This window comes from Agaricicola taiwanensis, from assembly GCF_014635245.1.
Taxonomy (GTDB): Bacteria; Pseudomonadota; Alphaproteobacteria; order Rhizobiales; family Methylopilaceae; genus Agaricicola; species Agaricicola taiwanensis.
In genome coordinates, this window is record NZ_BMCP01000004.1 from 56,674 (window position 1) to 167,739 (window position 111,066).

Genomic DNA, 111,066 nt, shown 5'->3' on the forward strand with positions numbered 1-111,066 from the left:
TCATGAAGGTCTGGTACTCAGCCCGACTGATGCCGCCGTTCTTATCACTGTCGAGCTGATTGAGTTGGCCTTCATGCATGGACGGGGCCTGCTGCGCGATGGCGAGGCTCGACCCCAGCAGGAGGCTGATTGCGGTCGCAAAAAGTATGGTTCGCATCGAAAATCCTCCGGTTCTCAGCGACAGGCCAGGCGATTGCCGAGGAAACCGCCGCCGCCAATGCCGGCAGCCGTGGCAAGCACCGCCCCACCTCCAGCGCCGATCGTGCTGCCAATCAGGCCGCCGACGATTGCGCCGCCAATGGTGCCGGCAACGCATCCAAACTCATGATTGCGCGCCTGGACCTGAGGGTCGGGGCTGGATTGGCAGCCTGCCAGCAGCATCGCGATGGCGACGAAGCTGACTGCTGTTCGCTTGATCATATCCCTCTCCTTATCGTGCATCTTAAGATTTTTGATCTGAATTATTGGATGTGCAGACATCAGGCTGCGTTCGGCAAAAGAACACAGGACGATTTTGATAATAAGCGGCTATGTAGCAAAAATCCAGATGATGGTTATTTTCCACCTCTTAGTACTTTTAAAATAATTCGAATTTCTTCCTAAGCAAGAGCGAGAAATGCTTTGGATCTTGTTCAATGTTCATGAAAGCTAAAAGCTGGAAAGTCCTCGAAGCCGGGGCGACCTGCCGGCCCTGTTGAACAAGTTACGGTGAGAACACCGCATGAAATCTAAGTATATACAATAATAAATGGCGCATTATAATAATATATATTTCAGAATTGGCTGGTACGCGGTTTATCTTAGCAATGGATGTGGGCGCTCCCGCCGCGTCAAGTGATCAGCGCCCGGAGCCCATCTGGAGCTGTGCCTCGAAGGACTTCTGGATGTGGAGGCGGGCCCGCTGCTCGGTCAGCGCCGCGTCGTGCTTCTCGATGGCGTCGACGAATGTCTTCGTGTTTGGCAGCGGCCGCAAAGTGGTCCTCGACCTTATAGGTGGTGGCGCGGATCAACGCCAGCGGATTGTTCACGTCCTGCACGATGCGCAGGAGGTACTCGTCAAGCGCGGCCTCACAGAGCGCGTTGTGAAAGTCGCGGTTGGCAAATGTCCTGCTGTCCTCTGCGCGTCTCGTCAGCTTGCGCGTGTGCGTCTGCCTCGCACTTACACCGATTTGCTCCACGCCGCGTCATCCATAGCATTGACAACCGGCAGCAAGTTACGTTTGATATACAAAACAAAAATTCGCAATTAAACGATCAACCTTCCAGAGGACAGAGGACACCATGACCCTCATACAGAGACTTCGTTCGGCGCTTCTTGCGGCCTGTGCCCTCACCGGCCTCGCGGCAGTGGCGGCTCCGGCAGCAGCCGTCGCCAATACCTGGGATACGATCCAGGAGAGCGGCGTCATCCGCATCGGCGTTATTCCCAACCGCCCGCCGTATTTCTGGCAGGAGGATGGCGAGTGGGTCGGCTTCTCCGCCGAGATGGGCCGCGATCTCGCCAAGGCGCTCACCACGGAATTCGGCAAGGAAATCAAACCCGAATTCGTCATCACGTCCTGGACCACGGTGGTGCTTGATATCCAGGCCAACAAGGTCGACTCCTTCTTCGGTCTGTCGTTCTCCGAGGAACGCAAGAAGGCGCTGAACCTGGTCGGCCCCCTGTATTCGCTGCCGAACGTCGCGCTCAACGCGGTCAACTTCAAACCGTCCGGTGACAAATGGGACGACTACAACAAGCCTGATGTGAAGGTGGCCGTCGTAATGGGCACCACGGACGAGCAGTCGGCACGCAAGTTCCTGCCCAATGCGGATATCCGCGCTCTGAAGGGCATGGCCGAGGCCGTGCTCGATGTGCAGTCGGGCAACTCCAATGCGCTCGTCACCACGGTGCTGACCGGCCTCGGTGCGCTCAAGGCGAACAAGAGCCTCGGCTCCATGACCGTACTGATGCCGGCGCATACATTGCCTTCATTCGGCGGCACACGCCGTGACGGCGACGATCGGTTTGCCCAGTGGTTGCAGAAGTGGGCCGAAACCTATCGTGCCGAAGGCAAGAGCAAGGAAGTCATTTTCAACGCGATGAACAAGCTGGACCTTGATGTTTCGCAGATTCCGGCCGACGTAAAGTTCTGATTTCACGATGGCGGTTGCCGGTCTGACCGGCGACCGCTGCCCGCCTGTCTTCCGTCAAAAACACAGGACTGACGGCAGGGAGATGCGATACACCTATCGCGGAAGAGTCGGGGAGACGCATGAGCATTGTCGAGGAAGAAGGCGCTGACGGCCAGGAAGCGCACAAGAACCACGACATCTACTTCGTTCCCGGCTTGCGCCGAGGATTGCTTCTCCTGGAAACCGTTGCCGACGCCCGGCGCCCCCTGAGCGTATCGGAGATCGCGAAGCGCCTGAAGCTGACGCGCTCCACGGTCTTCCGCCTGACCTATACCCTGCGCTTCATGGGCTTCCTGGAAGAGGTGGCGGACAGCAAGAGCTTCACGCTGGGGCCCCGTGTTCTCAACATCGGCTATGCCTTCCTGGCGTCCAAGGACATCATCGAGGTCTCGCGGGCGGACCTGGAGATCCTGCGCGACAACACCAATGTCTCCGCCCATCTTGCCATCCGCGACCGCAAGGAGTTGCTCTATCTCTCCTGCGTCCAGACGCGCTCGGGCTTCCTGTCCAACCTCAATGTCGGCACGCGGCTCCCGGCCTATGCGACGCCCATGGGCTGGCTGCTGCTGTCGGACCTGTCCAATCGCGAGCTCAACGCCCTTTTCGGTGAAGATGAATTCGAGCCCATGACGGACCAGACCCCGGCCAACCTGGCGGCGCTCATGGTGAAGGTCTCCGAGGCGGCGGTGAAGGGCTACATGGTCAGCCGCGGCGCGGTGGAACCGGGCGGCTCATCGATCGCGGCGCCCATTCTGGACCGCGACGGCAAGGTGGTGGCGGCCATCGACATCTCCGGCCCTGACACCGCTTTCGATCTGACGCAGATCGAGACCCGCGACGTTCAGGAGGTGGTCAGTGCCGCGCTCAGGATCTCGGCGCGCCTCGGCTATACTCCGAACCGGGGCTCGTAGCGACGTGTGAAGGCGGCTTCCGGCCAAGCCGAAGCCGCCGCCCGTGTTACATGCGGCCGGCGTCGACCTTGATGCGCTCGCCCGTGAGCGAGGAGGAGGCGTCGCTTGCCAGAAACAGCGCGACATCCGCCACTTCCTCCGGTTCCACCCAGCGTCTGAGCGCGGCCTTGTCGGTGTAATTGACGCGGATGATCTCCTCGGCCGGCCGGTTCTCGGCCTTGACGCGAGCCGCGATCACGCGCTGCATCAGCTCACCGTTGATGGCGCCGGGGCAGAGCGCGTTGACGCGGATATTATCGACGCCGACTTCATGAGCCACGGCCTCGGTGATGCCGATGACCGCGAATTTGGTGGCGGTATAGGCCGCGCGCATGGGATAGCCGCGCAGCCCCATCAGCGAGGACATGTTGATGATGGCGCCGCCGCCGCGTTTTCTCAACTCGGGAACGGCATATTTGATGCCGAGGATGGTGCCGCGGATGTTGATCGCCATGGTCTCGTCCCATTGACCGATGTCGAGATCCTCGGCCTTCGCCACCTGGCCGGTGACACCGGCATTGTTGACGATGACGTCGAGCCCGCCGAAGCGCGATACGGCCCCCGTGATCAACGCCTTGACGCTTTCCTCGCTGGTGACATCGGTGGGCACCGCCACCGCGCCAATGCTCTCGGCAGCCTTGCCAAGCACGTCCTTGCTGCGGCCGGCGATCAGAACCGAGGCTCCGGCTTCGACGAAGCGCGCGGCGATGGCAAGCCCGATGCCGGTGCCGCCGCCGGTGACGATGGCGGTCTTGCCCTCCAGCGGGCGGTTCAGATTCTTCTCAGTCATGAGCTTTGGTCTTTCACTGCGTGACAATGGTCTTGAAGGCGTCGATGAAAACGTCGATCTGTTCCGGCGTGGTGACGGTGGAGATCGCGCCCGACAGCGTCGGCGTCATCAGGAAGCCCTCGTTGAGCATGGCGAGGGACACCGCGTTCTCCCAGGCCTTGTTGGAGGCAGCGCCGTCGCGGTAATTGCGGATGGTGTTGCCCGTGGCCGTGATCTTGAACAGCGAGCCGGAGCCGGTGACCTGCAGCGGCAGGCCTTCGCAGATGGCGGCAAGGCGGCGGCGGATGTCGTCACCTGTTCGGTTGAAGGCGGCGAAGACCTCGGGCGTCAGGCGCTCCATGGTCGCATAGCCCGCCACCGCCACCATGGGATTGGCATTGAAGGTGCCGGCATGGGTGACGCGGAAGCCGAGCGCTGGGCTCGACAGATCAAGCACATCGGCGCGCCCGGCAATGGCCCCCACGGGGAAGCCGCCGCCGATGATCTTGCCGAGCGTGGTGAGATCGGGCGCGACACCCATCAGCCCTTGCGCGCCGTTGTAGCCGACGCGGAAGGCGATCACCTCGTCGAAGATGAGCACGATGTTATGGCGGTCGCAAAGCGCGCGGGCTTCAAGCAGGAAGTCCTTGTCCGGCATCAGGAGGCCGATGCGGTTGGCCATGGGCTCAACCAGCATCACGCCGATCTCGGCGTGATGCGCTTCAACATAGGCACGCAGAGCCTCGATGTCGTTGAAGGGCAGAACCGCCATGCGGCCGTCGGTGCCGGCGAGGCCGGCGCTTTCGGCAACCGGGATGGGGGACCGGATCTCGCCCGCCTGCGCCAGCGAGGGGCTGACCGACCAGGAGACATCGTCATAGGAACCGTGGTAGCTGCCCTCGAACTTCAACACGACCGGTTTTTTGGAGAAGGCGCGGCCGAAACGCACCGCCATCATGACGGCCTCGGAGCCGGAGTTGGCAAAGCGTAGCCGCTCGGTAGAGGGAAGACGGTCGATCAGCAGTTCAGCCAGCGGCAATTCATATTCGGTCGGGCCGAAATAAGCGGTGCCCTTGCGGAGCTGCTGCTCGGCGGCGGCCAGCACATGGGGGTGGGCGTGCCCCAGCGGCAGCGACGTGGCGTTGAACCACATATCGACGACGGTGCGGCCGTCGACGTCCTTCAGAAGACTGCCGCTGCCGGAGGCGATGAAGGGCGCATAGGGTTTGCGCATGACGGCATCGCGCGTGAAGCCGCCGGGAAAAACCTCGCGGGCCCTGGCGAAGAGTTCGGCGGATTTCGGTGTGAGCTGACGGTATCTCGCCTCGATCTCACCAGCGCGCGCAAGAAGGGCGCCGTAGTAGTCGTTGTCTCGCATGGCATGAGGCCCGGCGAGATCTGCTGTCATGGACATTGAGGTTCTCCATCGAACCGGAACGGAGTGATGTCAGGCGGCGCTGGAGGCCCGCGCCTGATCGAGAAAGCCGCTTTTCTCCATGACCGCGCGCAGCTGGGCGCGCTGCGCCTCGGTCAGCGGACGGATGGGATCGCGGGTTCGGCCGCCCGGACGGCCGATGAGATCAAGCGAGGCCTTGACGCTGGCGGGGAAGGTGCCGAGCCCAAAGAAGGAGGTCAGCATGGTGGCCATCTCGCTCTGGATCCGGCGCGCGGTTTCAAGGTCGCCTTCCATGACCGCCTTGTAGAACTTCGGCGAGGTGGAGCCGAAGACCGGCGTGCCGGAGTCCATGTAACCGACCGCGCCTTCGCTGAGGGCGGCGAGGCCGAAGAAGGATGCATAGCCGGCAAAAACGCTGATGCGGTCCCCCGTGGTGCGGATGACGGAGGAGAGGAAACCCCAGTCCTTGGAGCTCTCCTTGATGGCGATCACCTTCTCGGTGTCGGCCAAGCGGTTGATCAGATCGAGGCTGAGGTTGATGCCGGTCCGGCGGGGAATGTTGTAGAGCAGGATCGGCAGTTCGGAGGCGGCGACGATCCTGTCGTAATGGTCGGCGACCTCTTCCTCGCCCGCCATGATGTACCAAGGCGCCGAGACCATGGCGACGCTGCAGCCGGCCTTCGCCGCCTGCGAGATCTTCTTCAGGACCTCATCGACGAAGATGGCGCTGCAGCCGGCCACGACCGGAACGCGGCCTTTGGCGGCCTCGACGGCGGTCCGGAAGACGATGAACCTCTCGTCGTCGTTGAGAGCCCAGCTCTCGCCGGTGCAACCGTTGACGAGAAGGCCATCGACGCCATCGTTGACCACGGTTTCGGCCAGAATGCCGAAGCCCTCCGCGTTCAGCGACTGATCCTCATGGAAGGGGGTAGTCAGGGCGGGGATGACGCCGCGGAAATCAGGATTCTTCATGAGAGTGCTCCTCGAGGCCGATCAGTGGGCGCCGTCGCGCGTATGGAAACGGGACATGAATGATTGGGTGCGTGGGTTCTGCGGCCGGCCGAACATGTCGTCGGCCGAGCCTTCCTCCGCGATCACGCCGGCGTCCATGAAGGAGACGCGGTTTGCGACATCACGGGCAAAGCCCATCTCATGGGTGACGATGATCATGGTCTTGCCCTCATGGGCGAGGCCGCGCATGACCTTGAGAACTTCGTCCACGAGTTCAGGATCGAGCGCCGAGGTTGCCTCGTCGAACAGGATGACGTCGGGCTCCATGGCGAGCGCCCGGGCGATGGCGACACGCTGCGCCTGACCGCCCGAAAGATTACGGGGATAGACATCGGCCTTCTCGGCGAGACCAACCTTGGCCAGAAGCGCCAGTGCCTGCTCGCGCGCCTCCGCCTTGGCCACACCCTTCACGATGCGGGGCCCGGCCATGACGTTTTGAGCGGCCGTCATATGGGGAAAGAGGTCAAACTGCTGGAACACCATGCCGAGGTGGGTGCGGAAGCGTTCCAGCTGGCGCGACGGCGGCATGCCGCCGCCCGTGGTGAAGGTGAAGCGCTCGCTTCCCACCTCGACCATGCCGCTGGTGGGCTGTTCCAGAAGGTTCACGCAGCGCAGCAGGGTGGACTTGCCGCAGCCGGAGGGGCCGATCAGCACCCGAACGTCGCCGGGCGCGACCTCAAGCGAGACGCCTTTCAGGGCTACGTGACCATTGGGATAGGTCTTGTGGATGTCGGTGAGGCGGATCATCGGCTCGGGCGTGGGGGTCGTCATGGTCATGGCGGGCCTCCTCAGCGATCGACCCGCGCTTCAAGGCGCTTGGCGAGCTTGGTGAGCGGATAGAGGATGACAAAATATATGGCGGAGACGGCGGTGTAGGTCTCGAGCGGCCGGTAGGTGTAGGCCGCGATCTCGTAGCTCTTGTACATGAGGTCGGGCACGGCCACGACGTAGAGCAGCGAGGTGTTCTTGAGCTGCAGCACCGACTGGTTGACGAAGGGCGGCACCATGCGCCGGGCGGCCTGCGGCAGGATGATGTAGCGCATCATCCTGAGGTAGCTCATGCCGAGCGCCCGGGCGGCGTTCCACTGTCCCTTGTCGATGGAGATGACGCCGGCGCGGAAGATCTCGGCGCAGAAGGCACCCATGTAGAGCGTCAGCCCGAGCCCGCCGGCGATCCATGCCGGGATCGATGAACCCGTCAGGATCGGCAGCGCGTAATAGAACCAGACGATCTGGACCATCAGGGGCGTGCAGCGGAAAAGCTGGACATAGCCGCTGGCGGGATAGCTGATCCAGGGTTTCGCGGAGAGCATGGCAATGCCGATCACCACGCCGATGAGCATGCCGCCGACGATGGTGCCGACCGCATAGCTGAGCGTGATGCCGAGCGCCGAGACCCAAAGCGACGGATCAAGCACGACGCTCCAGTCGAATTCATATCCCATTCAATGCTCCTCTGGATGAGCTTCTTATGCTTCCGGTGCAGTTTAACCGGCGCTGCCTTGTTTTGTAAATAAAACAAATGTTCGTATAGGAACCGCTTGTTCTAGGACGCCGAGGCGGCGGTTGCGTCCGGCACGGCGAAGCGGTTCGGGTCGAACAGCGGCATCTCAGGCTGCCCGCCCAGGATGAGTTGACCCATGAGATGGCCCATGTAGGGGCCGATGGTGTAGCCGCCGCGCACGCAGGCGAGGATGAAGGCATCGGGCACGCCATCAAGCGCGCCGGCGAGGGGATAGAAGTCTGGTACGTTGGCTTCAAAGCCGGTCCAGATGCGCGTGATCCGGCAGCTGCCAAGGGCGGGCACGGCGAACTGCGCCAGCCGGATGTTGGTCAGAAGGCTGTCGGCAACGACCTCACCGCGACCTTCCGCAGGCGTGCCGCGGCCTTGCCATCCCCCTCCGATCAGGACGGTGCCGTTGGCCTTCTGCTTCAGCGTCAGAAGGCCGGTCGCATGACCGATGACATGGGAGACCACGGGGGCGCAGCGTTCTGTGACCGATACGGTGTTGATGCGCACCCGGACGGGAAGATCGACGCCCACCATGGCGGCGACCTCCTTCACCCAACCCCCGCAGGAAATGAGGATCCGCTTGGCGCGGATCACCCCGCGCGCGGTCTTGAGGACGAAGCCGCCATCGCGGTCGATCCCCTCCACCGCCAGGTTTTCAAAGGCGGTGATGCCGGCATCCGAAAGGCGCTTACGGTAGTAGACGCCGGTCATGCTGGAATTGGCGTAGCCGTCTTCGCCGCAGTAGCTCGCCAGCACCACCCCCTTGTTGAGGCCGGGCTCCATGTCCGCGACCTCGGCTGGGCTTTTCATCTCGATGGGTGCGCCGGCCTCCTTCTTCATGGCCATATAGGTGGTGAGACGCTCGGCCTCCGCCTCGGTGAAGGCGAGGGTGAGGCCGCCGGTGCGGCGGAAACCAACCTTGTCTCCGGCGTGCTCCCAGATCTCATGCCCTTTGATGGCATAGGGCATGAGCTTCACGCGTTTGATCTGCAGCGACAGCGTGCCGGCATTGACGCCGGAGGCGCCGGAGCCCAGCTCCGATTTTTCGATGACCACGGTCTTGAGGCCGCCCTGGGCTGCGGTCAGGGCGGCGGCGCATCCCATGATGCCGCCACCGATGACGGCTAGGTCATAGCGTTGGCTGGGATCGAGAGGGGTCACTGCGGGGCGGGCTCCGGCATCGGCAGATCAGAATAGTTGAACTCACCCGCCAGCTGGCCGAGCGGCATGGGGCGCAGCGGCGGCCGGGCGGTGGCTTGGCCGATGTCCTGCCGCGTCAGGCCGGTGCGATGGGCGATGAGGGCGGCGGCGCTGTCCTCGCAGACGCGCCCGCCGCAGGGGCCCATGCCGCAGCGGGTGGCGGATTTCAGACCATTGAGGGTGCGGGAGCCAGCGTCGATGGCCTCGTCCAGGACGCGCCGGGTGAGGCCTTCGCAGCGGCACACGATGGTGTCCGGCGTGGCGGCTTCCATGATGCCATCACGCGGCATGGCGAGGCCGGTCATGCTCTGGCCGAAGCGGGCCGCGCGCCCCGCTTCCTTCATCAGAGCGCCTGTCGCTGGTGTGCTGCGGCCGAGACTGACCGCGACAGCGCGGCCGGTGATGCGTCCAAGGCTTATGGCGGCATCGGCGCCGGAAATGCCGGCACCATCGCCGGTGACGTAGAGACCAGGTATGTCGGTGGCGCCATCAGGAGCGGTGACGGCGGACCAGCCGCCGGTGGCGGCATCGTAAGCGTGCCGCGCGCCGAGAAGGCGGGTGATCGCCGTGGCCGGCATCAGGCCAAAGCCATAGCAAACGGCATCGCAGGAGAGGCTGACCTGCGCGGTGTGATCAGGTCTCCACTCATCATCTATGGGAGCAAGGGTCACCCCCGTGACCTCATCGCTTCCTTCGATGCGGGTCAGAGCGTGACGGGAATAAAGCGGCACGCCGGCACGCACCAGATCCGCCAGCCATTTCGTGCCCCGCGCCATCAGCCGAGGACGCGCCATCATGGCAGGCAGGCGGCGCAGCCAATCGGTGCGGCCGTTCGCATCGATCACCGCGGCCAGTTCGCCGCCGCCCTTCAGGATGGATTGGGCAACGAGCAGGAGCAGCGGTCCCGAGCCCGCCACAACCGTCCGCTGCCCGGGCAGGATCTTCTGCGATTTCAAGAGATTGGTCGCGCCCGCAAGGCCGATGACGCCAGGCAGGGTCCATCCGGGAATGGGACGATGGCGTTCCTGCGCACCGGCGGCGACGACGAGGCGGTCGGCTTGAAGGCTGACGGGCCCTTCGCTGCCAAGGGCATGAAGCTTGAAACCCTGTTCGACAAGCCAGACGCGATGGCCGAAAAGGCATGTGACGGTGCTGCTCGCGAGGTTCTGGCGCAGGGCATCGCCGATCTCTCCATCGGGTTGCCCCGAGGAGGCGCCGGTGCCCGAGACGGGCGCGCGATAGACCTGACCGCCGGCGTCAACCCCCTCATCCAGAAGGGCAACGCTCAGTCCGGCACCGGCAGCCTCCATCGCAGCCGAAGCACCGGCCGGGCCGCCGCCGATCACGATGACATCGAAGGTCTCCTGGATCATCGCCCGGCCCTTACATCGAGACCTTCGGTGGCGGGAAACCGGCATGCCTCCGTGGCCTGGCCATCAATGCTCACCACACATTCCTGGCAAAGGCCCATGGTGCAGAAGAGGCCACGCGGCCCGCCGTCGCCCGGCCCGTGGCGCAGGATCCGCAGGCCCGCGGCCCAAAGGGCTGTCGCGACGGTTTCGCCGGCATAGGCAAGGACAGGGTGCCCCTCGAAGGTGAAGTGAAAAGAGGGGCGGCTGGCCAGCTCGGGATCGGTTCTGAGGTCCTTGGGCATCACTCACTCGAAAGCAGCACGTCGCAAGGGACGGTCCGGCGGTCTTCAGCCGCCGAGGTGTGTTCAGGCCATCTTGATGCCGAGCTCGTCGAACGTGCGCTTCACCTTGTCGAGGTCGGCCCCGGCGAGCGGCATGACCGGATCGCGCGGTACGCCGGCCGGCTGGCCGATGAGGTTGAGGGCCGCCTTGAACGCGGCGGGCCAGGTGCCGGTGCCCATCAGGAGCTGATAGATGACCGTCAGCTTGTAATGCAGCGCGGCGGTTTCCGCCGTCGGCGCTTGGCCGGCAAGATCGGTGAGCCGGGCAGCATCGCTCCCGACGAATTCCGGGCCGGTGGCGATGAAGCCCTTGGCGCCCAGCGCAATGCCGGGAAAGATGTAGTGGCAGGGACCCATGAGAATGGAAAGCCGATCGCGGAAGCGATGCAGCAGATGCGTGTGGTGGAAGAAATCGCGGTTGGATTCCTTGATCGCCACGACAGGCGCGACGTCCAAAATGGCGCCCACATCATCCGGTGACATGTCGATGCCGGTGCGGCGCGGGCTGTTGTAGAGAATGATGGGCGTGTCCACTGCCTTCGCCAGCGCCTCGAAACGGCGCAGCAGTTCCGCGCGGGTAGTCTTCAGCACATAGGTCTGCGGCATGGCCAGCACGCCTTGCGCGCCGGCTTCGGTGACGGCCTGCGCATATTTGATGGTCTGCGCGGCGCTGGGCGCGCTGACGCCGGTGACAACAGGCACTCGCCCGGCGGCGCGCTCGACCGCGATCCTCGTCAGCCTGCGGCGCTCGTCGATGTCGAGCGACCAGCTCTCACCATTGTCGCCCGCGACCGCGATGGCGCTTGCACCGTTGCCGATCAGCCAGCCGACGAGATCGGAGAAGGCGTCCTCCATGATCTCGCCCGTCTCGGTGAAGGGCGTGACGACGGCAGGGATGAAACCGGTGAAATCCTTCGCAGTAAGGGACGCCATGCACGATCACTCCTGAGGGGTGGGAGCCTAATTTATGACAAGCGCTGTTGTCATGCTGTTTGATATACGTTCTAATGTTTTATATATCAACCAATGTTTTGGGCATGACCCGTTGAGAAAGTCCGTCGATGAGCGCGATCCTGCATCGAAACCTGGCCGCCAGCCTGCCTGTGGCTGTTCGCGGCGAGGGTGCCTACCTCTTTGATGCGAAGGGGAAGAAATACCTCGATGCTTCGGGTGGCGCGGCGGTCTCCTGTCTCGGACACTCCAGCCCCCGTGTGATAGAGGCCGTCCATGAGCAGATCGGCCGGATGCCATTCGCCCATACCTCCTTCTTCACCAATGAGCCGTCCGAAGAACTGGCCGAGATGCTGATCGTGCGGGCCCCGGAAGGGTTCGGGCGCGGGCGCGTCTCCTTCGTCGGTTCCGGGTCGGAGGCCATGGAAGTGGCGCTGAAGTTCGCGCGCCAGATCCAGGTGGAGCGGGGGGAGGCTGAACGTTCAACCTTCATCGCGCGGCGCATGAGCTATCATGGCAACACGGTGGGGGCGCTGTCGGTCGGCGGCCACATGCAGCGCCGTGCGCTCTATGCGGAGATGCTCATGCCGGTGACGCACATCTCGCCGTGCTTCGCCTACCGGTTCAAGCATGACGACGAGACGCCGGAGGCCTACGGCCGCCGGGTGGCCGACGAGTTGGAAGAGGCGATCCTGAAGATCGGGCCGAAGAAGGTCGCGGCCTTCGTGGCGGAACCGGTGGTGGGCGCGACGATCGGCTGTGTCGCCGCCGCGCCGGGCTATTTCAAGCGCATCCGCGAGATCTGCGACAGGCATGGCGTGATCTTCATCGCGGATGAAGTCATGTGCGGCATGGGCCGCACCGGAAGCTTCTTCGCCATGGAGCAGGAGGGCGTCGCGCCCGACATCATCACCACGGCCAAGGGGCTCGGCGCCGGATACCAGCCCATTGCCGCTATGCTGGCGTCCGAGAAGCTGATCGAGACGCTCAAGGCCGGGAGCGGCGCGCTGGCCAACGGACATACCTATATGAGCCATGCGGTGGCCTGCGCCGCCTCCGTCGCCGTCATCAAGACCATGGAAGAGGATCGGCTGATCGAGGCCGTCCAGGATAAGGGCGCGGAACTGCGCGCCGCGCTCGAGACCCGCTTCGGCCAGCATCCCCATGTGGGCGATATTCGCGGGCGGGGATTGTTCCAGGCGCTCGAGTTCGTCGAGGACCGCACAACCAAAAGGCCGTTCTCGCGGAAATGGCGGATCGCGGAAAACCTCAAGTCAAAGCTGCAGGACCGCGGGCTGATCGCCTATCCTTCATCAGGCACCGCCGACGGCGACGAAGGCGATCACCTCCTGCTGGCCCCTCCCTACATCGTCACCTCCGACGACATCGCCATCATGGTCGACACCATCGACCGCACCGTCGCTTCCGTTCTCCCCGCCTGAACTGGATATTTCCCATGGGACGCAAAACCATCCTCACCTGCGCCGTGACCGGCAATCTCGTCACACGCGATCAGCACCCGCGGCTTCCCATCACGCCGGAGGAAATCGCCACGGCCGCCATCGAGGCGGGGAAGGCGGGGGCGGCCGTCGCCCACCTTCATGCGCGTGACGTGACCACCGGCAAGGGCAGCATGGATCTTGACGCCTTCCGCGAGATCGTGGCGCGGATCAAGGATTCCGGATCGGACATCATCATCAACCTCTCCACCGGCGAGGGCGGCCGGTTTGTTCCGTCCGACGAGGATCCGAAGATCTATGCGCCGGGGACCACGCTCGCCCTTCCCGAAAAGCGGGTTGCCCATGTGACGGAGCTGAAGCCGGAGATCTGCACGCTGGATTTCAATACGATGTTCTCCGGCTCGGCGGTTGTGATAAACACGCCGCGCAACTTGGAGATCATGGCGGAAAAAATCTATGCCGCCGGCACCCTGCCGGAGATCGAGATCTTTGATTCCGGCGACCTGCACATGTGCAAGGTCTTTATCGAGAAGGGCATCATCAAGGCGCCGGCCTTGTTCCAGATCGTGCTGGGCGTGCGCTACTCGGCGGTCGCCAATCCGGAAACGCTGTTCTACTTCCAGTCTCAGCTTCCGAAAGACAGCATCTGGGCGGCCTTCGGCATCGGACGCCATGAATTTCCCATGCTGGCGCAGGCCTGGCTGCTTGGCGGCCATGTGCGTGTGGGCCTGGAAGACAACGTCTATATCTCCAAGGGCGTGCTCGCGCGCGACAATGCCGAACTGGTTGAGAAGGGCGTCAGCCTTGTCGAAAACCTCGGCGGCTCCATCGCCACGCCGGCCGAGGCACGCGAGATGCTCGGCCTCGCCCCCAAAGGATAGTTCGCAGAAGTTTGCCGAAGCAGGGCGAAGCCCTGCCCCCAGGGCTTCGCTTTGTGACGTTCCTCAGGGCGGATAACCGCAGATCGTTTTGCCCTTCGCAAATCCGATAGGCGTCAGCATCCCGTCCTGAGGAACAGATTTCCGGTCGTCACGGTGACGATGCGCCGCCGCCTCACACCTTGGCGATGCTGACGTCCAGTTGCGGCTTGGTGTTGATGGTCTGGAACACGACGCAGTAGCGCTCGGTCAGCTTAAGCAGCGTGTCGATCTTGTCCTGCGGTGCGTCCGTCTCCACCTCGAACTTGAGGCGGATGGACCGGAACCCCACGGGTGCGCCCTTGTCGACGCCGAGCGTGCCACGGAAATCGAGATCGCCCTCGGCGGAGACCTTGCCCGACTTCAGCGGAATTTCGAGCGCGGTAGCGACGGCCTTCAGCGTGACGCCGGCGCAGGCGACCAGCGCCTCCAGAAGCATGTCGCCCGAGCAGAGCTCATGGCCCGAGCCGCCGGTAGCCGGGTGCAGTCCGGCCACGGCGAGCGCGCGGCCCGTCTCCACCTTGCAGGCGATGGATTGATCGTCCAGCGTTCCCGCGGCTTTGAGGGTGATCAGCGCCGCATCCGGCGTGTCCTTGTAGCGATCCTTCAGCGGCGCCTGCAGGGCGCGCAGTTCCGTCGCATCCATTGCAACCGTTTCCTTCCAGTTTGTAAGACTTACCACCACATCGCCGCACCGGCGTCGGCTTCCGCGCGCTTCCTATCGGATTCCGGCGCGCCAAGCGAGCCATCAAGTGCCCGGAGCACGCGGCGTTGGGCCGCCACGAAGGCATCGGAAAGGCGATCACGCGGGCGGGGCAGATCGACGCCGATGGTCGAGAAGATGCGGCCCGGATGCGGCTCCATGACCACCACCCGATCGCCCAGCACGATGGCCTCGTCGACGTCGTGGGTCACAATGACGAGAGTGGGCTTCTGAGCGTCCCACAGCGCCAGCAGGGCATCCTGCAGGCTCGCGCGGGTGAAGGCGTCGAGAGCGGAAAAGGGCTCGTCGAGCAGCAGCACCTTGGGCTGGGTGACGAGGGCGCGCGCGATGGCGACGCGCTGGGCCTGGCCGCCCGACAGTTCGCGCGGCCAGCGTGTGCCGTAATCGGCGAGGCCGATGCGGGCAAGCACGCGTTCGACACGGTCGCGACGCTCCGCCTTCGGCACATCCGCAAGGCCGAAGCCGATGTTGTCGGCGACGGAAAGCCAGGGCAGCAGCCGCGGCTCTTGGAACACGATGCCCACGGCGGGATGGGGGCGGTCGATGATCGTGCCGTCAACCGCGATGGTGCCGCGGGTGGGGGTGTCGAGACCTGCCGCGAGGCGCAGCAGAGTGCTCTTGCCGCATCCCGATCCACCGACGATCGCCAGGATCTCGCCTTGTTCGACCGCCAGCGACACACCGCCAAGCGCGTGTGTGCCATTGGGATAGATCTTGTCGATGCCGTCGATGGTGAGCATGGGCTTTCAGGTCTCAGCGGCGGGCGGCGAAGCCGTCCTGCCAGCGCAGCAGCGGCGCGGAGGCGGCGACGAGGATGGCATCGGAGAGCTTGCCGAGCACGGCGAAGATCAGGATGGATGCGATGATCTGGTCGGGTTTTCCAAGCTGCTGGCCATCGACCAGCAGGAAGCCGAGCCCTTCGGAAGCGCCCATGAACTCGGCGGCGACCACGAACATCCAGCCCAGGCCGAGCCCGGAACGCACGGCGATGATGAACTCCGGCAGGATGGCGGGCAGGAGGATACGGCGCACCATGGCGGGCCCGGAGAGCCGATAGACGCGGCCGACCTCGACGATCTTGCGGTCCACCGAGAGGATGGCGCCGAGGACGCCGAGATAGACCGGAAAAAAGACGCCGACGGCGATGAGGGCGATCTTGGATTCCTCGAAGATGCCGAGCCAGAGAATGAAGAGTGGGACCCAGGCGATGGACGGGACGGCCCTCAGGCCCTGCAGCGTCGGGTCGAGCAGCTGGCGCATCGTGCCGGAATAGCCGGCGAGGGCACCGAAGAGCGTGCCGGCCACGACGCCAAGCGCGAAACCTGCCGCGACGCGCGCGGTGGTTGCCGTCACATGCATGAGGAGGCTGCCGCCGACGGCAAGATCGTAAAGCGTCAGCGCAATCCGGCTCGGCGGCGGCATCAGCCGCCCCGGTGCGAGACCGAGCCTGACGGCCGCTTCCCAAAGAAGGGCAAGGGCCAGCGGAACGGCCAGACCGATCGCAAGCCCGAAGAGGGAAAAGCCACGCCGGCGGCGCACCTCATCCGCGCGAACGGGCACGGATGAGACTGCGGTATCGGTGTCCAGCGTGGCCGTCATGTCAGTTGGTCAGTTCGGACGAGAAGCGGTCGTCGATCAATGCGTCGAGGCTTTCCTCGACATCGGCGCTGGCACCGATGACGCCGGCTTCCTGAAGCGCCTTGCCGGCGGCGAGGATGGATTCGCGCTGCGGCCCGCCGATCTTGTTATGGGTGAGTTCGGTGCGCTCGCCCAGCTGCTTCTCGGCGACTTCCACGGGGATGCGCGCTTCCTTGGCGAGAAGTTCCGCGAGCTCCTTCGGATGATCCAGCGCCCATTTGCGGCCCTCTTCATAGACCTTGAGCACGCGGGAGACGATCTCGGGGTTCTCCTCGGCAAATTCCTCGCGCACATTGAGGACGCCCCAAGTGTTGGCTTCCGGCTTGCGGAAGAACAACCTGGCGCCTTCCTCCAGCTCGGCGGAGGCCATCATGGGATCAAGACCGGCCCAGGCGTCGACGTCGCCGCGAGACAGGGCCAGACGTCCATCGGCGTGCTGCAGCAGCACGAAGCGCACGTCCTTGTCGGTGAGGCCATGCTCGGCCAGCGCGCGGACCAGGAAGATGTGCGGATCGGTGCCGCGGGTGACGGCAACGCTCTTACCCTTCAGGTCCTCCACCTTGGTGATGTGGCTGTCCTTGGAGGTGACGAGCGCGGTCCATTCCGGCCGGGAGTAGACATAGATGGACTTGATGGGGTTGCCGTTGATCTTGGCGATCAGCGCGGCAGCGCCGGCGGAGGAGCCGAGATCGATGGAGCCGGAATTCAGGAACTCCAGCGCCTTGTTGGAGCCGGCGGACTGGACCCAGCGGATCGTGGTGCCGTCTTTCTCAAACTCCTTTTCCAGCAGCTTCTGGTCCTTCAGGACAAGACTGACGGGATTATAGAAGGCCCAGTCGATCCGCAGCTCGTCCAGCGCAAAGGCTGAGACGGCGGATGAGACAAGAGCGGCCACAGCGGCAGCGGAAACAGCAAGGTTCCGGACAATCCGGGACATGGGAAGACCTCTTCAAGACAAGGCGCGGAACGATCGTTCTGCTCCGCCACCGGTTATGGATAAGCCGGCGTCGGGGTCCATCCCCGGCGCTTTAGCGGCATTTGTTACGCGCCCGCAAGCTGCTCGCTTCAAATCGGCGCAAGTTTTGATAAAACGACGTCCACACACTGTCAAATGCAAATATATTGCAATTAAAATATGTATTTTATCTCTGCTCCTGGTTCCGTGCTAAACGAGCGCATTTTCGCGGCCACGGATCTCACCTGCCATGCTCAGTGCCTCTCGTATCCAGGCTTCACTCCCACAACTGGTGGATCGCGCAACGCTCGATGCCGGTCTCGATGCCATCGCCGAGAACCACGCCGGGGATAGCGCGGCCCGCCATGCCGCGGTGGTGAAGCTTCTAAAGGATGCCATCACCAAGGGCCATTCGGTTGCCGAAAGTCTGTTGATGGAGGATGGCAGTGGGTCCGCCTGCGCGGAGCGGCTGTCACATCTGATGGATGAGGTGATCCTCAGCCTGCTGCGGTTCGTCGAGACCCATATTTATCCACGGAGCAACCCTTCAGCGGCGGAAAAGCTCGCCATCGGTGCCGTCGGCGGTTATGGCCGCGGCACCCTCGCACCGGGCTCGGACATCGACCTTCTGTTCCTGCTTCCCTACAAGCAGACCGCCTGGGGCGAGAGCGTGGTGGAGGCCATGCTCTACGTCATGTGGGATCTGGGCCTGAAGGTGGGTCATGCCACGCGCTCGGTGGATGAGAGCATTCGCCTGTCAAAGGCCGATATGACCATTCGCACATCGATCCTGGAGGTGCGGCCGCTGGCGGGCGAGACGGCGCTGATCGACGATCTGGTGCAGCGCTTCGACAAGGAGGTTGTGCAGGGCACCGCGGTGGAGTTCGTCGCGGCCAAACTCGCCGAGCGGGACGAGCGGCATCGACGCGGCGCCGGCTCACGCTATGTGGTGGAGCCGAACATCAAGGAAGGCAAGGGGGGCTTGCGCGACCTCCACACGCTGTTCTGGATTGCCAAATATGTCTATCGGGTGCGGGAGATCGATGAACTGGTCGCGGCCGGCCTTTTCACGCGTCCCGAGCTCAACCTCTTCAAGAAGGCGGAGGATTTCCTCTGGGCCGTGCGCTGTCACCTGCACTTTCTGACAGGGCGTGCCGAGGAGCGGCTCTCCTTCGATGTCCAGCGGCAGGTGGCGCAGCGGTTGAGCTACACGGAGCATCCGGGCCTTCAGGACGTGGAGCGCTTCATGAAGCACTACTTCCTGATTGCCAAGGACGTGGGTGACCTCACCGCCATCGTCTGCGCGGCGCTGGAGGCGCGGCACCAGAAGGGCAGCGCGGGTCTCGACCGCTTTCTCAAACCCTTCCGCAGGCGGCGAAGCACAATACTTCGCGAAACGCCTGATTTCATTATCGAGAACGGCCGTCTCGGCGTGAAGGACAATGAGGTCTTCAAACGCGATCCGGTCAACCTGATCCGCTTCTTCCATGTGGCCGACAAGCGCGGGCTTGCCATGCATCCCGATGCCATGCGGCTGATCACGCGCTCGCTCTCGCTGATCGATGCCTCGCTGCGCGAGGACAAGGAAGCCAACAGGCTCTTCCTGGAGATCCTGACCTCGCGCAAATCGGCGGAGGTGGTCCTGCGCCGGATGAACGAGGCCGGCGTGCTCGGCCGCTTCATCCCCGACTTCGGCAAGGTCGTGGCGATGATGCAGTTCAACATGTATCACCACTACACGGTCGACGAGCACCTGATCCGCTCCATCGGCATCCTGGCTGAAATGGACGCCGGGCAGTTGGGCGACGAGCACCCGCTGTCGGATGAGCTTCTGCCCGAGGTCACCAACAAGAGAGCGCTCTACGTGGCGCTGTTCCTGCATGATGTGGCCAAGGGGCGGCCGGAGGACCATTCCATCGCGGGTGCGAAGATCGCACGGCGGCTGTGCCCGCGGCTTGGGCTGACGCCGGCCGAGACGGATACGGTGGCATGGCTGATCGAGCAGCATCTCACCATGTCGATCACGGCGCAGTCGCGCGATCTCTCCGACCGAAAGACCATCGAGGACTTCGCCAAGGTGGTGCAGAGCCTTGAACGCCTGAAGATGCTGCTGGTCCTCACAGTGGCCGACATCAAGGCGGTGGGCCCCGGGGTGTGGAACGGCTGGAAGGGTCAGTTGCTGCGCACGCTCTATTGGGAAACCGAGATTGCCCTTGCCGGCGGACATTCGGCCATGAAGCGCAGCCAGCGTGTGGCTCAGGCCCAGGCCGAGTTGAAGGAGCATCTGGCCGATTGGCCCGCCGGGGAGGTGGAGGCCTATTTCGGGCGCCATTATCCGCCCTATTGGCTCAAGGTCGATCTGGAGCGCCGGGTGGAGCATGCGCGCTTCATACGGGAGACGGAGCAGGAGGGACGGAAGCTTGCCACCCGCTTCACCACCGATGCCTTCCGTGGTGTCACCGAAATCACCGTTCTGGCGCCGGACCATCCGCGCGTGCTGTCATCCATCGCCGGGGCCTGCGCGGCCGCCGGGGCCAACATCATGGATGCGGCGATCCACACCACCACCGATGGCATGGCGCTCGACACGATCTATGTGAACCGCGCCTTCGAGGACGATGGGGACGAGGAACGCCGCGCGCAGCGCATCGCCAGTTTCATCGAGGCCGCGCTGACGGGTGAGATGAAGCTGGTGGAGGCCGTCAAGCAGAAGAGTGACAGGGCAAGGCGCAGCAGGGCTTTCACGGTGGAGCCGCAGGTGCTTCTCACCAACAGCTGGTCCGACCGCTATTCCGTGATCGAGGTGTCGGGACTGGACCGCCCCGGCCTGTTGTTCGATCTGACCGCTGCCATTTCGCGGCTCAATCTCAACATTGCCTCCGCTCATGTGGCGACCTTCGGCGAGCGGGCCGTGGACGTCTTCTATGTGACCGATCTGACCGGCGAGAAGATCATGAATGCCAGCCGCCAGGCGGCGGTACAGCGGCACATCCGATCGGTTTTCGCAAAAAATGATGCAGCGCCCAAAGGCAAGGCCTAGCGACTCCTACTGCAACTTAAAAATACATGGCTTCTAGCGTTAATCTCCGCCCCCCAGGGAAGAACTGAGCGCCGTGCCCGATATGGCAGTATTTATGTCCAATACCATAAATGCTAATGCGAAACCGCTTTGCTTTAACGTGTTGTTAAACATGCTGGGAACCTCAAGGATCCACCCAGCAGTGCCTCTTCCTTCAACAGTTTTCCTCTTTTATGAGATGTTTGCCGGTCTCTCGATTTGAGGCCTGTGGTATAGGTGCCAAGTTTAGATGATTGCATGAACTAATTGTTGAAGGATTTGGCGACATTCTTCCCGTCATAAAGCGCTCCGTGATATTATGGAACGTAATTGGCTGGGGAGATGGTGGCTGGCACGCGAGTGATAGCAGGGTGGCCTGCGCCGTTTGATCCGGGGATTATCCCGGCAAGCGCCGTTGCCGCGCGTCCGGTTGGCGGACGACCGCTGCTGCATGCCTCGCTGATGACCAGCACCGCTGTCGCGGCCTTGGCCGCGGCGGGTGTCGGGCGGCCCCAGGCGCAGGAGCTTCCGACCGGCGGCCAGGTGACCTCCGGCCAGGCGGTCATCGGCGCACCCTCGGCCGGCGGTCTGACAGTCACGCAGAGCTCGAACACGGCGATCATCGGCTGGGACAGTTTTTCGGTTGGCAGCGGGGGGCGTGTCCATTTCGACAATGGATCGGGCGCGACGCTGAACCGGGTGTGGGGCAATGTGCCCTCCAGCCTCGATGGCTCGCTCACCGCCACCGGCAGCCTCTACCTCGTCAATCCCGCTGGCATCACGGTGGGCACAAACGGCATGGTGGGCACCGGCGGCAGCTTCATCGCCTCCACCCATGACGTGGACGATGCCGCCTTCCACGCGCAAGGCGACATGACCTTCAAGGGCACCAGCGAGGCTTCCGTCATCAACCACGGCCGCATCAGCGCGCTCGGCGGCGATGTGGCACTGATCGCCCGGCGGGTCGAGAACACGGGCGAAATCGATGCGCCTGAGGGCACCGCGGCGCTGGCGGCCGGCTATGAGGTGCTGATGCGCGACCGCGCGCTCGCCGACGGCAAATTCGTCGTTAAAGTCGGCGGCAGCGGCACCGAAGCCAAAACCACCGGCGTCATCCGCGCCGCCGAGGCCGAGCTGAAAGCCAATGGCGGCAATGTCTATGCGCTCGCCGGCAACACCAAAAGCATCGTCAAGGCCACGGGGGTTCAGAACCGCGGCGGCCGCATCTTCCTGACCGCCGGCGCGGGCGGCAAAGTCCAGGTCACTCAGAAACTGGTGGCCAAAAAGGTAAAGCCGCGCGTGCAGACGGCAGCACCGCTTCCGCAGGAGCGACCCGAAAGCCTCGCCGGCGGCGAAATCCGCATCTCCGGAGATGAGGTGCGGCTGTCCTCGACCATCGATGTCCGCGGCGAGGGCGCCGAGGGCGGGCTCGTCATCGCCGAAGGCCGCACCATCACCGTGGATGAATTCGCCACCATCGATGCCTCCGGCACCATGGGCGGCACCATTCTCATTGGCGGCGACTTCCAGGGCGGCAAGGACCCGACGAAGAACTACGCCGATGACGCCATCGCCACCGCCGAGACCACCACGGTCAAGAAAGGCGCACAGCTCATCGCCGACGGCTCGCAGGGCGAGGGCGGCCGGATCGTGGTCTGGTCGGATGAGGTCACCTCCTTTGAGGGTGCCATCTCCGCCACCGGCGGCGGCAGCGGCAGGGGCGGCGATGCCGAGGTCTCCGGCAAGCGCCTCCTGCACTATGCCGGCGAGGTCGATCTCACCGCCATCAGCGGCACCTTCGGCACACTGCTGCTCGATCCTTACAACGTCACCATTAGCGCGGGCGCCGGCACCACTGGTGGCGGCTTCAGCGCCAATGGCAACGACAGCGTCATCAACGTCACCGATCTTCAGAACGCGCTGGCCTCGGCCAATGTGGTGGTGACGACCGGCGGATCGGGCACAGGATCACAGAATGGCGACATCACGGTTCAGACCGCCGTCACCTGGTCGAGCGCGGCGACGCTGACGCTGGACGCCTATCGGAACATTGCCGTCAACGCCAACATCACCGGCGGCGCCGGCTCCAAGGTCGTGCTCAGGGCCGACAATGCCGGCACCGGAACGGGCACGGTGAGCTTTGCCGGTGGCACCACCGTCACGGCGTCAGGCGGCGTCTCGGTCTATTATAACCCGGCGAGCTATTCCTCGCCGACGAGCTACAGCGCTTACCAGGGCGCCGGCACCACCATCACCGCCTATATGCTGGTCAACAATGTCAACCAGCTGCAGTCGATCAACGACAGCACCGCCAGCCGCAGCGGCACCTATGCGCTCGGCCGCGACATCGACGCCAGCGTGACACTGGGCTGGAACGGTGGCGCCGGGTTCAACCCCATCGGCTATGGCGGCAATCAGTTCAAGGGTGTCTTCGACGGCCTCGGCCACACCATCAGCGATCTCTATATCAATCGCCCGACCACCGACTATGTGGGTCTGTTCGGTTATGCGGAAACCTCGCGCATCAGCAACGTGGGTCTCCTTAACGCCAATGTAACCGGGCGGAATCAAGTGGGCGCGCTCGTTGGCGAGAACTACGGCAATGCCGGCCTTTCCAGCGTGACCGGTTCCTGGGCAACCGGCCTTGTCACCGGTATCGGTGGCGAGCACACAGGAGGACTGGTGGGCCGCAATCGCGCGATCCTGGGCGGTCAGGCTCTGATCAGCGACAGTTGGGCCGATGTGACCGTTACCGGCAGGGAACGCGTCGGCGGCCTTGCCGGTACCAACGCCGCCGAGAACGGCAGCACCGCATCCATCAGCGGTTCACATGCCTCCGGCGACGTCACTGCTTCAAGCAATCGCGCCGGTGGTCTGGTCGGATGGAATTACAGCCAGCATGGCGGCAGCACAGCGGTCATCACCAACTCCTACGCAACAGGCGGCGTGAGGTCGTCCGGCGCAAACGCAAACCAGTACGGCGGCTTGGTGGGCTTCCAGGAGGGCACCGAATTCGGCTCGGCTCTCATCACTCAATCCTGGGCTTCCGGTTCTGTCATCAATGCGACCGGTGACGGAATCGGTGGCCTCATCGGACAAATCCTGAGCAATCAAAGCGGTTCGGCTCAGGTAACCCAATCCTACGCCACCGGCTCCGTCACCGGCCGCAATCGCGTCGGCGGTCTGGTCGGACGCAACGAAGCCGACAACGGTGGCGACGCCTCCGTCAGTTCTTCCCACGCCAGCGGAACGGTCGTGGGCAATGACCAGGTCGGCGGTCTCATCGGCATGAGCAGCGCCTATACCTCGGGCTCGAACGCCGATGTGACTCAATCCTATGCCACCGGCAGTGCTTCAGGCCATGGTATGGTGGGCGGGCTCATTGGCCGCTTGGAAGCCGGCAACTCCGGCGTTGCCGCAGTCGCGGACGCCTACGCCACCGGCTCAGCCACCAGCACCGAGAACCATGCCGGCGGCGCCATCGGACAGGTCGATGTGTCGGGAGCCACGGCCAATATTGACCGGATCCATGCCACGGGAGCGGTATCAGGCTACACCTATGTGGGTGGCCTCATCGGTGGGATGTCAGTGAATAATACGGGCAGCGTCGCGCGGGTCCGGCAGTCCTATGCCGAGGGCGCGGTCAGCGGCCGTGCAAACGTGGGCGGCTTGATCGGTCAGGCATCTCTCAGCGCCGCCTCCGGCACCCTGCTGATCTCGCAGACTTATGCAACCGGCGATGTGACGGCCACGGAGAATACCGCCGGCGGCCTCGTGGCGAACGCCCAGACCGGTGGTTCCAACGCCACCATGACGATCGAAAAGTCCTATGCCACCGGTGCCGTCAAAGGCCTGAACTTCATCGGCGGCCTGATCGGCTACCAGACGACGTCGACGGGGATCAACGCCAAGACTGACGTCACGCAGAGCTGGGCCAGCGGCAAGGTAACGGGTACGGGCGGTGCCTTGGGTGGTCTTGTCGGCACCCTCGCAGGGGAAGCAACTGTCGCAACCTCCTTCTGGGATGTGACCACGACGGGTCAGACCCAGGGTCTCGGCAATCAGTCATCTTACTCCGGCATCACCGGTCTGCAGAGCTCCAATGCCGGCGGGTCAGGCTATGCCTACGCGCAGTCTTCCTACACCGGCTGGGACTTCGCCAATGACTGGTACATGGTCGATGGCCAGACCCGTCCCTTTGGCCGCTGGGAATATTCCACCACCATTACCAATGCACATCAGCTGCAGCTGATGGCGCTGGACTTGTCGGCGTCCTATACGCTGGCCAATGACATCGGCCTTGCCGCCGCCATAGGCCAGTCGGGAGGGATGTGGACGGCGCAGGGCTTCAGTCCGATCGGAACCTTGACCTCGCGCTTCACGGGCAGCTTCGACGGCGGCGGGAACGTTATCGATGGTTTGACCATCGATCGAGCCGATACGGAAAGAGTGGGCCTGTTCGGTCTCGCGCAGAATGCCTCTCTGACCAATGTCACGCTGACAAACGTCGATGTTGTCGGCAAGGACAGAGTGGGCGGCCTTGTGGGAGAGGCGGCGACCGACGGCTCCGGCATCATGATCATCGCCAATGTGGGCGTTTCCGGCGAGGTCGGGGGCAACAACCGCGTCGGCGGTGTCGTCGGCCAACTCGAAGCAGCCTCGCTGGGCGGTTCTGCCACCATCAGCCAGTCTTTCAGCGACACCGATGTCTCGGGCGCGCGGGATGTCGGCGGTCTCATCGGCTATGCCTCGGCGTCCCATGGAAGCTCGGTCGTCATCGACCAGACCTATGCTGAAGGATCAGTGACTGCTTCCAGCGACGGCGCGGGCGGTATCGCCGGCAGCCTCAATGCCCACGGCTCGGGAACCGTGCAGCTGGAACGGTCTTATTCGCTGGCGGCGGTAACCGGCCAGAACTATCTGGGTGGTCTCGTCGGCTACCATTATTCCGATGACATCAATGGTGGACTTGCTTCCATCGACCAGAGCTTCGCGTCGGGCCGTGTAACGGGAACGGGCTCGCACCTCGGCGGTCTCGTCGGCTACAATCCCGGCGGCTCGACCATTGCGAATTCCTACTGGGATACCGACACCACCGGGCAGGCGACGGCCATCGGCAATACGGCAAGCTATGCCGGCGCAACGGCGGTGCAGAGCACCAATGCGGCCGGTGCCAATTACGCCTTTGACCAGTCGACCTATGTCGGCTGGGACTTCGCCAACGACTGGTACATGGTGGATGGCGACACCCGCGCCTTCGGACGGTGGGAGAACAGCACCACCATCACCAATGCGCATCAGCTTCAATTGATGGCGCTCGACCTCGATGCCGACTACCGCATGGCCAGCGACATCGACCTCGGCGCCGCGCTCTCAGCCAATGGTGGCATGTGGGCCGCGTCCGGCTTTTCGCCCGTCGGCACCGATGGTGCGGGCTTCACGGGCAGCCTCGATGGCGGCGGCCATGTGATCGACGGATTGATGATCGACCGTGCGAGCCAGGACCACGTTGGCCTGTTCGGATATGTCCAGAACGCCGCGATCCGGAACCTGTCGCTCACCAATGCCGATGTCACGGGCGGGCAGCACGTCGGTGCGCTCGCCGGCAGCGCTGTCTCAGACGACGGCTTACTGCTGATCGAGAACGTCTCGGCAACCGGAACGGTGAGCGGCGATGATGAGGTCGGCGGGTTGATCGGCGCCTTGCGCGGCGGCACCGGGGGCAGGTCGCTTCTGAATGGCGCGCACACCAATGTGGCGGTGTCGGGCAACAGTCGTGTCGGAGGCCTCGTCGGCATCAATCAGGCGCACAGCTTCGGCCGGTCGGAAATCCGCGATTCCAGCGCCTGGGGCGCGGTGGCCGGCCTGACCGCCGGTCTGGACATCGGCGGTCTCGTCGGGCTCAACCGTGCCGACGGAGCCGGCGCTGCGGCCCTGATCGAGAGCTCCTATGCCTCGGGCGCCGTCACGGCCGGCACCAGCGAGAACGTGGGCGGCCTTGTCGGCCGCAACGATACGACCGGTGATGATGGTGTCGCGTCGATCGATCAATCCTACGCCACCGGCGTTGTGACCGGCCAGACCGCGGTCGGCGGCCTCGTCGGCCGCAGCCAGGCGGATGGGGCGAATTCAAGCGTCGTCACCACGAACTCCTACGCCACCGGCGATGTGACCGGAACAGATCAGGTGGGCGGTTTCATCGGCCATCTGGAGGCATCCGGATTTGGCTCTGAGGGGGTCGTCGACCAATCGCACGCGACCGGCGATGTCAATGGTTCCGCAGGCTATCAGCGCACCGGCGGCCTGATCGGCTATGCCGTTGCATCCAACAATGACAGCAGCATCCTGGTGGATCGCTCCAACGCCGTGGGTCACGTTAGCGGCAATGGGCGCATGGGCGGCCTGATCGGCGAGGCAAATGCCGCGGGACTGCGCTCGACGGTGCTGGTGGATCGGTCCCATGCCACCGGCAACATCGGCGGTTACTGGCAGGGGGGCGGTCTCATCGGTTTTGCCGGAGCCCATGGCAATGACGCGGTGCTGACGATCGACCGCTCGCATGCGACGGGTTCGGTTACCGGCACCGACACGCTCGGCGGGTTGATCGGCTGGTTTGAAAGCAATGCCGTGTCCTCGCGCGCGGTCCTGTCGAACTCCCATGCCACCGGCGCTGTCTCCGGAACAACCTGGCTCGGTGGGCTCGTCGGCTACACCTACGGTGGCGGCGGCGAGCTGTTGGTCACGCAGTCCCATGCCACGGGTGCGGTCACCGGTACCGGTAATCAGATCGGTGGCCTTATCGGACGGAACATTGCCGCCTATGCCGGCAAGCTGACGGTGTCGGAATCCCATGCGACCGGATCGGTGAATGGTGCAAACCTCGTCGGCGGCCTGATCGGCTATACCGATGCATCAGGCGTGGGCACGGAAGCCCTCGTCTCCCAGTCCTATGCGACGGGTGCCGTTTCCGGTGGCGACCAGATCGGCGGCCTGATCGGACAGAACCGCGCGGCCGGTGGCGCTTCCTCCGTGATCGAGGATTCACGCGCAACCGGCGCGGTGTCCGGCAACGAAAAGCTTGGCGGCCTTGTTGGCGAGAACTACGCCATCGATGCCGGATCGCACGTGCGGATCGATCGGTCCTATGCGACGGGCTCCACGTCCGGAGCCGCCCTGGTCGGCGGCCTCGTCGGTCACAACTTCGCGGATCTTGGTGCGCTCGCTGAAGTCGACCGCTCCTATGCAACGGGCGCCGTTGACGGCAGCGGCAATTTCGTCGGTGGTCTCATCGGCGTGAACTTCAGCCAGAACGCATCAACCGCCACCGTGCACCGCAGCTATGCCCTCGGAACCGTGAGCGGCCTGTCCGACGTGGGCGGTCTCGTCGGCCAGAACTACGCACTCGGCGCGGGCAGTACGTCGTCCATCTCGCAGTCCTACGCCATCGGCCTTGTGGACGGCACCACCAATGTGGGCGGCCTCGTCGGCTTTCACTATGGCGATACGGGCGGCAACGCCACCATCACGGCCTCCTTCTGGAACCCGGCCTCGACGGGACAAGCCGAGGCGGTGGGCAATGTGGCGGATCACACCGGCGCCGCAGCGCTGCAGACGACCGATGCCAGCGGCGCCAACTATGCCTATGCCGCTTCCACCTACACCGATGCCGGCTGGGACCTGGGCGCCGACTGGGGCGTCCTCTCCGGCACGAGCTATGCCTATCACCAGTGGCGCTATGGCTCCGGCCCCAGCGTCATCTCCGGCACGGTCTCCGGCGTTGCCAGCGGCAATGGCGGCCTCGGCGTCACCGGCGCCATCAACGGCAGCGTCCTGGCCTCCACCATGACCGGCGCCGATGGCTCCTATTACATGATGTTCGACGCTGTGGCGGATGGCGCGGCGCTCAGCTGGCTCACCGGCGCCACCCATGACGGCGGCGTCACGGCCGGGCGTGGAAACGCCCTTGCCATGACCACGGGCGGCCATGCCACCGGCCTTGCCATCCGCGCCGGCTGGGTCTCGGCGAAAACCGGCGCCACCACCCTGACCTCCGCCATCTCCGGCCTCTTCACCCAGGCCAAGGGCGCATTGAACGATGCCGGCATCCTCTATGGCACCTCCGGCACCACGCTGACGCTGAACAGCGCCGGCCTCGATCTTGCCGCCAGCGGCGCTTTTGCCATAGACAGCGCGCTGAACTACGGCGCCAACAAGCTGCGGATCGCCGCCGCAGGGGCGCTGACCCTCACCTCCGGCGCCACCATCACCTCAAGCGCCGGCGATGATGCGGTGGTCCTGTCAGGCTCCAGCTTCATCAACAATCGCGGCAGCGATGCCATCAGCGTGACCGGCGGCGGACGCTGGCTGGTCTATGCCGCCAGCCCTACCGGCAACAGCTACGGCGATCTTAACAGCGGCAACACCGCCGTCTGGAACACCGCCTATACCGCCGATGGCACTGTGGCCGACAGCGGCAACCGCTACGTCTTCGCCTATCGGCCGACGCTGACCTACACCTCGGTGGACGCCACCAAGACCTATGGCGATGCCATCGATCTCAGCGCGAGCTTCACCGTCGGCGGGCTCCACGAAGGCATCGCCAATGTCTTCCTGGCCGACACCCTGGGCGATGTTATCAGCGGCGATGCGGCCGTGACCTCCGCCGGCGCGGGTGCCACCGCCGGCGCCGGCAGCTATGACATCGACATCGCCCAAGGCAGCCTCACCAGTACCCGGGGCTACGATCTTGCCTTTGCCTCCGACGGAACGCTCACAGTCGGAAAGCGCGCCATCACCGTCACCGCGCAGGATGCGTCCAAGGTCTATGGCGATGCCAATCCGGCCTTCACAGCCACGGCATCAGGGCTGGCCGCCCATGACGTGGGGACCGATCTCGCCGACCTCCTGACCGGTTTCGGCGTCGACGCCGATGGCATCGATGCCACCACCGACGCGGGCAGCTATGCCGATGCCATCGAGGCCAGCGGCACAAGCAGCAACTACGACATCACCTTCGTCGATGGTGACCTCACCATCAGCAAGCGTGCCATCACTGTCACCGCCCAGGATGCGTCCAAGGTCTATGGCGACGCCAATCCGGCCTTCACGGCCATCGCATCAGGACTGGCGGCGCATGACGCGGGGGCCGATCTCGCGGACCTCCTGACCGGCTTTGGTGTCGATGCGGCCAGCTACGGCGCCACCACCAATGCCGGCAGTTATGCCGGCGCCATCAAGGCGAGCGGCTCCAGCAGCAATTACGACGTCACCTTCGCCGATGGCGATCTGACCGTGACGAAGCGGGCCATCACGGTTTCGGCCCATGATGCCGCGAAGGTGCAGGGGCAGATCGACCCCTTGCTCGGCTGGTCGATCACATCAGGCTCGCTCGCCTCCTTCCACTCTGTCAACGATGTGCTGGCGGGCCATGTTGCGCGTACCGCCGGCGAAGCGGCGGGCACCTACGCCATCAATCAAGGAACCCTGGGCCTAGTATCGACGAACTATTCCATGAGCTTCGACGCCGGCACCTTCACCATTACGGCGGCTGCTCCGGCACCCATTCCGGTCGCCCCGCCGACGCCCTATATCGAAAAGCCCGTGGCGCCTTTCGCGGCTCCGGCCGAGACGAGCGTGAACATCGTCATCAAATCGTCCGAGGGTGAGGACGAGGCCACCGATGAAGAGAGCGACGTGACCCTCACCTGCGCGTCGGGCATGCTGGGTTCGACCTGCGCGCGCGAACCGCGTCCGGCGAACCTGATGTCACGAATAGGAGAGCACGCCTTCATTCGTGAACATAGCGATTTTGGCTTTACGCGCCTTGGCGTTGAGGAGATGGTCGCTCATAAGGCTGGCGGCGCGATCACGCTCGTCCGCCCCTAGGGCGGCCAATATCTCCATGTGCTCCTCGTTCTGACGGCGCACCTGCTCGCGGTTCAAAATCTGACGATATTCCACCAGGCGCCGAAGCTGGTTCTGACGCGCGATGATCGGCGCCAGGAACCTGTTGCCCGACATCGAGGCGATGACCTCATGAAAGCGGGCATTGGTTTCGAACAGCTCGATCTGGCTCAGCGTCTGCCATCCGCCGTCGCGCACCACCTCTTGCTGGTCCTGCAATAGCTTCAACTTCTCCCGGTCTGGAGAGTAGCGTGGGGAGAGGATGCCGGCCGGCTCCAGAATGGCGCGGAGCTCATAGTTCTCGCGGTAGGCTTCCAGAGAATCCACCAAGGGCGTGAAAAGATAGCCGCGGCCTTCCCGTCGCTCGATCCAGCCTTCCCGCACCACCCGCGCAAGGACCTTCTGCATGGGCGCACGGCCCACCCCATAGCGCCGCATCAGTTCGGCCTCAGTTGTCACCGGGCCGAAGACGCCGTTGAGACGGTCCTCGGCCACGGCGAAATAGAGCTGATCGTCGGAGGAGGATTCCGTCGAACGGGGATCCAAGGCCACGGTGAATATGGCCTCGTTGACGAAGAAGCCCCGGTTGGGAATGCGCTGCAAAAGTCCTTCGGCGGCGAGATGCCCGAGTGCCGCCCGGATGGGGGCGCGCGATGTTCCCAGGACATCCTGCAGAGAGCTTTCCGTCAGATGGTGCCCGACAGGCAGTCCCATGGCGCGGACATGCATCACAATCCGGTTCGCGAGCTGCCGTTGGAGTGGATTCATCAGCAGTTGTCCTTGCGCTCGAAAATCCTACTAATTGGCTATGGGCGCGTCTTGTCTATGCCCTATAATTGTCGTAAGTCTCACAATAAGACAATATGGGGCGCAGTTGGCCTCCTTTGTAACCAGCGCTAGTGCCGTCACGTCATTCGTGAGACGCTCGCTCAAGACCGGGTCAACGCGGTCGTCGTGAACAAGCCCAGATCCGACACGGAGGAACCATGAAAAACTTCCTGGCATATGGCGCGCTTGCGCTTTCGATGATGGCAACCCCCGCGCTGGCCGAACCGGCTGACGTCATGGCGCCCGGTGGCCCCGGTGGCGGCTATGACGCCATGGCGCGCCTGCCGTTCCAGGCGATGCGCGAAGCCGGCATCTTCACCGACGGCGCGCAATTCACCAATCGCGGCGGCGCGGGCGGCACCATCGGCCTCGCCGAGTTCGTCAACAAGAACGAGGGCAACGACAACGCCGTGATGTCCATGGGTGCCATCCTCATCGGCGGCATCCTGATCAATAATTCTCCGATCACGCTCGACGACACCGTGCCTCTGGTGCGCCTGATCAGCGACACCGGCGCCATTGCCGTGCCGCCGGATTCCGACATCAAGACCCCGCAGGATCTCGCGGCGGCCCTGAAGGAAAACATCGGTGCGGTTCCCATCGGCGGCGGATCGGCCGGCGGTGTCGACCACATCGCCGCGGCGCTGCTGGTCAAGGCGGCAGGAGGCGACGTCGCCAAGCTGAATTACATCCCGTATCCGAGCGGTGCGGATGTGGTGACCAATCTCGCTGGCGCGAAGATCAAGGTCGGCATTTCCGGAATCTCTGAATTCAAGCCCCTGGCCGAGGCCGGGCGCATCCGCATCATCGCCGTGACCGGTGAGGAACGCATCGAGGGCATCGACGCGCCGACACTCAAGGAAGCCGGCCTCGATGTTGTGGTCTCCAACTGGCGCGGCATCATCGGTGCACCCGACATGAGCGATGAAGGCCGCAAGATGTGGCTCGATCGCTTTGCCAAGATGCATGAATCCGAAGCCTGGAAGAAGATCCTCACCCAGCAGGGTTGGGAAGATGCCTATCTTGCCGGTGATGACTTCGTTTCCTTCCTGGAGGAAGAGGCGGAGCGGCAGGAAGAGATCCTGAAGTCGGTCGGTTTGGTGAAGTAAACCGGCCTCCATCCTTCCGTTATCGGATAGGCTCATGACAGATCGTCCGTATTGGCTCGGGGCCGGAGTCATCATCTTCGGCCTCGTATGGCTCTACCAGGCCATGTCACTGCCCCAGTTCGTGCAATACCAAGGGCTTGGAGCAGGTTTCATCGTCACCCTGGTGGGCGGTATCCTTGTCCTCCTGGGGCTTCTTCTCACCTGGCAGATCTGGCGCGGCGAAAAGTTCGAAGCACAGGAAGGTGAAGATGTCGACGTGGCGCAAGCTGCATCCTGGCCGGCGCTGATCTGGACCTTCGCCGGCGTTGCGGTGCCCATCGCGATCATGCCTTACGCCGGCTTTCCCATCACGGCCGCCATCGGGTTCGCGCTGGTCGCCCGTGGGTTCGGGTCCAGGAGGGTCGTCATCGATCTCGCACTGGGCCTTGTCATCGGGCTCGCCTGCTTTTTCGGCTTCAGCGCCTTGGGCGTGAACCTCGGCGACTTCTTGCCGATCGCGGGGATCGAATGGAAGCTTTGACATCTCTGCTCGGCGGCTTCGCCGTCGCAATCCAGCCCATGAACCTCATGTGGGCTTTCGTCGGCACTCTGCTGGGCACGGCAATCGGCGTTCTGCCGGGGATCGGCCCGGCCTTGACGATCGCGCTCCTGCTGCCGGTCACAAGCTACATCGACGCCACCGGCGCCTTCATCATGTTCGCCGGCATCTTCTACGGCGCCATGTACGGCGGCTCGACCACCTCGATCCTTTTGAACGCGCCGGGCGAAAGCGGGTCGATGATGACCGCGCTCGAGGGGAACAAGATGGCCAAGAACGGCAGGGGCGCCGCAGCTCTTGCCACCGCCGCCGTCGGTTCCTTCGTCGCCGGCACCATCGCCACCATCGGCCTCACGTTCCTTGCTCCGCCCATCGCCGAACTCGCCTTCATCTTCGGGCCGGAAGACTATTTCGCGCTGATGATCCTCGCCTTCACCTCGGTGGCGGTGGTCATGGGCACGTCCAGGGTGCGCGGCTTCATCTCGCTCTTCATCGGCATCGCGCTCGGCACCATCGGGATCGATCAGGCGACCGGCATCTTTCGGCTGACCTTCGGTGTGCGTGAGCTGGCCGACGGCGTCGATCTCAGCGTGGTGCTGGTGTCGATGTTCGCGATCGGCGAAACCTTCTATGTCGCGAGCCGCTATTCCAAGACGCCCCCTGCGATCAATCCGGTTGCCGGTGGCGCCTGGATGACAAAGGATGATTGGAAGCGCTCGTGGAAGCCGTGGATCCGCGGAACCTTCCTGGGCTTTCCCATCGGCGCGCTGCCGGCGGGCGGCTCGGAGATCCCGACCTTCCTGTCCTATTTCATGGAGCGCAAGCTCAGCCGCAAGCCGGAGGAATTCGGCCATGGCGCCATCGAGGGCGTGGCAGGTCCTGAGGCTGCGAACAACGCTTCGGCCGCCGGCGTACTGGTGCCGCTGCTGACGCTGGGGCTGCCGACCTCCGCGACCGCGGCCATCATGCTGGCCGCCTTCCAGAACTATGGCCTGCAGCCGGGGCCGCTCCTCTTCATCAACTCCGGCGACCTCGTCTGGGGGCTCATCGCCTCGCTCTACATCGGCAACATCATGCTGCTGATCCTCAACCTGCCGCTGGTCGGGCTGTGGGTGCGGCTGCTGCTGATCCCGCGGCCATATCTTTACGCCGGCATCATTATCTTTGCGCTTGTCGGCATCTGGGGCGTCTCGCAATCGGTGGTTCATCTCATCACCATGCTGGCGGTGGGTGTGCTCGGCTATGTCATGCGGGTCTATGACTTCCCCATCGCGCCGGTGCTCATCGGCCTGATCCTCGGACCCATGGCTGAGGTGCAATTGCGCCGAGCGCTGGCCATCGGCCAGAGCGATCCGCTGGTGCTCGTCTCGACACCGATCTCCGCCACCATGATCGCGCTTGCCGTCGCTGTTTTCGTCGTGCCGCTGATCATGCGGCGGTTTCAGCCCGGCGCTCCGGAACCTGACGACAATCCTGTTATGGGAGACCAACGCTAAATGAGCGTGAAGCGCTATTTTACTGCCGGCGAGCTTGAGACTTACGCCGCCCGCGTGTTCGAGACAGCCGGATTGCCCGCCGGGGATGCCGCCATCATCGCCGCCGATCTCGTCAGGGCCAATCTTCGCGGCATCGACAGCCACGGCGTGTCACGCATCCCGATGTATCTGGAGCGCCTGCGCCGGGGTCTCGTCAACGCGAAGCCCAACATCGCGGTCAAGAGGATGGCCGGTGCCGTGGCCGAGGTGGATGCGGATAACGGCATGGGCTTTCTTGCCTCCCACCGCGCCATGGACGAGGCCATCAGCCTTGCACGCGATGCCGGCATTGGCCTCGTCGGCGTCAAGAACAGCACCCATTTCGGCATGGGTGCCCTTTATGCACTTCAGGCGATCGAGGCCGGCTTTGTCTCGCTCATCTTCACCAACTCCTCGCCGGCGATCCCCATGTGGGGGGCGCGCACGACCTTCCTCGGGGCGAGTCCCATCGCGGCGGGCGTGCCGGGCGGAAAACATCCGCCCTATGTCATGGACATGGCCATGACGGTGATCGCGCGTGGCAAGATCCGCCTCGCGGCCATGCGCGGCGAGAAGATTCCGGAAGGGCTGGCCCTCGACAACGAAGGCAACCCCACCACCGATGCCGCCAAGGCCTTCGAGGGCGTGTGCCTACCTTTCGGCGGCGTAAAAGGCTCCGTGCTGGGGACGCTCATGGATCTTCTGTCCGGCGTCCTTACCGGCGCCAACTTCGGCGGTGAGGTCAAAAGCCTCTACTTCGATCATTCCGGGCCTCAGAACGTAGGCCATCTATTCTTTGCCATCCGGCCCGACCTCTTCATGTCCATGGAGGATTTCGAAACCCGCATGGACGCTTTCGTCGACCGCGCGAAGGCGCTGCCCCGCGCAGCGGGCGTCGACGAAATCCTTATCCCGGGCGAGCCCGAGCAGCGCACCGAAAACCAGCGTCGCGCGACCGGCATTCCCATCACCGACAATGTCATCGCGGATCTGACGGAAGAGGCGAAACGCGCCGGCACGGTGTTTCCGGAAGGCCGGGGTGCGCCGTTCGACGCGGCCGCGTGATGAGCAACCAGCTCTCGGCCCACATCGGCTATCTCTTTTCCGAGCTGCCGCTGTCGCAGCGTCCCGCCGCAGCCCGGCGGTCGGGCTTCACGGCCATCGAGCATCCGGCGCCCTTCGCCATTCCGGCCGGCGACATGGCTCGGATCCTGCGCGACGAAGGCCTCAGCTTCGCCCAGATCGCCGCTGCCGGCGGCGACGCGTCCAAGGGCGAGAAGGGGCTGACGGCTTTGCCCGGCCGCGAGCAGGATTTTCGCGACAGCTTCCAGCGCTCTCTGGACTATGCGGAGGCCATCGGCTGTCCCCTGATCCACCCCATGGCGGGCGTTGCGGCCAAGAATGCGGACGCAGCCGCGGTGGAAGATGCCTACCGGACCAATCTGACCTTCGCCGTAGAGGCCTGCCGGGGCAGGGCCGTGTCGGTGCTGGTGGAGGCCATCAGCGAGGCGGCGGTGCCGGGCTATTACATGAGCACGCTCGACCGCGTGTTGGCGGCGGCCGATGCCGTGGGCCCGGATGATATCTCCATACTGATCGACACCTTCCACGCGCGCGCCAACGGCGCCGATGCCGTGGCCTTCGTCGAGCGCCACGCCGGCCGCATCGGCCATGTCCATATCGCCGACCATCCCGGCCGCCACGAACCTGGGACCGGCGCCTTCGATTTCGATGCCTTCCTCACGGCACTTGAGGCCGCCGGCTACGGCGGCGCCATTGGCTTTGAGTACATTCCCGCCGCGGGCACCGAACAGGGGCTCGGCTGGCTGGCCAGCTGGGTCCAGCGTTTCGGCGCCGACGCGGCCGCCCAATCCTCCGGAGACAGATGATGATCACGTCAATCAATCCAGCGACGGGCCAGGAGATCGCCCGCTTCGATCTGCACACCAAGGATGATGTGGAGCAGGCGCTCAGCGCCGCCGCGGCGGCGCAGGCCGCCTGGCGTGAAAAGGACATCTCCGAGCGCGTGAAACTTCTGACGTCCATCGCGAAGGTGCTGCGGGCGAACAAGGACCGCTACGCCGACATGATCGTGCGCGAGATGGGCAAGCCCATCGTCGAAGCGGAAGCCGAGATCGAGAAATGCGCCTTCAACTGCGACTTCTATGCCGAGGCGGCACCGAGGTTCCTGGGCGACGAAAAGGTCGAGGCCAATGCGTCGGAAAGCCTGGTGGTGTTCGACCCGCTCGGGGTGGTGCTGGCCATCATGCCCTGGAACTATCCCTTCTGGCAGTTCTTCCGCTTTGCAGCTCCCGCCTTCGCCGCCGGCAACGGCTCCATCCTCAAGCACGCCAACAATGTGCCGGAATGCGCCCTAGCCTGCGAGGAGATCGTGCGCGAGGCGGGGGCGCCAGAAGGTTTGTTCAAGACGCTATTGATCGACCACAAGCTGATCGAAGGCATGATCAACGATGATCGCATCGCCGCCGTGACGCTGACGGGCTCCACCGAGGTGGGCGCCATCGTGGCGGGGCAGGCGGGCAAGGCGCTGAAGAAGCAGGTGCTGGAGCTTGGAGGTTCCGACCCGTTCATCGTGCTCGAAGACGCCGACATCGATGAGGCGGCCAAGGTCGCGGTGAAGGCGCGCTTCACCAATGTGGGCCAGTCCTGCATCAACGCCAAGCGCTTCATCGTGGTCGACAGCATCGCCGACCGCTTCGTCGAGGCCTTTGTCAAAGGCGTGAAGGAACTCAAGGTAGGCGATCCCACGGAACGCGACACCAAGATCGGCCCCATGGCGCGCGGCAACTTGCGCGACACGCTGCATGAGCAGGTGGAGCGCACCGTGACGGCCGGCGGCAAGCTGCTGACCGGCGGCAAGCCGGCGGAGGGGCCCGGCTTCTTCTACCTGCCGACGGTGCTCGATAATGTGGAGCCCGGCATGGCGGCCGCCTGCGAGGAAACCTTCGGCCCCGCCGCGGCCATCATCCGGGTCAAGAATGAGGACGAGGCCATCAAGCTCGCCAACAGCATCGAGTTCGGCCTTGGTTCCGCCATCTGGAGCAAGAACATCACACGGGCGCGGAAGCTGGCGCGGCGCATTGAGGCGGGTGCAGTCTTCATCAATGGCATGGTTGCGTCCGATCCCCGCCTTCCCTTCGGCGGCATCAAGAAATCGGGTTACGGTCGCGAACTCGGATCCTTCGGCATACGCGAGTTCGTCAATATCAAGACGGTCTGGATCGGACCGGCAAAGAGCTGAGGAGGAACGGACATGAGCGACACATCATCCACCATCGGTGCCATTCTGCGGCCGGCGGAACTGAAGGCCAACGACCGCGGCGGCGGCGCGCGGACCATACCGCTGGTGACGCGCAAGTGCGGTTCCACCAGCCTCATCAACGGCATCACCGCCTTCGATCCCGGCGCATCCATCCGCATGCACAAGCACAACTGCGAGGAAAGCGTGATGGTGCTGGAGGGAGAGGCCATCGCCGAGATCGACGGTGTTCAACATCGCCTTGGCGCCAACGACACCACCTGGATCCCGGCGGATGTTCCGCATCGCTTCATTAATGCCTCAAACGAAAAACCGATGCGCATCTTCTGGACCTATGCCTCCGTCGATGCGACGCGCACGATGATCGAGACGGGGGAAACCCGCACCATCGACGCCGAACACGGCGCGAAGTAAACGTCATCAAGGGAGGGAATGCCATGAAACTGCTGACAGCCTTGTTGGTGGCGGGCAGCTTTGCGCTCGCCGCGCCCGCTGTTGCCGAACCGCAGCTCTACAAGGGCGAGGAAGCCCTCCAGGCCGCGGGCTATCCCACGGTCGCCTGGTTCAAGAAAGGTGATGCCGATAAGCCGCTCGTGGTCTTCGCTCCGGGCGGGCATCACATGGCGCGGATTTCCTATGGCGGCCATGATGGCGCGAAGCCGGAGGATTTCCTCGCTCACTGGCTGGGCGAGAAGGGCTACAGCTTCCTCGGCCTGTCCTATCCCATCGATACCAAGGCATTCGAGACCAAGCATCCTGACTTCACGGCCCGGGCGTGGGGCAAGCAGGTGGCCGAGGTCGCCGCCGCCAAGATCAAGGAGAACGGCCTTTCAAACAAGGTGGTGCTGATCGCCTGGAGCATGGGCGGCAAGGTGGTGCAGCCGGGCTATCAGGCCATGACCGAAGCCGGTCTCGATGTGGAGGCGGCGGTCTCCTTTGCCGCGACACCGGGCACGCCAGGGCTCATCTCACTGGTCTCCAAGATGAAGATGGCCGAGAGCGGCTATGCCGACCGCAAGAACATCTATGGCGGCTGGCTGAAGCAGCTTGAGAAGAACAACGCGGACAACGGCGGCCGCACCATCATCCCCGCCGATGTGTTCCAGGCCGATTATGTGGGCGATATTCCCATCGGCCTGCAGGGCTATGGTGAGGTCTATCGCGACGGCAAATTCGTGGTCGATCTGCAGGCGCAGGCGGAAGACTATGGCGCCTTTGCCTATGAGGCCTATCCGCTGGTCGTGATCCTGGAGGACGGCGATGTGGCGGACGCGCGCCACGCCCTGGCCGACCGCGCGAACTGGACCATGTTCAACACCAACACGGTGATGGCGCGCTTCATCACGGCCAACAAGGTCAAACTGGCGGATCTTGAGCCGGCGAAATGGGAGCGTCTGGTGTCGCTAACGCGCGGGCTCGACGAGCGTCTCGCCATCCCGGTCGGCGGCAATCACTTCTTCTTCGTGGGCGAGGCGGGAGCCAAGAAGGCGGCGGATGCCATCGACCAGGGGCTGACAAAGGCCCGCGAGGTTGAAGCGGAGCTCAACGATATTCTTGGCCTGAAGGCCCAGTAATCTCGACAGGCGGTCATAGCGGCCGCCTGTCTTTCAACAACGGCGGTGAACAAGCCGCGTTCATATGGAGCACTGAAGGATATGTCTCACGCCATCTCTGCCGCGCGTCCCGAGCCGGATCAGGTCCTGGTCGATATCGCAGACTATGCCCTGAATTATGAGATCAAGAGCGAGCTTGCCTATGAGACCGCGCGCAACTGCCTGATCGACACTCTCGGCTGTGGTCTGGAGGCGCTGGAATATCCTGCCTGTAAGAAGCTGATGGGTCCCGTCGTCCATGGAACGGTGGTGCCCAACGGCGCCAAGGTGCCGGGCACGCAGTTCCAGCTTGATCCCATCATGGCGGCTTTCAACATCGGCTGCATGATCCGCTGGCTCGATTTCAACGACACCTGGCTGGCGGCCGAATGGGGCCATCCGTCCGACAACCTCGGCGGCATCCTCGCCGTGGCGGACTGGCTGTCGCGCACCCGGGTCGCGCAGGGCAAGGCGCCGCTTACCATGAAAGAAGTGCTCACGGGCATGATCAAGGCCCATGAGATCCAGGGCGTGATCGCGCTGGAGAACTCGTTCAACCGCGTCGGCCTCGATCACGTGGTGCTGGTGAAGGTGGCGACCACCGCCGTCGTCTCGCAGATGCTGGGCCTGACGCGCGAGGAGACGATCAACGCCGTCTCGCTCGCCTGGGTCGACGGACAGAGCTTGCGCGCCTATCGCCACGCGCCGCAGGCCGGCTCGCGCAAGAGCTGGGCGGCGGGCGATGCCACGAGCCGCGGCGTGCGCCTCGCGCTGATCGCCAAGACCGGCGAGATGGGCTACCCCTCGGCGCTGACGGCCAAGACCTGGGGCTTCTACGACGTCTCCTTCAAGGGCAAACCCTTTACCTTCCAGCGCGACTACGGCTCCTACGTCATGGAGAACGTGCTGTTCAAGATCTCCTTCCCGGCGGAGTTCCACTCGCAGACGGCGGTGGAGGCGGCCATGACGCTTTACGCCAAGCTGACGGAAATGGGGAAAACCGCCGATGATATCGCCTCGGTCAAGATCCGCACCCATGAAGCCTGCATCCGCATCATCGACAAGAAGGGCCCGCTGGCCAATCCGGCCGACCGTGACCACTGCGTGCAATATATGGTGGCCGTGCCGCTGATCTTCGGTCGACTGACGGCCTCCGACTATGAGGATGATATCGCCGCCGATCCGCGCATCGATGCCCTGCGCGAGAAGATCACCTGCGTCGAGGATGAGGCCTACACCCGCGACTACTTCGACCCGGAAAAGCGTTCGATCCCCAACGCGCTAACGATCACGCTGAAAGACGGCACGGTGCTCGACGAGGTCGAGGTGGATTATCCCATCGGCCACAAGCGCCGCCGCGCCGAAGGCATCCCTCTCCTGGAGGACAAGTTCCGCATCAATCTGGCGCGGCAGTTCCCGGCAAAGCAGCAGAAGACGATCCTCGATATCTCGCTGGATCAGGCAAAGCTCGAAGCGATGCCGGTCAACGAATACGTCGATCTCTTCGTGATCTGACGTGGCGTAAAGTGGTCAACCCGCGCGCCTCCCGCGCAGGTTGACCACCACGACGCCACACAGGGCCAGTGCTCCGCCGACAAGGGTGAGAAGACCCGGCACTTCACCCAGCCAGAAAAAGCCGATCACGGTCGCGACGGGCGGAATGCAGTAGAGGAAGTTCGAGGCACGCGAGGCGGAAAGCCCTGCCAGGGCGAAAGCCCAGGCGGCATAGCCTATGGTGCCCGGAACAATGCCGAGATAGATCCCCGCGAAAAGCGCGGTCGGGGTCGCGGCACTCGCCTCCACCAGGGCGCCGGGCAGGGCGAAGGCCAGAAGGATCGCGCCCGACAGCATGTTCCAGGCGGCCACTGTCAGAGCCCCGTGGTGAGCGAAAAGCGGCTTCTGGACGATGGTCGCGATGCTGGCGCAGAGCGCGGCTCCCAGAACCAGGATGGCGCCGACATCCAGCTGCAAACTGCCGCTTTCACCGAGCGCGATCAGCCCGACGCCGAAGAACGACAGTGCGGTGCCGGCCCAGGCGGCGCGGGGAAAGCGCTCTCCCAGAAGCTGCATGGCGAGGAGCGCGGTGATGATGGGGCTGATGTTGACGATGAAGCTCGCCGCTCCGGCCTGCACGGTTTGTTCGCCCAGGTTCAGCAGTGCGGTGTAGAGCGCGATCGAGAACAGGCCGCCCATGGCGAAGCGCCAGACTTCTCCCGACCGGGGCAAAGGCGGCCTGACGACCACCAGATAGGCAAGGCAGGGCAGCGCGGCGATGGCGAAGCGCAACGCGGCAAGCTCCAGAGGGCCGAAGCCGGTGAGGCCCGCCCTTATGGCGGCAAAGGATGAGCCCCAGGTCAGAACCGTCACCGCTACGGCGATGAAGGGAACCATGGGGCCGCGAAGCGCCCGCATGGTTGTGTTATCTCAGCCGCGAGATCAGCTCGGAGGTGGGGTAGCTGTCGGCGGGCAAGCCGAGGCGCAACTGCTCGTTCTTGACCGCCTCTCGCGTGTTCTCGCCGAGGATGCCATCCACTTTGCCGACGTGGTGGCCACGCCTCACCAACAGCTGCTGCAATTCCTTGATCTGGCCGAGGCTCAGGGCTTCCGCACCGCTGCCGCGGCCGACCTTTGGCGCGCCGGCAAGCCGCGTGGCGAAATAGGCGGCGGTGGTCGCGTAAACCAGCGAATTGTTCCACTGCGTGTAGATGCCGAAGTTGGGATAGGCCAGGAAGGCCGGGCCGCTCCGTCCCATGGGCAGGAGCAGGGAGGCAGGCAGATTGTCTGATGGCAGCCGGTTGCCGTTTGCGGCGGTCACGCCCCACTGCGCCCACTGCGCGCGTGGCAGCTTGATGGCGATGCTGGCCTGTTCCCAGGGCAGGTTTGCCGGGACCTTCACTTCCTGCAACCAGGGCTGGCCGCGCTGCCAGCCGAGTTCCTGGATGTATTTGCCTGCGGAGGCGAGAGCGTCCGGCGCGCTTTTGATGAGATTGCGCCGGCCGTCGCCGTCGAAGTCCACCGCATGCGCCATGTAGTGCACCGGCAGGAACTGAAGCTGGCCAAGTTCGCCGGCCCAGGGCCCGCGCATTTCCTGCGCTGACAGATCGCCCCGTTCGATGAGCTGGAGCGCGGCGAGCAATTCGCGTTCGAACATCTCCGGACGGCGGCAATCATAAGCGAGAGTGGCCAGAGAGCGGATGGTCGGCATGTCGCCGGTGTTGGCGCCGAAATCGGTTTCAAGCCCCCAGAAAGCGACGATGACCTCGGCAGGCACGCCGAACTGCTGCTCGATCCTCTGGAAGGTCGCCCGATGCTTCTTGATCTGTGCCGCCCCCTGCTGGAGGCGATACTGCGCCACCATCCGGTCGGAAAACTGCAGGAAGCTTTGCGAGAAGACGCCCTGACCCCGATCCTTTTGCACCACGGAGGGATCGAAACTGACATTGCCCAGGGCTGCTTCAATGGTGGACTGCGAGATCCCTTGAGCCGCTGCGGATCTCTTGAAGCCGTCGAGCCAGGAGCCAAAACTTACGCCAGCCCGGCACGACTGCTGCTGGGCGGCCGCCGGAACGGCAAACGAGGCAGCAGCCAAAGCCAAGACACCAATGAGAAACGCACCGCGCATAGCCAACTCCAAAGTGGGTCGGCGAAGCTGAACGGTGCGCTACTCTGGCGTCAAGTGTTTGTTACTGCAAAAGATAGGCGAAGTCGGTCTCGCCGGTCGATCTTGTCTGTTCCGGAGCGTGGCGGATGACCTTGGTCGTGCCACGCTCGCTGTCGGTCTCGATCCGGACAGATACGCCGTCCGTCAAGCCTTGTGCCGAAGGCGTCAGACGATCTGACTTGCCGGCGCGATTGATCATCTGGCCTTGGCCGGCGACGGCAGCGTCCGCCGATGGCAGTGGGATCGTGTCGACCACGAGGAAGCCCGTTGCGACAACAGCTGATGTAAGAACCATGTTCAAAGCTTGCATTTCCAAGCCTCCGCAGGTCTTGCGCAGGAGAGGGAGCGTCAATTGCGCGGGTTGTCGACCACACCGATATCGGGCGGCGGGTTCTGCACATCGGTGCCGCCGACGAGGTAGAACAGCGCGATGCCCATCAGAATCAAACCGGCAATCAGCACATAAAGAACCGGCTTACCCTTGTTTCCCTGGCGCGCTTCGGTAGGTGTCAACTTCTCCGGCAATTCACTGATCCCTATCATTCGCATAAGGAGCGACATGCCCCGTTTGGCCGAACAATCCCTTGCCAGCGGATTTTGTTCCCCGGCCATGACAAACAGTTAAAATATGTATAACTTTACTCAAATTGTTCGAAAAAGGCGCCTAAACGCGCGAAGCGCGATTTTGTTCCGCTGAAAAAGACATTAGTTTTTTTGAACTCCTGCGTTGCGCCGGCGTTATTTCTGTGCCCGTCCCCGAACGGGCAAGTTAACGTTCGACGACGGAGGAAAGAACAATGGAACTCAGGAAGCTCTTGCTGACGGGTGTCGCGGTGGCGGCATTTCCAGCTTACGCGTTCGCGCAGGCCTCTGCGCCCGCGTCTGATCCTGCTTCGCCCCCAAGCGCCAGTGCTCCGGCGGCGCCGGGCTCTTCAGCTACCGCTGAGAGCGATGCGACCGCCAATGAGCCGCGCTTCGCGAATTATAAAGGCGCCGACATCGTTGACGCCGAAGACAACAGCATCGCGTCCATCGCCGATATCCTGATCGATGATACCGGCCAGGCCAAGCATCTGGTGCTTAGCGAGGGCGGCGTGATGGGTGTTGGTGCGACCTATCGGGCCTTCGAGCTTCAGGGCCTGCCCGCATTGGCGGATGGCGATGTGAAGCTCGATCTGACAAAGGAATCCCTGGCCGCTCTGCCGGAGTATACTTATCCGAAGAGCGAGCAAACGGCTTCCACCGAGGGAACGGCACCGGCCGGTTCGACCGCTCCGGCCGGTTCGACGGCTCCTTCGGCGACAGCACCGACGGGCTCGACCGCGCCGGCAACAGCTGAAGCGCCGGCTGCTTCGGCATCGACCGAGGGGCGCGCCGCAACGAACACCGATCCTGCGGGGTCAAGCGACATGAGCAGCCTCTGGCCGGTGAGCAGCCTGGTGGGAGCCGAGCTTGAGGCGACCCAGGGCGAGGAAGCCTCCACGCAGACGGTTTCGGACCTGCGCTTCTCGACCGACGGCAAGGTCGAGCAGGTCGAGATCAACCGCGGTGGTGTCCTGGGTGTCGGCGGCGAGACGCAGACGGTCCCCTTTACGGACCTGTCGATCAGCGGCACGCCGGAGGAGCCGGTGCTCGCGCTCACGAGCAGCGGTGCAGCCTCCGCTCCCGCAGCGCCCAAAGCGGAAACCGAACGCGCCCCCGGCGCGGATGGAGGAACCGGCACGCCGGCTCCCGGCACATCACCGGCGCCCGCTCCCGCTCCGTAAGGGCATGATCCAAGCAGAAAGCGGGCGTCGAAAGGCGCCCGCTTTTCGTTGTATAAGTTTCGATTAAGATTAACGTGCCTTTACGGTGAAACCTTTGTCCCTAGAGCGCGTTGAACTGGCGATCAATTCTTTACGGAGGGTGGAATGGCTCGCTCACGCCGCGTTGCCGATGATGACATCGGCGCTCAAATCGAGGCTCTAAGAACCGATCTTGCCGCGCTCAGCCGCGCGGTCAAAAATCGCGCTGTCAATGAGGCCGGCGCGGCGCGCTCCTCGGTGACAAGTAGCGTCGACGAGCTCCAGGAGCAGATCGGTTCGCTGCTCAGCAATATCACGGATACTGGCAGCGGGCTGGCCGCTGATGCCCGGGCGCGCACGACCGAGGCCTATGAGGCGGTCGAAAGCACGATCCAAAAAAATCCCGGCACCGCCGTTCTCGCCGCACTCGGTATCGGATTCCTCGTCGGCGCGCTTTCGCGGGGTCAACGTTGATTAAACTCGCCCTCACTGCACTTCCCTTGCTGACCGTGGTGATCCGGCGTCTGAAGCGCCAGATCATATCCTACGCCTTGGCCGCCTTTTTGCTCTGCGCGGCTCTTTTCTGGGGAAGTGTGGCAGGCTTTTTGGCGCTCGTTCCGATCTGGGGCGCGCCGGCTGCCGCGGGGGCGGTGGCAGGAGTATACCTGTTGATCGCGCTGATCGTGTGGCTCGTCGGGCGCCGGGCACCACGCTCCGCTGTCGGCATGCCTTTGGCTTCCACCGCCTCGATGGCGGCAACCACGGGCGCGGTCGCGGGAGCGTCCTCTCCCACCCTCATGGCGGCCTTGCTCGCTGGCTATATGGCAGGTCGCGGCAAATAATTCCTGACGCAGGTAATAAAAAGGCCTCTCCGGGTTTTCCCCGAAGAGGCTTTTTCATTAGCGGCCGCCAAGATCAGGCGGCCTGAGAGCGTTGTGCGCGTGTACGAAAAAACAGAGCCTGGCTGATGATGGCTTTTACAGTCTGGATCTGGAACGGCTTGGTGATCAGGAACACCGGTTCCGGCCGCACGCCGGTCAAGAGGCGCTCGGGATAGGCGGTGATGAAGATGACCGGAACGTCGAAGCGCTCCAGGATCTCATTGACCGCTTCAAGCCCCGAGCTGCCGTCGGCCAGCTGAATATCGGCGAGCACCAGTCCCGGCTTCGCCTCCTCGGCCATGGCAACGGCCTCGCGATGTGTCCGGGCATTGCCCACCACACGATGGCCCAGCCCTTCGACCAGCGCCTCCAGGTCCATGGCGATGATGGGCTCATCCTCGATGACGAGCACATCGGTCGCCACCGCCTCCGCGATTTCTCGGCCGACCTCATCGGTCGCCGCGATCACAGCGGCGGTGTTGATGTCGAGAATCTCGGCCGCTTCAGCCGCGGTGAAACCTTCCACCGTGGTGAGCAGAAAGACCTGACGGGACTGGGGAGCCAGCGCTTCCAGCGTTCCATCCGGACCAAGCAGGTTCGTCTCACCGCTTGGTTCGTTGTTGACGCGGACAGAGGACCAGATCTGCGAGAAGACGCGGTAAAGCGCCAGACGCGGATCGACATCCTTTGGAAAAATGCTGGGATCCGAGACCAGGGCGCCAAGGACCGCGGCCACGTAAGCGTCTCCGCTTGATTGGCTGCCTGTCAATGCGCGCGCATAGCGCCGGAGATAGGGGAGTTGGGGCGCAACCGTCTGCGCTATGGACATGGAACCTCCTTTAAACGAGTAAGTCGCACTCGTTCGTCGGCCGGTAACGTATCCCGTTGCATAAAGTTCCATCAAGCTGGAATGGTTTTTCAGATTCTGTGGAACCACACAGAAGATGGGTGCGTTGCACCGAACAAGCTGCCGAAGGTTTGAGCAGGGTTATGGTCAATTTGCTGCAGGGGCCTGTCGGATGGAAGAGAAAGCAAGCCGGGATGAATGATAACAATGAACAAGGCAGTGGCGTCGATGGTGAGCTCCAGGCTCACATCGGCCGCAAGCTCAAGGCTGCCTATGATGATATCCTGGGCCAGCCGGTCCCGGATCGATTTCTCGAGCTTTTGAAAGCTCTTGAAGAAAAAGAGAAGACGCAGCAGATCGACGGTGCCGCCTCCAGTGGGGAGGCTCGATGAGCAACCCCGCCGCCGTGCGCGAAGCCATGCTTGCCGAGATCCAGAGCCTCCGTGCTTTTGCGGTGTCTCTATGCGGTCAGGTCGACAGAGCTGACGACCTGGTCCAGGAGACGCTGATGAAGGCGTGGCTGAACCTCGACCGGTTCCAGGAGGGCACCAACATGCGTGCCTGGCTCTTCACCATCCTGCGTAACGTCTTCTACTCCGAACACCGCAAGCGTCGACGGGAGGTGGAGGATTCCGACGGCTCCATCGTCGGTCGTCTGGCCGTGCATCCAGGCCAGGATGGCCACATGGATATGCAGGATTTTCGCGAGGCGCTGAGCACATTGCCGCCCGATCAACGCGAGGCCCTGGTGCTCGTCGGCGCGTCGGGCTTCTCCTATGAGGAGGCGGCGGAGATCTGCGATTGTGCGGTGGGTACTATCAAGAGCCGTGTCAATCGGGCGCGCAATGCACTGTCCCGCGTCCTCGCCGTGGAGGGCAGGGAATATGGCCCGGAAGCAGATACCCACGCCGCTCTTGGAAAGTCGATCACCCCCTCGCCCTGACGTGGCCTTGATGACGAGCCTTGGAATGCTGTGCTGAAAAGCGTCAAAAGCCGCATCGTTGCCCTTCTGGCGCTGGCGAATCTTCCCGCGGTCTTCTTCGCTGTTGCCGCAGGTGCCTGGGGTTATGGCGAAGCGCGCGATCTTCAGCGGCTGAATGTGGAACAGGCGGCCGACGTCCTGGCCGCCCGGACTGCGGAAGTGCTGGGCGTTGCGCGTGGGATCATCGCAACCCTTTCGTTGGATCCCGGTCTCGCCGCCGGGGGACCGGCCTGCGAAGCCCGGTTGGAAGCGGCCATCGCCAACAGCGACAGCTATATGGGAGCTTTCCTCGGTCAGGAGAACGGCACTCTCATCTGTTCGGCCGGAGTTGTCCCCGAGCAGCAAGGCGGCCGCACCAGCCTCTTTGAAGCGGTAGAGCAAAGCGATGACAGCAATCCTGTCGTCTTCCTTGCGGAGACGACGAGCGCCGAAAGCCGCCGGATCATTGCTGCCAGGCGCGTCATGATGGCCGACGGCAGCACCAGCCTGCTTGCGCTTGTCATCGATCGAGCGGCGTTCGAGGCTCTGTTCGGCGAGGCGCTGCCACGGCCTCGCGCCGGAGCCATTCTCACGGCATCAGGCCAGACACTGGCAACGGATCTTGCGACCCAGGGCACCGACTGGCAGCCGGCCGACGGCAGGTTCGAACTCAATGGAGCACCCGGCGGCTTCACCGCCTTCGGCGAGGATAAACAACTGCGCTACTACGTTGCCGCTGCCATCCCCGCGACAACGGCCTATATTCTGGTCGCACGGCCCGAGAGCGTAATGTCGGTCCAGGATAACCGGCAGATCATCACCGCGATCGGTGTTCCACTTGCCATGATCGCCTTTGGAATGATGGCGGTCCTCCTAGGACTTGATCACCTCATTCTGGCGTGGATCCGACGCCTGCGCATCGCCGCCTTTGATTACGCCGCTGGGCATTACGACACACGCGTCGCCAGACTGGATGAGGCACCAAGCGAGATCGCCGATCTCGGCGACGCGTTCAACACCATGGCCAATGAGGTCACGGACCGATCGAATGCCTTGGAACAGGCGGTGGCGGACAAGGACCGGATCCTGCGTGAACTGCACCACCGGGTGAAGAATAACTTCCAGATGATCGCCAGTCTTTTGGCCTTGCAGCGCCGCGAATTGCCGGCGGATGTGCGGCCGTTGCTGCGCGTTCCGGAAGACCGGGTGCTTGCCATGGCGGCGGCGCACAAGGCCTCGTATGCCACCGGTGAGATCGGCCATGTGGAGGTGTTCGATCTCCTGTCCGACGTCGCTTTGCAGATCCGCCAGAGCTTCGGCGCGCGCGCGCCGAAAATCACGGTTGATACGGCGACACCTGAGGAGCGCAGGATCGCGGTGGATCTTGATCGCGCCGTGCCGCTGGGGCTTCTCGTCTCGGAGCTGATAAGCGCCGGCCTGGCTCAGACGCCGGATGAGGATCTGGCTATCGCCATCTCCCGCATGTCGGATGGCAGGTCGGGCTTCAGTGTCTGCATCATGGGGCGGGGCATCAATGACGCCTTGCCGCGCACCGCGCTGCCTGGCCGGCTGGTGACGGCCTATATCGCCCAGCTTCGCGCGAAACTGGATGCCGGAACCGCCAACACGCTCTGCCTTGAGGTCCCGGAACCCACCGCTGGATGAGAGCGCTCCATAAAAAAACCGGCGATGTTGAATCGCCGGTTAGTTTAGGTCTCACTCAGGCTGCAACAGATGGAGTGAACGGCTACACGGCAGGAGGACGCCGGCCGGAAACCATTCCGTAGACAAGGGACAAAACGAACAGGATGATCGCCACGACGAAAATGATCTTGGCAATGGATACTGCCGTCCCGGCGATACCGCCGAAGCCCAAAGCCGCCGCAATAAGGGCGACGACCAGAAACGTCAGAGCCCATCCAAACATGCCTACCTCCGTTTAACTCGCTGGGGTCTCGAAACCAGCTTGTCGGGGTGGGAACGCGGACATCATGGAAAAGGTTCAATTCCGAGGTGCGACAGAATTGCGCGGGTTTTGCCCTAGTCGGCGCGCGTTGGCGGATAGGAAAAACCAAGCGCCGCGAGCGTGGCCGAGATGTGGGGCGGCGGAGCGGCGGTAACCGCAACGGGCTCATGGTTTTCGCGCATGGGTACCGTCACCGCGGCCGCATGCAGGTGCAGCATGGGACCGGCGGGCGGCGGCGGTGACTTGTCATAGATGCGTTCGCCGAGAATTGGGCAGCCGATGGCAGCAAGATGGACCCGGATCTGATGTGTCCGTCCGGTCAGCGGTTTCAGTTCCAGCAATGCGAATCCATCGCTCTCGCCCATGAGGCGATAGTCGGTGGTAGAGGGAAGACCGTTCTCGGGATCGACCTTCATCCACCAGCCGCGCGTTTCCGAGCGCTTGGCCAACGGAAGATCGATGCGGCCCTGCGCCTCCCGCGGCCGCCCGCGCGTGATGGCAATATAGGTTTTCTCCACGCGTCCCGAGGCGAAAAGCTTGCCCAACCGCGCGAGCGCCTTCCGGTGCCGTCCAAGGACAAGGCAGCCTGAGGTTTCACGGTCGAGCCGATGGGCGAGTTCCGGCGCACGGGGCAGGCCGAAGCGCAACGCGTCGAAGTGCTGATCCAGCGTCTCGCCGCCCTTTGGACCTGCGTGGACCGGCAGGCCGGGCGGCTTGTCGATCACCAGGATCAACCCGTCGCGGTAGAGCACGCGGGCCTGGATCTCGTCGGGTGTCATGTGCCTGCCTTCTCTCGCCGGTCGGATGCAATCGCTTATCCCACCTCACCGCCGAGGTGAAGCATCCCGGGGCTTGGCGGGACGAGCGGCGCCATATACATCCGAAGGATGATCTCGCCTCATGTTCTCGTCGCAGATATCGGTGGCACCAACAGCCGTTTTGCCCTGGCCCATGGCGGTCAGGTGACCGACCGGCAGTCCATGGCCAATGACGGCCTGCCGGATTTCGAAACGGCGGTCGATGCCTATCTCTCCTCGCGCGATCTTCGGCCGGAGCGGGCGGTGCTGGCGGTGGCCGGCCCGGTCCAGGGCCGCAAGGTGCAACTCACCAACCGCGACTGGATGATCGATGCGGACGTATTGGAGCGGCGCTTCGGTTTTCGCAGGGTCGATCTTCTCAATGATTTCGCCGCTGTCGCCCATAGCCTGCCGCTGCTCGGAGAAGGGCAGGTGAAGCTTATCGGCTCGGTGGTGCCGGAGCCAGCCGCCAACAAGATCGTGCTCGGGCCCGGCACGGGGCTTGGTGTTGCCGCGCTGATTCATGACGCGGGGCTGTGGCGCGCCGTGCCGAGCGAAGGCGGCCATGTGGAGTTCGCTGCGACGACGCCTCTCGAGCTTGAGGTCTTCACGCGACTGCGTGCAAAGCGTGGACGCGTGTCGGCGGAATATGTGGTCTCGGGCGGCCTCGGTCTTGAGAACCTCGACTGGGCGCTGGCGGAGATCGCCGGGGAGAGCGCCGAGGAACGGAGCGGGCCAGAGATCGAGAAGGCCGCGCGCGCCGGCGAAAGGCGAGCCGGCATGGTGATGGATCTCTTCACCGCGGCGCTGGCGCGGTTTGCCGGGGACATGGCGCTGACCTTCATCGCGCGCGGCGGCGTCTATATCGGCGGCGGCATCATGCCGAAGATCATGGACACCATCGATCACGCGGAGTTCCGCGCCCTCTTTGAGGCCAAGGCGCCGCACCAGGACATTATGGCCGGGATCGGCACGGCCGTGATCCTGGAAAAGGATCCCGGGCTGGTCGGCTGCGCCGCCTATGCGATGGCTGCGATCTGACCGGCGGCAACATCCTTTACTCTACCGGCACCTTGGTCCGAGTGTGGTGCTTGATGTCCATCGTACCGGTCTTGCCCACCGCCTCGTAATGGGTGTCCAACCAGAGCCGCGCCTGCTCGCGCCCGGCGTCACGCAGCGTGGTGAGAAAGCTCCAATCGGCATTGAACTTGGATGAGGCGGAGAGCTCCTTCAGCGCCTCATCGGCGGCCACCCGGTGGAGGCGGATCTTCTTGTAGCCGTCAGGCCCGCCATGCTTCAGCTTGCCCTCGTCGATCAGGCGGTTGACGAAATCGATGGCGCGGAATTCACCGATGAGCGAGGCATTGAAGGTGATCTCGTTCATGCGGTTCATGATCTCACGGGCCGTTCGCGGCGTCTGCCGGCGCTCGATCGGATTGATCTGGACGATCACCACATCTTCCGTGTCCGTGGTGCGGTAGAAGGGAAAGAGTGGCGGATTTCCCATGTAGCCGCCATCCCAGTAGGGCACGCCATCGATTTCCACCGCCTGGAACAGGAAGGGCAGGCAGGCTGAGGCCATGACGGCATCGGCCGTGACGTCCTTGTCGGAGAAGACGCGCATCTTGCCGGTGTGGACATTGGTGGCCGAGACGAAGAGACGCTGGGAGCAGTGGGTGCGGATGGCCTCGAAGTCGATAATCCGCTCCACGATCCCCCGCATGGGGCTCCAGTCGAGCGGGTTGAGGTCGTATGGCGAGAAGAAGCGGGTCGCCACGTCCCACAAGGCATAGGCGGGGGAGAGATCGAGGCTGCTGCCATAGATGAACTGTTCGAAGGGCGTGCCCTGGATCGGCGAGAGGCGGGCAAGCCGGGCGACGGCGCGCCAGAAGCGATGCAGCGTCTCGCGGGCGCCTTCCGGCCCGCCCTTGACCATCCCCGAGACGAGCGCTGCGGCATTCATGGCACCCGCGGAGGTGCCGGAGATGGCATCGAAGGAGAGACGGCCGTCTTCCAGCAGGCGGTCGATCACGCCCCAGGTGAAGGCGCCGTGGGCGCCGCCGCCCTGAAGCGCCAGGTTGACGCGCTTGACGTCCGGCTTTGTCACTGGGCGGTCCAGCCACCGTCGATGGAGAGCGTGGTGCCGGTGATGGAGCGCGCGGCATCGGATGTGAGATAAAGCGCCAGGGCCGCCACTTCTCCCGGGGTGACGAATTCCTTTGTGGGTTGGGCGGCGAGAAGCACGTCCTTCTTCACCTGTTCCTCGGTCAGCCCCCGCGCCTTCATGGTGTCGGGAATCTGGCGCTCCACGAGGGGGGTCCAGACATAGCCCGGCGCGATGGCGTTCACGGTGATGCCCGCCTGTGCCACTTCCAGCGCCACGGTTTTTGTGAGGCCTGCGATGCCGTGCTTTGCCGCCACATAGGCCGACTTGAAGGGTGAGGCGACGAAGGCATGGGCCGAGGCGGTGGAAATGATGCGGCCCCAGCCGCGCTTCTTCATGCCCGGCAGGGCGGCGCGAATGCCGTGGAAGGCGGAGGACAGGTTGATCGCAATGATGGCGTTCCACTTCTCGACGGGAAATTCATCGATCGGCGAGACATGCTGGATGCCGGCGTTGTTGACGAGGATGTCCACCGCGCCAAATGCCTTCTCCGCATCCGCGATGAGCCGCGCGATCTCGTCGCCATCGGTCATGTTGGCGGCGGAATAGAGCGCCTTGACGCCGAACTCCGCTTCGATCTGCGAGCGCGTCTTCTCCATGTCGTCGGGCTTCTCGATGCCATTCAGCACCACATTGGCGCCCGCGCGGGCAAATTCCCGGGCGATGGCGAGACCAATTCCGCTGCTTGATCCTGTGACGACGGCGCTCTTGCCGGTGAGATGCGACATGGGAAACATTCTCCGAGGAGGAAAACCTGAGAACCACAGGGTAGCGGGAGCAGGAATTTTTGCAATGCAGCATGGGGCGTTTGCCGGTGCTGAGTGGCGGAACAGGGCGCGAGTTGCTACATATGCGAGCGAGATGACCGATCACGATCATGACCATAGCCATGACCACGGCAGCTGCGCTGCGGGCGCGGCGGATGCGCTCGGCCGGGCGGAGGAGGTCTGCGCCTCCCGAGGCGCCCGGCTGACACCGATCCGCGCCAAGGTGCTGGCCGCGCTGGCCGACAGCGCAACCCCTGTCGGCGCTTATGAGCTGATGGACCGGCTCGCAGAGGACGGCCGGCGGCCGGCGCCCATCACGGTCTATCGCGCGCTTGATTTTCTTCTGACCAACGGTCTCGTGCACCGGCTCGAGAGCCGCAATGCCTATCTCGCCTGTGACCATACGCATGATGCCCATGCGCCGGTGATCTTCCTCATTTGCGACAGCTGTGGTGAGGTTTCCGAGGCCTCGTCGGACGATGTCGCCGACGGGTTGTCGGCGCTGCTCGCCAAGGTGGGCTTCAAAGCGCGCTCTCAGCTCGTTGAGGTCGCGGGCGAATGCGCTAACTGCCGGGGCGGGCAGGGGAGAGCCGCAGGAGCATGATCCCGCCGGGCAAGGTCAGTGTGCTTCGCGCTGCGGGCTGGGGCGCCATCGCCGGAGCGCCAGCGCTCCTCCTCAAGACCTGGGTCTCAGGTGACGCGATGCCTGCGGAGGCTGCGGCCTTCAGTGGCTTCCTTCTAGGCGGGATGCTGCTCGGCGCGCTGCTCTTCGCCATCTTCGCCATGATCAAAAACGCCTCGGCGTCGTGAGGCGGTCCGGCGCGCCTGCCCAGCGGGCACCTCACGATTTTGGCAGGATTGCAGCGGAACCATGACGCCAGCGACCCGTTACGTTCATTCCTCTTGATGCGCGAAAAGGAGTGAACTGATGCGGGTAAACATCTGGCTGATCCTTCTTGGCCTCGTGTTTCTCGCTTTCGGCGCTCCCATCCTTCTCGGTGGCATCTATCTCATCGTGCTCGGCGGGTCCTGGTATTACGCTCTGGCCGGGGCCGGGTTGGTCATCACGGCCTGGTTCCTGTTCCGGGGCGAACGCACGGCGCTCTGGACCTATGGTCTGACGTTTCTCTTCACCCTCGTTTGGGCGCTGTGGGAGGCCGGCTTCAACGCCTGGGCCCAGGTGCCGCGTCTCGTGGCGCCAACGGTCATGCTGGTGTTGGTCCTTATCACGGCCCCGGCCTTGCGCGGGGGCGGCCGGTCGCACAAGGGCTTTGCCGCCGCTGCCGTGGCGCTTCTGCTCGCGGGCGGCGCGGTGGCGCTTCAGAAGGCGGAGTTCAGCGGATCAGCGCTGGCACAGCAAGGCGGCACCGCACCGGCCCCCAGCCCCTCGCCGGACACCGATTCCAGTCTCACGCCGCTCGCGCCGCCGGAAACGCCCGTGGCACCCGTGCCGGTCTCCGATCCCATGCCGGATGTGGGGGCCGACTGGCCGGCCTATGGCGGCACCCATCATGCGACCCGTTATTCGCCTCTGTCGCGGATCACCAAGGAAAACGTCGGCTCGCTTGAGCGCGTCTGGCAATTTCGAACAGGGGACATGCCCAATGGCGACGAGCAGTTCTCCAACCAGAACACGCCGCTGAAGATCGGCAACAGGCTCTTCGTCTGCTCGGCTCTGGGCAAGATCATCGCCCTCGATGCTGCGACCGGCCGACAGGTGTGGACCTACGATCCGGAGGTCTCGCGCGAAGCGATCCCCTATAACGCCACCTGCCGCGGCCTCGCCTATTATGAAAGCCCCACACTGCCGCAAGGTGAACTATGTGCACGCCGCATCATCGGCGCGACGCTCGATGCGCGCCTGATCGCGGTCGATCTGAGTAACGGCCAGCCCTGTCCGGGCTTCGGCGTCAAGGGCGAGGTCGATCTGACCGAGGGTATCGGCGAGACGGCGCCGGGCTTCTATTCCGTCACCTCCCCGGTCACGGTGGTGCGCAATATTGCGGTGGTTGGCGCGCAGGTGCTGGACGGGCAGCGACGCGATGCGCCCTCGGGCGTGGTGCGCGGCTACAACGCTGAAACCGGTGTCATGGAATGGGCCTGGGACATGGGCCGGCCCGGCGAAACGGAAGCGCCGACGGACGGGGAGACCTATACGCGCGGCACACCCAACATGTGGACGATCGCCTCCGGCGACAATGAGTTGGGCCATGTCTATCTGCCTATGGGCAATTCCGCCGTGGACTACTGGGGAGAAACCCGCTCGGAGGCCGAGCAGCGCTATTCCACGGCCATTGTCGCCCTCGACGTCACCACCGGCCAACCCGTCTGGCACTATCAGACCGTGCGCTACGACGTGTGGGACTACGATCTCGGCTCACAGGGCACGCTCATCGATTTTCCTACGCCAAGCGGGCCGGTGCCGGCGCTGATCCTGCCGACGAAGCTTGGTCAGTTCTTCATCTTCGATCGCCGCAACGGCAATCTCCTGGTCTCCGTCGAAGACCGGGCTGCCCCGCGTGGCGGAGTGGAGCCGGAACGGCTGTCGCCGACCCAGCCTTTCGTCACGGATTTCCCAACGCTGCTGAAACCGGACCTTGAAGAAAAGAACATGTGGGGGATGACGCCGCTCGATCAGCTCTACTGCCGTATCCAGTTCCGGCAGGCCTCCTACGAGGGGATCTTCACGGCGCCAACAACCGATCGGCATTGGGTGCAATACCCCGGCTACAACGGCGGCTCGGACTGGGGCGGTGTCGCCATCGACGAGGGCCGGGGCATCATGATCGCCAATTACAACGACATGCCCAACCACAACCGGCTGATCCCGAGGGAAGTGATCGAGCAGATGGACATCCGGCCCGTGGATGAGCCGCGAGACGAAGCAGAGCACACCCATCCGCGTATCGACCCTCAGGCGGGCACGCCCTATGGCGTGGATGTGAATGCCGGCTGGCGCGTGCCGCTGACGGGCCTTCTGTGCAAGGAACCGCCCTATGGCGGCATCACCGCCATCGATCTGAAGACACACGAGGTGCTGTGGGACAGGCCATTCGGCACGGCGCGCAAGAACGGCCCCTTCGGCATCCCGTCCATGCTGCCCTTCACCATCGGCACGCCGAACAACGGCGGGGCGGTGGTCACGTCCAGCGGCCTGGTCTTCATCGCCGCGGCAACGGACGACCTCATCCGTGCCATCGATATCGAAACCGGTGAGGTGCTCTGGGAGGATGCGCTACCTGCCGGCGGACAGGCGAATCCCATGACCTATGAAGCGAACGGCCGGCAGTATGTGGTCATCGCCGCCGGCGGCCATTCCTTCATGGAGACGCCCATCGGGGATTTCGTCCTTGCCTATGCGCTTCCTGAGTGAGGGGCGGCGATGGGACCTGACGGCAGAACCGCCATTCCTGATGCGGGTGTTGTGCCGTGACGCTGGTCTGGCTCAAACTCGCTCACATCGCTGCGCTGGTGGTCTGGTGCGGTGGGCTCCTGCTGCTGCCCAGCCTGTTCGCGGAGCGCGGCAGGCTTCCGAAGGGGCCTGATCTGTGGCGGCTGCAACGATATGCCCGGCACGCCTATACGCAGCTCATCTGTCCGGCTGCTTTTGTTGCAGTTGCAACTGGTATCGGGCTGGTCTTCTATCAGGAGGTCTTCACCACCTGGTTTGCGCTGAAGCTTGCCTTCGTGGGGCTGCTGGTGGGCTTTCACATGCGACACGGCTTTCTCATCCTGAATGTCTTCGATGAGGACCGCCGCTACGCCCGCTGGCGCAGCCGGTTCGCGACGGCCATCACCACCGTGATCATCGCAGCCATCCTCTGGATCGTGCTGGCCAAACCGCCCATCGCCTATCAGGTGCCGGACTGGCTGCGGCCGGGCGGACTTCAGTCCCTGTCCGAAACCATGATGCCGATGCCATGATCGAACACGAGCTTGCCGCCGTGCCATCCGGCGACGCCGACAAAGATGCTGGCCAGCACGGAAAGCGCCAGGCCGAGCGGCAGCACGGCGGCCTGGTGATCCTCGATCCGCACGCCCCAATTGGTGCCGGCGATCGCCAGCAGCGTCATGGCGGCGACGGCATGGGTCCAGCTTGCTGCCCGCTTGCGGATGCCCGGCACGAGCAACAGTTCCGCCGTGCCGGAGAGCCCCGCGACAATGCCGAGAAAGAAGGCGAAGCCGCTCGACCACAGCGCGGCACGCGTCCAGAACGGATCGGCCGAATACCAGTAGAAGAGGTCGCACCCGAGTGTGGCGATCACCAGCGCTATGGGGAAGGACACCGACATGGCGTGGATCGGATGACCAGCCACGGCAACCGTCGAACTGGCATCATGTTCGGTGACTTCCTGAACGACGGGGCTGGTCACAAGGGAACTCCTTTCGGCAGGGCGCGGGCTGGAACGGCGGTGGCCGCGCCTCTGCCAACGATTCAGGCCCGGTATTGGTTCATGCTGCCCGCAGCCGCGATGGGCGGCGGATGCAGCGGTCCGCTCTCCACGCTCGATCCGGCGGGGCCCAACGCTGTCTCCGTGGCCCATCTGTGGTGGATGATGCTGGCCGGTGCCGCTGCCATCCTCGCGCTGGTCATCATCCTGTTCCTCGTCGCCTTCGTTCGCCGTGACGAGAGGGGACCGGTGCGGGAAAGGCTCTGGATCGGCGTCGGCGGCTTCGCGTTTCCGGTCGTCGTCTTGAGCGTGCTCCTGGTCTACGCCCTGCTGCGGGGCGAGGAACTGCTGCCGCGCGGGTCCGCGCCGGGAGCGATCACCATCGATGCCGTCTCACGCCAGTTCTCCTGGGAGTTCCGGACCGGTGGTCGGCTTGAGAGCTCCGGCCGGCTGATCATACCGACCGGCCGGGCGGTGGATGTGCGCGTCACCAGCGAAGACGTCATCCACAGCTTCTGGATCCCGCGCCTCGGCGGCAAGATCGACGCCATTCCCGGCCATGTGAATGTGGTCCGGCTCACGGCGGACGTCCCGGGCATCTATCGCGGGCAATGCGCGGAATATTGCGGCACCGGGCATTCCGGTATGTCCTTCGAGGTCGAGGCACTGGAGCCAGCGGCCTATGACCGCCGCATGGCCGGAGCGGCGCCATGAGCGGGGAGATATCGCCGATCCGCCTTCACAAGGAGCTGTCGCGTATCTGGGGCACGCCTCCGGGCTGGGCGCGGCTGTCGGCGGTCAACCACACCGTCGTCGGCCGGCGCTTCATGCTGGCGGCCTTCATCTTCTTCGCCATCGGCGGCCTGCTGGCGATGATCATCCGCGTGCAGCTCGCGACGCCGGAAAGCACCTTCATCGGCCCCGAGATCTACGGCCAGATCTTCACCATGCACGGCACGGTGATGATGTTCCTCTTCGCCATCCCGATGTTCGAGGGCATGGCTCTCTATCTCCTGCCCAAGATGCTGGGCTCGCGCGATCTCGCCTTCCCCCGCCTCAGCGCCTATGGCTTCTGGTGCTATGTCTTCGGCGGTTCGATCCTGATCCTGGCGCTTCTCGCCGGTGTGGCTCCCGATGCCGGCTGGTTCATGTACACGCCCTTGAGTTCTGGCCGTTATTCCCCCGGCATCAATGCCGATGTCTGGCTGATCGGCATCACCTTCGTGGAGATCTCGGCCATCGGGGCGGCCATCGAGATCGTGGTGACGATCCTGAAGCTGCGCGCACCGGGCATGTCGCTGGCGCGCATGCCCATCATGGCCTGGTATCTCCTCGTTACCGCGCTCATGATGCTGGTGGGCTTTCCGCCGCTGATCCTGGGGTCGATCCTGCTGGAGGTGGAGCGGGCCTTCGACTGGCCTTTCTTCGATCCCACGCGCGGCGGCGACGCCCTGTTGTGGCAGCACCTCTTCTGGCTGTTCGGCCATCCGGAGGTCTATATCATCTTCCTCCCGGCGGCCGGCGCCGTCTCCATGATCCTGCCGGTGCTGGCACGCCATCCGCTGATTGGCCACAACTGGATCGTGGTGAGCGTGATCGGGGTTGGCTTCCTCAGCTTCGGGCTTTGGGTGCATCACATGTTTACCGTCGGCATCCCGCATCTTGGGCAGGCGTTCTTTTCGGCCGCCAGCATGCTGGTCGCCATTCCGACAGGGGTGCAGATCTTCGCCTGGCTCGGCACACTGATGGCCGGTCGTCCGCAGCGCGTTCTGCCGATGCTGTTCCTGTTCGGCTTCTTCTTCGTCTTCGTCCTCGGCGGCCTCACCGGGGTCATGCTGGCGGTGGTGCCGTTCAACTGGCAGGCTCACGACACCCACTTCGTGGTGGCGCATCTGCATTATGTGCTGGTTGGAGGTTTCATTTTCCCCATGCTGGCGGCGGCCTATTACTGGCTGCCGCATCTGACCGGGCGCGAGACATCGTATCACCTAGGATATGTGTCCTTCTGGCTGATCTTCATCGGCTTCAACGTCACCTTCTTCCTGATGCACCTCACCGGCCTTCGCGGCATGCCGCGGCGCATCGAGGCCTATCCGGCGGAGCTCGGCTGGGAGACGCTCAATCTCATCTCCTCCGTCGGCGGCTTCCTCATGGCCATCGGTTTTGCCCTCTTTGCCACCGATGTGACGCTGCAAATGCTCTACGGGCGCCGGGCAAGGCGCAATCCATGGCGGGCGGAGACGCTGGAATGGGCGACGCCGGTGCCGCCCACCAGCTATGCCTTCGCCTCCCTTCCCGTCGTCGGCAGCCGCCGACCGCTCGAGGACGATCCTGATCTGCCGCGAAAGCTCGCCGCTGGAGAGGGCTACCTCGGCTTTGCCCGCAACAATTGGATGGAGGTGCTCAGCGTCTCCACAGGCGGAGGCGACATCGACCACCTCGTGATGCTGCCAAGGCGGACCTTCCTGCCACTGTGGACGGCCCTTGCGACCGGCGTGTTCTTCCTCGGCCTCCTCTTCAAGCTCTACTGGCTGAGCGGCATCGGGCTCATTGTCACGGTTGGGCTGTTGTTGCGCTGGACCAAGGGCATGGGCCTTCAGCGCGACCATGGACCATTAGAGATCGGGCGAGGCGAAAGTGCCCTTGCCCATTATGAAGCGGATTATCCGCCCTCGCGCTGGGCCATGATCTTCGCGCTTCTTGCCGATGGCATCCTCTTTGGGAGTCTTGCCTTCGCGCTCCTGTTCCTCTGGGTGGTGGCGCCGGCCTGGCCCCCCGCCGATCTCATCTCCGGCGGATGGCTGCAGGCTTTCGCGCTCATGGCAGGCCTGGGCGCTTCCGCCATGCTGACGCGGCGCGCCATCCGCTCCGGCGATGATGCCACGCCGCGCGAACGATCCCTGCTCCTCGCCGCGGCAACAGGCCTGATGGCCGTGGCTGCGGCGGCGCTCTTCTTCATGAGCGTCCTGCCTGATCCCACCCGGCACGCCTATGCCGCGGTGACGGCGGCGCTGGTCGTCTACTGCCTCGTCCATGCCGCCGTAGGCGTGATCTTTTCCGCCTATGGGCTCTACCGCAGCAAGACGGGTTATGTGTCGGCCGCGCGGCGGCTCGACCTTGTCATCGCCCAGCACTGGCACGATTACACCTTCGCGACGGCTCTGATCGCCATGGTGCTCGTCCTTGTCGTTCCCATGGTGATGACATGACCAGCGGATTGAGGGCGATTGCCGGTTTCCTGATCTGGGCATCGGCTCTGTCCCTGCTCTATGGCACGCTGTCGCTCGCCTGCGCCTGGGGTCTCGGCCCGGCCGTTACGCTCGCCGTTCTCCTCATCCTGTGGCTGGCCCACCTGGCCCTCGGGGGCGCGATCCTGATCGGCGATGTCCGTTTCGCGCGCGGCCAGGACGCGGGCTTCGGCCAACGCCTTTCGCTGGGCGCGAACGCCGCCGCGCTGGGCGCCACCCTCTTTACGGGGTTGCCGATCGTGATCGCATCCCCCACCTGCTGATGGTGCCTCATGATCGTCAAACCGTCGCGATCAGGCGCTAAGGTTGGTTGACGTGGTGGCGGGCCTCTGGCACCCCATAGCGGTTTCAGGGAAACAAGGCTTCTTGTCCATGGACATGACATCGCATCGCTCGGACCGTCGGATCACCCACGGCGTTCGCGTCGGCCAGGTGACGGTTGGCGGCGGAGCACCCGTTGTCGTCCAGTCCATGACAAACACCGACACCGCCGACATCGAGGGCACCGTGCGGCAGACGGCGGCACTGTGGCGCGCCGGATCGGAGCTGGTGCGCATCACGGTGGACCGGGACGAGGCGGCGGCGGCGGTGCCTATCATCCGCGAGAAGCTCGAGCGCATGGGCATCAACGTGCCGCTGGTGGGCGACTTCCACTACATCGGCCACAAGCTTCTGGCAGATCATCCAGCCTGTGCCGCGGCGTTGGCGAAGTACCGGATCAATCCCGGCAACGTCGGCTTCAAGGACAAGAAAGACAAGCATTTCGCCCAGATCATCGAGATCGCCATGGCGAACGACAAGCCTGTGCGCATCGGTGGCAACTGGGGCTCGCTCGACGGCGAACTCTTGACGCGGCTGATGAATGAGAACGCCGCCAGCGCCAACCCGATGGACGCGCGCGACGTCACCCGCGAGGCGCTTGTGCAGTCGGTGCTGATCGCCGCCGAGCGTGCGGTCGAGCTGGGCATGAGCCGTGAGAAGATCATCCTCTCCGCCAAGGTGTCGGCGGTGCAGGACCTCATCGCGGTCTATCGCATGATGGCGGAACGCTCTGATTTCGCCCTGCACCTCGGCCTCACCGAGGCTGGCATGGGGTCGAAGGGCATCGTGGCTTCTTCCGCCGCCATGGGCGTGCTGCTGCAACAGGGCATCGGCGACACGATCCGTGTCTCGCTGACGCCGGAGCCGGGCGGCGATCGCACCCTGGAGGTGCAGGTGGCGCAGGAGATTCTGCAGACCATGGGCTTCCGCAGTTTCATCCCGCTGATCGCGGCCTGTCCGGGATGCGGCCGCACGACCTCCACGGTGTTCCAGGAGCTGGCGCAGGACGTACAGTCCTACGTGCGGGACCGGATGCCGGAGTGGAAGACGCTTTATCCGGGCGCCGAGGTGCTCAAGGTCGCGGTCATGGGCTGCATCGTCAACGGACCGGGCGAGTCCAAACATGCCGACATCGGCATTTCGCTGCCCGGCACCGGCGAGGAGCCGACGGCGCCTGTCTTCATCGACGGCAAGAAGGTGGCGACCCTGCGCGGGCCCACCTTGACCACCGATTTCAAGGTGATGGTGGAAGATTACGTGGCGCGCCGGTTCGGCGTCGGCCGCGACGCCGCCGAATAACCCTCGTTCTCCTCAGCTCTTGCGTTCCGCCACGAAATGCGCGGTGGCGCGGAGCACGTCGGCATTTTCCCCGAAATCGTGCAAGGCCTCTTCGGCATGGCGCACGAGTGCGCTGAGATGTTGGCGCGCGTGCTCGACGCCCCAGAGAGAGGGGAGCGTTGCCTTGCCTTGTCCTGCATCCTTCCCCGCGGCCTTGCCCAGCACCTCGGCGGTGCTCTCAAGATCCAGAAGGTCGTCGGCGATCTGAAAGGCGGCACCGAGCGTGCGGCCGAAATGGGTGAGGGCGAGACGCTGTTCAGGCTTTGCCTCACCCAGTATGGCGCCCATTTCCACCGAGGCGGCAAGAAGGGCACCGGTCTTCATGGCCTGAAGCTGGGCGATCTTATCCTCCGTCAAGGCCGCTTCCGTCGATGAGAAACGCCCCTCGGCGGCGAGATCCAGCATCTGGCCCCCCACCATGCCGCCGATGCCGACTGCCCGGGAGAGGGCGCGGACAAGGTCGATGCGCAGACGTGGATCGGGTTCCGTCGCCTCGTCCGACAGCACATCGAAGGCAAGAGTGAGCAGTGCATCGCCCGCCAGAATGGCGGTCGCCTCATCGAAGGCCTTGTGCACCGTCGGCTTCCCGCGCCTGAGATCGTCGTTGTCCATGGCCGGCAGGTCATCGTGGACGAGACTATAGCCGTGGAGGAGCTCGACGGCGGCCGCCGCCCGCAGCGCGCCCTCGTCGGCGGCGCCGAACAGGCGGGCGGTCTCCATCAGGAGGAAGGGGCGCAGGCGCTTGCCGCCCCCTAAGATCGCATGCCGCATGGCCTCCAGGAGCCGCGCCGGACGTTCTGCCTCATTCTCCCGAAGATTGCTGGAAAGGATGTCGTCGAGAACCTTTTCCAGGGAAGACGCATTTGCGTCCATCCGGGAGACAAGATCGTGTATGGACAAGGGAAGCTGACCTCGTGACGATGTATGTGGACGGCGTGCCCGACGGGAACAGGCGCGTCAAGCAGTTGGATGGGCGCTTGAGACGCAGACGCATGATACGCCGTATAGGCCTTGCCGTAATCGCGATCATGGCGGTACCCTTCATTCTCACCCTCGTCTACACCGTGATTCCGCCGGTTTCGACCCTGATGGTCGGGCGTTGGCTGACCTTCCAGCCGGTGAGCCGCGACTGGGTGCCGCTGGAGGAGATCAGCCCGCATCTGCCGCGCGCGGTGGTCACGGCCGAGGACGGCCAGTTCTGCTTCCACGGCGGGGTGGACTGGAAGGCCATCCAGGACGTCCTGGATGCCGCCGAAGACGGCGTGCCCAGCCGCGGTGCATCCACCATCGCCATGCAGACGGCCAAGAATCTTTTCCTGTGGCCGGGCGGGGCGTATATCCGCAAGCCCTTTGAGATCGTGCTCGCCACCTGGATCGACCTGGTCTGGACCAAGCGGCGCACCATCGAGGTTTATCTTAATATCGCCGAGTGGGGTCCTGATGGCATTTTCGGCGCCGAGGCCGGCGCGCAGCACGGCTTTGGCAAAGCGGCCAAGAACATCGGTCCGCGCGAGGCGGCGCTGATGGCGGCCGCGCTGCCAAATCCGATCGTGCGCGATACGGCCAAGCCCACGCGTGGACAGCGAAGCTGGGCGAACACCATTGCCGCCCGCGCGCGGCAGTCCGGCGAATATGTGGGCTGCCTCGATCTTTGATCGCAGGAATCGGCGCGTGACCTCTGGTCTTTCGCCGTGGAGGATGTTATGAGCCCCGCCAGATTTCACGTGCGATGCGTCTGTCGGCCGTTGGCCCTTGCGTTTCGCCGTGCCGCTCACGGAGAAGATTACAATGGCCGTTCCCAAGAGGAAAACCTCGCCCATGAAGCGTGGCTTTCGCCGTTCCGCCGATGCGCTGAAGGCGTCCGCTTACATCGAAGACAAGGATTCCGGCGAACTGCGCCGTCCGCATCACATTGACCTGAAGTCCGGCATGTATCGCGGCCGCCAGATCCTCGCTCCCAAGAGCGACGTCTGATCTCATCGCCTGCCTCGAATCAAAAGCGCCGCGATTTTCGCGGCGCTTTTTTATTGCGAATCCGGTGAGGCGGCCCGGCTGGGTGATGTTTTGAAAAGCTACTGCAAGTTGTGCCGGTTGTCAGACCTTCCACGACGGCATGGCCACCGCCGCCGCGCGGGCGCGAGCAATGCCATCGCGCGTCGAGCGATAGGCCGCAGCACCTTCGGCGCTCTCGATGCGCCGCAGGCGGCGTGTCTGGGGGGCGTCGAGCTGCGTCGCCATGAGCTGTGCGACCACCGCAGCGTCTGAAGGCTGACGGCTTGCCCGGACGGGCGACACCTCGATCACCTCGACGGTGTCATCGAGTCGATAGCCCTCATCGCCCAGATTCCGAGGGGTCTCGCGGTCCCGTCGCGGAACATAAAGCTGGGCCGAAATGGGGGTCACGATCATTTCCTTACGGCTCCCGTCCCAATTTGGGACACGCATTGGCTGTGTCACCCATGTGTCGCAAAGCCCGTGCCAGCGGCGGGCGACCATTGGTTAACAAAATACTAACGCGGTTGCTCGAAATGGCAAACGGGGAGCGGACCTGATGTTAAAGACTTAAGTCGATAGTCCCTCGTGTCGGTAGGTCGATGTGTCGGGGGACAGAACGTATGACCGAATTCACCGCGGCGTTGGCGTCGGCTCATGGGCTGACGCAGCGGTTGCCAGTTCTTCTGAGTGCGTTTGGCGAGGCGGTCTACGCCTGGAATATCGTGGACGACGCCATCGAATGGAGTTCGGGCGCACATGCCGTTCTCGGTGTTCAAAGTCCGGAGCTGATGGCCACGGGCGCAGCCTATGCGCAACTGGTCGATCCCGACGCCATGGTGGCGCGGCACTCCGCCATCTTCGGCGCGGCGCTTGCCGACAGCGGGGAGGGCGTGCGCTATGAAATCGTTTATCCGCTTCGCGTTTCGCAGGGCGGCATCTCACGCCGCATCTGGGTGGAAGACATCGGCCGCTGGTTCGGCGGTCCGGGGGGAAAGCCGATCCGGGCTGAAGGAATTCTGCGCCTCGTCACCGAACGGCTGGAGGCCGAACAGCGCCGGGCCGTGCTGTCACGCGCCGACCCGCTGACGGGAACGCTCGACCGCACCCGAATCCTGGAGGTGCTCGACGATATCCTGAGCGAGGCAAAGCGCATCCAGGGTTCCTGCGGTCTCGTCTTCGTCAGCATCGAGGGCCTGGGCGCCATCAATGACGCCTATGGCATCGAGGTGTCGGATCAACTGATCGAGGGCGTGGTAAAACGCGTCCGGTCGCGCATGCGCAGCGGGGATGCCATCGGCCGTTATTCCACCACGAGCTTCGTGGTGGTGCTGGCCAATTGCAAGGCGGGCGATCTCGAGGTCGCCATGCGGCGCTATCTGGATGCGGTGCGCGAAGCGCCGGTCGAAACGACGTCGGGGTCCATTTCGGCGCAGGTGGTGTTGGGAGGCGCGACCGCTCCCCGCTATGCCCGGACGGCGGGGGAGCTGATGATGCGTGCCCGCGAGGCCATGATCGAGGCGCGCGGGCGTCGCAGCGGCGGCTGCTGTGTCTATGTGCCCAATCCTGAGCGGGAGGAGCGGCGGCGGCTCGACTTCACGCTCACCCAGGACCTGATCACCGCGCTCAACGAGCGGCGGCTTTCGCTTGCTTTTCAGCCGGTGGTTCGGGCCGTTGACCAGGAAGCGGCATGGTATGAGGCGCTCGCCCGCATCGAGACACCCAACGGCGCGGAGAGCATCCAGCGGTACATCCAGCCGGCCGAGCGGCTTGGCGTGATATCCATGCTGGACCTGCGCGTGCTGGAACTGGCGTTCACGGTTCTCGACCAGCGCCATGACCTGCGGATCGCGATCAATGTTTCCGCCCAGACCATCGAAGACCCTGAATGGCGCACGTTGCTGGCGAGCCTCTCGGTGCTTATCCCGGGGGCGGCCGAGCGCTTGATGATCGAAATCACAGAAACCGCCGCCATCGACGATCTGCTGCAATCGGCAACCTTCGTGCGCGAGATGCAGCAGTCCGGCATACGGATGGCCATCGACGACTTCGGTGCAGGCCAGACATCGTTTCGGGTGATGCGCCAGCTCGGTGTTGATCTCGTCAAGATCGACGGTGGCTTTGTCCGCGACCTTTTGAGTTCCACCGATGACCGGGCCTTCATCAAGGCTATCATCGGCCTTGCCGGTGACGTCGGCTTTGAAACCGTGGCCGAGTGCGTGGATGATGCCGACATCGCCCGCGAATTGATCGCGCTCGGCATCGACTATCTCCAGGGAAATTATTTCGGCGAGGCGCTGATGGGCTTGCCGGTGAAAGAGGCGCCCCGGCTGCAGGCGCGCAGCGCCTGACGCCTCCGGCTTCCAGCGTCAGCCGACGCCGAGAACCCAGAGCCAGAACGCCACGGTGATCACGGAAAGAGCCGTGGAGATGGTGATGGCGCCCGAGGCCACCGCTTCACCGGTCTTGTAGCGTGCCGCCAGAAGATAACCGTTGATGCCGCATGGCATGGACGCGAAGAGCACCGCAACGCCCGTGAAGACCGGTTCCAATCCGAAGATGAAATGCGCCAGGATCCAGACCGCGAAAGGATGGACCATGAGCTTCAGAAAGGTGAGTGTCGTCGCTGTCGCGATTTCGCCTTTCAGGCCATAGCGCGCGAGGGTGATACCCATGGCGACCAGCGCCACGGGGGAGGCGGAGGCGCCGAGGCCGTCGATGATGGTCCGGGCCGTCTCCGGAATGGACAGGCTGAGCCAGCTTGCAATCAACCCGGCGATGAGCGCGAGCAGGATCGGGTGGGTGGCCAGAATGCGGAGCAGGCGCAGGAAGCCGGCGCGGCTGATGCCGCCGGTCGCTTCCATGTTGAGGGTTCCCAGCGTCATCATCACCGGGAGGTGGATGGCGATGAGCAGGAACAGCGGCACGGCTCCGGCCTCGCCATAGGCGGCCAGGATCAGCGGGATGCCGACCAGAACGGTGTTCGATTGTCCAGCGGCGAAGCCGTGCACCACGGCTTCCTGACTGGATCGGCCGAACACGCGGCGCGCCAGGAGCATGGCCAGAGGCCAGACCACGGCCACCCCCGCAAAATAGGCGATCCAGTAGCCCCAGGGGCTGGTGTTGGGCAGGGAATTTGTGGACAGGGTGCGAAAAATAAGCGCCGGAACAGCCAGGGCAAAAACGTAATCGGACAGGCCCTCACCGGTGCTGGGCGACAAGATGCCTGTCTTCACGGCGAAAAAGCCGAGGAAGATCAAGCCGAAGACGGGCAGGATGATGGCGAGGATGTCGGTCATGGGGGAGGGAAAAGAAAAAAGACGGGGCGCAGGGAAACTGATCGCTAACCACGACAGACCCTCGCGTCAATGATCGGCTTAACCGCACTGCAAGACTCGGTATGTCATAGATATGACGGGGCAGCGAACTTAAGTCGAAACGGAAGCATCTAATGCGCGGTAAAGGCGCCCTGATCATGCCTGTACCGGATGACGAGCCGGTTGCTCCCCTGGAACGCCGTATCGCGGGTGTCGCGCATGAATTGCGCACGCCCCTCAACGGCATGCTGGCCTTGGCCGACCGGCTGTTGGACACGCCGCTCTCCGATGAGCAGCGGCAATATATACACTCCATGCGCGCCGCCGCCCGCCACCTTCATGCAGTGGCCACCGATGTGCTCGACGTGGCGCGCCTTCAGGAACGCAGCCCCCGGCTCGAGATGGGGCCGGTCGACCTCGGTGAAATTCTCTCCGATCTCGGCGCTCCCTTCTCGGCGCGTGCGGCCGCGCAAGGCATTGCCTTTCGCATCGAGATGGCTCCGGGTGTGCCCAACCATCTCCTCGGTGATCCGGTTCGATTGCGGCAGATGATCGAGAACATCACCGACAATGCGTTGAAGGTCACGCATGAAGGTGAGGTCGTCCTTCAGGTCACCTCGGCGCCCGACAGCGAAAATCGGGTCTGTGTCACCTTTGTCGTCAATGACACCGGTCCGGGCTTTGCGGGCGATGATCCGGAAGACCTGTTCGCGCTTTTCACGCAGGGAGTGTACGCGCAGGGCGGTGCCGGTCTCGGGCTTGCGCTGGTGCGCGGCTTTGCCGAAGCCATGGGCGGCGGTGCCTTTGCCGGAAATCTGCCGCAGGGCGGCGCCAGCGTCGGCTTCTCCGTCGCGCTGGAACGTGACCCTGCCTATCAACCGGCCTTTCCCGCCGCCAATGACGCCGCGCCGCTGCGCAACGACGGGCAGCTGCGCATCCTCGTGGCCGAGGACAATCCCATCAATCGAGTGGTGATCGGCACCATTCTCGATCAGTTCGGCCATGCCCATGACATGGTGGGCGACGGCGCCTCGGCGTTGAAGGCCATCGCGCAGGTCGACTACGACCTGATCCTGATGGACAAGAAGATGCCCATCCTCGATGGACTTTCCACCGCACGGGCTCTGTGTTCGCTGCCGGACGAGCGGGCGCGGGTGCCGATCATCGGTCTGACCGCCGGCGCCTTCGCCCATGAGATCGATGATTTCCTCGCCGCCGGCGCGCGTGCGGTGGTGACCAAGCCGATCTCCGTCCGCGCCTTGTGGAGCGCGATCGACGACGTGCTGGGTGAACGGCGTCTCGCCGTCTGATCCATCTTAGCTGGCTGGAGGCCGCGGCTGTTGGCGGCGCTAGAAATTGACGGCGACGCGGGCCTGGACGTTCCAGTCGCCCGCTTCGGTCTCGCCCGCGTCCCTCAGCGCATAGCCAAGTACGAAATTGGCATTGAGATTGCCATTGAGCGCGTAGTCGAAACCGGCGCCAATACTGGCGAGGGTGAAATTCTCCGAAAGGAAGAAATCGCGGCCGTGGCCGAGGTCGAAGAAGGCGAAGGGCGAGAAGCCGTCACGTATACCGAGGTTGAGATGCGTCAGCGCGGCAAAGGTCGGCAGGCGCAGTTCGTTGCGCCAGACGAAGCCGGTGTCGATGGTCGTATCGTCGATGCCGTAGCCGCGCGTCATGTAGAAGCCCGATATGGCCATGCGCTCTGTGTCGGGTAGTGCCTCGAAAGCGCCGACGGCCGAGAGCTGGCTGACCCAGCCGAAACCTTTGGGCAGCGGCGTCACGCGGGTGATATCGGCTGCGGCATAGAAATAGTTGATGTCCGTGATGCGTCCGCCGCTGAACATCCGCCAGGTCTCGTCGGTGTTCTCGCTGAGGATGCCGCCGGGATTGCCCTTGACCCTGATGTCGAAGGACGTACGCCCGCGGCGATCGGTGAGCGCATGGGACCAGCCGACGATGAAGTTGACGATCTCGGCCTTGCCCTGTGCGACCTCGACATCGGCGAAATAGGTCTTGCGGGTCAGGAACTTGAACTCGGCACCGGCATAGATGTCGCCGAAGTAGATGCCCGGCATGAGGTTCGACAGCGCCGAGCGGTAGATCACCGGCAGTTCGAAGACCTCGTTGTCGAAGGAAATGAACTGATCGGCATCCTGCCACATGGAGACATAGCTGGGCGCCAGCTCGAGCGCCTGGCGCGGAAGCGTCGGAATGGTGATGCGGCCGGCGTGGCTGAGGTAGCGTGGCATGTCGCCTTCCTCCAGCCGCACGCGGGAGGGCTTGCGCAGCACATCCTCGTTGGTCGTCAGCTGATAGGAGAGTGTGGTGTCGTTGAGCCAGGGTAGCCAGAGACCACCGCCGATAAAGGCGCGGTCGCGGCCTGAGATCCGCGTGCCGCTGTTGGACCAGCCACCGGTGATCTGCCAAGGTTTCGCCTCCGTGACCCGGAGGCTCAGCCGACTGGTGGCCGGATCCTCGCCGGGCGAGAACTCACCCTGCACCCGGCGGTACTGGGTCCGGTTCAGCCATTCCAGATCCTCCGCGATCTGGCGGCCTTCGATGCGCTCCTCGCCGGCGGCGCGAATGTTCTTCTCCAGCGGCGGCTGCCGGTCACCCTTGGCGCCTGAGACCGTGACTTCGCCGACGCGAAATTCCACCACGCGCAGCTGAACGATGCCGGCGGTGATCTCCTGCGGGGGTACGGTGACGGAGACGAAGAAATAGTCCGCGCTGCGATAAACCTGCGTGACCGCCGCCTGCATCTGCCCAAGGAGCCCGCGCGACAGCGGTTTTCCTATGAAGGGGGTCAGGGCCTCTCGAATGGCGGCTGGATCAATGCCCTTGACGTTCCCTACCGAAATTCCCCCGGGCACCTTGGCTGAAACATCCTCGGCAGGACCGATCAGCCGCACGCCCTTGAGGTCGACGCCGAAGGGTTCCGTGTCTGCGGTGTCATAGGCGGGGGGCGGCACCGACAGGTTCTGCTGTGGCACAACGGGGGCTTCCGGCACATTGCGCTCGATGGCCTGCTGCGCGAGAGCGGGCAGAACGGCGGCGCTGCAGGTGGCGAAAACCGCCAACGCGGCACCTGTCCGTCTCGCCCAAAAGCTCCGCCTCATCGACGTCACGTCCCGATGCCCTCGCAGTCCATTTTCGCAGCCTGCTGCGGGTACTGGAGCTGTCCCGTCAGCCTGTCTTTCGATCAAGACAGGCTGCATTGATAAACAAAGATGGTGAACAGCGTCTTAAGGGAGGAGTACTAGGTTAACGATGGGTAAGTTGACGCTAGACCAGTAAATTCTCGTGGCCGAAAGGGGTATGACCCGTGCAAATATGCTTTATGAAGTATTGATCGGCCTGAAATGGCTGTTGCGGTTTGGCTGGAACGGCGACAAAGGCCTGCGCTGTATCGCGAGCGCGATGATCCAGCTGTCAGGCCGGTTCGATGTGGCGCTTGCCGCGCCACATCGAAAAAGCGTACCGCCGTGGTCAGGCGTTCAGCCTGGCGTCCAGGGTTATCTCTGCGTTCAGTACCTTGGAAACCGGGCAGTTCTTCTTGGCACCTTCGGCGATCTTCAGGAACTCATCCTCAGATATGCCGGGCACTTTGGCGTTCAATGTGAGCTGGCTCTTGGTGATGGTGAAGCCCGAATCCTGCTTGACCACAGTGACGGCGCCTTCCGCGCGCAGCTCGTCGGGGGTGTAGCCTGCTTCCCCCAGCGCGAACGCGAGGGCCATGGAAAAGCAGCCGGCATGAGCGGCGGCGATCAGCTCTTCCGGGTTGGTGCCGGTCACGCCTTCGCCGAAGCGGGTGGTGGCGGAGTAATTGAGGTCGGTGAAGGCCTTGCTTTCACCGGAGAGCTTGCCGGAGCCCTCCTTGCCCGAGCCGGTCCAGACGGCGGTTGCCTTGCGAGCCATTGATAGTCCTCCTTGGGTGATGATCGAGAACCTTACCTAGTGCGTCAGGGCCCGCCGACAACGGCGGCCGTTCCGCGCTCCTCGCCGCGCAACTCACTGCGCGCGGCGCGGCGGTCGGCGAGCACGGCGTTGAGTTCGCAGCCCAGCACGAAGACCGTGGCGTTGACGTTGAGAAAGACGATGGCCGCCATGATGCTACCAAGGCCGGCATAGGTGGAGGCGTAATCCGCAAAATTGGCGATCCAGATGCCGAAGATGGCCGCTGCTGTCAGCCACAGCAGTATGGTGAAGATGACGCCCGGCAGAACGCGTTTCGCCGACCGGCGGCCGTAGGGCAGCCACAGATGGGCGAGCGTCAGCGTGACGATCAGGAAAAGACCGGTTGCGCCATAACGCAGGCCGGTGAAGACACCCTGCATCTGGGTCAGCCAGGGGAGGGCGGCTGTCAGGATGTTCCAGACCGTGGGCCAGAGCACGATGGCGATGGCCACCAGCATGAGGCCGATGGCACCGATCAGGACGAAGATGATGCTTTGCACCCGCGTCAGCCAGAACGGGCGCGGATCGGTCACGCCATAAGCCCGCACCAGGGCAGCGCGCATGGCCTCCACCGCCGAGGAGGCGACCCAGAGCGTGAGCACAAGACCGATGGTGACGAGATCGCCGCGCCGGCCCGTCAGCACCCGGGCGATCTCGTTGGCAAGAGGCTCGGCGACAGCCGCGGGCCAGCCTTCAAAAACAAGGGCTACGGTTTCCTGCGCCACGTCGACGGTGCCGAGGAAGCTGGCGAAGGCCGTAACGACGATCAGGAAAGGGAAGATGGCCAGAAGGATCGCCAGGGTGACATGGCTGGCGATGGCCCAGCCGTCATGGGTGATAAAACGAAGCACCACGTCGCGGGCCAGACGCCAGGCCCGTCCCATCAGCGATAATGTCACCCGCGCCTCATGGGTCTGAAGAAAGCCTGCGCGGACGTCTGCCGGGCAGAATTCGGCGATGGGCTGATCCCCACCGAATCTCCACGATGTTTTATGGCGCCAGGGCCTTACGTCAAGCGAACCTCCGGCGGAGCGGGGTCCGCCGGAGCGAGGTTTACCTCGCCTCGCCACCGGCACTCGATGCGGGGCAACGGAGGAGTTTACGCCGCCCGAACACCCTCAAGGAAGGTGTGCACCGCATTGTCCATGCTTTCAGCCTCGCGCTGCAAGGCACCGGCCAGCTCCGCCACTCCCTCGGCCGTCGTGCGCGCGCTGTCGGCCGCGCTGCCGACGCCGTCCATGGCGCTGGCGCCGGACTGGGCATCGGCGGAGGCCTGGGCGACGTTGGCGGCAATCGCGCGCACGGCGCTCGACTGTTCCTCCACCGCGGCGGCCACGGCGCCGGTGATCGAGGACATCTCGCCGATGATGGCGTTGACGCGCTCGATGGCCATGGTCGCCTCGCCGGAGCTGTCCTGGATCGCGCTGATCTGGCGCGCGATTTCCTCGGTGGCATTGGCGGTCTGGCTTGCCAGCGACTTCACCTCCTGCGCCACGACGGCAAAGCCCTTGCCGGCTTCCCCGGCTCGCGCGGCTTCGATGGTGGCGTTGAGCGCCAGGAGGTTGGTCTGGGCGGCGATGGCCTGGATCAGCGTGATGACCTCGCCGATCCGGTTCGCAGCCTGGGCCAGTTCCTCCATGGTGGTCACCGTCTTCTGTGCCTCGGTGACCGCCTGATGGGCAACGGTGCTCGAATTCTCGGCGCGGCTGGCAACCTCCTGGATCGACATGGCCAGCTGCTCGGCGGCACCAGCCACGGCGGTGACGTTGTGCGAGGCGCCATTGGCGGCGGAGGAGGCGGACCGCGCTTCTCCGGAAACCTGAGCGGCGCTGTCCACGAGGCCGGAGGAGGCAAGATGCAGCTGGTCCACCGCGGAGCGCACCTCTCCCACGGTCGCCGCCGCGCGTGTCTCGAAGACCTGGATGAGTTCCTTGAGCTGTGCCGCGCGCTTCTGCTCGCTGGCGGTCAGCTCCTTCTGCTGGGCATTGAAGCGCTCACGCTCGATCACGCTGTCGCGGAAGGCCGTGACGGCGTGGGCCATCCGGCCGATCTCGCCGCCCGATCCGATGCCGCTCATATCGATGTCGGTCTCGCCCCGATCAATCTTGCCGAGCGCCTCGGCGATGCGGCCAAGCGGCTTTGATATGGAGCCGCCGATCAGGATGCTGAGGAGCGCGGACAGGACGATGGCCACGCCGATCACTCCAAGCGCGACCAGAAGCGTCAGACGGCGCGCCTGGGCGCTCGCTTCCGCAGCCTGAGTCTGGCCATCCAGCGCCTGCGCGACAATGCCGTCAGCGGTGGGGGGAAGAACGGACATCTGCGCCAGCAGCGCTGTGGCGGCCGCCTCCAGATCGGCATGGGCGGCACTGGCTTCATTGAAGGCCTTCTCATAAGCCTCGCCGGCCTTTGCCAGTTCGTTCCGGCGGCTGGGCGGGACCGATGCAGCCTCGGTTTCCGCCCGGAAGCGCTTCATGTTGGCGGCGAAGAGCTCGGCCCGCTTGCGGCTGCGCGACAGGAGATAATCCTTTTCGCTGAGCCGCAGGGCATCCTTGGCGGCCGGCAGTTCGGAGAAGGTGAGATCGCTGTTTTCCCGAAGGTCGTTGAAGCTCTTGTCCAGAGCCAGACCGGCCTTGACCAACTGAGCGCGCAGCCCCTGGTCCTCGGTCATGCCCAGCCGTTCCCGGGCGGCGTAGAGGCGGTCGAAGGTGGCGGTGATCGGCGCGGCGTGGCTGTCGAACTGGGCCAGTGCGGCCCCCATCTCGTCGCCGAAGTCGCGGCGCATCTGAGCCACCAGCTCCGCGTTACGAGCCAGGAGGTGAGAAAAGGCCTCGCGCGCTTCGGTGTTGGGCTCGGCCCTGAAACCATCCACTACGGCGCTCATGCCCACGGCATTGCGGCTGAGGTCGGAGGCGTGCTGGACCAGTCTTCCGTAGCCGATGGAACGTTCGGCCGCCGATTGCACGGCCTGCTGGCCAAACCAGAAAGTCCCGCCGGCAGCAAGCAGCGCCAGTACGGGAATAGCGGCAAGGATTGCAATCCGGCCGCGAATGGATGACACCTTCACGGCGCGCGACAGCCATGTCGTGTTCTGCCCCGCCGCCGGACGGCCCTCGTCCTGCTCAACCATAAGTCTTACCCCCGCTAGACACTGCTTGTTGCGGGGCATCCTGCATCGTTCCCTTTAATTTTAGGTATCGCGTATGACGCGGAATTCCGGGACGGCCTTAAGGCCTTGGCCATCAGCAGCCTTCGCCGGCGCCGCGGCCTTCGTCGTGCTCTGGTCGTCCGGCTTCATCACGGCCCGGCTGATCGCCCCCCATGCCGACCCGCTGACCTTTCTCGCGGTGCGCTATGTGGGGGCCTTGACGGTTCTGACCGTCATGGCCCTGGCGGCCGGCGCACCCTGGCCGCGCGGCAGGGCCCTCTTCGATGCGGCGGTGGCCGGCATCCTTCTGCACGGGGTTTATCTGGGGCTGGTGTTCTGGGCCGTTGCCCATGGTCTTCCCGCCGGTGTCATGGGCCTCCTGGCGGGGCTGCAGCCTCTTCTCACAGCAACGGCGGCCGCGCCGCTTCTGGGGGAACATGTGACCAGGCGTCAGTGGTGGGGGATCGCGGCCGGCTTCATTGGCGCCGCCCTCGTGCTGGCGCCGCGCCTTGCGGTCTCCACGGGCGGCATACCTTCGGTGGCCTTGTTCGCCGGCATCGCCGCAGTGCTCGCCATCACTGCCGGCACCATCTGGCAGAAGCGGACAGGCGCAACCGGCGATCTGAGGGCCATGGCCGCCGTCCAATATGCCGCCGCGCTCGTGCCGACGGTGGCCGTGGCCGCCCTGACAGAACCCATGCGCTTCGATATCACGGTGGAATCGATGGTGGGGCTGCTGTGGTCGGTGGTCGGCATCTCGGTGGGAGCCATCTTTCTGCTGCTCGGCCTCATCAGGCGAGGGGCGCTGGCGCAGGTCTCGGCTCTTCTCTACCTGGTGCCGGGTGTGACGGCGCTGATGGCCTGGGCGCTGTTCGGCGAGGTGCTGAGCCCCGTTCAACTCGGCGGCATGGTCGTGGCGAGCTTTGGCGTCGCCCTAGTGTCGATCAAGCGTTGACCCGCTGGGCTGGAAACAAAGGAACGGCATTGGCGAAGAGGCGTTTTCCCGGTGCGGGGGAAACACATGCCCCAGGAGGTTCGCGATGTCCGATGTCCGTATTCCCTATAATGCTCTGGTTCTCGTGGCCGACGGCGAAAAGGCGCTGTTCCTGCGCAACAAGGGAGATGCGATCAATCTGAACCTGACAATCGATCCGGCGCTGGAAGAGGACAACTCCGGTTCGGAGCGGCGAGCGGTGACGCAGAGCGATCTGCAGTCCTCCGGAGAGGACGGCTTTGCCGCCGATGTGGCGGAACGGCTGTTCAAGGCGGCCAACGACAATGTCTTCGATCAGCTTGTCGTGGTTGCGGGGCCGAACCTTCTGGGCGTGCTGCGCAAGGAAATGCATCAGGAAGTGACGCGGCGGATCGTCGGAGAGGTTCCGAAGACATTGACGACACGCGATCTTGGCGACATCGAAAAGGTTCTATCGGTCCGATGAGCGCCGCCGGCAAAGGAGACCGCCTTGGCTGATATGTCCGCACCCGCAGGGCCGGTTCGATCCATAGGGTCCCTGGTCCTCGCCTTCGCCCTATGTTTTTCCGCGGCGCGGCTGGGGTCCATCGCGACGACGCCCAACCTCGGCTGGTACGCGACATTGGCCAAGCCGTTCTTCACGCCCCCGAACTGGGCGTTCCCCGTCGCCTGGACCACACTCTTCATCCTGATGGCTATCGCCCTGTGGCGGGTGGCGACGCGCGCCGCCGAGCCTCGCCAGCGGCAATTGGCGCTTGGCGCTTTCATGGTCCAGCTTCTGCTGAACATCGGCTGGTCGTTCGCCTTCTTCGGTCAGCAGAATCCCGCGCTGGGGCTGGCGGTCATCGCGGCGCTGATTATCGCGATCGCGGCGACGATGGCGCTGTTCCGCCCCATCGACCGCATCGCTTCGCTGTTGCTCCTGCCCTATATCCTCTGGGTGTGCTACGCGGGTTTGCTCAACGCAACGATCTGGTGGATGAACGCCTGATCCCCTATAGGAAGGCCATCATGAGCTTTGCCTTCTACTTTCTCATTCCCGCGGCGGTGCTGGCGGTTGCCGGCGTGCTGCTGCTTGGCCTTCTCAACATGGCCAAGGGCGGGTCACCCGAGCGGTCGCAGGATCTGATGCGCTGGCGCGTGATCCTGCAGGCGCTCGCGCTCTTCATCATGCTCGGCGCCCTCTATTTCGCATCCTCAGGGCCCTGAACGTTGCCGTGAGGCAACGCTGCCGCGCATGACGAATCGAGCCTTCAATTGGCTCTCGCGATCGCGTCAAAAGCATGTTACCCGGCAGGTGCATCTTTTCTTGCGAGTCGCCACACATGCGCCACAGTCTTTGCCTCGCCACCATTAGCTTCCTTGCATCTTTCAGCATAGCCCAGGCGGCGGACGTTCCGGCACCTGAGGTGCCGATGTACGGCGAGGCGCCGGCGGCAACATGGCGCCTGTTCGAGGAAGCGCGGCTTGGCGTGTTCGCCCATGACCCCGACAGCCCGGAGGAGGGTTCGGTCGACATCAACGGCGAGATCCTGTCCTCCCGCCTGCCGCTGATCAATCCGCTATCGCGCTGGGCCTGGCTCAGCCCGCGCCTCCACCTTGGCGGCACGGTCAATACAGCCGGCGACACCAGCCATGCCTATGCAGGCCTCACCTGGACGGCCGACATCACCCAGCGCATCTTCATCGAGGGCAGCTTCGGCGGCGCCATCCATGACGGCGAGACCGGTGACATCGTGCCGAACGATCGCAGCGACCTCGGTTGCTCCCCCCTGTTCCGGGAAGCGGGCTCAATCGGCTATCGCGTCACCACCAACTGGAGCGTGATGGCCAGCATCGAGCATCTATCCAACGCCGGCATCTGCGACAGCAACCGCGGCCTGACCAATTACGGCGTGCGGGTCGGCTATCGCTTCTGATCCGATCGCGGCGCGGCGTGGTCAAGCTCAACAAGATCTACACCCGCACCGGTGACGACGGCACCACGGGGCTCGGCACAGGCGAACGCCGGCCCAAGCATGACCTGAGGGTTGCCGCCTATGGCACGGTGGATGAGGCCAATGCCACTATCGGCCTTGCGCGTCTTCACACGACCGGCCTGCTCGACGGCATGCTCGTACGCATCCAGAACGATCTTTTCGATCTCGGTGCGGATCTCTGCACGCCGGACGATGGAGTGAACCGCGGATTTGAGCCGCTCCGCATCATCGCAAGCCAGACGGCGCGGCTGGAGGCGGACATCGACGTCATCAACGCCGAACTGCAGCCGCTCAAATCCTTCGTGCTGCCGGCGGGGAGCGCGGCGGCGGCGCATCTGCACCTGGCGCGCACGGTGACGCGGCGGGCCGAGCGCCTGATGACGGAACTCGCCATGGCGGAGGCTGTGGGCGCCGACGCGCTTCGCTACATCAATCGTCTGTCGGACTTTCTCTTCGTGGCCGCGCGTCATGCAAATCTTGGCGCCGGCGGCGATGTGCTCTGGGTGCCGGGCGGAGAGCGGTGACGCCCTCGCTTGCCGGGAAGTCGCTGAACCCTAACCGCAGGAACCGGGAAGATGTTCATTCCGCTCTACGATGGCCACCCGCTGCGGTACATCCGCTTTCCCGTGATGAACTGGAGCATCATCGGTGTCACGGTCCTGTTCTGGCTGGTTTTTCAGTCGGGATTCGTCATCGACGGCTATTTGTCATCCGTCGTCTCCTTCGGGCTGATCCCGGCCGTGCTGTTCGAAACGGCGGTGCTGCCGGAAGGCTATGCCCAGGTGCCGACGGCGGTGACGCTGATCTCGTCGGTCTTCCTTCACGGCGATTTCCTGCATCTCGCCACCAACATGCTGTTTCTCTGGGTATTCGGCGACAATGTTGAGGATGCCGTGGGGCACCTCGCCTATGCTGTTTTCTATCTGGTCTGCGGTGCGGGAGCGAGCCTCGCCTTCGCGCTGATGGCGCCTTCGACGCAGGTGCCGCTGGTCGGCGCCTCCGGCGCCGTGGCGGGCGTGGTGGCGGCCTATCTGATGCTGCATCCGCGCGTGCGTGTCTGGGTGCTGGTCCTCGCGCGTATCCCGGCGCGGCTCGGGGCGCTGTGGGTCATCGGCGCCTGGCTTGCCTTCCAGGTTGCCAATGCGTTCTTTGACCCGACAGGGCAGGTTGCCTGGTGGGCGCATCTGGGCGGATTTGCGGTCGGGGCGTTGCTGATCCCCGTTTTCAAGCGCCGTGATGTCCCCCTGTTTGAATGGAACGCCGCGACTTCTTGAAAACAGTTGCCAAAGCATCGGGCGCGCGTTGACACCCTAAAGTCGTATGAGTACCGTCCGGCCCGTTCTCACGCACCGCACGGCCCGTGCGGTCGCGGGCGCCTGCTTGCGACGACCTCCTGATACAGGTTCCGTAACCCTGTGTCCCGCGAGCGGAGCCTGCCATCTGAAGGAAGGCGTAAATGAAAATCCTCGTGCCGGTGAAGCGTGTCATCGACTTCAACGTGAAGGTTCGCGTGAAAGCCGATGGCTCTGGCGTTGAACTCGCCAATGTCAAAATGTCCATGAACCCCTTCGATGAAATCGCCGTTGAAGAGGCCATCCGCCTCAAAGAGGCGGGCCAGGCGGAAGAGGTCGTGGTCGTCTCCATAGGACCGGCGCAGGCCTCCGAAACCATCCGCACGGCGCTTGCCATGGGTGCCGACCGCGGCATCCTGGTCAAGACCGATCAGACGGTGGAGCCGCTCTCGGTGGCGAAGCTCCTCAAGAAGGTGGTGGAGCAGGAGAGCCCCGGCCTCGTCATCATGGGCAAGCAGGCTATCGATGACGATTCAAACCAGACCGGCCAGATGCTTGCGGCGCTGCTCGGCTGGGCGCAGGGCACCTTCGCCTCCAAGGTGACGCTTTCCGAGGGCTCGGTCGATGTGACCCGCGAGGTCGACGGCGGCTTGCAGACCGTGACGCTGAAGGCCCCGGCCATCATCACCACGGACCTGCGCCTCAACGAGCCGCGCTATGCGTCGCTGCCCAACATCATGAAGGCCAAGAAAAAGCCCATCGACGAGACCTCGCCCGAGACCCTCGGTGTTGAGATCGCACCGCGCCTTAAGGTCGTGAAGACCGAGGAGCCGCCGCAGCGCCAGTCGGGCGTGAAGGTCGGTTCCGTCGCGGAACTCGTCGGCAAACTCAAGGAACAGGGCGTTATCTGATGACCACGCTTCTTCTCGCAGATCACGACAACAAGGCGCTGACCGATGCCTCGCGCAAGGCGCTGACGGCGGCAAAGGAGCTTGGCGCTCCGGTGCATGTGCTGGTTGCCGGCTCGGGCGCCCGCGCGGTGGCCGACGAAGCGGCCAAGCTGGAGGGCGTCGAAAAGGTGCTCCTGGCCGATGCGTCCGCCTATGAGCATGGCCTTGCCGAACCGCTGGCGGCGCTGATCGTCTCGCTGGCTGGCAGCTATGACGCCATCGTCGCGGCCTCGACCTCGACGGGCAAGAACGTGCTGCCACGCGTGGCCGCGCTGCTCGACGTGATGCAGATCTCCGACATCATCAAGGTGGTCTCGGCAGACACCTTCGAACGCCCGATCTATGCCGGCAACGCCATCCAGACGGTGCAGTCGACCGACTCGAAGAAGGTCATCACCGTCCGCACGGCCGCCTTCTCGGCCGCCAAGGAGGGTGGTTCCGCCTCCGTGGAGGAAGCCGGCGCCGCAGAGGATCCCGCTCTCTCCTCCTTCAAGTCCGACGAGCTTTCCGCTTCCGAAAGGCCTGAACTTGGCGCTGCCAAGATCATCGTCTCCGGCGGACGCGCGCTCGGCTCGGCCGAGAAATTCAAGGAAGTGGTGGAGCCCCTTGCCGACAAGCTGGGCGCGGCCGTCGGTGCCAGCCGCGCGGCGGTGGATGCCGGCTATGCCCCCAACGACTATCAGGTGGGCCAGACCGGCAAGATCGTGGCGCCCGAGCTCTACATCGCGCTCGGCATTTCCGGCGCCATCCAGCACCTTGCCGGCATGAAGGACTCCAAGGTCATCGTCGCCATCAACAAGGATGAGGATGCGCCTATCTTTCAGGTTGCCGACTACGGTCTGGTGGCCGATATCTTCCAGGCAGTGCCTGAGCTCGCGAGCGAACTCGAGAAGGCAGGCAAGTAGGATCGGCTAGCAACGCGGGCGGAGCGTCCCAAAGCGCTCCGTTCGCTGTCAGAAAAAGGGGCGTCATGGCGGATATCCGCAAGATCGGCATCATCGGTGCCGGACAGATGGGCAACGGTATCGCGCATGTCTGCGCCGCGGCCGGTTTTGACGTGCGCCTCAATGACCTGACCATGGACAAGGTCCGTTCGGGCCTTGCCACCATCAACGGAAACATGGCCCGGCAGGTCGCCAAGGACATCATGACCGAGGAGGAGCGCAAGGCCGCCCTCGACCGAATTCACCCATCCGACAGCTACGACACCTTGGCCGATTGCGACCTCGTCATCGAGGCGGCCAGCGAGAGCGAGGATCTGAAGCGCAAGATCTTCCAGGAGGCTTGCCCGGTTCTGAAACCGGATGCGATCGTTGCGTCCAACACCTCATCGATCTCGATCACGCGGCTCGCCGCGGCGACCGACCGGCCGGAACGCTTCATCGGCATCCATTTCATGAATCCTGTGCCGCTGATGCAGCTCGTGGAGCTGATCCGAGGCATCGCCACGGCCGATGAGACCTATGAGGCCGCCAAGACCTTCGTCTCTGCGCTGAACAAGACGCCGACCGTGTCGGAAGATTTCCCCGCCTTCATCGTCAACCGCATCCTGCTGCCGATGATCAATGAGGCGATCTACACGCTCTATGAAGGCGTGGGGTCGGTCGAGGCCATCGACACGGCCATGAGGCTCGGCGCCAACCACCCCATGGGCCCGTTGCAGCTGGCCGACTTCATCGGACTGGACACCTGTCTCTCCATCATGCAGGTGCTGCACGAGGGGCTGGCGGACACCAAATATCGCCCGTGCCCACTGCTGGTGAAATATGTCGAAGCGGGCTGGCTGGGCCGCAAGACGCAGCGCGGCTTCTACGACTATCGGGGCGAGACGCCGGTTCCCACCCGCTGAAGCTAGCATGCGGGAAACAGCGTGGATGCTCGCCGCAGGGCGAGCATGGCGGGCTCTAGGCCCATCCGCCGACCGTTAAGGCTTTTCCAGACATGGTAACGCCTTGCTAAGCCTGACGGGACCTTTCCGGGAACGAGGGCAGCGTTCCGGGCGTCCTTGCCGTATCATTCACCTGATAACGGAAGGAGCGAGCCATGGCCGACATATCCTCCGTGGGCTTCACCGCGGATCTTCTGCAGGCCCGATACCAGATCGCCATGAACCGCAGCGATCAGCCGGAACCCATCAATTCCGAGCCGTCGCGGGTTCAGCAGCTGCGCGAGATGCTGGAACGTGCCGGGGCCGAGCCTCAGCCGCAGCTTGAGCAGGGTGTGGGCGAACGCCTCGATATTCTGGTCTAGTCCTTACCCCTCGTTAGGGTTTGAACCATATCCTCGGACCCTAGGAGGCCGTTATGGACAGTGTAGCCATCGCCACGCAGGCCGTTACCATGCAGGCAGCTCAACGCGGGCAGATGCTGGAAGTCGCCGCCCTGAAGCAGCAGGCAACGCAGGACACCGCCATCGCCAATATGGTGGCCGAGGCAGCGGACAGCGCCAAGGCATCTCTGCCGGCGGGCGTGGGCCGGCTCGTCGACACCTCGGCCTGAGGGCGAACTTATGGCGGTCGGGAAAATCTGGGGCAGCAACTACACTCAGAAGAAAATCTGGAATCGGCCTGGCGCCTACGCCAAGCAGATGAACCGGGCCGCGTCCGAGCAGTTCTTCAACACGCAGAAGGCGGCCATCGCCAACCTCTTCAGCGTGAGCGCCAGCCACAGCTACAGCAGCCTTGAGCTCACCATCCGGGCGGTCGGCCAGAACGCCGCCAACGAACTTTCCCAAAAGCTGACCTCGGCCTCCGGTCTCGCATCATCGGTCGACATTTCCGTCTGACGCTCAGACCGGCTGACGCCGCTCAAAACCTCCTGCCTAAAATCGATCCTTGCGCGCGCGGACCTCGGTGAAGACGGCCAGGGGGTCGGCGCCCGGCATGCCGACGCCGGCCGCCACGGCGGGATCGTCGGCGCGCAGGAAGGGGTTGGTCGCCTTCTCGATGCCGAGCAGGCTCGGCACCGTTGGGCTGCCCTCCTGGACGAGGAGCTCGATGGCATTGGAGCGGGTCTTCAACTCGCCATTGTCAGGGTCGACCGTCAGGGCGAAGCGGGCGTTGGAGAGCGTGTATTCATGCCCGCAATAGACCTCGGTGTCGTCGGGCAATTCGCGCAGCTTCTTCAGCGAGGTCCACATGGCCTCGGGGGTGTCCTCCAGGAGGCGGCCGCAGCCGAGGGCGAAGAGCGTGTCGGCGGCGAACAGCAGCTTCTGATCGGCGAAGTGATAGGAGACATGGCCCTTGGTGTGACCCGGCGTCTCGATCACCTTTGCGGTGAGACGGCCGAAGGTAAGGGTGTCGCCATCGCGCACGGTCTTGTCGATGCCGGGGATCTTGTCCTTCTCCTTCTCCGGCCCGGTGACGGTGGCGCCATAGGCGCTCTTCAGCGGCGCGATGCCTTCCACATGGTCAATGTGGTGGTGGGTGATGAGGATGTCGCTCAGCTTCCATCCGGTTTCGTCAAGCACCGCCTGGATGGGGGCCGCTTCCGGCGCGTCGACAAGCAGGGTCGTGCCGTCTTCCGGATCATGCACCAGAACGGCATAATTGTCGTTGCGGCAGGGAATGAGGCGGACGTCGACGGACATGAAGGTCTCCTGATGGCGGCGAACAATTGAATGCAACTCACGCTCATATGGAGCGCTTTCCCCCCTGGGGCAATCGGGGATCGGTGGTGGGATGGGGCGAGAGACCTCCGAAGCCTTGCCGTTCCGTGCCTCGCGCGCCAACCTATTGGCTCGTGAACTGGAACATGCATGTCGTTTGACGTTGTCGATCTGAGAGACTTCTACGCCCAGCCGCTGGGGCAGATGGTTCGCCGCATCCTGCGGGCCAAGCTTCGAGCGCATTGGCGGGATGTGTCTGGCTCCCGCATTCTCGGTATGGGCTATGCCTCGCCCTTCCTCGGCGCCTTTCGCGAGGAGGCTGAACGGCTGCTCGCCTTCATGCCGGCCGAGCAGGGGGTGACCGACTGGCCCACGGGGCGGCCGACGCAGGCGGCGCTGGTGGAGGCCGACATGTGGCCGCTGCCCGATGCGGCGGTGGACCGGGTCCTCGCCGTCCATATGCTGGAGGTGAGTTCTTCGCCCGAGGATCTGTTGCGGGAGGCCTGGCGCACGCTGGCGCCGGGCGGGCGCATCATGCTCGTGGTGCCCAACCGGCGGGGGTTGTGGTCGCGCTTCGATACGACACCCTTCGGCCAGGGGCGGCCCTACAGCCGCGGTCAGCTCCACCGGCTGTTGCGCGACAACGCCTTCGCGCCGACCCATTGGAATGAGGCGCTGTTCTTCCCGCCCTTCGAACGGGGCATCGTGCTGCGTTCCGCCGTGGGCATGGAGCGGTTCGGCGCGCGGTTGTGGGCGCCTTTCGCCGGCGTCCATATTGTGGAAGCGGGCAAGCAGGTCTATCGGCCGATCCCCGCGCGCAAGAAGGTGAAGACGGCCAAGCTGAAGCCGGCGCCGGCGCCGGTGGGAGCCTTGGCGCCGGGCGGCTGAGGTTCTTCCTGCCGCAGTGACAGCAAAGCCCTCCCATGGCATGAGGCTTTCATGAAGCGGATGCGGCAGCTGATGGGACGGCGGATGAAGGCGGGCGCCCTGGGCGTGGTGCTGGCCTATGCGCTGCTGTTCCAGTCCCTGCTGGGAGCCGTGGCGCAGGGCGCCATGGCCGCACCTGGGCAGGCGGATGCCTTTGCCGTCCTGTGCTCGTCCCACGGCATCGCCAGCGCGCCGCAGGGCGACGGCGATCCGGCGGCGCCATCGGTCGACTGCCCCTGCGCCACGCTGTGCCGGCTTGGCGCCATGGCAGGGCCTGTTGTTCCCGCCTCTGCAGCGCAACTCGACGCGCCCCTGCTCGCCGAATTGCCAGCGCCTCCGGTGGCATCTTCTGTCTTCTCGCCCCCGCAGTTCGATCCCGGCAGCGGCCACGCCCGCGCACCGCCCGTCCTCTCCGTCTGACCGTCCGCATCGGCCGTCCGTTCGGCGGCCGTCTGTTCGTTCGTTCCGGAGATTTTCTCATGTCTGTCACAGCCCTTGAGCCGGGCGCGCGGCGTGCTGCCGATCGCGCCTCATCGGACCTTTATCGCGCCGTCTGGCGCTGGCATTTCTATGCCGGGCTTCTCGTCCTGCCCTTCCTGATCAGTCTCGCCGTCACTGGCGCGCTCTATATCTTCCGTGATGAGATCGACGCCATCGTCCATGCCGATCTGAAGCGCGTCGAAGTGCCTGATAGCGCCACGCGTGTGGCGCCATCGGCTCTTGTCGATGCCGCGCTCGCGGCGCATCCCGGCACAGCCGTAAAATACACCGACCCTGCCATGCCGGACGCTTCCGCCGAGATCACGGTCAACAGCGCCGGCGAGGGCCGCCACGCGGTCTATGTGAACCCCTACAATGGCGAGGTGCTCGGCACGCTGCCGGATCGCGGCACTGTCATGTGGACCATCCGCTATCTCCACAGCCTGAAATATTTCGGACCGACGGCGCGCATGATCATCGAGATCGCCGGCGGCTGGGCGATCCTGCTTGTGGGCACCGGCATTTATCTGTGGTGGCCGCGCCGCCAGAACGGCGGGGTCGTGACCGTGCGCGGGCGACCGAGACAGCGGATGTTCTGGCGGGATCTCCACGCCGTCACGGGCCTCTTCGTCGGGGGCGTCATTCTCTTCCTCGCCATTACGGGCATGCCCTGGTCCGGCGTCTGGGGCGCGCAGGTCAACCAGTGGGCCAACGGCAACAACTTCGGCTATCCCACCGGCGTGCGCGTGGCCGTTCCCATGTCGGACGAACATGTGGGGCACATCGCGCCCACATCATGGTCGCTGGAACAGGCGAGGGTGCCGCAATCACCCACGGCCGGGCATGGTGCACGAGCGATCACGCTCGACGAGGCGGTGGCGATGTTCGACAGGCTGGGTCTTCATCGAGGCTATGCCGTCAGCCTGCCGACGTCGGCGGAGGGCGTTTATTCCGGCTCAGTCTATCCCGATGACCTCACGCAGCAGCGGGTGGTGCACCTCGACCAATACACCGGCAAGCCGCTGATCGACATGAGCTATGCCGACTACGGCCCGCTCGGCCGCTGGCTGGAATGGGGCATCAATGTCCACATGGGGCAGGAGTTCGGGCGCATCGGCCAGATCGTGCTGGCGGGGTTCTGCCTTGGCGTCGTGGTGCTGGCGGTCTCGGCCGGCGTGATGTGGTGGAAGCGGCGGCCGAGCGGTTCCCTGGGTGTGCCGCCGCTGCCAACGGACCGCCGGGTGTTTCGCGGGCTCTTGGCGATCCTCGCCGTCGGCGGGATCGTCTTCCCCCTGGTCGGGGCATCTCTGGTGGTGATGCTGGCGCTGGACTGGGTTTACGTGCGCGTGGTCCAGCGCCGCGCGTCCGTGGTCTCCGCCTGATCACATGCACCCGCCGTCATGCTCGCCCTTGTGGCGAGCATCCACGCCTTTTGAAGCGTTGATGGTGTGAAAGGAATTCGTCATCCTAGGCACAAGGCCTAGGATGACGGGTTCCGGGCTGCAGTCATGGAACCTGTCTGAGGCTCAGAATCGGGTCAGATTGATCTCAGCGGTGATCGCGACCAGCTGCTCCTCGATATAAGCGAGGTCTTCCTCGGTCAGGGGCCTAGGCTCATCGTTTTGTCTGGAGATGGCGTTCACAATTTCCAGATTGATGATCGCCTGCTCGGTCTTCTCAAGAAAGGTGTCGTCCTCAATCGCGCGGACGAGCGATTCCAGATCATTAACGAGCGTATGCAGGCAGAGGTTGCCGGCTCGGTAGCTTTCGATTGTCCGGCGCATGGCAGCCACTTCCCGCAGCCGCTTGCGGCGCAGTTCCAGGCCTCGCAACCCGCCGTAACTTTCCATGATGGCCGCTCAATCCGGTCGCGACAGCAGGAACACGGCCTGCTGGCCGAAGAGATTCCAGAACCACCAGGGCGCGTTGACGCGCACCGGCTCTCCGGCGGCGTCCAGCGCCACGGCGCGTTCGATGCGGGTGCCCATGTCGTGGCAGAGGTCGACGAAGTCGCGGATGGTGCAGAAGTGGATGTTGGGCGTGTCGTACCAGCTCACCGGCAGCGTTTCGGTGACCGGCATGCGGCCCTTGAAGAAAAGCTGCCGCCGTACCGACCAATGGCCGAAGTTGGGGAAGGAGACGATGGCGCGCCGGCCGATGCGCAGGAGATGCTCCATCACCTCGCGCGGGCGGCGGGTCGCCTGCAGCGTCTGCGACAGGATCACATAGTCGAAAGCGTCATCGGGATAGTCGATGAGGTCGGCGTCGGCATCGCCCTGCACCACGGCAAGGCCCTGCGCCACGCTGGCGTTGACGCCGCTCTGGCTGATCTCGATGCCGCGGCCGTCCACCTGCCGCGTGGCGGTGAGGAGGTGCAGCAGGGAGCCGTCGCCGCAGCCGACGTCGAGCACCCGGCTGCCCGGCTCGACCATATCGGCCACGAGCTTATGGTCGGCGCGGATAAGGTCGGTCATGTGTCCTTCTCCGGCAGGCCATGGGCGCGGGCGGCAGCGGAGAGGAAGCCGCCGGTGGTGGCGATGAGCTCCGGCTCGTTGAGCAGGAAGGCGTCATGTCCCTTGTCGGTGGCGATCTCGACGAAGGAGACGCGCGCGCCGGAGGCGTTGAGGGCATGGACGATGGCGCGGCTGTCGGCGGTGGGAAAGAGCCAGTCGGAGGTGAAGGAGACCACGCAGAAATGGGTCTTGGCGTCGCGGAATGCCTCGCCGAGCACGCCGCCGAAATCGTCGCCGAGGTCAAAATAATCCATGGCGCGGGTGACGTAGAGATAACTGTTGGCGTCGAACCGCTCAACGAAACTGGAGCCCTGGTGCCGCAGATAGCTCTCGACCTGGAAATCGGCATCGAAGGTGAAGGTCGGCCGGTCGCGGTCCTGGTAGTTGCGGCCGAACTTGCGCTGCAGGGCGGGCTCCGACAGATAGGTGATGTGGGCGGCCATGCGCGCGACCGCGAGACCCTTCCTGGGAATGGTGTCCTGATCGAGATAGCGGCCGTGGTGCCAGTCGGGATCAGCCATGATCGCCTGACGGCCGACCTCATGGAAGGCGATGTTCTGCGCCGAGTGCTTCGCGCCCGTCGCGATGGGCAGCGCCGAGAAGACCCGCTCCGGATAGGACGCCACCCATTGCAGCACCTGCATGCCGCCCATGGAGCCGCCGGCCACGCAGAACAGCTTTTCGATGCCGAGATGGTCCACCAGCATGGCCTGCGCCCGCACCATGTCGCGGATGGTGACCACGGGAAAATCGAGACCATAGGGCCTGCCCGTCGCCGGGTTGGTGGAGGCGGGGCCGGTGGAGCCCATGCAGCCGCCGATGACGTTGGAGCAAATGACGAAGAAACGGTCGGTGTCGATGGGCTTGCCCGGGCCCACCATGGTGGTCCACCAGCCGGGCTTTCCCGTCACCGGGTGGGTGTTGAAGACATGCTGGTCGCCGGTGAGCGCATGGCAGAGGAGGATGGCGTTCGAGCGCTCCTCGTTCAGGGTGCCGTAGGTCTGATAGGCAATCTGGAAAGGCGAGAGATCGACGCCGCAGTCGAGCGACAGCGGCCGGTCGGCATCGAAGCGCGCCACCAGGCTGTGCGGCTCCTCGGCCTCGCGCCGCGCGGCCCGGCTGATCGTTCCCGCGACTTCCGCCGCCATGACGCAGTACTCCTTGGCGCTCGTTCGGTATAAAGGACGGAGTTAGCTATGGACCGTGATGCCCTCCTGTCAACGTGTTCTTTGACTTCGCCGCTCACGCGAGTATGAAAGCTGCCCATGAACCGCCCGATGGAAACTCTTGATGACCTGCGCCGCGACATCGACCGTATCGATGCGGAGATGCATGCACTCCTGATCGAACGGGGCTCCATCATCGACCGCCTTATCGCGGTCAAGCAGGGCTCGACGGAATCAGGCTCGGCCTTCCGCCCCAAGCGCGAGGCGGACATGATGCGCGCGCTGCTGGCGCGGCACACCGGCCATCTGCCGCTCGACACGGTGGAGAGCATCTGGCGGGTGATCATCTCCACCTTCACCTATGTGCAGGCGCCTTACCGGGTGCACGGCGCGGCCTCGGGCGGGGCGGCTGCCGAGCGTGATGTCGCCCGTTTCCACTTCGGCTTCACGGTGCCCTACATCGAGCACAGCGACGCGGAGGCGGTGATCGCCGCGGTGGCCGAGGACCCACGCGATCTCGGGCTCATCCCGGTGGCCGCTGATGGCGGCTGGTGGCGCATGCTCGCGCGCAACAGCGCGCTTCAGGTGATCGCGCGACTTCCCTTCGTCGAGCGCCCCGGACACCCGGCGGCGCTCGCAACTTTCGTGGTGGGCGGAACGCCCGCGCCGGGCGCCACCGCCGATGATGTGCGCCTGCTGGTGGCCGAGACCTCCGGCTGGTCGGCGGCCGCCAACAGCATGGTGGCCGTGGTGGGCGCCGAGGTCCTGGCGCGGCATGACACGGCCGTGCTGATCGCGCTGCCGCGCGAGATCGAATTGAAGCGGCTTGAAGACGGCCTTGCGGCTAGCGGTGCCCAGCTTGAAGATACGGCTTGGATCGGCAGCCATGCCGCCCGGCACTCTGTCGACACGGCAGGCGCCTCCTGAACGGACCCACTCCAATGACAGATACCCTTCTTCGCCCGACGCCCCGTCCCGGCGTGCTCGATATCGAGGCCTATGTGCCCGGCAAGAGCGGCGCCCCCGGCGTCGCCAAGGTGCACAAGCTCTCCTCCAACGAGACGCCGCTCGGCCCCTCGCCAAAGGCCGTGGAGGCCTATCTCAAGGGCGCGGAAAAGCTTTCATCCTATCCGGAAGGCACCTCGCGCGTGCTGCGCGAGGCAGTGGCGCGGGTCTATGGGCTCGATGCCGACCGCATCGTCTGTGGGGCCGGATCGGACGAACTCCTCAACCTTCTCGCCCATGCCTATGTGGGGCCGGGGGACGAGGGCATTTTCACCGAGCATGGCTTCCTGGTCTACAAGATCACCATTCTCGGATCGGGCGGAACGCCCGTGGTGGTGCCGGAGAAGAACCTGACGGCGGATGTGGATGCTATCCTTGCCGCCGTCACCGAGCGGACCCGGATCGTCTTCATCGCCAATCCGAACAATCCGACGGGCACCTATCTTCCCTTCGAGGAGGTGAAGCGGCTGCATGAGGGCCTTCCCCCGCATGTGCTGCTGGTGCTTGACGCCGCCTATGCGGAATATGTCCGCCGCAACGATTATGCCGCCGGCATCGAGCTCGTCTCCACCAGCGACAATGTGGTGATGACGCGCACCTTCTCGAAGATCCACGGGCTCGCAAGCCTCAGGATCGGCTGGCTCTATGCGCCTGCCCATGTGGTGGATGCGCTCAACCGCATCCGCGGGCCATTCAATCTGACAGGCTCGGCCAGCGCTGCGGGCGCCGCCTCCATCAAGGACCACGCCTTCCTGGAGAACGCGGCAAGCTTCAACCATCAGTGGCTGACCTGGCTGACGCAGGAGATCGAAAAGCTCGGTCTCAAGGTCACCCCAAGCGTTGCTAATTTCATCCTGATCCATTTTCCGGATCAACCAGGACGCACGGCCAAAGATGCGGACGAGTTCCTGACGGGGCGCGGGCTGATCCTGCGGCGGCTGGAGAACTACGGCCTGCCCAACGGGCTGCGCCTCTCGGTCGGCACCGAGGAGGCCAACCGTGCCGTGGTTGCGGCGCTGGCGGACTTCACGAAAGGCTGGGACCATGGCTGAGGGCCTTATCGCCAACCGCCTTGCCCTGATCGGTATCGGCCTCATCGGCTCGTCCATCGCCCGTGCCGCCCGCGAGCGGGGGCTGGTGCGCGAGATCGTGGTGCAGACGCGCTCGCCTGCCACGCTCGAACGCGCGAAGGAACTTGGTCTCGGTGATCATTATACGCTCGACATGGCTGAGGCGGCGAAGGATGCCGATGTGGTGATCGCCTCGGTTCCGGTCGGCGCGTCGGAGGAGGTGGCCAAGGCCATCGCACCGGCGCTGAAGGCAGGCGCGATCGTCTCCGATGTCGGATCGGTGAAAATGTCGGTGGTGCGGCAGATGGCGCCGCATCTGCCATCGTCGGTGCATTTCGTGCCGGCCCACCCCATCGCCGGCACCGAACATTCGGGCCCCGACGCCGGCCTCGCCGATCTCTACGTCAACCGCTGGTGCATCCTGACACCGCTGCCGGACACCGATCCGGCCGCGGTGGAAAAGCTCTCGGCCCTGTGGCGGGGCATGGGGGCCAATGTGGAGACCATGACGCCGGAGCATCACGATCTGGTGCTTGCCATCACCAGTCATGTGCCGCATCTGATCGCCTACAACATCGTGGGCACCGCGCAGCATCTGGGCGAGGTCACCAAGTCGGAGGTTATCCAATATTCCGCCGGCGGTTTCCGTGACTTCACCCGCATCGCCGCGTCGGATCCGACCATGTGGCGCGACATCTTCCTGCACAACAAGGACGCGGTGCTGGAGATGCTGGGGCGCTTCAGCGAGGATCTGACGGCGCTGCAGCGGATGATCCGCTATGGCGACGGCAACGGGTTGTTCGATCTCTTCACCCGCACGCGGGCGATCCGCCGCAGCATCATCGACAAGGGTCAGGACGCGCCCGAGGCCGACTTCGGCCGGCACAAGATCGCGGCGAAGGCCGAGACCTGAAGGCCGCTGCGGCCGCTTTCGTGGTTGCGGACATGACGCCCATCATCCGCCTGTACCGGCCGGACGACCTGGATGGCCTGATCGCGGTGTTTTTGGCGGCTATCCGCCAAACGGCGTCAAAGGACTACATGCCTGCGCAGATCGACGCCTGGGCACGGCCGGACAGGGCAATATGGGCGGAGCGGCGTGCCAGCCGCCCGACCTGGGTCGCCGAGATCGGCGGGCGTCCGGCCGGATTCACCGATCTGGAGCCCGACGGTCACATCGACATGCTGTATGTCCACCCGGAATTTCAGCGCCAGGGCGTTGCGGCACATTTGCTGGATCGGGTGGAGAGTTCCGCCCGATTGCAGGGCCTGCAGAGCATTTACTCGGAGGTCAGCCTGACGGCGAGGCCGGCCTTCGAGAAGGCAGGATTTGCTGTGGTCGCGCCTGAACGGGTGCTGCGGAACGGGCAGTGGTTCGACCGCTTCCGCGTGGAAAAACGCCTTGGTTGAGCCCGATCACCCGCAGAGCGGCTAGTAAAGCGATGGCACCGGCCCCACGGGCAGGCCGCCGAGGCGGATGACGCCGTCCTCCAGGCGGACGTCGAAGCGCCGGGCGCTTTCGCCGTCCAGCGTCGTCTTCTGCCCGAGGAGCTTGATGCCGGCGCCCGCGAGCGGGCCGAGATCGCCCAGGGAGGGGGCGAAGCTCGCCAGTTTCTCCGCGCCGCGAACCGTCACATCCAACTCGCCGGTGGGGCGCCCGCTGTCGTCAAGCATCAGCTGGCCGACCGATTGCAGGGCGACATCGCCACGAGCGAGACGGGCCAGCGCGATGCGCAGGTTGCCGCCGGACGCGGCAAAGGCCTGAAGGCGTTCGGCCGTGGTGGCGCCTGCGATGCTGTCGAGGCCGCGAATGCTGGCCTGGAGCTCAAGATCGGTGGGGGCGGCGGAGCCGAGAAGGTCGTTCACGAAGGGGATCGCCGCTTCGTCCATGCGTGCGATGAGATCATAGGCGCCGGCGCCGGCTTCCGGCGTCGGACGGGCATGGGCCTCCAGCTTGGTGGTTGTGACGATGGGTTCCTGTGTCTGGGCCGTCTTGAGGCTGAGGCCATCCACCACGAGCGAGACGTTCTCGAGCCGCTCGCTGTTGCCGGAGAAGCTGGCGCCGGCAAAGCTCCATTCCGCCGTCGCCTGGGGAAGATCGGGATAGCTCGCCGTGAGGGGGCCTTCGAATTGCCCGATCACATGGGTGGGGCGATAGATCTGCGCCACCGCGACCAGCCGTTCGGCGGAAAGATTGATGCTGCCGCCATCGGCGGGCAGGGTGGCGACGGGCTTCAGGCAATCGATCTCAAGCCGGAAGGGAAAGCCGCCGACATCACGCGATCCGCAGTCATAAATGCGGCCTGCCGCCGCTTCCCGTTGAAGCCAGTGATCGACGCTCGCCTCAAGCCGGCTGGAGGCCACCCACCAGAAGATGCACCAGCCGACCGCGACGATGAGGAGAAGCAGAGCAGGAAGATAGATCGGCAGGCGGCGTCGTGGCATTGAGGAGTCTCGTGCGTTACAGTCTCAAGACAATTGACGCGCCGTTAGGTCACGCCACGCTCCAGTATGTCAATCACATCGGATTATGACCCCATCGCGACCGGCGAAGATCTGTGGGTTTTCGGCTATGGGTCGCTTCTCTGGAATCCCGGATTTTCGTTTCAGGAAGCGCATGGTGCCCGTCTCACGGGCTATCATCGGGCGCTCTGCATCTACTCTCATCGTTATCGTGGCACGCCGGACAAGCCGGGCCTGGTGCTCGGCCTTGATCGTGGCGGCAGTTGCCATGGCCTTGCCTTTCGCGTGGCGCATGCCGATGCGCCCGTGGTGCGCAACTACCTGCGCGACCGCGAGATGCTGAACGGCGTTTATCTGGAGGGCTTCCGCCGGGTGCGGCTGACGGATGGCACGGCTGTGAGGGCGCTGTGCTATGTCGCCGACCGGAGCCATCGGCAATATGCGGGGCATCTCGACCGCGAGCAGCGCCTGGCCATCGCGCGGACGGGCGCCGGCAGCGCCGGCCTCAACATCGACTACGTCATCAAAACGGCGCAGAAGCTGCGCGATCTTGGCGTGCGGGACGCTGAACTCGACTGGTTCGCGGAGCAGCTGAAGGCGAGTTGATCACCTGCCGCTTCAACTGGGCTGTGTTTCGGCCACCAAAGCGTTCGATGCCGTCTCGATGCGGGCGCTGATCTCGGCGAGGAAGGCCTCCTTCGGCAGGCCTGGCGCGACCGGCGGCAGGATCTCGATCACCGCCGTGCCGGGATGCCGCAGGAAGGTGCGGCGTGGCCAGAACAGCCCGGTGTTGAGGGCGATCGGGACACAGGGCACCTGTAGCGCGTCATAGAGATGAGCGACGCCCCATTTGTAGGCCGGTTCCGCTCCCACGGGGCGGCGGGTGCCCTCTGGGAAGATGATGATCTGGCGGTCGAGGGCGATGGCCCTCCTGGCATATTTCGTCATGGACTTGAGGGCCGCGGCGCGGGCGCCGCGATCGACGGAGATCATGCCGGTCCGGTTGAGGTACCAGCCGAAAATCGGCAGCCACATCAACTCACGCTTGAGGATGAAGGTGGGGATCGGCACCAGGGTGACCAGCGCAATCGTTTCCAGTGCGGACTGATGCTTGGAGGCGACGAGGAAAGGGCCTTGCGGAAGATGCTCGCGGCCGCGCACCTCGATATCGACGCCGGCGACCACTTTCAGCAGCCAGAGACTGGAGCTCGCCCAGATCTTGGCCACCCGCAGGACGGTCCTCTGCGGCAGCAGGAGAACCGGAGACAGGAGGAGGCTGATGACCAGGAAGGCCACATAGAGCGCTATGTTGAAGGCCAGGGAGCGCAGGACTGTGATGAACAAGTTCGGTGAGCCTTAGAGATCGTGACCGGCGCGCGCCACATCGGCGGCTTCGGTGGCGATGCGTGGCGCGATGCGCACATGCGCGAGGGCGGCGACATATTTGATGTATTCGCCGATGACGGTCGTCAAGGTCTCGCTGTCCTGCCACCAGGTTCCATCACGGAAGCGGCCGGTGACGACGGGGTAGGGAATCACCTGGACGCCCGGCAGCGAGCGTGACAGCTCCGCCTGGGCGCGTGGCATGTGCCAGCCTGACGTGACGAGGATGACCGACTTGTAGCCGTGGGTTTCGACCCACAGCTTGGTGGCGAGCGCGTTGCCGGCGGTGGTGAGCGCCTGATGGTCGAGATCGACGCAGCAGCCGAGCAAGGGGCCGCTGCCGGGCAGCACGCGCTCCAGCTCGCGCGGATTGGTGGTGGGGTGGACGCCGCTGATGAGCATGCGGGTGGCGCGCTTCTGCCGCAGAAGGTCGAAGGCGTCGGCCAGGCGGTCCTGGCCGCCGGTCAGGGCCACGATGGCATCGGCCTTGATGTTGCTGGATGGGACCTCCGCCACCTTGGTGGTGAAGAAGATGAAGCCCAGCACGGCGGCGAGCCCCACCACGGCGAACACGCCGACGATGCCGTCCACCGCCCGGCGCAGGAAGCCGCGCCGGCGGCGGTGCCTCTTTCGGCGCTTATGAGTCACGGACTCGGTCATGGTGAAGAGAGCATATTCATAACGAGGGATGCTTCGGCAAGGGGCGAGCCATCACGCCCGCCCGCGAAGCTGCGCCATGATGGTGAGCCGCGAGGTCAGTGCCGTGACGGCCGCGGTGAATGCGACGATGGCGACAACACCGAAATAGCCGGTCCATCCCACGGAGAAGCGACCGAACAGCGCGGTCATCTGCTCGGCCGCGATAGTGCCGGAGCTTTCGCCGCCAATGAGCGCGCCGATGGCGAAGACCAGGATGGCTGCCCCGCCACCGATGGCCCCGCCGCGCCCGGCGAGGGCAAGGAAGCGGCGCTCGAAAGCGCGGGCGATATAGCCGTCGCGGGCGCCGACGATGTGGAGCACGTTGACGATATCCCGATTGCCGGCCATGGCGCCGCGGGTGGCGAAAATCACCGAGAGAACCGTGGCGGCCGTCACCAGGATCAGAATCGTGACGCCGCCGAACACCAGGAGATTGGCCATGCTGGACAGGCGATCCACCCAGGCGCGGTGATCATCGAGACTGGCGTTGGGCACCTCGCGTGCGAGCTGGCTCCGCAGGGCCTGAAGATCGACGGGAGGCTCGCCGTTGATCGCCACGATGACGAGGCGCGGGGTGGGCAGCGCATCCAGCCCGGCATCGCTGCCGAGCCAGGGCTCGAGCAGCCGTGCGGTATCTTCGCGGGTGAGGGCGCGCACGTCGGACACACCCGGCGTTTGCCTTGCGATGGTGGTGACGCGGCCGACCTGAACCTCGATGTCCTGACCGTCCACGGGCCGCACCTGGATCGTGACCTCGCGCGCCACGTCGCTTTCCCAGGCATCGGCGGCGCCACGCACGAGGTCGACGGCGCCGATGGTCAGCCCGGCGAGAAAGGTCATGATGGCGATGACCATGACGAGCGCCTGTCCGGCCAGGGTATCGGTCGGCACGATGGACGCCGGCCGGCGCCGTTCTCCCGGCGGCAGCGGCGCGCCGGAGGCGGGCGTGCGCTTGAAGGGCGTGCGGCGGCGTCCGGATGCCGAATCAGTCATAGAGGTAAAGCCTTCCCTCCGACAGGACGAGGCGGCGGGCGTCATAGAGGTCCATCAACCCGATGTCGTGGGTGGCAATCACAACCGCAGTGCCGGAGCGATGCAATTCGACGAAAAGGCGCAGGAGGCGCCGCGCCAGCTGCGGGTCGACGTTGCCTGTGGGCTCGTCCGCCAGCAGCAGCTCCGGCCGGCCGATCAGGGCGCGGGCGATGGCGGCGCGCTGCTTCTCACCACCCGAGAGAACAGGCGGATAGGCGTCGATGCGCTCGCCCAGGCCCACCCAGCGCAGGAGCTCCACCACCTCGGCGCGATAGCTTGCCTCCTCGCGTCCCATGACGCGCAGCGGCAGCGCCACGTTCTCGTAGGTGGTCATATGGTCGAGCAGGCGAAAGTCCTGGAAGACGATGCCGATGCGGCGGCGCACGTCCGGCAGGGCGCTGCGCGGCATGGTGGCGACGTCACGTCCGAACACGGAGATCAGCCCGCGCGTCGGCTTCAGGGCGAGATAGAGCAGCCGCAGCAGCGAGGTCTTGCCGGCGCCGGAGGGGCCGGTCAGGAACTGGAAGGAGTTCGGTTCAACGGAAAACGTCAGGTCGCGCAGCACTTCCGGTCCCAGCCCATAGCGCAAACCTACATTTTCAAATCGAACCACAAGAGGCTCCAGAGTATCTGCATGAGGAAAGCTGTGGCATTAACCAGCCGTTAACGCCAGTCTCAGCATGTCTTGGTTACGTGAAAGTTAACGTCGGGCATGTTCACCTGCTCCGGCTCCCGCATTTGCCTTGTTCTGATTCGGCCCGAACATGCTCATCGTCTGCCCGAATTGCCAGTCTTCCTATCGCGTCAGCGCTGAAAGCCTCGGCGTGTCCGGACGTACGGTCCGTTGCGCGAAGTGCAACACGGCCTGGTTCGCCGAGCCCGAGGACGACCAGGAGACCAGTGAAGAAACCACGGCCATCGTGGCGGAGAACAGCGCAGAAGAGCCCCTTTACGGCGAGACCGTGGATCCACGCATGACCCGCCTTGCCCGCGTCATGGCCAGCATTCGCCACGAGCAGCAGGACAGCGCCGGCGAGGCGACACCGGCAGAGGCGCCGGCAAAACGCAAGACGCCGAGGCGCCGGTTCTGGCCCACCGCCGCCGCGATGGCGGCTGTCGCCATCATCGGCGGCCTCATCCTAGGCCGGGACAGCGTGGTGCGATTGCTTCCCCAGACCGCGCAGCTCTATGCGCTGGCAGGGCTGGACGTCAATCTCCGGGGACTTGAGTTCCGCGACGTGGCGGCCACCGAACGGGTTGAGGGCGGCGTGCCGATCCTCCTCGTCAGCGGCAAGGTAGAGAACATCACCGACGGCGTGGTCGATGTGCCGCGGCTGCGGCTTGCGGTTCGCAATACCGACGGACGCGAAATTTATGTGTGGACGGTGGTGCCGCGGCCGAACCGGCTCGTCGCCGGTGATACGCTGGCTTTCCAGGGCCAACTTGCCTCTCCGCCGGCTGAGGCGCGCGATATCGCGGTGCGGTTCTATTCGCAGCACGATGCCCTTGCCGGCGTCCGCTAGGCATGAGCTGAAAGTTGAAGCGCCAAGGGTGGCGCACCGGTTTCCTCCTCGTCGGAAAGTGCGTAGAAGAGCGCCATGAGCATCCATGTGAAGACCTTGATCTCCGCCGAGGAGATCGCTGCCCGCAACGCGGAACTTGCCCGCACCATCGCGGCGACCGTTTCGCCCAATGTCCTGGTCATCGCCATCCTCAAGGGCAGTTTCGTCTTTGCCGCCGACCTCATCCGCGCCTTCCACGATGCGCGGATGGAGCCGCAGGTGGAGTTCCTTCAGCTCTCCAGCTATCGGGACGCCACCATCTCCTCGGGCCAGGTGGATGTGATCCGCGACATCGAAAGCGATGTGGCCGGGCGCGAGGTGCTGCTGATCGATGATATCCTGGAATCCGGGCGCACCCTCGCCTATGCCAAGGATCTGCTCGCGGCGCGCGGAGCAAGCAAGGTCTACAGCTGCGTCCTCCTGGACAAGCAGAACAAGCGCTCCGTGACGATCAACGCGGATTTCGTAGGCTTTGTCTGCCCGGACTACTTCGTGGTGGGCTATGGCATGGATGTCGCCCATGCCTGGCGGCAGCTGCCCTTCGTGGGTATCGTGGAGCGCGACGGGGACAGCGACTGAGACCAAGAGAGGAGCTTCAGGGATGCCTCACATTCTGGTCGTCGATGACGAGGAAGCGATCCGCGAATTGGTGCGGCGCGGGCTGCAACTGGACGGACATACGGTGGAGCTTGCCTGCGACGGCGCCGATGCGCTCGACATCATCGCCAGCCGGCCGACCGACTTCGACCTGCTCCTGACCGACATCCGCATGCCCATGATGGACGGCATCGCGCTGGCTCTGACCGTGGGGCGCGATTATCCCACCCTCACGATCCTGTTGATGACGGGCTATGCCGACCAGCGGGAAAGGGCCGCCAACCTCGAGCTCCTGATCCACGACGTCGTCACGAAGCCGTTCAGCCTCGCGCAGATCCGCGATGCGGTCACGGACGCGCTGGCCGCGCGCAAGGCGGCGTGAATTCGTCTGGCCTTGGCCGGCGTGACGCTGGATGATGCATTGAGCGTGAGGGGGCCGATATCCCCGCCGAGCTGGAGAACACCGACCCGTGCCATATGTGAACATCAAGGTAACCGGCGGCAGTGAAGCGCCCAGTGCGGAGCAGAAAGCGGAGCTTATCCGCGAGGTGACTGATGTTCTCGTCCGCGTGCTCGGCAAGAACCCGGCGACCACCACCGTCATCATCGAGGAAATCCCGATGGACAATTGGGGCATGGGTGGCGAGACGACCACCGTGCGCCGCCGGAAGGCGGCCGCGCAGAAGACCTCCTGACGCGCAGCCGTTCGTCACGGCTCGATAAGGCGCTCCAGATAATCCAGCTCCAGTTGGGGCCGTTCGGGGTCGCTGAGGCGCCGGCGCAGTTCTTCCAGCACCTGCCGGGCCCGCTGCGCGTCGATCTCGCCGGGGACGCGCACGGATGAGCCGGGATCATAGCGGCGCGTGCGGGTTGGGCGGCCGAGCGGATCGACGTTCTGGTCGTTCGCCCGCTGCCCGGTCTGCCGGTTGGTGCCTGGGCCGCCGGGCTGGTTGCCCTGGCCGGGCTCGTTTCCTTCGCCCATCATCTGCTGGGTCAACCCCTGCGCGCCCCTGCGCAGCGCTTCGAGCGCGCGGCCCTGAGGTCCCACCGCTCCGGGCGCATCACCTTGCCCGAGCTGTTCGCCCGCGGCACCCATCTCCTCACCGGCCTGGCCCAGTTCCTGGCCGCCGTTGATGCCCTGCTGCTGCAATTGCTTCATCAATTCCTGCAACTGCTGCTGCAGCGCCTGCTGATCCTGCTGCAGGCCCTCCATGCCATTCTGGCCCTGCTGCTGCCCCTCCTGGCCAGGCTGACCCTGCTCACCCTGCTGGCCCTCCTGGAAGGTACGGTCGCGCAACTCGTTCTGCTTGCGGATCATCTCGCCGAGCTGATCCAGCATCCGGGCCATCTCCTCGGACATGGGGTCCATCTGGGCGGTGGCATTGGGATTGAGGCCCTCAAGGATTTGATCGAGCTGGGAGAGCATGTCCTGGGCGGCTTGGTTGGCACCTTTCTGCGCAAATTCCTCCAGGCGATCGAGCATGTCCCTGAGATCCTGCGGGCGCACCATCTGGGCGTTGGGCGGCATGGCGCCGGGAGGCATCTGCTCGGCCGTCTGGGCACGGCGCGCCATCTCGGCCAGGAACTTCTCCATGGCCTGCCGCAGGTCCTGCGTGAGCTTGCGGATCTCCTCTTCCGAAGCGCCGCGCTCCAGCGCCTCGCGCAGGGCGTCGCGCGCGGCCTTGAGATCGCGTTCGATCTCGCTCATCTCACCGTCCTCAAGACGAATGGCGATCTGCCAGAGGTAATCGACGGCGCCCCTGAGGTCTTCGGTGCCTTCAGCCTGCTTCAGCCGCCAGTAGACGCTGCGCAGCGCCAGATAGGTGGATGCCTTTGGTGTGAAGCGCTCCGGATAGAGCGCCAGCGAGTCGAGCGCGCGCTCGACCCTTTTGCGGGCGTTGATGTCGAGGGCGAGGTTGCGGCGCTGCTCCACGAGAGAACGGGCGAGCGGATCACGGAAATTGCGCTGCGGCAGCGTCATCTCCATGGCCGAGCTGCGCCCGAGGTTGCCAGCGGCATCGCGTGCCTCCAGCGTGATCGACACGCGTGCGCCCGCCCAGGGGTGTTCCTGAAGGTCGGTCGTGGTGACCGCGGTGCGATCCTGTGCCCGCCGTTGCGGCAGCACCAGCGGCACTTTCGGCGCCTCGACCAGCGGGTTTGCCTCGGCGTCGGCTTCAAGAGCCGCGATCTTCGCTTCCCCGGCCGTGGCGCCATAATCGTCGGTGATGCGGTAGCTGAGGACGGTCTGGCCGCGCGGTCCGGCGCCTGGCGGCTCGGCGAAGGCGATTTCGGGGGCCCGGTCGGGAAGGGCGGTGAACTGCCACTCCCGTGCCGCTCCTGCTTCGGGGTCAACGGTCAGAGTGCCGTCACCGGTCAGCTTGAAGCTCCATTCGCGGACGCCATCGGGGTTGGCATCAGCGGGAGGCGTCTTTCCCGGCTCAAGCCCGCCATCGGTGGCAACATCCACGGCGCCACCGCTGACGCGCGCGACCACCACCGAACCTGCAGGAACGCGAAGCGAGGCACTGCCCTCTGACGTGCTTTCAGTGCCGGCGGTGAGATAAATCGGCGGGCGGCCGGTGTAGGGCGGCGGTGTCACCCAGGCATCAAGGCGGGGAGGCACCGCGGCAACCGTCGCGCCCTTCCAGTCGAAGGCCGAGGCGATCCTGGCGCCGCGTTCGTCGCCGGCGATGAAGAAGCCGACGATCACGGCCAGCAGCAGGGCAAAGCGCAAGGCAAGCGGGTCCCGGGCGGTGAGCCCCGGCGCGGGCAGGCCGGTGGTCAGCCGTCCGGCACTGGCTTCCGCCTTTCTGCGGTGCATGTCCCAGAAAGCGCGGGTCAGCGCATCGTCTTCGCCCGTCGCGAGATGATCGGCGAGCGCCGTGGCCGGGCGATGGTCATGGCCGGACGCGTGGTCGATGCGGGCCAAAGCGCGGGCATCGCTCGGACGGACAAGGCGCAGAAGCGGGGCGGCGGCGTAGAGGAAGGCCAAGGCGAACAGAGCGACGCCGATGATGCGGCCCATGGGGGCGAGCGACTGCCACAGGCTGAACCACGACAGAGCGATGAACAGCAGAAGGATGCTGCCGGCAAGGGCAAGGCGTGGCCAGGCCGCTTCCCACAGGATGACGGCCCGGGCGCGGGCAATCAGGCCATCAAGGGCATATGTGCGCTGCGAGGCAGCCTTGTGCGATGGGCTTTGGCTCACCCGTATCTCCTGACCAGCCCGTCGATAAAACTAGCACGTCCCGCGGCGCTGGCCAGAGCAAAGGCTTGGGGATCACCGACCCGTGAGCCAGCCGGGAACCTCGTCCAGCGCGATCGTCTCCTCAACACTCGGGCGTTTGCGGATCACCGCGAGGTCATGTCCCCGGACCAGAACCTCTGGAACCAGAGGGCGGGTGTTGTAGGTGGATGCCTGCACCGCGCCATAGGCGCCGGCGGACATCACGGCCAGAAGGTCTCCCGGTCTCGGTTCCCGCATGGCGCGGTCAAGCGCGAGATAGTCGCCGGTCTCGCACACCGGACCCACCACATCGGCCCGGATGTCGGCCCCGGGGCCGGACTGCGTGACCGGCCAGATCTCGTGGTGCGCCTCGTAAAGCGTCGGGCGGATGAGGTCGTTCATGCCGGCATCGACGATGACGAAGGTCTTTGCGGCGCCCTTCTTCACAAAAAGAACGCGGGTGAGCAGGATGCCGGCGTTGCCGACGATGAGGCGGCCCGGCTCCAGCACCAGACGCGCGCCGAGGTCGCGCACATGGCGGCGCACCACCTCGGCATATTCGTCCGGGTGGGGCGGCGGCTCATTGCCATCGCGGTAAGGGATGCCGAGGCCGCCGCCGACATCGATGTGGCTGATGTCGTGACCGTCGGCCCGCAGCGCATGCACGAGATCGGCCAGCCGGCCGAAGGCGGCGTCGAAAGGCGCAAGCTCGGTGATCTGGCTGCCGATGTGCATGTCGACGCCGGTGGCTTCGATGCCGGGCAGGTCGCGTGCCTCGGCATAGATGGCCCGCGCGCGCTCATAGGGGATCCCGAATTTGTTCTCCGCCTTGCCGGTGGAGATCTTGGCGTGGGTTTTTGCATCCACATCCGGGTTGATGCGCAGCGCGATGTGGGCCGTCTGACCGCGCGCTGCGGCGATTTCAGATAGGCGCAGGAGTTCCGGCTCCGATTCCACATTGAAGCAGAGAATGCCGGCATCGAGACCGGCCGCCAGTTCCGCATCGGTCTTGCCGACGCCGGAAAAGGTGATGCGCTCACCCGGCACGCCCGCGGCCAAGGCCCGGGCCAGTTCTCCGCCCGAGACGACATCGACGCCGGCGCCGGCCTGGGTGATGGTGCGGATCACGGCCTGGTTGGAGTTGGCCTTGAGCGCGTAGCAGACGAGATGATCGAGACCGGCAAAGGCTTGGGAAAAGACCTTTACATGCCGTTCCAGCGTGGCGGTGGAATAGACATAAACCGGCGTGCCAACCTCTTCGGCAATGGCCTCGAGGCTCACGTCCTCCGCATGGAGAACGCCATGGTGATAGGCGAAATGATGCACGCGAACCTCAGAGCAGCGGGTCGAGCAGGAAGGGTCGGTCCGGCCGTGCCACGTTATCCAGGAGCGGGCCCTGATCGGCGGCGCCGGAATCGGTCGGGCGCTGGAGGGATGCGGAAGGCCTGATGCCGTCGTCATCTTCTCCAGGAGCCGGTGTCACAACCGCCGCCGCGGGCGCGCCCGGGGGCGGCTCCAGCGGACCTTTGCGGCCGCAGCCGGAAAGAGCCAGCGCAAGCGCGACGATCACGACGGCAGAATGAACTCCGGTCACAGCCTTCATCTCCAAGCCCAAAGCGGGTTTTCTATAGCACGAAGAGGCACGGGCGCCATGGGGTGGGACCAGGCCGTGTTCAGCCTTTCGCCAGTTGCTTCAGCCAGCGCTTGGCCTCCGCCTTAACGTTTTTCGGCGCGGTGCCGCCGTAGCTGGTGCGGCTCTTGACCGACTTCGTCACGCCCAGCACATCGAAGACCGCATCGGTGATGCGCGGCTCCGCGCTTTGCATATCATCCAGCGTCAGCCGTTCCAGCGGCACGCTTCGTTCCACGGCCATGCCGACGAGCTTTCCGGTGACGTGGTGGGCTTCGCGGAAGGGCAGGCCCAATTCGCGCACCAGCCAATCGGCGAGATCGGTCGCGGTGGCATAGCCCGCGCCCGCCGCGCGTTTCATGGCCTGCCCGTTCGGCACCATGTCGAGCACCATGCCGGTCATGGCGGCAACGGTGAGGGCGAGCGTGTCGAGAGCGTCGAACAGGCCCTCCTTGTCCTCCTGCATGTCTTTCGAATAGGCCAGCGGCAGGCCTTTCATGACCATGAGGAGACCGATGAGATGGCCGATGACACGGCCGCTCTTGCCGCGCACCAGTTCCGCCGCGTCGGGGTTCTTCTTCTGCGGCATGATCGATGAGCCGGTGGTGAAGGCGTCTGACAGCGTGACGAAGCCGAACTGCGGCGTCGACCAGATCACGATCTCCTCGGCAAAGCGTGAGAGGTGCGTCGCGGCGATGGACGCGGCGGCCATGACCTCCAGCGCGAAATCGCGCGAGGACACGGCATCGAGCGAATTGGCCATGGGACGGGCAAAGCCCAGCGCCTTCGCCGTGGCCTGCCGATCGATGGGAAAAGAGGTGCCGGCGAGAGCGGCGGCGCCGAGAGGCGATTCGTTGAGGCGCGCACGGGCGTCGCGGAAGCGGCCCCGGTCGCGGCCGATCATCTCCACATAGGCGAGGAGATGATGGCCGAAGGTGACGGGCTGAGCCGATTGCAGATGGGTGAAGCCCGGCATGACGGTGGCCGCATGCTCGGTGGCCTTTTCCGCCAGCGCCTTTTGCAGGTCGGCCAACATGACGTCGAGATCATCGATGGTGTCGCGCACCCACAGGCGGATGTCGGTGGCCACCTGATCGTTGCGCGAGCGGGCGGTGTGGAGGCGGCCGCCGGCGGCGCCGATGCGCTCGGTCAGACGCGCCTCGATGTTGAGGTGGATGTCCTCCAGGGCTCGCGTGAAGGTGAAGGAACCGGCCTCGATTTCCTTGAGAATGGCGTCTAGACCCTCGGAAATCGCCTTTGCGTCCGCTTTGGTGACGATGCCCTGGGCCGCCAGCATGGCCACATGGGCCTTGGAACCGCGGATGTCCTGGGCGTAAAGACGCTTGTCGAAGTCGATCGAGGCGTTGATCGCTTCGAGCACGGCGTCCGGCCCTGCGGCGAAGCGGCCGCCCCACATCTGGTTACTCATCGTCATGCCACCCTGGAGTTTCTTGCCTTGACCGAGCCGACGCCGAAATCCTCGCGCCGACCCATGTTGCTTGCGGCGACCGCCGGTCTGGTGGCGGGCACCGCGCTGGCCGTCTTCTACGGGATCAGTGGGGTCGCAGGCAACAAGGACACGGCAGCCTGCACCGCGTCCCGCGAGAGTCTCGCCAAGCTCCAGCCGCTGGTGAAGGGCGAGATCGCCGCGCTTGTCATCTCCGACGAGCCACGACCACTTCCGGACCTCGCCTTCCTCGATGGCGAGGGGCAGCCGAAGAAACTATCGGACTTCAGGGGCCGCATGGTGGCCCTCAACCTCTGGGCCACCTGGTGCGCGCCTTGCCGTGAGGAGATGCCGGCCTTCGACAAGCTGCAGGGCGAGATGCAGGACCGCCCCTTCGATGTGGTGGCGGTGTCGATCGACAGCGGCGGGCCGGAAAAACCGATGGCCTTCCTCAAGGAGATCGGCGTCACGCATCTGCCGCTCTACACCGACGCCAAATCCGAGGTGTTCCGGAGCCTCAAGAGCATCGGGCGCGCCATGGGGCTGCCGACGACGCTGCTGATCGACGAGGCCGGCTGCGAGATCGGCTATCTGCCCGGCCCCGCCGACTGGGCGTCAGACGATGCCAAGGGCTTGATCGAAGCGGCGCTGCCGAAGAGCTGATCAGCCTCTCCGGCCGGCGAGGGTTGCGATTGCCGCGCCTCCGACGATGAGGCCGCAGGCCAGCGCCAGCGTGGTCGTGGGCTCGGCAAAGCCGAAGGCCACGAGAAGCAGTGTGGAGAGCACCGGCGCGGCATAGGAGGCGGTGCCGAGCAGGCGCATGTCGCCGCGCTTCATGCCGATGTCCCAGACAAAGAAGGCAAGGCCAACGGGACCAAGGCCAAGCAGCAGCACCGAGCTCCATTCCACGATGCCGCTCGGCCAATGGGTGGTCTCGAAAGCAAGATGCGCCAGCGCCGAGAGCACGGCGGTGGCAAGACAGAAGCCAGCCACCGCTTCGGTGGGCACTTCGGCGAACCTGCGCGAGGCCACGGAATAGACCGCCCAGATGACTGCTGCGATCAGGGCGGCGAGATAACCCGGCAGATAGACCGGATCATAGCTGAGCCCGCCGCTTCGGCCCGTCACAAGCACCACGGTGCCGGCAAAACCCATGAGCGCCCCGATGATATGCGCGGCCCGCAGCCGCTCACCCGGCAGCGTCGCGGACAAGAGCACGATGAGAAGCGGCCAGAGATAGGCGATCAGGCTTGCCTCCGCCGGCGGCGCAAGGCGCAGCGCGGAAAAATAGGCGAAGTGATAGCCGCACAACCCGCCGACGCCATGCAGCCAGGCCAGCGGCGATTGCTTCAATGCCGAAAAGCCCATGGGGCTGCGCGCGACGAAGACCAGGCCTGCAAGACCTCCGACGAGGAAGGTGAGGGCGGCAAGCTGAAAGGGCGGAACGGCGCCGCTGCCGGCGGTGAGCAGGGCAAGCGTCGACCAAAGCAGGATGGCCGTGAAACCGATGAGGGTGGCGCGGGACATGAGTGGCAGGGGCCCATGAGCAAGACTGTCGGACCATGCGCGCGACCGACGGATTATCCCAACAGGGATGTGAGCCTTGAGCCGGTCATCCACGGCTTTCTCGGCAGGGACGAGCTCGCTTCAGCGCGCACCCAGCACCATCTCCCTGACCCAGCGCGTCAGCAGGGCATCGTAAGCGCGCCGATGCCGCTCCTCGGTCAGGGCATGATCGGCGCCCTCGATGACACGGAAGGTCATGGAGCGGGCGCGGATGAAGGCGGAGGTGTAGCTTGCCACCGCCAGATGCGGCACCAGATCGTCGTGTTCCGATTCGACGACCAGGACATCCCCGCTGAATTTGCGGCAACCGCTCAGGGCGCGGTTGGTCTCCGGATCGACGAAGGTGCGGCGGTATTCGTTCAGATCGGCCCGGTTCAACTGCTGCTTCGGTGTGAGCCACTGCGCGTCGCGGTAAAGGGCCGGCACACGCAGCGCCAGCCAGCGCACCGGCCGCAATGTCGTCAGGAGCGCGGCGAGATAGCCGCCATAGCTGCTTCCCACGACGGCGATGCATGAGGAATCCACCTGCGGGTGCGAGATCAGACTGTCGTAGGCGGCGAGCACATCCTGAAGATTGTCCTCGCGCGTGACGGTATCGCGCTGACCTTCGGTTTCGGCATGGCCGCGCATGTCAAAGGTGAGGCAGATGCTGCCGAGCGCCGCGAGCCCCTGTGCCCGGACCAGATCACGCTCCTGACTTCCGCCCCAGCCGTGAAGAAAGAGAATGCCGGGAAACCCGGTGGCGGGTGCGGCCACCGTGCCGTTGAGATGCTGGGTTCCCACAGCGATGCGTATTGCCTTGTTATGCATAATGATATGCGTCCACGGTCGCATATTTCGTCAGGTAACCAACGTTCCGGTCTTCGCCCCGGAAGTAAACGAAGGCCTCATCCGGCGGCGGTTTATTGGCGCCGAACTGTTCGACGGTGGTGACCTGAACGGCGACAAGAGCGGGATTGGCACGGAAGGTCTCCAGCGCCAGGATTTCCGCGCCCGTCGCACCGCCAAGACGCCAGGATTGCTCCAGCACCCCTGAGCGCCACTGTCCCGTCTGATCCATGCCCTGAATCACGTCGTAGTTTCGCCGTGACGCAATGAGGCCGTCGAAACAGTCCGTTGCCGCCGCATCCCAGATCCGAGCCTGGGAAATGGCCAGCCGAGCTTCGGCCGATGTGACCAACGAGAGCAGCACCTCGAATTCTCCGCGCACCACAAACAGCGTGGAGCCGCCGTAGGTGATGGCACCGTTGTTGTCCCTGGTCAGGCGCTGGGTGCCGACGTAAGTGGCGGTAAGATCGCCAACGATCACCCGCCCGACGCTGCAGGTGCGCTCGGAGACAAGATTTTCCTCCAGCACCAGGCCGGACGCGACGTCACTGCCATCAAGGGAGGCGATGAAGCGGGCAAGTTCGTCCACATCTGAAACCATCGCCTGACCACGTCCGCCATCGGCGCAGGCAAGCTTTGTGCGCACCCGTCCTTTCCGCAACAGGCGCTCGCCCGCGTTCAGCGCGTCATCGACGCTGAAAGCCGTGAAACCTGAGAGCGTGACGTCGCGCACCTTCTCGGGGAACGCCGGGTTCCAGCCGGGCGGCGCCGCGGCGCCCGGTTCGCCGAGGGGATGAGCTATCGCCTTCGTTCCGATGAACTCGAATGGAACGACCCCGCCGAAGAGATCATGCTCGTCGGTGATGCCGAGGTGTCTTGCCCGGTGCAGCCCGATCAGAGTGTGGCCGGGCACATGATAGAGGCTTTCCGAAGCCGGCGGTCCGTCGGTCATGGTCCCCGCGAAGGTATAGCCCTTGAGAACTGCCAGCTTCTTTGCGATTTCCGCCTGCGTCGTGGCCTTGTGGTCCCGCGGATCCGGCATGTCGTGAACAACGACCGCGCCGGGTGACGGAATCCTGCCTCGGACCAGACTTGCTTGATGTAACAGCATATCAGCTTCTTCAGGTCACCTTGGTATCAAACCCGAAAGGCGAAGCGTTCAGATGGCCGATTGTTCCCGGCGCCGGGAGCAAAATCCGGGAAGGGTCGAGCTCGGTGCGCCGGTCCCGGGCGCGGGTCAGCCGCGAACCGGAGCGAGTTTGCGTGCGGGAGCGGCGACCAGCACCAGCGCTCCCACGACGCCCGACAGGAGCGAGCCCATCATGACGCCGATCTTCACTTCATCCTGCAGGCCAGGCGAAGCGGGGAAGGCAAGGAGACCGATGAAGAGGCTCATGGTGAAGCCGATCCCGCAGAGGAGGGCGACGCCATAGACCTGGCGCCACGACGCGCCTTCCGGAAGCCTGGCAAGCCCCAATCTGATGCTGAGGACCGCCACCGTGAAGATGCCCACCTGCTTTCCGAGGAACAGACCGGCGGCAATGCCGAGCGGCACCGGCTGGAGCAGGACCGAGGGAGTGAAGCCGGCAAAGGAGACACCGGCGTTGGCGAAGCCGAAGATAGGGACGATGAGAAAGGCGACCCAGGGATGTATGGCATGCTCCAGGCGGATGAGGGATGAATCTCCGAGGCGCGGATCCACTGCCAGAGGGATGGTGAGGGCCAGGACCACTCCCGCGAGGGTGGCGTGGATGCCGGACATGAGGACCAGGAACCAGAGGACAAGCCCCAGCAGGAGATAGGGGGCAAGATTATGGAAGCCGCGCCGGTTCATGAGGATGAGGACCGCGGTGACGGCGATGGCGCCGCCAAGCGCCAGCACGTTGAGATTGGCGGTGTAGAACAGCGCAATGATGACGACCGCGCCGAGATCGTCGATCACCGCGAGGGCAGTGAGAAAGATCTTGAGCGACAAAGGTACGCGGGAGCCAAGCAGGGAAAGCACGCCGAGCGCGAAGGCGATGTCGGTGGCTGCCGGGATGGCCCAGCCCCGAAGCGTCTCGGGGGAGCCGGCGTTGAAGATAAGATAGGCCAGCGCTGGAGCCACCATGCCGCCCAGGGCGGCAAGACCCGGCAGAACACGCTGCGGCCAGGTGGCCAACTGGCCGGTCAATGCCTCGCGCTTGATCTCCAGCCCGACCATCAGAAAGAACACGGCCATGAGGCCGTCGTTGATCCAATGCAGCACCGAAAGCCCGCCCACATAGACATGCAACCCGGCAAAATAGGCATCGGACAGCGGCGAATTCGCCACGAGCAGCGCAAGGACGGCGACCACCATCAGCACGATGCCGCCGGTGGCCTCGCTGGCGATGAAGCGGCGGATGAAGGATTGTTGAGCGGGGCGTAGCGATGACATGCCGAGCGTTATAATCGCCGGTCTTCGCAGACCAAGCGAAATTGGGCTTCCTGCGGCCGTATCCCGATCACAAAAAAGCCAGCATCTGCAGCAGCAGGCGCGCACACGCCGGATGCTGAACCCGCGTTCAGGAGCCGGTGATCTCTCGGCCAGCGTTCGCGCGCATGAACGATAGAGCCGCTGCCGCGTTGGTTCTCCTGGACTACGGCGCCTATCCGACAGAGCCGTGAGGAGGATCCATGGCCAAGAAGAATAAGATTCCCAAGAACATCGCGGGCATCAGGGTGCCCAAGCAGGTGCGCAAATCTCCCATTCTGAGGATGCTGATGAGCAGCCCGACCGGCCGTCGTATCCTGGCCGACGCGCTGGTGGCGGGTGCTACCGCGGCGGCGGGTGTGCTGGCGCGGTCCAAGCAGGACAAGATCGCGGACGCCGGTGGTGACATGGTCAAGAGCGGCAAGCGCGTCGGCAACATCGTGGTGGAAGCCATGCAGGACGCGGCCGGCGCCATGACCCATGTGATTGGCGATGCCGCTCGCGACCTTCTGCCGGAGGAGGTGATGGACCCCAAGGGGAAAGCGGGCAGGCGCGCGCGGGGCGAGGCGCGGAATTCCGAGGCCGCCCATTGATGAGGCCCGGAGCATCATGAGCAAGAAGCGCCGGCCGCTGCTGCAGCGAGCGGCGTGGCACGCCATCAAGACACTGGTGAAGAAGCACCCGAGAGCGGCGCTGACCGCCGCCGGCTCGGGGGCCTCCTATGCCGTGAAGGAGGTGGCGGCGGATGGATCGGACGCCGTGAAGGACATGGCCGGCAGCGTGAAGGAGGCGCTGACGCCGGAGCGGAAGACGCCGGTCAGATCCGAAGCACCCAGTGACGCCGAACGGAAGAGTTTTCTCGCCTCGCTCAGCAAGGCCGATCAGGGCCGTCTCGCCGGGATCGCGCGCCGCCGCTAACCGGCTCGTGGCGGCGTGAGCTCTCGCTACCATTTACATGCTCTGCTATCACCAGACCGGCGGCATCTCCGGCTGCTTTCGTAGGAAACGCGGCTCTGACGGCAGCCCCCAGCGCTGCGCGATGAAGGCCACACTCTCGCGCTCCCAGTCCTCCCATGCATCCAGCATGACGGTCCGGCCTTTCGGAACTGTGATGCAGAAATGCAAACGGGTTCGGTTGTCACCGGTGTCGGCAATCCGCTCGATCCAGGTCACATAGTCGGCTGGAGTGCCATTATATGGCAGAGCAAAGATCAGCCCCTTCGTGCGTTCCAGCACGGCGCCGCCATCGAAAGATGGATCAGGGCATGGCCCGATCGCCACGTCAGGCAGGCATTCCAGAAGAGCACGATGCCGAAGCAAAGAAAGGTCAAGCCGACCGCGATGCAAAGGATCTTGGACCACATGGGCTGAGGCATGAAAAAGCCCATGGCAAGGAACACCCATGGGGCGAGAAACAGCAACATTGCGCCGTTCAGCAGGCCATCTTTGTCGAGATGCTCGTTGACCCGCAGGCTGCGCTCCCATGCGCCAAATCCCGCA

The 111,066-nt window shown here is 64.4% G+C and carries 115 protein-coding genes and 1 riboswitch (2 of these 116 cut by a window edge); of the genes, 62 read left to right on the forward strand and 53 right to left on the reverse strand.

Translation table 11 applies throughout. From position 1 onward, the window contains the following. From IEV58_RS14630 to IEV58_RS18340, 3 genes are all read right to left on the reverse strand, one after another. Positions 1–157 carry the 5' end (the start) of an EF-hand domain-containing protein gene (locus IEV58_RS14630; protein WP_188410552.1) on the reverse strand. It extends 197 nt beyond the left edge of the window, so the window shows 157 of its 354 coding nt (coding positions 1–157); it begins with the start codon at positions 155–157; its stop codon lies beyond the left edge, outside the window. A 17-nt stretch (positions 158–174) separates the two neighbouring features. Then, positions 175–420 carry a glycine zipper 2TM domain-containing protein gene (locus IEV58_RS14635; RefSeq protein ID WP_188410553.1) on the reverse strand — a complete coding sequence of 82 codons (246 nt, stop codon included), beginning with the start codon at positions 418–420 and terminating at the stop codon, positions 175–177. A 418-nt stretch (positions 421–838) separates the two neighbouring features. Beyond that, a complete protein-coding gene (locus IEV58_RS18340; protein WP_268235589.1) occupies positions 839–973 on the reverse strand; it encodes a hypothetical protein in 135 nt (44 codons plus the stop codon). 308 nt (positions 974–1,281) lie between these two features. Between IEV58_RS18340 and IEV58_RS14640 the strand changes: the two genes are divergently transcribed. Beyond that, a complete protein-coding gene (locus IEV58_RS14640; RefSeq protein WP_188410554.1) occupies positions 1,282–2,136 on the forward strand; it encodes a transporter substrate-binding domain-containing protein in 855 nt (284 codons plus the stop codon). Between the two features lie 119 nt (positions 2,137–2,255). Next, on the forward strand, positions 2,256–3,086 hold the full coding sequence (locus IEV58_RS14645; protein ID WP_188410555.1) for an IclR family transcriptional regulator: 831 nt from the start codon (positions 2,256–2,258) through the stop codon (positions 3,084–3,086). A gap of 46 nt (positions 3,087–3,132) precedes the next feature. Here the strand turns inward: IEV58_RS14645 and IEV58_RS14650 are convergent, their stop codons facing one another. The 9 genes from IEV58_RS14650 to IEV58_RS14690 all read right to left on the reverse strand — a co-directional run bounded on the left by IEV58_RS14650 (position 3,133) and on the right by IEV58_RS14690 (position 11,640). Continuing rightward, on the reverse strand, positions 3,133–3,915 hold the full coding sequence (locus tag IEV58_RS14650; RefSeq protein ID WP_229729488.1) for an SDR family NAD(P)-dependent oxidoreductase: 783 nt from the start codon (positions 3,913–3,915) through the stop codon (positions 3,133–3,135). A gap of 13 nt (positions 3,916–3,928) precedes the next feature. Beyond that, positions 3,929–5,308, reverse strand: coding sequence for an aspartate aminotransferase family protein (locus IEV58_RS14655; RefSeq protein ID WP_188410556.1), 1,380 nt, complete (start codon positions 5,306–5,308; stop codon positions 3,929–3,931). Positions 5,309–5,341: 33 nt separating this feature from the next. After that, positions 5,342–6,262 (reverse strand): dihydrodipicolinate synthase family protein, encoded by a 921-nt coding sequence (locus IEV58_RS14660; protein ID WP_188410557.1) that lies wholly within the window; start codon positions 6,260–6,262, stop codon positions 5,342–5,344. A 21-nt stretch (positions 6,263–6,283) separates the two neighbouring features. Then, positions 6,284–7,072 carry an amino acid ABC transporter ATP-binding protein gene (locus IEV58_RS14665; RefSeq protein ID WP_371873628.1) on the reverse strand — a complete coding sequence of 263 codons (789 nt, stop codon included), beginning with the start codon at positions 7,070–7,072 and terminating at the stop codon, positions 6,284–6,286. Between the two features lie 17 nt (positions 7,073–7,089). Continuing rightward, complete coding sequence (locus IEV58_RS14670; RefSeq protein ID WP_188410558.1) at positions 7,090–7,746, reverse strand: amino acid ABC transporter permease; 657 nt, start codon at positions 7,744–7,746, stop codon at positions 7,090–7,092. A gap of 101 nt (positions 7,747–7,847) precedes the next feature. After that, the gene (locus IEV58_RS14675) at positions 7,848–8,975 is read right to left on the reverse strand and encodes an NAD(P)/FAD-dependent oxidoreductase (protein ID WP_268235590.1); all 1,128 of its coding nucleotides are present in this window, start codon (positions 8,973–8,975) and stop codon (positions 7,848–7,850) included. Then, entirely contained in the window at positions 8,972–10,387 is a 1,416-nt protein-coding gene (locus tag IEV58_RS14680) for an FAD/NAD(P)-dependent oxidoreductase (protein ID WP_229729489.1), read from the reverse strand. The genes IEV58_RS14675 and IEV58_RS14680 overlap by 4 nt, the downstream gene beginning before the upstream one ends. Continuing rightward, positions 10,384–10,668, reverse strand: a complete 285-nt coding sequence (locus IEV58_RS14685; protein ID WP_188410559.1) for a (2Fe-2S)-binding protein — start codon at positions 10,666–10,668, stop codon at positions 10,384–10,386. Before IEV58_RS14685 ends, IEV58_RS14680 begins: the two co-directional genes overlap by 4 nt. Positions 10,669–10,731: 63 nt before the next feature. Next, complete coding sequence (locus IEV58_RS14690) at positions 10,732–11,640, reverse strand: dihydrodipicolinate synthase family protein (protein ID WP_188410560.1); 909 nt, start codon at positions 11,638–11,640, stop codon at positions 10,732–10,734. Between the two features lie 128 nt (positions 11,641–11,768). Here IEV58_RS14690 and IEV58_RS14695 point away from each other — a divergent pair, with 128 nt between their 5' ends. After that, positions 11,769–13,100 (forward strand): aspartate aminotransferase family protein, encoded by a 1,332-nt coding sequence (locus IEV58_RS14695; protein ID WP_188410561.1) that lies wholly within the window; start codon positions 11,769–11,771, stop codon positions 13,098–13,100. Positions 13,101–13,114: 14 nt separating this feature from the next. Beyond that, positions 13,115–13,999, forward strand: coding sequence for a beta-keto acid cleavage family enzyme (locus IEV58_RS14700; protein WP_188410562.1), 885 nt, complete (start codon positions 13,115–13,117; stop codon positions 13,997–13,999). Between the two features lie 172 nt (positions 14,000–14,171). Here IEV58_RS14700 and IEV58_RS14705 read toward each other — a convergent pair whose 3' ends face one another. The 4 genes from IEV58_RS14705 to IEV58_RS14720 are packed head-to-tail and all read right to left on the reverse strand — an operon-like array spanning position 14,172 to position 17,334. After that, positions 14,172–14,681, reverse strand: coding sequence for an OsmC family protein (locus IEV58_RS14705; protein WP_188410563.1), 510 nt, complete (start codon positions 14,679–14,681; stop codon positions 14,172–14,174). A 29-nt stretch (positions 14,682–14,710) separates the two neighbouring features. Then, positions 14,711–15,499, reverse strand: coding sequence for an ABC transporter ATP-binding protein (locus IEV58_RS14710; protein WP_188410564.1), 789 nt, complete (start codon positions 15,497–15,499; stop codon positions 14,711–14,713). 13 nt (positions 15,500–15,512) lie between these two features. Further along, positions 15,513–16,358: an ABC transporter permease gene (locus tag IEV58_RS14715; protein ID WP_188410565.1), complete on the reverse strand. Its 846-nt coding sequence runs from the start codon at positions 16,356–16,358 to the stop codon at positions 15,513–15,515. A gap of 1 nt (position 16,359) precedes the next feature. Then, the gene (locus IEV58_RS14720) at positions 16,360–17,334 is read right to left on the reverse strand and encodes an aliphatic sulfonate ABC transporter substrate-binding protein (RefSeq protein ID WP_188410566.1); all 975 of its coding nucleotides are present in this window, start codon (positions 17,332–17,334) and stop codon (positions 16,360–16,362) included. A gap of 71 nt (positions 17,335–17,405) precedes the next feature. Then, a riboswitch (SAM riboswitch) is annotated at positions 17,406–17,484 on the reverse strand. Positions 17,485–17,602: 118 nt separating this feature from the next. Between IEV58_RS14720 and IEV58_RS14725 the strand changes: the two genes are divergently transcribed. Beyond that, on the forward strand, positions 17,603–20,392 hold the full coding sequence (locus tag IEV58_RS14725; protein ID WP_188410567.1) for a [protein-PII] uridylyltransferase: 2,790 nt from the start codon (positions 17,603–17,605) through the stop codon (positions 20,390–20,392). A gap of 480 nt (positions 20,393–20,872) precedes the next feature. After that, the gene (locus IEV58_RS14730; protein ID WP_188410568.1) at positions 20,873–30,295 is read left to right on the forward strand and encodes an MBG domain-containing protein; all 9,423 of its coding nucleotides are present in this window, start codon (positions 20,873–20,875) and stop codon (positions 30,293–30,295) included. On the opposite strand, the gene IEV58_RS14735 is transcribed toward IEV58_RS14730, so the two are convergent. Then, the gene (locus IEV58_RS14735; protein ID WP_188410569.1) at positions 30,176–31,081 is read right to left on the reverse strand and encodes a GntR family transcriptional regulator; all 906 of its coding nucleotides are present in this window, start codon (positions 31,079–31,081) and stop codon (positions 30,176–30,178) included. The genes IEV58_RS14730 and IEV58_RS14735 overlap by 120 nt on opposite strands. 218 nt (positions 31,082–31,299) lie before the next feature. Here IEV58_RS14735 and IEV58_RS14740 point away from each other — a divergent pair, with 218 nt between their 5' ends. From IEV58_RS14740 to IEV58_RS14780, 9 genes are all read left to right on the forward strand, one after another. Then, entirely contained in the window at positions 31,300–32,250 is a 951-nt protein-coding gene (locus IEV58_RS14740; protein ID WP_188410570.1) for a Bug family tripartite tricarboxylate transporter substrate binding protein, read from the forward strand. Between the two features lie 34 nt (positions 32,251–32,284). Further along, positions 32,285–32,770 carry a tripartite tricarboxylate transporter TctB family protein gene (locus tag IEV58_RS14745; protein WP_188410571.1) on the forward strand — a complete coding sequence of 162 codons (486 nt, stop codon included), beginning with the start codon at positions 32,285–32,287 and terminating at the stop codon, positions 32,768–32,770. Beyond that, complete coding sequence (locus tag IEV58_RS14750) at positions 32,758–34,284, forward strand: tripartite tricarboxylate transporter permease (RefSeq protein WP_188410572.1); 1,527 nt, start codon at positions 32,758–32,760, stop codon at positions 34,282–34,284. The genes IEV58_RS14745 and IEV58_RS14750 overlap by 13 nt, the downstream gene beginning before the upstream one ends. After that, positions 34,285–35,367, forward strand: a complete 1,083-nt coding sequence (locus tag IEV58_RS14755; protein WP_188410573.1) for an Ldh family oxidoreductase — start codon at positions 34,285–34,287, stop codon at positions 35,365–35,367. After that, entirely contained in the window at positions 35,367–36,191 is an 825-nt protein-coding gene (locus tag IEV58_RS14760) for a hydroxypyruvate isomerase family protein (protein ID WP_188410574.1), read from the forward strand. Before IEV58_RS14755 ends, IEV58_RS14760 begins: the two co-directional genes overlap by 1 nt. Beyond that, entirely contained in the window at positions 36,188–37,564 is a 1,377-nt protein-coding gene (locus tag IEV58_RS14765; protein ID WP_229729490.1) for an NAD-dependent succinate-semialdehyde dehydrogenase, read from the forward strand. The genes IEV58_RS14760 and IEV58_RS14765 overlap by 4 nt, the downstream gene beginning before the upstream one ends. A 12-nt stretch (positions 37,565–37,576) precedes the next feature. Then, a complete protein-coding gene (locus IEV58_RS14770) occupies positions 37,577–37,996 on the forward strand; it encodes a cupin domain-containing protein (protein WP_188410575.1) in 420 nt (139 codons plus the stop codon). 23 nt (positions 37,997–38,019) lie between these two features. Continuing rightward, the gene (locus IEV58_RS14775; RefSeq protein ID WP_188410576.1) at positions 38,020–39,156 is read left to right on the forward strand and encodes a lipase family protein; all 1,137 of its coding nucleotides are present in this window, start codon (positions 38,020–38,022) and stop codon (positions 39,154–39,156) included. A gap of 81 nt (positions 39,157–39,237) precedes the next feature. After that, the gene (locus IEV58_RS14780) at positions 39,238–40,689 is read left to right on the forward strand and encodes a bifunctional 2-methylcitrate dehydratase/aconitate hydratase (RefSeq protein WP_188410577.1); all 1,452 of its coding nucleotides are present in this window, start codon (positions 39,238–39,240) and stop codon (positions 40,687–40,689) included. 15 nt (positions 40,690–40,704) lie between these two features. Here IEV58_RS14780 and IEV58_RS14785 read toward each other — a convergent pair whose 3' ends face one another. The 4 genes from IEV58_RS14785 to IEV58_RS18275 all read right to left on the reverse strand — a co-directional run bounded on the left by IEV58_RS14785 (position 40,705) and on the right by IEV58_RS18275 (position 43,348). Then, the gene (locus IEV58_RS14785; protein ID WP_188410578.1) at positions 40,705–41,586 is read right to left on the reverse strand and encodes a DMT family transporter; all 882 of its coding nucleotides are present in this window, start codon (positions 41,584–41,586) and stop codon (positions 40,705–40,707) included. A gap of 7 nt (positions 41,587–41,593) precedes the next feature. Further along, positions 41,594–42,796: a lytic murein transglycosylase gene (locus tag IEV58_RS14790; protein ID WP_188410579.1), complete on the reverse strand. Its 1,203-nt coding sequence runs from the start codon at positions 42,794–42,796 to the stop codon at positions 41,594–41,596. Positions 42,797–42,857: 61 nt separating this feature from the next. After that, complete coding sequence (locus IEV58_RS14795) at positions 42,858–43,145, reverse strand: hypothetical protein (RefSeq protein WP_229729491.1); 288 nt, start codon at positions 43,143–43,145, stop codon at positions 42,858–42,860. 38 nt (positions 43,146–43,183) lie between these two features. After that, entirely contained in the window at positions 43,184–43,348 is a 165-nt protein-coding gene (locus IEV58_RS18275) for a hypothetical protein (protein WP_229729492.1), read from the reverse strand. Between the two features lie 284 nt (positions 43,349–43,632). On the opposite strand from IEV58_RS18275, the gene IEV58_RS14805 reads away from it, so the two are divergent. The 3 genes from IEV58_RS14805 to IEV58_RS14815 all read left to right on the forward strand — a co-directional run bounded on the left by IEV58_RS14805 (position 43,633) and on the right by IEV58_RS14815 (position 45,461). Further along, on the forward strand, positions 43,633–44,601 hold the full coding sequence (locus IEV58_RS14805) for a PRC-barrel domain-containing protein (RefSeq protein ID WP_188410581.1): 969 nt from the start codon (positions 43,633–43,635) through the stop codon (positions 44,599–44,601). Positions 44,602–44,745: 144 nt separating this feature from the next. Then, the gene (locus IEV58_RS14810) at positions 44,746–45,093 is read left to right on the forward strand and encodes an ElaB/YgaM/YqjD family protein (protein WP_188410582.1); all 348 of its coding nucleotides are present in this window, start codon (positions 44,746–44,748) and stop codon (positions 45,091–45,093) included. Continuing rightward, a complete protein-coding gene (locus tag IEV58_RS14815) occupies positions 45,090–45,461 on the forward strand; it encodes a hypothetical protein (protein ID WP_188410583.1) in 372 nt (123 codons plus the stop codon). Before IEV58_RS14810 ends, IEV58_RS14815 begins: the two co-directional genes overlap by 4 nt. A 73-nt stretch (positions 45,462–45,534) precedes the next feature. Here IEV58_RS14815 and IEV58_RS14820 read toward each other — a convergent pair whose 3' ends face one another. Then, positions 45,535–46,329: a response regulator gene (locus IEV58_RS14820; RefSeq protein ID WP_188410584.1), complete on the reverse strand. Its 795-nt coding sequence runs from the start codon at positions 46,327–46,329 to the stop codon at positions 45,535–45,537. A gap of 161 nt (positions 46,330–46,490) precedes the next feature. Between IEV58_RS14820 and IEV58_RS14825 the strand changes: the two genes are divergently transcribed. Genes IEV58_RS14825 through IEV58_RS14835 form a run of 3 tightly spaced genes read left to right on the forward strand, consistent with a single transcriptional unit; the run spans position 46,491 to position 48,973 of the window. After that, entirely contained in the window at positions 46,491–46,739 is a 249-nt protein-coding gene (locus IEV58_RS14825; RefSeq protein WP_229729493.1) for a NepR family anti-sigma factor, read from the forward strand. After that, complete coding sequence (locus IEV58_RS14830) at positions 46,736–47,290, forward strand: sigma-70 family RNA polymerase sigma factor (protein ID WP_188410585.1); 555 nt, start codon at positions 46,736–46,738, stop codon at positions 47,288–47,290. Before IEV58_RS14825 ends, IEV58_RS14830 begins: the two co-directional genes overlap by 4 nt. A gap of 30 nt (positions 47,291–47,320) precedes the next feature. Then, positions 47,321–48,973 carry a sensor histidine kinase gene (locus IEV58_RS14835; protein WP_188410586.1) on the forward strand — a complete coding sequence of 551 codons (1,653 nt, stop codon included), beginning with the start codon at positions 47,321–47,323 and terminating at the stop codon, positions 48,971–48,973. 82 nt (positions 48,974–49,055) lie between these two features. Here the strand turns inward: IEV58_RS14835 and IEV58_RS14840 are convergent, their stop codons facing one another. After that, a complete protein-coding gene (locus IEV58_RS14840) occupies positions 49,056–49,235 on the reverse strand; it encodes a DUF1328 domain-containing protein (protein ID WP_188410587.1) in 180 nt (59 codons plus the stop codon). A 113-nt stretch (positions 49,236–49,348) separates the two neighbouring features. Next, positions 49,349–50,053 (reverse strand): RluA family pseudouridine synthase, encoded by a 705-nt coding sequence (locus IEV58_RS14845; protein ID WP_188410588.1) that lies wholly within the window; start codon positions 50,051–50,053, stop codon positions 49,349–49,351. A 108-nt stretch (positions 50,054–50,161) separates the two neighbouring features. Here IEV58_RS14845 and glk point away from each other — a divergent pair, with 108 nt between their 5' ends. Then, positions 50,162–51,112, forward strand: coding sequence for a glucokinase (gene glk / locus IEV58_RS14850; protein ID WP_188410589.1), 951 nt, complete (start codon positions 50,162–50,164; stop codon positions 51,110–51,112). Positions 51,113–51,128: 16 nt separating this feature from the next. On the opposite strand, the gene IEV58_RS14855 is transcribed toward glk, so the two are convergent. Further along, a complete protein-coding gene (locus tag IEV58_RS14855; RefSeq protein ID WP_188410590.1) occupies positions 51,129–52,178 on the reverse strand; it encodes a patatin-like phospholipase family protein in 1,050 nt (349 codons plus the stop codon). Further along, entirely contained in the window at positions 52,175–52,963 is a 789-nt protein-coding gene (locus tag IEV58_RS14860) for a 3-hydroxybutyrate dehydrogenase (protein WP_188410591.1), read from the reverse strand. The genes IEV58_RS14855 and IEV58_RS14860 overlap by 4 nt, the downstream gene beginning before the upstream one ends. Positions 52,964–53,096: 133 nt before the next feature. Here IEV58_RS14860 and IEV58_RS14865 point away from each other — a divergent pair, with 133 nt between their 5' ends. From IEV58_RS14865 to IEV58_RS14880, 4 genes are all read left to right on the forward strand, one after another. Next, positions 53,097–53,606, forward strand: a complete 510-nt coding sequence (locus IEV58_RS14865) for a transcriptional repressor (RefSeq protein ID WP_188410592.1) — start codon at positions 53,097–53,099, stop codon at positions 53,604–53,606. Further along, positions 53,603–53,812 (forward strand): hypothetical protein, encoded by a 210-nt coding sequence (locus tag IEV58_RS14870; protein WP_188410593.1) that lies wholly within the window; start codon positions 53,603–53,605, stop codon positions 53,810–53,812. Before IEV58_RS14865 ends, IEV58_RS14870 begins: the two co-directional genes overlap by 4 nt. Before the next feature lie 118 nt (positions 53,813–53,930). After that, complete coding sequence (locus tag IEV58_RS14875; RefSeq protein WP_188410594.1) at positions 53,931–56,375, forward strand: membrane-bound PQQ-dependent dehydrogenase, glucose/quinate/shikimate family; 2,445 nt, start codon at positions 53,931–53,933, stop codon at positions 56,373–56,375. A gap of 56 nt (positions 56,376–56,431) precedes the next feature. Then, positions 56,432–56,926 (forward strand): CopD family protein, encoded by a 495-nt coding sequence (locus IEV58_RS14880; protein ID WP_229729494.1) that lies wholly within the window; start codon positions 56,432–56,434, stop codon positions 56,924–56,926. On the opposite strand, the gene IEV58_RS14885 is transcribed toward IEV58_RS14880, so the two are convergent. Beyond that, positions 56,890–57,375 (reverse strand): DUF2231 domain-containing protein, encoded by a 486-nt coding sequence (locus IEV58_RS14885; RefSeq protein WP_229729495.1) that lies wholly within the window; start codon positions 57,373–57,375, stop codon positions 56,890–56,892. The two genes, IEV58_RS14880 and IEV58_RS14885, sit on opposite strands and share 37 nt — an antisense overlap. A gap of 81 nt (positions 57,376–57,456) precedes the next feature. Here IEV58_RS14885 and coxB point away from each other — a divergent pair, with 81 nt between their 5' ends. The 4 genes from coxB to ispG all read left to right on the forward strand — a co-directional run bounded on the left by coxB (position 57,457) and on the right by ispG (position 62,261). Continuing rightward, positions 57,457–58,107 carry a cytochrome c oxidase subunit II gene (gene coxB / locus IEV58_RS14890; protein WP_229729496.1) on the forward strand — a complete coding sequence of 217 codons (651 nt, stop codon included), beginning with the start codon at positions 57,457–57,459 and terminating at the stop codon, positions 58,105–58,107. Continuing rightward, complete coding sequence (gene ctaD, locus IEV58_RS14895; protein ID WP_188410597.1) at positions 58,104–60,602, forward strand: cytochrome c oxidase subunit I; 2,499 nt, start codon at positions 58,104–58,106, stop codon at positions 60,600–60,602. The genes coxB and ctaD overlap by 4 nt, the downstream gene beginning before the upstream one ends. Further along, complete coding sequence (locus IEV58_RS14900; protein ID WP_188410598.1) at positions 60,599–60,904, forward strand: hypothetical protein; 306 nt, start codon at positions 60,599–60,601, stop codon at positions 60,902–60,904. Before ctaD ends, IEV58_RS14900 begins: the two co-directional genes overlap by 4 nt. 109 nt (positions 60,905–61,013) lie before the next feature. Then, a complete protein-coding gene (ispG, locus tag IEV58_RS14905) occupies positions 61,014–62,261 on the forward strand; it encodes a flavodoxin-dependent (E)-4-hydroxy-3-methylbut-2-enyl-diphosphate synthase (RefSeq protein WP_188410599.1) in 1,248 nt (415 codons plus the stop codon). Positions 62,262–62,273: 12 nt separating this feature from the next. On the opposite strand, the gene IEV58_RS14910 is transcribed toward ispG, so the two are convergent. Beyond that, positions 62,274–63,200 carry a polyprenyl synthetase family protein gene (locus tag IEV58_RS14910; protein WP_229729497.1) on the reverse strand — a complete coding sequence of 309 codons (927 nt, stop codon included), beginning with the start codon at positions 63,198–63,200 and terminating at the stop codon, positions 62,274–62,276. 92 nt (positions 63,201–63,292) lie between these two features. Between IEV58_RS14910 and mtgA the strand changes: the two genes are divergently transcribed. After that, positions 63,293–63,955 (forward strand): monofunctional biosynthetic peptidoglycan transglycosylase, encoded by a 663-nt coding sequence (gene mtgA / locus IEV58_RS14915; protein ID WP_229729498.1) that lies wholly within the window; start codon positions 63,293–63,295, stop codon positions 63,953–63,955. A 133-nt stretch (positions 63,956–64,088) separates the two neighbouring features. Continuing rightward, entirely contained in the window at positions 64,089–64,274 is a 186-nt protein-coding gene (rpmF, locus tag IEV58_RS14920; RefSeq protein ID WP_188410600.1) for a 50S ribosomal protein L32, read from the forward strand. A gap of 120 nt (positions 64,275–64,394) precedes the next feature. Here the strand turns inward: rpmF and IEV58_RS14925 are convergent, their stop codons facing one another. After that, positions 64,395–64,703, reverse strand: coding sequence for a hypothetical protein (locus tag IEV58_RS14925; protein WP_188410601.1), 309 nt, complete (start codon positions 64,701–64,703; stop codon positions 64,395–64,397). A 212-nt stretch (positions 64,704–64,915) separates the two neighbouring features. Between IEV58_RS14925 and IEV58_RS14930 the strand changes: the two genes are divergently transcribed. Next, on the forward strand, positions 64,916–66,643 hold the full coding sequence (locus tag IEV58_RS14930) for a GGDEF and EAL domain-containing protein (protein ID WP_188410602.1): 1,728 nt from the start codon (positions 64,916–64,918) through the stop codon (positions 66,641–66,643). Positions 66,644–66,661: 18 nt separating this feature from the next. On the opposite strand, the gene IEV58_RS14935 is transcribed toward IEV58_RS14930, so the two are convergent. Then, a complete protein-coding gene (locus tag IEV58_RS14935) occupies positions 66,662–67,591 on the reverse strand; it encodes an AEC family transporter (RefSeq protein ID WP_188410603.1) in 930 nt (309 codons plus the stop codon). 176 nt (positions 67,592–67,767) lie between these two features. On the opposite strand from IEV58_RS14935, the gene IEV58_RS14940 reads away from it, so the two are divergent. Next, positions 67,768–68,919, forward strand: coding sequence for an ATP-binding protein (locus tag IEV58_RS14940; RefSeq protein WP_188410604.1), 1,152 nt, complete (start codon positions 67,768–67,770; stop codon positions 68,917–68,919). A 39-nt stretch (positions 68,920–68,958) separates the two neighbouring features. On the opposite strand, the gene IEV58_RS14945 is transcribed toward IEV58_RS14940, so the two are convergent. The 4 genes from IEV58_RS14945 to IEV58_RS14960 form a co-directional block, all read right to left on the reverse strand. After that, complete coding sequence (locus tag IEV58_RS14945; protein ID WP_188410605.1) at positions 68,959–70,692, reverse strand: ShlB/FhaC/HecB family hemolysin secretion/activation protein; 1,734 nt, start codon at positions 70,690–70,692, stop codon at positions 68,959–68,961. Positions 70,693–71,101: 409 nt separating this feature from the next. Further along, a complete protein-coding gene (locus IEV58_RS14950; RefSeq protein ID WP_188410606.1) occupies positions 71,102–71,530 on the reverse strand; it encodes an OsmC family protein in 429 nt (142 codons plus the stop codon). Between the two features lie 44 nt (positions 71,531–71,574). Then, entirely contained in the window at positions 71,575–72,468 is an 894-nt protein-coding gene (locus IEV58_RS14955) for a YihY/virulence factor BrkB family protein (protein ID WP_188410607.1), read from the reverse strand. A 200-nt stretch (positions 72,469–72,668) separates the two neighbouring features. Beyond that, positions 72,669–74,699: a methyl-accepting chemotaxis protein gene (locus tag IEV58_RS14960; RefSeq protein ID WP_188410608.1), complete on the reverse strand. Its 2,031-nt coding sequence runs from the start codon at positions 74,697–74,699 to the stop codon at positions 72,669–72,671. 73 nt (positions 74,700–74,772) lie between these two features. Between IEV58_RS14960 and IEV58_RS14965 the strand changes: the two genes are divergently transcribed. The 13 genes from IEV58_RS14965 (at position 74,773) to IEV58_RS15025 (ending at position 82,695) form a co-directional block, all read left to right on the forward strand. Next, on the forward strand, positions 74,773–75,672 hold the full coding sequence (locus IEV58_RS14965) for a DMT family transporter (RefSeq protein WP_188410609.1): 900 nt from the start codon (positions 74,773–74,775) through the stop codon (positions 75,670–75,672). A gap of 85 nt (positions 75,673–75,757) precedes the next feature. Continuing rightward, positions 75,758–76,156 carry a host attachment family protein gene (locus tag IEV58_RS14970; RefSeq protein WP_188410610.1) on the forward strand — a complete coding sequence of 133 codons (399 nt, stop codon included), beginning with the start codon at positions 75,758–75,760 and terminating at the stop codon, positions 76,154–76,156. Positions 76,157–76,189: 33 nt separating this feature from the next. After that, positions 76,190–76,681: a TspO/MBR family protein gene (locus IEV58_RS14975; protein ID WP_188410692.1), complete on the forward strand. Its 492-nt coding sequence runs from the start codon at positions 76,190–76,192 to the stop codon at positions 76,679–76,681. Positions 76,682–76,701: 20 nt separating this feature from the next. Next, positions 76,702–76,899, forward strand: coding sequence for a twin transmembrane helix small protein (locus IEV58_RS14980; RefSeq protein ID WP_188410693.1), 198 nt, complete (start codon positions 76,702–76,704; stop codon positions 76,897–76,899). A gap of 116 nt (positions 76,900–77,015) precedes the next feature. Further along, entirely contained in the window at positions 77,016–77,609 is a 594-nt protein-coding gene (locus IEV58_RS14985) for an acyloxyacyl hydrolase (RefSeq protein ID WP_229729499.1), read from the forward strand. Between the two features lie 17 nt (positions 77,610–77,626). After that, positions 77,627–78,193 (forward strand): cob(I)yrinic acid a,c-diamide adenosyltransferase, encoded by a 567-nt coding sequence (locus IEV58_RS14990; protein ID WP_188410611.1) that lies wholly within the window; start codon positions 77,627–77,629, stop codon positions 78,191–78,193. Between the two features lie 51 nt (positions 78,194–78,244). Then, the gene (locus IEV58_RS14995) at positions 78,245–78,943 is read left to right on the forward strand and encodes a rhomboid family intramembrane serine protease (RefSeq protein ID WP_188410612.1); all 699 of its coding nucleotides are present in this window, start codon (positions 78,245–78,247) and stop codon (positions 78,941–78,943) included. 182 nt (positions 78,944–79,125) lie between these two features. Then, positions 79,126–79,872, forward strand: a complete 747-nt coding sequence (locus tag IEV58_RS15000) for an electron transfer flavoprotein subunit beta/FixA family protein (protein WP_188410613.1) — start codon at positions 79,126–79,128, stop codon at positions 79,870–79,872. Then, complete coding sequence (locus IEV58_RS15005) at positions 79,872–80,816, forward strand: electron transfer flavoprotein subunit alpha/FixB family protein (RefSeq protein ID WP_188410614.1); 945 nt, start codon at positions 79,872–79,874, stop codon at positions 80,814–80,816. Before IEV58_RS15000 ends, IEV58_RS15005 begins: the two co-directional genes overlap by 1 nt. A 65-nt stretch (positions 80,817–80,881) precedes the next feature. Next, a complete protein-coding gene (locus IEV58_RS15010) occupies positions 80,882–81,760 on the forward strand; it encodes a 3-hydroxybutyryl-CoA dehydrogenase (protein ID WP_188410615.1) in 879 nt (292 codons plus the stop codon). 194 nt (positions 81,761–81,954) lie between these two features. Beyond that, entirely contained in the window at positions 81,955–82,161 is a 207-nt protein-coding gene (locus tag IEV58_RS15015) for a hypothetical protein (RefSeq protein ID WP_188410616.1), read from the forward strand. A 53-nt stretch (positions 82,162–82,214) separates the two neighbouring features. Further along, complete coding sequence (locus IEV58_RS15020) at positions 82,215–82,409, forward strand: hypothetical protein (RefSeq protein WP_188410617.1); 195 nt, start codon at positions 82,215–82,217, stop codon at positions 82,407–82,409. A gap of 10 nt (positions 82,410–82,419) precedes the next feature. Beyond that, positions 82,420–82,695 (forward strand): hypothetical protein, encoded by a 276-nt coding sequence (locus IEV58_RS15025; protein ID WP_188410618.1) that lies wholly within the window; start codon positions 82,420–82,422, stop codon positions 82,693–82,695. Positions 82,696–82,731: 36 nt separating this feature from the next. Here the strand turns inward: IEV58_RS15025 and gloB are convergent, their stop codons facing one another. Then, positions 82,732–83,499, reverse strand: coding sequence for a hydroxyacylglutathione hydrolase (gene gloB, locus IEV58_RS15030; RefSeq protein ID WP_188410619.1), 768 nt, complete (start codon positions 83,497–83,499; stop codon positions 82,732–82,734). A gap of 168 nt (positions 83,500–83,667) precedes the next feature. Here gloB and IEV58_RS15035 point away from each other — a divergent pair, with 168 nt between their 5' ends. Genes IEV58_RS15035 through IEV58_RS15045 form a run of 3 tightly spaced genes read left to right on the forward strand, consistent with a single transcriptional unit; the run spans position 83,668 to position 86,306 of the window. Beyond that, the gene (locus IEV58_RS15035) at positions 83,668–84,405 is read left to right on the forward strand and encodes a methyltransferase domain-containing protein (protein ID WP_188410620.1); all 738 of its coding nucleotides are present in this window, start codon (positions 83,668–83,670) and stop codon (positions 84,403–84,405) included. A gap of 51 nt (positions 84,406–84,456) precedes the next feature. Further along, a complete protein-coding gene (locus IEV58_RS15040; protein WP_188410621.1) occupies positions 84,457–84,864 on the forward strand; it encodes a hypothetical protein in 408 nt (135 codons plus the stop codon). A 59-nt stretch (positions 84,865–84,923) separates the two neighbouring features. Then, on the forward strand, positions 84,924–86,306 hold the full coding sequence (locus IEV58_RS15045) for a PepSY-associated TM helix domain-containing protein (RefSeq protein WP_188410622.1): 1,383 nt from the start codon (positions 84,924–84,926) through the stop codon (positions 86,304–86,306). A 144-nt stretch (positions 86,307–86,450) separates the two neighbouring features. Here IEV58_RS15045 and IEV58_RS15050 read toward each other — a convergent pair whose 3' ends face one another. From IEV58_RS15050 to metX, 3 genes are read right to left on the reverse strand one after another with little or no spacing between them, the layout of a single operon-like run. Next, complete coding sequence (locus IEV58_RS15050; RefSeq protein ID WP_188410623.1) at positions 86,451–86,774, reverse strand: hypothetical protein; 324 nt, start codon at positions 86,772–86,774, stop codon at positions 86,451–86,453. A 9-nt stretch (positions 86,775–86,783) separates the two neighbouring features. Then, a complete protein-coding gene (gene metW, locus IEV58_RS15055; protein WP_188410624.1) occupies positions 86,784–87,398 on the reverse strand; it encodes a methionine biosynthesis protein MetW in 615 nt (204 codons plus the stop codon). Continuing rightward, on the reverse strand, positions 87,395–88,585 hold the full coding sequence (gene metX / locus IEV58_RS15060) for a homoserine O-acetyltransferase MetX (RefSeq protein ID WP_188410625.1): 1,191 nt from the start codon (positions 88,583–88,585) through the stop codon (positions 87,395–87,397). Before metX ends, metW begins: the two co-directional genes overlap by 4 nt. 129 nt (positions 88,586–88,714) lie before the next feature. On the opposite strand from metX, the gene IEV58_RS15065 reads away from it, so the two are divergent. Genes IEV58_RS15065 through IEV58_RS15080 form a run of 4 tightly spaced genes read left to right on the forward strand, consistent with a single transcriptional unit; the run spans position 88,715 to position 92,088 of the window. Continuing rightward, a complete protein-coding gene (locus tag IEV58_RS15065) occupies positions 88,715–89,530 on the forward strand; it encodes a chorismate mutase (protein WP_229729500.1) in 816 nt (271 codons plus the stop codon). A gap of 14 nt (positions 89,531–89,544) precedes the next feature. Then, complete coding sequence (gene hisC, locus IEV58_RS15070; protein ID WP_188410627.1) at positions 89,545–90,660, forward strand: histidinol-phosphate transaminase; 1,116 nt, start codon at positions 89,545–89,547, stop codon at positions 90,658–90,660. Further along, on the forward strand, positions 90,653–91,591 hold the full coding sequence (locus tag IEV58_RS15075; protein WP_188410628.1) for a prephenate/arogenate dehydrogenase family protein: 939 nt from the start codon (positions 90,653–90,655) through the stop codon (positions 91,589–91,591). The genes hisC and IEV58_RS15075 overlap by 8 nt, the downstream gene beginning before the upstream one ends. Positions 91,592–91,623: 32 nt before the next feature. Continuing rightward, entirely contained in the window at positions 91,624–92,088 is a 465-nt protein-coding gene (locus tag IEV58_RS15080) for a GNAT family N-acetyltransferase (protein WP_188410629.1), read from the forward strand. A gap of 21 nt (positions 92,089–92,109) precedes the next feature. On the opposite strand, the gene IEV58_RS15085 is transcribed toward IEV58_RS15080, so the two are convergent. Then, positions 92,110–93,123: a DUF2125 domain-containing protein gene (locus IEV58_RS15085; RefSeq protein ID WP_188410630.1), complete on the reverse strand. Its 1,014-nt coding sequence runs from the start codon at positions 93,121–93,123 to the stop codon at positions 92,110–92,112. 66 nt (positions 93,124–93,189) lie between these two features. Between IEV58_RS15085 and IEV58_RS15090 the strand changes: the two genes are divergently transcribed. Continuing rightward, on the forward strand, positions 93,190–93,747 hold the full coding sequence (locus IEV58_RS15090; protein WP_188410631.1) for a gamma-glutamylcyclotransferase: 558 nt from the start codon (positions 93,190–93,192) through the stop codon (positions 93,745–93,747). Positions 93,748–93,759: 12 nt separating this feature from the next. On the opposite strand, the gene IEV58_RS15095 is transcribed toward IEV58_RS15090, so the two are convergent. From IEV58_RS15095 to ftsE, 4 genes are read right to left on the reverse strand one after another with little or no spacing between them, the layout of a single operon-like run. Next, positions 93,760–94,485 carry a lysophospholipid acyltransferase family protein gene (locus tag IEV58_RS15095; RefSeq protein WP_229729501.1) on the reverse strand — a complete coding sequence of 242 codons (726 nt, stop codon included), beginning with the start codon at positions 94,483–94,485 and terminating at the stop codon, positions 93,760–93,762. A gap of 12 nt (positions 94,486–94,497) precedes the next feature. Then, positions 94,498–95,184: a YdcF family protein gene (locus IEV58_RS15100; RefSeq protein WP_188410632.1), complete on the reverse strand. Its 687-nt coding sequence runs from the start codon at positions 95,182–95,184 to the stop codon at positions 94,498–94,500. Positions 95,185–95,235: 51 nt separating this feature from the next. Next, a complete protein-coding gene (locus tag IEV58_RS15105; RefSeq protein WP_229729502.1) occupies positions 95,236–96,216 on the reverse strand; it encodes a cell division protein FtsX in 981 nt (326 codons plus the stop codon). Next, on the reverse strand, positions 96,209–96,868 hold the full coding sequence (gene ftsE, locus IEV58_RS15110; RefSeq protein ID WP_188410633.1) for a cell division ATP-binding protein FtsE: 660 nt from the start codon (positions 96,866–96,868) through the stop codon (positions 96,209–96,211). The genes IEV58_RS15105 and ftsE overlap by 8 nt, the downstream gene beginning before the upstream one ends. A 151-nt stretch (positions 96,869–97,019) precedes the next feature. On the opposite strand from ftsE, the gene IEV58_RS15115 reads away from it, so the two are divergent. The 4 genes from IEV58_RS15115 (at position 97,020) to IEV58_RS15130 (ending at position 99,109) form a co-directional block, all read left to right on the forward strand. Then, the gene (locus IEV58_RS15115) at positions 97,020–97,778 is read left to right on the forward strand and encodes an MJ0042-type zinc finger domain-containing protein (RefSeq protein ID WP_188410634.1); all 759 of its coding nucleotides are present in this window, start codon (positions 97,020–97,022) and stop codon (positions 97,776–97,778) included. A 75-nt stretch (positions 97,779–97,853) separates the two neighbouring features. Then, positions 97,854–98,396 (forward strand): hypoxanthine phosphoribosyltransferase, encoded by a 543-nt coding sequence (gene hpt, locus IEV58_RS15120; RefSeq protein ID WP_188410635.1) that lies wholly within the window; start codon positions 97,854–97,856, stop codon positions 98,394–98,396. Between the two features lie 22 nt (positions 98,397–98,418). Continuing rightward, on the forward strand, positions 98,419–98,796 hold the full coding sequence (locus IEV58_RS15125) for a response regulator (RefSeq protein ID WP_188410636.1): 378 nt from the start codon (positions 98,419–98,421) through the stop codon (positions 98,794–98,796). Positions 98,797–98,884: 88 nt separating this feature from the next. Beyond that, positions 98,885–99,109, forward strand: coding sequence for a tautomerase family protein (locus tag IEV58_RS15130; protein ID WP_188410637.1), 225 nt, complete (start codon positions 98,885–98,887; stop codon positions 99,107–99,109). 14 nt (positions 99,110–99,123) lie between these two features. Here the strand turns inward: IEV58_RS15130 and IEV58_RS15135 are convergent, their stop codons facing one another. The 4 genes from IEV58_RS15135 to argH all read right to left on the reverse strand — a co-directional run bounded on the left by IEV58_RS15135 (position 99,124) and on the right by argH (position 104,699). Continuing rightward, positions 99,124–101,622 (reverse strand): TIGR02302 family protein, encoded by a 2,499-nt coding sequence (locus IEV58_RS15135; RefSeq protein ID WP_188410638.1) that lies wholly within the window; start codon positions 101,620–101,622, stop codon positions 99,124–99,126. Positions 101,623–101,694: 72 nt separating this feature from the next. Then, the gene (gene lysA, locus IEV58_RS15140; RefSeq protein WP_188410639.1) at positions 101,695–102,966 is read right to left on the reverse strand and encodes a diaminopimelate decarboxylase; all 1,272 of its coding nucleotides are present in this window, start codon (positions 102,964–102,966) and stop codon (positions 101,695–101,697) included. Between the two features lie 7 nt (positions 102,967–102,973). Next, positions 102,974–103,234, reverse strand: coding sequence for an LPS translocon maturation chaperone LptM (gene lptM / locus IEV58_RS15145; RefSeq protein ID WP_229729503.1), 261 nt, complete (start codon positions 103,232–103,234; stop codon positions 102,974–102,976). A gap of 79 nt (positions 103,235–103,313) precedes the next feature. Further along, on the reverse strand, positions 103,314–104,699 hold the full coding sequence (gene argH, locus IEV58_RS15150; protein WP_188410641.1) for an argininosuccinate lyase: 1,386 nt from the start codon (positions 104,697–104,699) through the stop codon (positions 103,314–103,316). 27 nt (positions 104,700–104,726) lie between these two features. Between argH and tlpA the strand changes: the two genes are divergently transcribed. Next, positions 104,727–105,380, forward strand: coding sequence for a thiol:disulfide interchange protein TlpA (gene tlpA / locus IEV58_RS15155; RefSeq protein WP_229729505.1), 654 nt, complete (start codon positions 104,727–104,729; stop codon positions 105,378–105,380). Here the strand turns inward: tlpA and yddG are convergent, their stop codons facing one another. From yddG to nhaA, 4 genes are all read right to left on the reverse strand, one after another. Further along, on the reverse strand, positions 105,381–106,244 hold the full coding sequence (yddG, locus tag IEV58_RS15160; protein WP_188410642.1) for an aromatic amino acid exporter YddG: 864 nt from the start codon (positions 106,242–106,244) through the stop codon (positions 105,381–105,383). A 120-nt stretch (positions 106,245–106,364) separates the two neighbouring features. Then, positions 106,365–107,093, reverse strand: a complete 729-nt coding sequence (locus tag IEV58_RS15165; protein WP_188410643.1) for an alpha/beta hydrolase family protein — start codon at positions 107,091–107,093, stop codon at positions 106,365–106,367. Then, positions 107,086–108,222, reverse strand: a complete 1,137-nt coding sequence (locus IEV58_RS15170) for a DUF3182 family protein (RefSeq protein ID WP_229729506.1) — start codon at positions 108,220–108,222, stop codon at positions 107,086–107,088. The genes IEV58_RS15165 and IEV58_RS15170 overlap by 8 nt, the downstream gene beginning before the upstream one ends. Positions 108,223–108,348: 126 nt before the next feature. Further along, the gene (nhaA, locus tag IEV58_RS15175) at positions 108,349–109,530 is read right to left on the reverse strand and encodes a Na+/H+ antiporter NhaA (RefSeq protein ID WP_188410645.1); all 1,182 of its coding nucleotides are present in this window, start codon (positions 109,528–109,530) and stop codon (positions 108,349–108,351) included. Positions 109,531–109,769: 239 nt separating this feature from the next. Here nhaA and IEV58_RS15180 point away from each other — a divergent pair, with 239 nt between their 5' ends. Together IEV58_RS15180 and IEV58_RS15185 are read left to right on the forward strand one after the other, a co-directional pair. After that, complete coding sequence (locus tag IEV58_RS15180) at positions 109,770–110,159, forward strand: hypothetical protein (protein WP_188410646.1); 390 nt, start codon at positions 109,770–109,772, stop codon at positions 110,157–110,159. A gap of 16 nt (positions 110,160–110,175) precedes the next feature. Further along, a complete protein-coding gene (locus tag IEV58_RS15185; protein ID WP_188410647.1) occupies positions 110,176–110,484 on the forward strand; it encodes a hypothetical protein in 309 nt (102 codons plus the stop codon). 48 nt (positions 110,485–110,532) lie between these two features. On the opposite strand, the gene IEV58_RS15190 is transcribed toward IEV58_RS15185, so the two are convergent. Both IEV58_RS15190 and IEV58_RS15195 read right to left on the reverse strand, forming a co-directional pair. Next, complete coding sequence (locus tag IEV58_RS15190) at positions 110,533–110,802, reverse strand: hypothetical protein (RefSeq protein ID WP_188410648.1); 270 nt, start codon at positions 110,800–110,802, stop codon at positions 110,533–110,535. Beyond that, a protein-coding gene (locus IEV58_RS15195) for a hypothetical protein (protein WP_188410649.1) crosses the window boundary here: on the reverse strand, positions 110,778–111,066 show its 3' portion. Its footprint extends 32 nt past the window's final position; 289 of the gene's 321 nt are visible here — the last part of the coding sequence; the start codon falls outside the window, past its right edge; its stop codon occupies positions 110,778–110,780. Before IEV58_RS15195 ends, IEV58_RS15190 begins: the two co-directional genes overlap by 25 nt.

Excerpts from the sequence above, each read along its gene's own strand:
- IEV58_RS14635 (WP_188410553.1), bottom strand. The coding sequence starts at position 420 with ATGATCAAGCGAACAGCAGTCAGCTTCGTCGCCATCGCGATGCTGCTG.
- IEV58_RS14640 (WP_188410554.1), top strand. The coding sequence starts at position 1,282 with ATGACCCTCATACAGAGACTTCGTTCGGCGCTTCTTGCGGCCTGTGCC.
- IEV58_RS14645 (WP_188410555.1), top strand. The coding sequence starts at position 2,256 with ATGAGCATTGTCGAGGAAGAAGGCGCTGACGGCCAGGAAGCGCACAAG.
- IEV58_RS14650 (WP_229729488.1), bottom strand. The coding sequence starts at position 3,915 with ATGACTGAGAAGAATCTGAACCGCCCGCTGGAGGGCAAGACCGCCATC.
- IEV58_RS14655 (WP_188410556.1), bottom strand. The coding sequence starts at position 5,308 with ATGTCCATGACAGCAGATCTCGCCGGGCCTCATGCCATGCGAGACAAC.
- IEV58_RS14660 (WP_188410557.1), bottom strand. The coding sequence starts at position 6,262 with ATGAAGAATCCTGATTTCCGCGGCGTCATCCCCGCCCTGACTACCCCC.
- IEV58_RS14665 (WP_371873628.1), bottom strand. The coding sequence starts at position 7,072 with ATGACGACCCCCACGCCCGAGCCGATGATCCGCCTCACCGACATCCAC.
- IEV58_RS14670 (WP_188410558.1), bottom strand. The coding sequence starts at position 7,746 with ATGGGATATGAATTCGACTGGAGCGTCGTGCTTGATCCGTCGCTTTGG.
- IEV58_RS14680 (WP_229729489.1), bottom strand. The coding sequence starts at position 10,387 with ATGATCCAGGAGACCTTCGATGTCATCGTGATCGGCGGCGGCCCGGCC.
- IEV58_RS14685 (WP_188410559.1), bottom strand. The coding sequence starts at position 10,668 with ATGCCCAAGGACCTCAGAACCGATCCCGAGCTGGCCAGCCGCCCCTCT.
- IEV58_RS14690 (WP_188410560.1), bottom strand. The coding sequence starts at position 11,640 with ATGGCGTCCCTTACTGCGAAGGATTTCACCGGTTTCATCCCTGCCGTC.
- IEV58_RS14695 (WP_188410561.1), top strand. The coding sequence starts at position 11,769 with ATGAGCGCGATCCTGCATCGAAACCTGGCCGCCAGCCTGCCTGTGGCT.
- IEV58_RS14700 (WP_188410562.1), top strand. The coding sequence starts at position 13,115 with ATGGGACGCAAAACCATCCTCACCTGCGCCGTGACCGGCAATCTCGTC.
- IEV58_RS14705 (WP_188410563.1), bottom strand. The coding sequence starts at position 14,681 with ATGGATGCGACGGAACTGCGCGCCCTGCAGGCGCCGCTGAAGGATCGC.
- IEV58_RS14710 (WP_188410564.1), bottom strand. The coding sequence starts at position 15,499 with ATGCTCACCATCGACGGCATCGACAAGATCTATCCCAATGGCACACAC.
- IEV58_RS14715 (WP_188410565.1), bottom strand. The coding sequence starts at position 16,358 with ATGACGGCCACGCTGGACACCGATACCGCAGTCTCATCCGTGCCCGTT.
- IEV58_RS14720 (WP_188410566.1), bottom strand. The coding sequence starts at position 17,334 with ATGTCCCGGATTGTCCGGAACCTTGCTGTTTCCGCTGCCGCTGTGGCC.
- IEV58_RS14725 (WP_188410567.1), top strand. The coding sequence starts at position 17,603 with ATGCTCAGTGCCTCTCGTATCCAGGCTTCACTCCCACAACTGGTGGAT.
- IEV58_RS14730 (WP_188410568.1), top strand. The coding sequence starts at position 20,873 with ATGACCAGCACCGCTGTCGCGGCCTTGGCCGCGGCGGGTGTCGGGCGG.
- IEV58_RS14735 (WP_188410569.1), bottom strand. The coding sequence starts at position 31,081 with ATGAATCCACTCCAACGGCAGCTCGCGAACCGGATTGTGATGCATGTC.
- IEV58_RS14740 (WP_188410570.1), top strand. The coding sequence starts at position 31,300 with ATGAAAAACTTCCTGGCATATGGCGCGCTTGCGCTTTCGATGATGGCA.
- IEV58_RS14745 (WP_188410571.1), top strand. The coding sequence starts at position 32,285 with ATGACAGATCGTCCGTATTGGCTCGGGGCCGGAGTCATCATCTTCGGC.
- IEV58_RS14750 (WP_188410572.1), top strand. The coding sequence starts at position 32,758 with ATGGAAGCTTTGACATCTCTGCTCGGCGGCTTCGCCGTCGCAATCCAG.
- IEV58_RS14755 (WP_188410573.1), top strand. The coding sequence starts at position 34,285 with ATGAGCGTGAAGCGCTATTTTACTGCCGGCGAGCTTGAGACTTACGCC.
- IEV58_RS14760 (WP_188410574.1), top strand. The coding sequence starts at position 35,367 with ATGAGCAACCAGCTCTCGGCCCACATCGGCTATCTCTTTTCCGAGCTG.
- IEV58_RS14765 (WP_229729490.1), top strand. The coding sequence starts at position 36,188 with ATGATGATCACGTCAATCAATCCAGCGACGGGCCAGGAGATCGCCCGC.
- IEV58_RS14770 (WP_188410575.1), top strand. The coding sequence starts at position 37,577 with ATGAGCGACACATCATCCACCATCGGTGCCATTCTGCGGCCGGCGGAA.
- IEV58_RS14775 (WP_188410576.1), top strand. The coding sequence starts at position 38,020 with ATGAAACTGCTGACAGCCTTGTTGGTGGCGGGCAGCTTTGCGCTCGCC.
- IEV58_RS14780 (WP_188410577.1), top strand. The coding sequence starts at position 39,238 with ATGTCTCACGCCATCTCTGCCGCGCGTCCCGAGCCGGATCAGGTCCTG.
- IEV58_RS14785 (WP_188410578.1), bottom strand. The coding sequence starts at position 41,586 with ATGCGGGCGCTTCGCGGCCCCATGGTTCCCTTCATCGCCGTAGCGGTG.
- IEV58_RS14790 (WP_188410579.1), bottom strand. The coding sequence starts at position 42,796 with ATGCGCGGTGCGTTTCTCATTGGTGTCTTGGCTTTGGCTGCTGCCTCG.
- IEV58_RS14795 (WP_229729491.1), bottom strand. The coding sequence starts at position 43,145 with ATGCAAGCTTTGAACATGGTTCTTACATCAGCTGTTGTCGCAACGGGC.
- IEV58_RS14805 (WP_188410581.1), top strand. The coding sequence starts at position 43,633 with ATGGAACTCAGGAAGCTCTTGCTGACGGGTGTCGCGGTGGCGGCATTT.
- IEV58_RS14810 (WP_188410582.1), top strand. The coding sequence starts at position 44,746 with ATGGCTCGCTCACGCCGCGTTGCCGATGATGACATCGGCGCTCAAATC.
- IEV58_RS14820 (WP_188410584.1), bottom strand. The coding sequence starts at position 46,329 with ATGTCCATAGCGCAGACGGTTGCGCCCCAACTCCCCTATCTCCGGCGC.
- IEV58_RS14825 (WP_229729493.1), top strand. The coding sequence starts at position 46,491 with ATGGTCAATTTGCTGCAGGGGCCTGTCGGATGGAAGAGAAAGCAAGCC.
- IEV58_RS14830 (WP_188410585.1), top strand. The coding sequence starts at position 46,736 with ATGAGCAACCCCGCCGCCGTGCGCGAAGCCATGCTTGCCGAGATCCAG.
- IEV58_RS14840 (WP_188410587.1), bottom strand. The coding sequence starts at position 49,235 with ATGTTTGGATGGGCTCTGACGTTTCTGGTCGTCGCCCTTATTGCGGCG.
- IEV58_RS14845 (WP_188410588.1), bottom strand. The coding sequence starts at position 50,053 with ATGACACCCGACGAGATCCAGGCCCGCGTGCTCTACCGCGACGGGTTG.
- glk (WP_188410589.1), top strand. The coding sequence starts at position 50,162 with ATGATCTCGCCTCATGTTCTCGTCGCAGATATCGGTGGCACCAACAGC.
- IEV58_RS14860 (WP_188410591.1), bottom strand. The coding sequence starts at position 52,963 with ATGTCGCATCTCACCGGCAAGAGCGCCGTCGTCACAGGATCAAGCAGC.
- IEV58_RS14865 (WP_188410592.1), top strand. The coding sequence starts at position 53,097 with ATGACCGATCACGATCATGACCATAGCCATGACCACGGCAGCTGCGCT.
- IEV58_RS14870 (WP_188410593.1), top strand. The coding sequence starts at position 53,603 with ATGATCCCGCCGGGCAAGGTCAGTGTGCTTCGCGCTGCGGGCTGGGGC.
- IEV58_RS14875 (WP_188410594.1), top strand. The coding sequence starts at position 53,931 with ATGCGGGTAAACATCTGGCTGATCCTTCTTGGCCTCGTGTTTCTCGCT.
- coxB (WP_229729496.1), top strand. The coding sequence starts at position 57,457 with ATGCTGCCCGCAGCCGCGATGGGCGGCGGATGCAGCGGTCCGCTCTCC.
- ctaD (WP_188410597.1), top strand. The coding sequence starts at position 58,104 with ATGAGCGGGGAGATATCGCCGATCCGCCTTCACAAGGAGCTGTCGCGT.
- IEV58_RS14900 (WP_188410598.1), top strand. The coding sequence starts at position 60,599 with ATGACCAGCGGATTGAGGGCGATTGCCGGTTTCCTGATCTGGGCATCG.
- ispG (WP_188410599.1), top strand. The coding sequence starts at position 61,014 with ATGGACATGACATCGCATCGCTCGGACCGTCGGATCACCCACGGCGTT.
- mtgA (WP_229729498.1), top strand. The coding sequence starts at position 63,293 with ATGATACGCCGTATAGGCCTTGCCGTAATCGCGATCATGGCGGTACCC.
- rpmF (WP_188410600.1), top strand. The coding sequence starts at position 64,089 with ATGGCCGTTCCCAAGAGGAAAACCTCGCCCATGAAGCGTGGCTTTCGC.
- IEV58_RS14930 (WP_188410602.1), top strand. The coding sequence starts at position 64,916 with ATGACCGAATTCACCGCGGCGTTGGCGTCGGCTCATGGGCTGACGCAG.
- IEV58_RS14935 (WP_188410603.1), bottom strand. The coding sequence starts at position 67,591 with ATGACCGACATCCTCGCCATCATCCTGCCCGTCTTCGGCTTGATCTTC.
- IEV58_RS14940 (WP_188410604.1), top strand. The coding sequence starts at position 67,768 with ATGCCTGTACCGGATGACGAGCCGGTTGCTCCCCTGGAACGCCGTATC.
- IEV58_RS14950 (WP_188410606.1), bottom strand. The coding sequence starts at position 71,530 with ATGGCTCGCAAGGCAACCGCCGTCTGGACCGGCTCGGGCAAGGAGGGC.
- IEV58_RS14960 (WP_188410608.1), bottom strand. The coding sequence starts at position 74,699 with ATGGTTGAGCAGGACGAGGGCCGTCCGGCGGCGGGGCAGAACACGACA.
- IEV58_RS14965 (WP_188410609.1), top strand. The coding sequence starts at position 74,773 with ATGACGCGGAATTCCGGGACGGCCTTAAGGCCTTGGCCATCAGCAGCC.
- IEV58_RS14970 (WP_188410610.1), top strand. The coding sequence starts at position 75,758 with ATGTCCGATGTCCGTATTCCCTATAATGCTCTGGTTCTCGTGGCCGAC.
- IEV58_RS14975 (WP_188410692.1), top strand. The coding sequence starts at position 76,190 with ATGTCCGCACCCGCAGGGCCGGTTCGATCCATAGGGTCCCTGGTCCTC.
- IEV58_RS14980 (WP_188410693.1), top strand. The coding sequence starts at position 76,702 with ATGAGCTTTGCCTTCTACTTTCTCATTCCCGCGGCGGTGCTGGCGGTT.
- IEV58_RS14985 (WP_229729499.1), top strand. The coding sequence starts at position 77,016 with ATGCGCCACAGTCTTTGCCTCGCCACCATTAGCTTCCTTGCATCTTTC.
- IEV58_RS14995 (WP_188410612.1), top strand. The coding sequence starts at position 78,245 with ATGTTCATTCCGCTCTACGATGGCCACCCGCTGCGGTACATCCGCTTT.
- IEV58_RS15000 (WP_188410613.1), top strand. The coding sequence starts at position 79,126 with ATGAAAATCCTCGTGCCGGTGAAGCGTGTCATCGACTTCAACGTGAAG.
- IEV58_RS15005 (WP_188410614.1), top strand. The coding sequence starts at position 79,872 with ATGACCACGCTTCTTCTCGCAGATCACGACAACAAGGCGCTGACCGAT.
- IEV58_RS15010 (WP_188410615.1), top strand. The coding sequence starts at position 80,882 with ATGGCGGATATCCGCAAGATCGGCATCATCGGTGCCGGACAGATGGGC.
- IEV58_RS15015 (WP_188410616.1), top strand. The coding sequence starts at position 81,955 with ATGGCCGACATATCCTCCGTGGGCTTCACCGCGGATCTTCTGCAGGCC.
- IEV58_RS15020 (WP_188410617.1), top strand. The coding sequence starts at position 82,215 with ATGGACAGTGTAGCCATCGCCACGCAGGCCGTTACCATGCAGGCAGCT.
- IEV58_RS15025 (WP_188410618.1), top strand. The coding sequence starts at position 82,420 with ATGGCGGTCGGGAAAATCTGGGGCAGCAACTACACTCAGAAGAAAATC.
- gloB (WP_188410619.1), bottom strand. The coding sequence starts at position 83,499 with ATGTCCGTCGACGTCCGCCTCATTCCCTGCCGCAACGACAATTATGCC.
- IEV58_RS15035 (WP_188410620.1), top strand. The coding sequence starts at position 83,668 with ATGTCGTTTGACGTTGTCGATCTGAGAGACTTCTACGCCCAGCCGCTG.
- IEV58_RS15040 (WP_188410621.1), top strand. The coding sequence starts at position 84,457 with ATGAAGCGGATGCGGCAGCTGATGGGACGGCGGATGAAGGCGGGCGCC.
- IEV58_RS15045 (WP_188410622.1), top strand. The coding sequence starts at position 84,924 with ATGTCTGTCACAGCCCTTGAGCCGGGCGCGCGGCGTGCTGCCGATCGC.
- IEV58_RS15050 (WP_188410623.1), bottom strand. The coding sequence starts at position 86,774 with ATGGAAAGTTACGGCGGGTTGCGAGGCCTGGAACTGCGCCGCAAGCGG.
- metW (WP_188410624.1), bottom strand. The coding sequence starts at position 87,398 with ATGACCGACCTTATCCGCGCCGACCATAAGCTCGTGGCCGATATGGTC.
- metX (WP_188410625.1), bottom strand. The coding sequence starts at position 88,585 with ATGGCGGCGGAAGTCGCGGGAACGATCAGCCGGGCCGCGCGGCGCGAG.
- IEV58_RS15065 (WP_229729500.1), top strand. The coding sequence starts at position 88,715 with ATGGAAACTCTTGATGACCTGCGCCGCGACATCGACCGTATCGATGCG.
- hisC (WP_188410627.1), top strand. The coding sequence starts at position 89,545 with ATGACAGATACCCTTCTTCGCCCGACGCCCCGTCCCGGCGTGCTCGAT.
- IEV58_RS15075 (WP_188410628.1), top strand. The coding sequence starts at position 90,653 with ATGGCTGAGGGCCTTATCGCCAACCGCCTTGCCCTGATCGGTATCGGC.
- IEV58_RS15080 (WP_188410629.1), top strand. The coding sequence starts at position 91,624 with ATGACGCCCATCATCCGCCTGTACCGGCCGGACGACCTGGATGGCCTG.
- IEV58_RS15085 (WP_188410630.1), bottom strand. The coding sequence starts at position 93,123 with ATGCCACGACGCCGCCTGCCGATCTATCTTCCTGCTCTGCTTCTCCTC.
- IEV58_RS15090 (WP_188410631.1), top strand. The coding sequence starts at position 93,190 with ATGTCAATCACATCGGATTATGACCCCATCGCGACCGGCGAAGATCTG.
- IEV58_RS15100 (WP_188410632.1), bottom strand. The coding sequence starts at position 95,184 with ATGACCGAGTCCGTGACTCATAAGCGCCGAAAGAGGCACCGCCGCCGG.
- IEV58_RS15105 (WP_229729502.1), bottom strand. The coding sequence starts at position 96,216 with ATGACTGATTCGGCATCCGGACGCCGCCGCACGCCCTTCAAGCGCACG.
- IEV58_RS15115 (WP_188410634.1), top strand. The coding sequence starts at position 97,020 with ATGCTCATCGTCTGCCCGAATTGCCAGTCTTCCTATCGCGTCAGCGCT.
- hpt (WP_188410635.1), top strand. The coding sequence starts at position 97,854 with ATGAGCATCCATGTGAAGACCTTGATCTCCGCCGAGGAGATCGCTGCC.
- IEV58_RS15125 (WP_188410636.1), top strand. The coding sequence starts at position 98,419 with ATGCCTCACATTCTGGTCGTCGATGACGAGGAAGCGATCCGCGAATTG.
- argH (WP_188410641.1), bottom strand. The coding sequence starts at position 104,699 with ATGAGTAACCAGATGTGGGGCGGCCGCTTCGCCGCAGGGCCGGACGCC.
- yddG (WP_188410642.1), bottom strand. The coding sequence starts at position 106,244 with ATGTCCCGCGCCACCCTCATCGGTTTCACGGCCATCCTGCTTTGGTCG.
- IEV58_RS15165 (WP_188410643.1), bottom strand. The coding sequence starts at position 107,093 with ATGCATAACAAGGCAATACGCATCGCTGTGGGAACCCAGCATCTCAAC.
- IEV58_RS15170 (WP_229729506.1), bottom strand. The coding sequence starts at position 108,222 with ATGCTGTTACATCAAGCAAGTCTGGTCCGAGGCAGGATTCCGTCACCC.
- nhaA (WP_188410645.1), bottom strand. The coding sequence starts at position 109,530 with ATGTCATCGCTACGCCCCGCTCAACAATCCTTCATCCGCCGCTTCATC.
- IEV58_RS15180 (WP_188410646.1), top strand. The coding sequence starts at position 109,770 with ATGGCCAAGAAGAATAAGATTCCCAAGAACATCGCGGGCATCAGGGTG.
- IEV58_RS15185 (WP_188410647.1), top strand. The coding sequence starts at position 110,176 with ATGAGCAAGAAGCGCCGGCCGCTGCTGCAGCGAGCGGCGTGGCACGCC.